The organism is Nocardiopsis coralli (assembly GCF_014892575.1).
Taxonomy (GTDB): domain Bacteria; phylum Actinomycetota; class Actinomycetes; order Streptosporangiales; family Streptosporangiaceae; genus Nocardiopsis; species Nocardiopsis coralli.
On sequence record NZ_JADBGI010000017.1, the window covers coordinates 57,672 to 138,670 of the forward strand.

56 protein-coding genes and 2 pseudogenes (1 of these 58 only partly in view) are annotated in these 80,999 nt (G+C 71.4%); 25 read left to right on the top strand and 33 right to left on the bottom strand.

The window, feature by feature from the left end:
- The 3 genes from IDM40_RS18895 to gabT all read right to left on the bottom strand — a co-directional run.
- Positions 1-847 carry the 5' portion of an aminobutyraldehyde dehydrogenase gene (locus IDM40_RS18895; RefSeq protein WP_193123353.1) on the bottom strand. The gene continues 587 nt to the left of window position 1, outside the view, so 847 of the gene's 1,434 nt are visible here — the first part of the coding sequence; the start codon lies at positions 845-847; the stop codon falls past the left edge of the window.
- Between the two features lie 91 nt (positions 848-938).
- Positions 939-2,345, bottom strand: coding sequence for an NAD-dependent succinate-semialdehyde dehydrogenase (locus IDM40_RS18900; RefSeq protein ID WP_193123354.1), 1,407 nt, complete (start codon positions 2,343-2,345; stop codon positions 939-941).
- 31 nt (positions 2,346-2,376) lie between these two features.
- Positions 2,377-3,696: a 4-aminobutyrate--2-oxoglutarate transaminase gene (gene gabT / locus IDM40_RS18905; RefSeq protein WP_193123355.1), complete on the bottom strand. Its 1,320-nt coding sequence runs from the start codon at positions 3,694-3,696 to the stop codon at positions 2,377-2,379.
- Between the two features lie 101 nt (positions 3,697-3,797).
- On the opposite strand from gabT, the gene IDM40_RS18910 reads away from it, so the two are divergent.
- Positions 3,798-4,718, top strand: a complete 921-nt coding sequence (locus IDM40_RS18910; protein ID WP_193123356.1) for a LysR family transcriptional regulator — start codon at positions 3,798-3,800, stop codon at positions 4,716-4,718.
- Between the two features lie 87 nt (positions 4,719-4,805).
- Here the strand turns inward: IDM40_RS18910 and IDM40_RS18915 are convergent, their stop codons facing one another.
- Positions 4,806-5,801 carry a hypothetical protein gene (locus IDM40_RS18915; protein ID WP_193123357.1) on the bottom strand — a complete coding sequence of 332 codons (996 nt, stop codon included), beginning with the start codon at positions 5,799-5,801 and terminating at the stop codon, positions 4,806-4,808.
- A gap of 221 nt (positions 5,802-6,022) precedes the next feature.
- Here IDM40_RS18915 and IDM40_RS18920 point away from each other — a divergent pair, with 221 nt between their 5' ends.
- From IDM40_RS18920 to IDM40_RS18930, 3 genes are all read left to right on the top strand, one after another.
- Positions 6,023-7,069 carry a pilus assembly protein TadG-related protein gene (locus tag IDM40_RS18920; protein WP_193123358.1) on the top strand — a complete coding sequence of 349 codons (1,047 nt, stop codon included), beginning with the start codon at positions 6,023-6,025 and terminating at the stop codon, positions 7,067-7,069.
- A 178-nt stretch (positions 7,070-7,247) separates the two neighbouring features.
- A complete protein-coding gene (locus IDM40_RS18925) occupies positions 7,248-8,120 on the top strand; it encodes a hypothetical protein (protein ID WP_193123359.1) in 873 nt (290 codons plus the stop codon).
- 675 nt (positions 8,121-8,795) lie between these two features.
- Positions 8,796-9,692 carry a hypothetical protein gene (locus tag IDM40_RS18930; protein ID WP_328807065.1) on the top strand — a complete coding sequence of 299 codons (897 nt, stop codon included), beginning with the start codon at positions 8,796-8,798 and terminating at the stop codon, positions 9,690-9,692.
- Between the two features lie 29 nt (positions 9,693-9,721).
- Here the strand turns inward: IDM40_RS18930 and IDM40_RS18935 are convergent, their stop codons facing one another.
- From IDM40_RS18935 to IDM40_RS28280, 6 genes are all read right to left on the bottom strand, one after another.
- A complete protein-coding gene (locus IDM40_RS18935; RefSeq protein ID WP_193123361.1) occupies positions 9,722-10,777 on the bottom strand; it encodes a pectate lyase family protein in 1,056 nt (351 codons plus the stop codon).
- Between the two features lie 219 nt (positions 10,778-10,996).
- Complete coding sequence (locus IDM40_RS18940) at positions 10,997-12,715, bottom strand: ABC transporter family substrate-binding protein (protein ID WP_193123362.1); 1,719 nt, start codon at positions 12,713-12,715, stop codon at positions 10,997-10,999.
- 78 nt (positions 12,716-12,793) lie between these two features.
- A complete protein-coding gene (locus tag IDM40_RS18945; RefSeq protein ID WP_193123363.1) occupies positions 12,794-14,998 on the bottom strand; it encodes an ABC transporter ATP-binding protein in 2,205 nt (734 codons plus the stop codon).
- Between the two features lie 15 nt (positions 14,999-15,013).
- Positions 15,014-15,934, bottom strand: a complete 921-nt coding sequence (locus tag IDM40_RS18950; RefSeq protein WP_193123364.1) for an ABC transporter permease — start codon at positions 15,932-15,934, stop codon at positions 15,014-15,016.
- Between the two features lie 76 nt (positions 15,935-16,010).
- The gene (locus IDM40_RS18955; protein ID WP_193123365.1) at positions 16,011-16,991 is read right to left on the bottom strand and encodes an ABC transporter permease; all 981 of its coding nucleotides are present in this window, start codon (positions 16,989-16,991) and stop codon (positions 16,011-16,013) included.
- Positions 16,992-17,596: 605 nt separating this feature from the next.
- Positions 17,597-19,258 (bottom strand): hypothetical protein, encoded by a 1,662-nt coding sequence (locus tag IDM40_RS28280; RefSeq protein ID WP_235997746.1) that lies wholly within the window; start codon positions 19,256-19,258, stop codon positions 17,597-17,599.
- Between the two features lie 538 nt (positions 19,259-19,796).
- Here IDM40_RS28280 and IDM40_RS18965 point away from each other — a divergent pair.
- Positions 19,797-20,222 (top strand): ATP-binding protein, encoded by a 426-nt coding sequence (locus tag IDM40_RS18965; protein WP_193123366.1) that lies wholly within the window; start codon positions 19,797-19,799, stop codon positions 20,220-20,222.
- Between the two features lie 96 nt (positions 20,223-20,318).
- Here the strand turns inward: IDM40_RS18965 and IDM40_RS18970 are convergent, their stop codons facing one another.
- The 3 genes from IDM40_RS18970 to cmtR form a co-directional block, all read right to left on the bottom strand.
- Positions 20,319-20,513, bottom strand: coding sequence for a hypothetical protein (locus IDM40_RS18970; protein ID WP_193123367.1), 195 nt, complete (start codon positions 20,511-20,513; stop codon positions 20,319-20,321).
- A 205-nt stretch (positions 20,514-20,718) separates the two neighbouring features.
- A complete protein-coding gene (locus IDM40_RS18975; protein WP_193123402.1) occupies positions 20,719-23,883 on the bottom strand; it encodes an efflux RND transporter permease subunit in 3,165 nt (1,054 codons plus the stop codon).
- Between the two features lie 716 nt (positions 23,884-24,599).
- Positions 24,600-24,932, bottom strand: a complete 333-nt coding sequence (gene cmtR, locus IDM40_RS18980; RefSeq protein ID WP_193123368.1) for a Cd(II)/Pb(II)-sensing metalloregulatory transcriptional regulator CmtR — start codon at positions 24,930-24,932, stop codon at positions 24,600-24,602.
- Positions 24,933-25,017: 85 nt separating this feature from the next.
- On the opposite strand from cmtR, the gene IDM40_RS18985 reads away from it, so the two are divergent.
- The 5 genes from IDM40_RS18985 to IDM40_RS19005 all read left to right on the top strand — a co-directional run bounded on the left by IDM40_RS18985 (position 25,018) and on the right by IDM40_RS19005 (position 29,931).
- Entirely contained in the window at positions 25,018-25,929 is a 912-nt protein-coding gene (locus IDM40_RS18985; RefSeq protein WP_193123369.1) for a cation diffusion facilitator family transporter, read from the top strand.
- Positions 25,930-26,013: 84 nt separating this feature from the next.
- On the top strand, positions 26,014-27,399 hold the full coding sequence (locus IDM40_RS18990) for a TrkH family potassium uptake protein (protein WP_407940010.1): 1,386 nt from the start codon (positions 26,014-26,016) through the stop codon (positions 27,397-27,399).
- A gap of 37 nt (positions 27,400-27,436) precedes the next feature.
- Positions 27,437-28,111, top strand: a complete 675-nt coding sequence (locus IDM40_RS18995; protein ID WP_193123370.1) for a potassium channel family protein — start codon at positions 27,437-27,439, stop codon at positions 28,109-28,111.
- Positions 28,112-28,237: 126 nt separating this feature from the next.
- Positions 28,238-29,230 (top strand): metal ABC transporter substrate-binding protein, encoded by a 993-nt coding sequence (locus IDM40_RS19000; RefSeq protein WP_193123371.1) that lies wholly within the window; start codon positions 28,238-28,240, stop codon positions 29,228-29,230.
- Between the two features lie 467 nt (positions 29,231-29,697).
- A complete protein-coding gene (locus IDM40_RS19005) occupies positions 29,698-29,931 on the top strand; it encodes a DUF397 domain-containing protein (RefSeq protein ID WP_017614975.1) in 234 nt (77 codons plus the stop codon).
- 227 nt (positions 29,932-30,158) lie between these two features.
- Here the strand turns inward: IDM40_RS19005 and IDM40_RS19010 are convergent, their stop codons facing one another.
- A complete protein-coding gene (locus IDM40_RS19010) occupies positions 30,159-31,022 on the bottom strand; it encodes a helix-turn-helix domain-containing protein (RefSeq protein ID WP_193123372.1) in 864 nt (287 codons plus the stop codon).
- 288 nt (positions 31,023-31,310) lie between these two features.
- The gene (locus tag IDM40_RS19015; RefSeq protein WP_017614977.1) at positions 31,311-31,808 is read right to left on the bottom strand and encodes an ATP-binding protein; all 498 of its coding nucleotides are present in this window, start codon (positions 31,806-31,808) and stop codon (positions 31,311-31,313) included.
- Positions 31,809-32,083: 275 nt separating this feature from the next.
- Between IDM40_RS19015 and IDM40_RS19020 the strand changes: the two genes are divergently transcribed.
- Entirely contained in the window at positions 32,084-32,842 is a 759-nt protein-coding gene (locus IDM40_RS19020) for an SDR family oxidoreductase (protein WP_193123373.1), read from the top strand.
- Positions 32,843-32,933: 91 nt separating this feature from the next.
- On the opposite strand, the gene IDM40_RS19025 is transcribed toward IDM40_RS19020, so the two are convergent.
- Positions 32,934-33,245, bottom strand: coding sequence for a helix-turn-helix domain-containing protein (locus IDM40_RS19025; RefSeq protein ID WP_193123374.1), 312 nt, complete (start codon positions 33,243-33,245; stop codon positions 32,934-32,936).
- 252 nt (positions 33,246-33,497) lie between these two features.
- Between IDM40_RS19025 and IDM40_RS19030 the strand changes: the two genes are divergently transcribed.
- On the top strand, positions 33,498-33,896 hold the full coding sequence (locus IDM40_RS19030) for a VOC family protein (RefSeq protein ID WP_193123375.1): 399 nt from the start codon (positions 33,498-33,500) through the stop codon (positions 33,894-33,896).
- A gap of 144 nt (positions 33,897-34,040) precedes the next feature.
- Positions 34,041-34,643 (top strand): class I SAM-dependent methyltransferase, encoded by a 603-nt coding sequence (locus tag IDM40_RS19035; RefSeq protein ID WP_193123376.1) that lies wholly within the window; start codon positions 34,041-34,043, stop codon positions 34,641-34,643.
- A gap of 31 nt (positions 34,644-34,674) precedes the next feature.
- On the opposite strand, the gene IDM40_RS19040 is transcribed toward IDM40_RS19035, so the two are convergent.
- The 4 genes from IDM40_RS19040 to IDM40_RS19055 all read right to left on the bottom strand — a co-directional run bounded on the left by IDM40_RS19040 (position 34,675) and on the right by IDM40_RS19055 (position 37,788).
- Positions 34,675-35,583 (bottom strand): serine hydrolase, encoded by a 909-nt coding sequence (locus tag IDM40_RS19040; protein ID WP_328807067.1) that lies wholly within the window; start codon positions 35,581-35,583, stop codon positions 34,675-34,677.
- A gap of 194 nt (positions 35,584-35,777) precedes the next feature.
- Complete coding sequence (locus IDM40_RS19045; RefSeq protein ID WP_193123378.1) at positions 35,778-36,395, bottom strand: energy-coupling factor transporter transmembrane component T family protein; 618 nt, start codon at positions 36,393-36,395, stop codon at positions 35,778-35,780.
- Positions 36,392-37,165, bottom strand: a complete 774-nt coding sequence (locus IDM40_RS19050) for an energy-coupling factor ABC transporter ATP-binding protein (RefSeq protein WP_193123379.1) — start codon at positions 37,163-37,165, stop codon at positions 36,392-36,394. The genes IDM40_RS19045 and IDM40_RS19050 overlap by 4 nt, the downstream gene beginning before the upstream one ends.
- A complete protein-coding gene (locus tag IDM40_RS19055) occupies positions 37,165-37,788 on the bottom strand; it encodes a biotin transporter BioY (protein WP_193123380.1) in 624 nt (207 codons plus the stop codon). Before IDM40_RS19055 ends, IDM40_RS19050 begins: the two co-directional genes overlap by 1 nt.
- Before the next feature lie 541 nt (positions 37,789-38,329).
- On the opposite strand from IDM40_RS19055, the gene IDM40_RS19060 reads away from it, so the two are divergent.
- Positions 38,330-38,875 carry a DinB family protein gene (locus IDM40_RS19060; RefSeq protein ID WP_193123381.1) on the top strand — a complete coding sequence of 182 codons (546 nt, stop codon included), beginning with the start codon at positions 38,330-38,332 and terminating at the stop codon, positions 38,873-38,875.
- Between the two features lie 121 nt (positions 38,876-38,996).
- On the opposite strand, the gene IDM40_RS19065 is transcribed toward IDM40_RS19060, so the two are convergent.
- Complete coding sequence (locus IDM40_RS19065; RefSeq protein WP_216631014.1) at positions 38,997-40,349, bottom strand: spinster family MFS transporter; 1,353 nt, start codon at positions 40,347-40,349, stop codon at positions 38,997-38,999.
- A gap of 233 nt (positions 40,350-40,582) precedes the next feature.
- Between IDM40_RS19065 and IDM40_RS19070 the strand changes: the two genes are divergently transcribed.
- Positions 40,583-41,236, top strand: coding sequence for a TetR/AcrR family transcriptional regulator (locus tag IDM40_RS19070; protein WP_193123382.1), 654 nt, complete (start codon positions 40,583-40,585; stop codon positions 41,234-41,236).
- An 18-nt stretch (positions 41,237-41,254) separates the two neighbouring features.
- Here IDM40_RS19070 and IDM40_RS19075 read toward each other — a convergent pair whose 3' ends face one another.
- Entirely contained in the window at positions 41,255-41,623 is a 369-nt protein-coding gene (locus IDM40_RS19075; protein WP_193123383.1) for a type II toxin-antitoxin system HicB family antitoxin, read from the bottom strand.
- A gap of 599 nt (positions 41,624-42,222) precedes the next feature.
- Here IDM40_RS19075 and IDM40_RS19080 point away from each other — a divergent pair.
- The gene (locus IDM40_RS19080; RefSeq protein ID WP_193123384.1) at positions 42,223-43,752 is read left to right on the top strand and encodes a long-chain-fatty-acid--CoA ligase; all 1,530 of its coding nucleotides are present in this window, start codon (positions 42,223-42,225) and stop codon (positions 43,750-43,752) included.
- A gap of 88 nt (positions 43,753-43,840) precedes the next feature.
- On the opposite strand, the gene IDM40_RS19085 is transcribed toward IDM40_RS19080, so the two are convergent.
- Positions 43,841-45,022, bottom strand: coding sequence for a lactonase family protein (locus tag IDM40_RS19085; RefSeq protein ID WP_193123405.1), 1,182 nt, complete (start codon positions 45,020-45,022; stop codon positions 43,841-43,843).
- A gap of 534 nt (positions 45,023-45,556) precedes the next feature.
- Here IDM40_RS19085 and IDM40_RS19090 point away from each other — a divergent pair.
- The 8 genes from IDM40_RS19090 (at position 45,557) to IDM40_RS19125 (ending at position 53,018) form a co-directional block, all read left to right on the top strand.
- Positions 45,557-46,573, top strand: a complete 1,017-nt coding sequence (locus IDM40_RS19090) for an ABC transporter substrate-binding protein (protein ID WP_193123385.1) — start codon at positions 45,557-45,559, stop codon at positions 46,571-46,573.
- Positions 46,574-46,708: 135 nt separating this feature from the next.
- A complete protein-coding gene (locus IDM40_RS19095) occupies positions 46,709-47,995 on the top strand; it encodes an ABC transporter ATP-binding protein (protein WP_193123386.1) in 1,287 nt (428 codons plus the stop codon).
- The gene (locus tag IDM40_RS19100) at positions 47,992-49,770 is read left to right on the top strand and encodes an ABC transporter permease (protein ID WP_328807066.1); all 1,779 of its coding nucleotides are present in this window, start codon (positions 47,992-47,994) and stop codon (positions 49,768-49,770) included. The genes IDM40_RS19095 and IDM40_RS19100 overlap by 4 nt, the downstream gene beginning before the upstream one ends.
- 92 nt (positions 49,771-49,862) lie before the next feature.
- Positions 49,863-50,645, top strand: coding sequence for an HAD-IIA family hydrolase (locus IDM40_RS19105; RefSeq protein WP_193123387.1), 783 nt, complete (start codon positions 49,863-49,865; stop codon positions 50,643-50,645).
- A 232-nt stretch (positions 50,646-50,877) separates the two neighbouring features.
- Entirely contained in the window at positions 50,878-51,345 is a 468-nt protein-coding gene (locus tag IDM40_RS19110; protein WP_193123388.1) for a globin domain-containing protein, read from the top strand.
- 97 nt (positions 51,346-51,442) lie between these two features.
- A complete protein-coding gene (locus IDM40_RS19115) occupies positions 51,443-52,087 on the top strand; it encodes a pyridoxamine 5'-phosphate oxidase family protein (RefSeq protein ID WP_193123389.1) in 645 nt (214 codons plus the stop codon).
- Positions 52,088-52,244: 157 nt separating this feature from the next.
- Entirely contained in the window at positions 52,245-52,520 is a 276-nt protein-coding gene (locus IDM40_RS19120) for a type II toxin-antitoxin system TacA family antitoxin (protein WP_193123390.1), read from the top strand.
- Between the two features lie 6 nt (positions 52,521-52,526).
- Positions 52,527-53,018, top strand: a complete 492-nt coding sequence (locus tag IDM40_RS19125; protein WP_193123391.1) for a GNAT family N-acetyltransferase — start codon at positions 52,527-52,529, stop codon at positions 53,016-53,018.
- A gap of 37 nt (positions 53,019-53,055) precedes the next feature.
- Here the strand turns inward: IDM40_RS19125 and hrpA are convergent, their stop codons facing one another.
- Positions 53,056-57,021, bottom strand: a complete 3,966-nt coding sequence (gene hrpA, locus IDM40_RS19130; protein ID WP_193123392.1) for an ATP-dependent RNA helicase HrpA — start codon at positions 57,019-57,021, stop codon at positions 53,056-53,058.
- A gap of 379 nt (positions 57,022-57,400) precedes the next feature.
- On the opposite strand from hrpA, the gene IDM40_RS19135 reads away from it, so the two are divergent.
- Positions 57,401-58,252: an endonuclease domain-containing protein gene (locus IDM40_RS19135; protein WP_235997747.1), complete on the top strand. Its 852-nt coding sequence runs from the start codon at positions 57,401-57,403 to the stop codon at positions 58,250-58,252.
- Positions 58,253-58,319: 67 nt separating this feature from the next.
- Here the strand turns inward: IDM40_RS19135 and IDM40_RS19140 are convergent, their stop codons facing one another.
- The 9 genes and pseudogenes from IDM40_RS19140 to IDM40_RS19190 all read right to left on the bottom strand — a co-directional run.
- Positions 58,320-64,445: a type I polyketide synthase gene (locus IDM40_RS19140; protein ID WP_193123393.1), complete on the bottom strand. Its 6,126-nt coding sequence runs from the start codon at positions 64,443-64,445 to the stop codon at positions 58,320-58,322.
- A 14-nt stretch (positions 64,446-64,459) separates the two neighbouring features.
- Entirely contained in the window at positions 64,460-67,762 is a 3,303-nt protein-coding gene (locus IDM40_RS19145; protein ID WP_193123394.1) for a type I polyketide synthase, read from the bottom strand.
- 103 nt (positions 67,763-67,865) lie between these two features.
- Positions 67,866-72,116: pseudogene (locus tag IDM40_RS29005) on the bottom strand (SDR family NAD(P)-dependent oxidoreductase); the annotation flags it as partial.
- 61 nt (positions 72,117-72,177) lie between these two features.
- A pseudogene (locus IDM40_RS29010) lies at positions 72,178-76,020 on the bottom strand (type I polyketide synthase); the annotation flags it as partial.
- Between the two features lie 367 nt (positions 76,021-76,387).
- Positions 76,388-77,647, bottom strand: coding sequence for a styrene monooxygenase/indole monooxygenase family protein (locus tag IDM40_RS19170; protein ID WP_193123395.1), 1,260 nt, complete (start codon positions 77,645-77,647; stop codon positions 76,388-76,390).
- A gap of 57 nt (positions 77,648-77,704) precedes the next feature.
- Positions 77,705-78,262 (bottom strand): GTP-binding protein, encoded by a 558-nt coding sequence (locus IDM40_RS19175; protein ID WP_193123396.1) that lies wholly within the window; start codon positions 78,260-78,262, stop codon positions 77,705-77,707.
- 22 nt (positions 78,263-78,284) lie between these two features.
- Positions 78,285-78,644 carry a DUF742 domain-containing protein gene (locus IDM40_RS19180; protein WP_083931873.1) on the bottom strand — a complete coding sequence of 120 codons (360 nt, stop codon included), beginning with the start codon at positions 78,642-78,644 and terminating at the stop codon, positions 78,285-78,287.
- A 45-nt stretch (positions 78,645-78,689) separates the two neighbouring features.
- Positions 78,690-79,115: a roadblock/LC7 domain-containing protein gene (locus IDM40_RS19185; RefSeq protein ID WP_017576361.1), complete on the bottom strand. Its 426-nt coding sequence runs from the start codon at positions 79,113-79,115 to the stop codon at positions 78,690-78,692.
- 92 nt (positions 79,116-79,207) lie between these two features.
- On the bottom strand, positions 79,208-80,999 hold a 1,792-nt coding region (locus tag IDM40_RS19190; RefSeq protein ID WP_235997748.1), incomplete at its 5' end, for a sensor histidine kinase.

Genomic DNA, 80,999 nt, shown 5'->3' on the forward strand with positions numbered 1-80,999 from the left:
TGCAGTCCTGGCCGGCGTTGAAGGTCCCGAACTCGACCACGGCCTTGGCGGTGGCGGCCAGGTCGGCGTCGGCGAAGACCACGGCGGGCGCCTTGCCGCCGAGCTCGAGGTGGCCGCGCTTGAGGCCCTTGGCGGCGGAGGCGGCGACCTCGCGGCCGGCGCGCACCGAACCGGTGAGCGAGACCATGGACGGCTCGGGGTGCTCGACCAGGAGCTGCCCGGTGGAGGCGTCGCCCAGGACCACGTTGACCACACCCGCGGGGAAGATCTCGCCGATGAGGCGGGCCAGGACCAGGGTGGACTCCGGGGTGGTGTCGGAGGGCTTGAGCACCACGCAGTTACCGGCGGCCAGGGCCGGGCCGAGCTTCCACACCGCCATGAGCAGCGGGTAGTTCCACGGGGTCACCTGGGCCACCACACCGACCGGTTCGCGGCGCACGTACGAGGTGTGGCCCTCCATGTACTCCATGGCGGCGCGGCCCTCGAGCGTGCGGGCGGCCCCGGCGAAGAAGCGCAGGTGGTCCACGCCCATGCCGATCTCCTCCTGGGAGATCATCCAGCGCGGCTGGCCGGTGTTGCGGTGCTGGGCCTCGACGATCTCGTCGGCGTGGGTCTCGACCGCGTCGGCCAGCTTGATGAGCAGGCGCTGGCGCTCGGCCGGGGTGACGTCCCTCCAGGTCTCGAAGGCCTCACGGGCGGCGGCGAAGGCCCGGTCGACGTCCACCTGGTCGGAGACGGGCGAGACCGCGACCGTCGCCCCGTCGGCGGGGTTGACGACGTCGAGCGTGCCCTGTCCGTGCGCGTCGGTGAAGGCGCCGTTGACGTAGTTCCTGAGGACGTTTGCCATGGGGTCTCCTCGGCGGCGAAAAATGATCTTCATTCATTTTATGGGCGTGCGGGGTGATGGGCAACACATCACCCCGCACGGATTCCTCGGGTCAGGACCAGGCGACCGAGAAGTAGGTGGGCTCCAGATACTCGTCGAGCCCCAGGTCAGCGCCCTCACGGCCCAGTCCGCTCTGCTTGACCCCGCCGAAGGGGGCGCTGGGGTCGGAGACGAGGCCGCGGTTGATGCCGACCATCCCGGCCTCCAGGCGCTCACCGATGCGCATCGCCGCGTCGGCCGAACCGGCGTAGACGTAGGAGGCCAGCCCGTACTCGGTCGCGTTGGCCTGTTCCACCAGCTCGTCCTCGTCCTCCCAGACCAGGACCGGAGCGACCGGACCGAAGACCTCCTCGCGCACCACGGCGGCGTCGGGCGCCACGCCCGTCAGCACCGTGGGCGCGACGAAGGTGCGCGGCAGGTCGGGCGAGACTTCGGCACGGTGCGCCACCCGGGCCCCGTCGGCCACGGCGGACTCGACGAGGGAGCGGATGCCGTCGGCCTGGCGCTCGGAGATGACCGGGCCGATGTCGGCGCCCTGCTCGCCCGGGCCCACCTTCAGGGCCTCCACGGCCCGGCCGAAACGCTCCACGAAGGCGTCGGCGACCCGGCGGTGCACGTAGAAGCGGTTGGCCGCCGTGCACGCCTGCCCGGAGTTGCGGAACTTGGCGATCATCGCGCCCTGCACCGCGGCGTCGATGTCGGCGTCCTCGGCGACGACGAACGGGGCGTTGCCGCCCAGCTCCATCGAGGTGTTGAGGACCCGGTCGGCGCACTGGGACAGCAGCGTGCGGCCCACCCCGGTCGAGCCGGTGAAGGACAGCTTGCGCACCCGGCGGTCGGCGATCCAGGCCGAGACCACCGGCGCGGCCGCGGTCGTGGGCACCACACGCACCGCGCCCTCGGGCACCCCGGCCTCCAGCAGGATCTCCTCGATCGCCAGGGCCGTCAGCGGGGTCTCCGCGGCGGGCTTGAGCACGGCGGTGCACCCGGCGGCCAGGGCCGGGGCGAGCTTGCGCGTGGCCATGGCCGCGGGGAAGTTCCACGGCGTGATCAGGGCGGCGACCCCGACCGGGGCACGCGAGACGACGTTGCGCACCCCTCCCCCGGGGGCCGTGCCGAAGTGGCCCGGGATGCGGACCGCTTCCTCCGCGTACCAGCGGAAGAACTCGGCCGCGTAGCCCACCTCGGCCTCGGCGTCGGCGCGGGACTTGCCGTTCTCGGCGACGATGAGCGCGGCGAGGCGGTCCTTGGCGGCGATCATGCCCCGGTGGGCCCCGGTCAGGATCTCCGAGCGCCGGCGCGGCGGGGTGGCCGACCAGGACGGGAAGGCGTCGTGGGCCTCGCCGAGCGCCTGCAGGGCCGAGTGCGGTCCGTGGTCGGCCACGGTGCCCACCACGGCACCGGTGGCGGGGTCGGTCACGTCGAAGGTGGCGGCGCCACCGGCGTGTGCACGCTCCATGGTCGTGTTCCTCCAGTCGGTTCGGTCGGGTTCAGGAACGCCGCAGGGCGCCGGTGAGGATCTCCAGCCCCTCGAGGAGCAGGTCGTCGCCGATGGTCAGCGGCGGCAGGAGTCGGATGACGTTGCCCCAGGTGCCGCAGGTCAGGGTGATGACCCCGGCGTCGCGGGCCTGCTGTGCCACGCGGGCGGTGAGGGCGGCGTCGGGCTCGCCGGTGCCGGGGTCGACGAGCTCGAGGGCGAGCATGGCGCCGCGGCCGCGGACCTCGGCGATGCGCGGGTCCTGTTCGCGGGCGCTGAGCAGGTGGTCGGTGGCGATCTTCTCGACCTGGACGGCGCGCTCGAGCAGGCCGTCCTCCTCGATGGTCTCGATGGCGGCCAGCGCCGCCGCGCAGGCGATGGGGTTGCCGCCGTAGGTGCCGCCGAGCCCGCCGGCGTGGGGCGCGTCCATGACCTCGGCGCGGCCGGTGACGGCGGACAGGGGCAGACCGCCGGCGATGCCCTTGGCGGTGGTGACGATGTCGGGCTCGATGCCCTCGTGGTCGGAGGCGAACCAGCGGCCGGTGCGGGCGAAGCCGGTCTGGACCTCGTCGGCGATGAAGAGGACGTCGTTGTCGCGGCACCAGCGCACGACCTCGGGGAGGAACCCGGGCGCGGGGACGATGAAGCCGCCCTCGCCCTGGATCGGCTCCATGACGACCGCGGCCAGGTTCTGCGCGCCGACCTGCTTCTCGAGCTGGTCGATGGTGCGCGCGGCGGCCTGGGCACCGTCGAGCCCGTCGTGCAGCGGGTAGGAGCCCGGGACCCGGTAGAGCTCGGACGCGAAGGGGCCGAAGCTGTGCTTGTAGGGCATGTTCTTCGCGGTCAGGCCCATGGTGAGCGTGGTGCGCCCGTGGTAGGCGTGGTCGAACGCGGCGACCGCCTGGCGGCCCGTGTGGGCGCGGGCGACCTTCACGGCGTTCTCCACGGCCTCGGCCCCGGAGTTGAACAGGGCGGTCTTGGCGGGGCCGGGGACCGGAACCAGGTCGGCGAGGCGCTCGGCGACCTGGAGGTACTGCTCGTAGGGCGTGACCATGAAGCAGGAGTGGGTGAAGCCCTCGACCTGGGCGCGCACCGCCTCGACCACGCGCGGGGCGGAGGCACCGACGGTGGTCACGGCGATCCCGGAGGCGAAGTCGATGAGGCGGTTGCCGTCGACGTCCTCGACGATGCCGCCGCCGGCCCGGTGGGCGAAGGTCGGCATGACGGAGGAGACGCCCCGGGGCACGGTGGCGTCGCGGCGGTCGGCCAGTGCCTGTGCATGCGGACCGGGGAACGCGGACCCGAGGTGTCGGGACTGGGCGAGGTCGGCCATGGGAGCCCCCTGAGTGGTGTGACGTGGGTTTCAGTTCATGGTCCCCAGTAGCTTTTATGCTGTCCAATGCCTGTTTCTTTGGTGACGTATGCTCGGGAAGCATGGAGATCCGCCTGCTGCGCTACTTCGTGACCGTCGCCGACGAGGGCACGGTCTCCCATGCCGCCGTGCGCCTGCACATGACCCAGCCCGCGTTGTCCCGGCAGGTCAAGCAGTTGGAGAAGGAGATCGGGGTCCGGTTGTTCCAGCGCACGGGGGTTCGGTTGAGCCTGACCAGCGCGGGTGAGGAGTTCCTGACCGAGGCACGCGCCCTGCTGCGCCGCTTCGACCAGGCCGAACGGCTCGCCGCCCACCTGTCGGCCGGGCGCCTGACGTCGGTGTCCTTCGGCGCCCCGAGCACGACGCTGGTCGACATCGTGGCGCCCTTCATCGCCGGTTTCGACGCCTCCGACCCCGAACCCAGCGTCACCAGCATCGACATCGACCCGGACCTGCCGGACCTGGTGTCCAGGGTCGACCTCGGCATCACCACGCGCCCGCCCCCGCCGGGCTTCTCCGGCCTGCCCCTGGCACGGTTGCCGGTGTACGCGTACGTGCGGGAGGACCACCCGCGGGCCGGCGCGGAGAGCATCGGGGTCGGCGCGCTCGTGGACGGCGACCTCGTCCTGCCGAACCGTGACTTCGCCGCGCGCCGCCTGCTCGACCACACGGTGCGGGGCCTGGGCGCGCACTACGGGACCGTGGTGGAGACCTTCAACGGCGAGATCGCCCAGGCCCTGGCGGCCGCGGGCCGGGGTGTGGCGGTGGTGACCGACGACCCCCGGTTCGGGCTCCTGCCGCAGCGCATCACCGACGGCGCGGACACGCTGGCGGTGTCCCTGCACGCGGTGTGGGCCCACGACCACCACGCACACGCGGTACTGGAGACCATGGCGCGGCGGCTGCAGGACTTCTGCCGGGAGCGCTACGGGGCGACGTTGGACGGGGACGGGCCGGTCGGCAGAAACACACCGGGCGAATAAAACCCCCCGGCGCACATTCACCCTATATTCACCATGGGTCACACAAAAAGGACCCGGTGCAAGGGGGCCGCATTCTTTCTGCGCCGCTCAGGCCTGCGCCTTCGCGATCCGCTGCGCCTCACTCAACCGGTCGAGCAACCAGTCCGGAATGTGGTCGGAGCTGCGCGGGAAACGCTGCACGTCCCACAGGTAACACCGGGGGTCCGGGGCGGGGTCGAACTCCGGCGGGTTCTTCTGGTCGAACTCCAGCGCGATCTCCCCCGACTCCCCGATCCGGAACCGCGCCCGGAACCAGGTGCCCTTGCCCTGCTGGTACATGCCGGTGCGCAGGGTGTACAGGAGCCGGTCGGCCTCGGCGGGCAGCCACTCCAGTTCCGTGCCGGCGCCGACCCAGTCCACGCTGACGCGGGTGTCGGTGACGCCGGCGACCTCCTTGTGGTCGATGAGGATCCCGGTCCACTCCCCCTTGGGGCGCAGGGCGTCGAAGGTGCGGTCGACGATCTCCTGCACCACGTCCATCATCACCTCGGGGGTGAGCCCGCCCGCGGGGACGCCGGTCTCGCGCAGCAGGGCGGCGTCGGTGTAGGTGGCCCACTCCAGCGGCAGGTCGTCCACGTGCTCGGGCAGCGGTTCGGTGCTCTCCTCGGCGGCCCCCATGAGCTTGAGCTGGAGCCAGTCGGGCCGGTGGTCGACCCCGCGGGGGAAGCACACGTGGTCGAGGGCGAAGCTGCGGTCGGGGCGGGCCTCCCCGAAGTGGGGTTCCTCGTCGTGCTCGTAGCGCACGGTGTACCGACCGGGCCCCTCGACCTCCAGGTGGGCGGTGTACCAGGTGCCCACGGCCTCCAGGTACATACCGCTGCGCAGCTCGGCCATGAGTTCGGGGGCCGACGCCGGGGGCAGCCAGTGTTCGACGCGCCCGTCGGAGAACATCGCCTCCAGGCGCACCGTCGCGAAGTCGACCAACCCGGTGTAGACGAGCCGGAGTTTGACCCAGTCGGCCGGGGCCGACGAGAGCAGCTCGCCCGAGACGCGGCGGAGGAGGTCGTCCTGCTCAGCGGGGGTCATCGCCTTTCGGGCACTCATGGGTCCGCTTTCTAGTCGCGCCAAAATTCCGACCCGGGTCTTATCAGGCCGCACGCCCAGCAATACTATTTGCGCTCGGTGGTGGGTTTCGGGACCTTGCACAGAATGTCCTATGGTGCCACTGCGTTTTGTCCACACCCCACTACCGAACCCTCACACAGCGGGATATCCTGCGCGGTGCGGCCACTGCCCCCACGTTCCCCCACCCACCAGGATCCAGCATGGGACGATTCCGCGACGACCAGGGACAAGCCAGCGTCCTGCTGCTGTTCGGTCTCACTCTCGCCCTCCTCGCCCTCACCGTCCTGTTCGTGCGTGTGGGAGGCGCCAACGACCTGCGCTCGCAGGCCCAGACAGCAGCCGACGCCGCTGCGCTCGCCGCCGTGAGCGCGATGCAGGACGAAGCCGCCTCCGACCTCGCCTCCGGGTCCTTCCCCATGCCGGCCTACGACGAGGACGCCGCCACCGAGCGCGCCGAGGAGTACGCGCGCGCCAACGACGCGGTGCTCACCGACATCCGGGCCAGCGACAACACCATGGGGCGCAACGGGAACATCGTGCGCGTGGAGGTGCGCGGGGCGCTGTGCCAGAAGGAGCTGGAGGAGGACGCCGGCCGCGAGAGCTGGAACGACACGGTGTGCGACGGCGAGGAGGAGGACGTCGACACCGTCACCGGCAACGCGTCGGCGATCGCGATCATGCACTCCCCCACCGACTGCGACCGCGACGGCGAGGACCTGAGCTGCGGCGGGGCCGGCGTCGACGACGTCTCGGCGGCCCGGGGGCTCATCGACGTCAACCTCGTCGACGAGGAGGGCGAGTACACCTTCGACCCCGACGCCGTGGTCTTCGCCAGCGGTGCGACGGTCTCCTGCGGGTCCCTCAACGTGATCCCCGAGGCCTGCGAGACCCACGAGGTGCTCAACGAGGAGTTCCCCGGCTTCTACCTGTCCGCGGGCGGCTTCCGCCCCGAGGAGGACAGCGACCACGGGCACGGGCAGGCGATCGACTACATGGTGGCGCCGTTGGGCGGTGAGCCCACCGAACAGATGGACCAGACGGCCCTGACGGTCGTCAACTGGGTCATCGAGAACCACGAGGAGCTCGGGGTCAAGGGGCTGATCTACGACCGGGAGATCTGGAACCCCGCGCGCGACCCCCACGGCACGTTCCCGGGCACGGGGCGCCCGCACGGAATCGGAGAGGACAACACCCAGGGGCACGTGGACCACATCCACCTGGCGATCGGCCCGCCGCCCATGCGCTGACCCGGCACGTCACGCAGGTCCTGGGCGGAGCCCCGGTGGTCGGGGGCCGGACACCGTCCACGGACCCCTCGTCACGCCGCGCGGCCGGGCGGGTCTCGTACCTTCCTCGCGTCCATGGTTGTCCACAGGCTCGGAATCCGTTCTTGTGGCGGGCCTCGGCCGGGCCGAACCTGGGCCCATGGAGACCGAAGAGCACCTCCCCGCCCGCCTTCCCGACCACGACGCCCTCCTGGCCCGCGCCGCGGAGCTGCGCGAGCACCTGCACCCGGCGGCGGTCCTCGCCGAGCGGTCGGCGGCCTACGTCTGGGGCGTGGACGCCTTCCCCGACCGCCGGGACGCGGCCGAGCAGGTGCAGCACGTGTGCCTGCCGCCGCACGCGCGCAACCCGGCACGGCCGTCGGTGCGGGTGCACCGGGTGCGGTTGGAGCCGGACGAGCACACGCGGGTGTCGGACGTGCCGGTGACGGTCCCGCTGCGCACGGCCCTGGACTGTGCGGTGTACGCGCGTTCCCTGTACCTGGCCACAGGGTTGGTGGACCGATTCCTCGCCGCTGGGTTGGTGGGGGTCGAGGAGCTGGCGGCACAGTCGGGGCGGACACGGTCATGGCGGGCGCGTGAACGGTTGGAGCGGGTGCTGGCGTTGGCATCGCCGGCGAGCCAGTCGCAGCCGGAGAGCTGGGCGCGGGTGCTGTTCCGTGAGGCGGGCCTGCCGCCGCCGACACCGCAGTGCCCGGTGAGCACCGCCCGGGGGTTGTTCCACGCCGACCTGGGGTGGCCGCACCAGACGACGGTGGTGGAGTTCGACAGCGTGCGCCACCACCACACGCTCGAGCAGCGCCGGCAGGACGGGCAGCGGTGGCGGGCGATGGTCCGGGCAGGGTGGGCCGTGGTGTCGGTGAACCTGCACGACCTGGGACCGGGCGCGGGGGCGCTGGTCCTCCGGTTGCGCCGGGTGCTGCAGGCGCGGGGCTGGTGGTGCACCCCGCCCGAGGCGGAGCGCCTGGACCGGTCGTTGTGGCGGTTGCGTCGGCGCGCGCCGGTCCTGCGGTGAGGGGGCGGCGGGTGCGCGGGGACGGGGGTGCGGGGGTGTTGGAGTACGTGGCGGTGGTGGTGCTGGTGGCGGCGGTGTTGATCGGAGTGGCGGCGGGGGTTCCGTGGGACCGGGTCTCCGGCGGCACGGGGACGGCGGTCGGGCGGGCCCTGGGCGAGGACGCGGAGGAGGTCCCGGTCCCGGTTCCGGAGGGCGAGTGGACCCTGGACCCGTTGGAGGCGGCGGACGCGGTGCGGCGGTGCCTGGACGGGGTGTGGGTGCCCGATCCGGTGTCGCGGGTGGACTGCGCGTTGGCGTTGCTGGGGCTGTTGGACGCGCCGGTCCTGGAGCAGACGGTGCTGCGGTTGGAGGCGGAGGAGTTGCACGAGCTGTTCACGAGCGGGCGGTTCAGCGCGTCGACGGTGGCGCGCCGGGTGGTGACCACGGTGTGGGAGCACGGGTCCCAGGAGGTGTGGGAGCGGCTGTCCCGCACGAGCACGTTCGCGTTCCTGCGCCCGGTAGTGGAGGACCCCCGTGCGCAGTACGCACTGCGGTTCGTCCAGGTGGGATCGGAATACGTGCGCCCCGTTCTCGAACGGAAAGCGATGACGCAGCGTCATACCCCGCGTACGCATCATGCCCGGACGTGGTACGCCGACCCCTCGGGCTCCTCCCGTCAGAAGCGAGGCCCTGGACGTGTCGTCGACGAATCCCCCCGATCGCGGCACCGAGACCGCCCCCGGACCCGACGCGCCGCGGCGCAGACCCCACTGGCTGCTGGTGGCCGCGGCGGCGGTGCTGTGCCCGGCCGTGGTGGTGGCCGGGTGGCAGGCGGGCCACGTCATCACACACGACCTGGGACCCGGGGCACCGGCCACGCAGGAACCCCGGCCGCTGTCGGCGGCCCCGCCGGTGGAGGCGAGCGATCCGGCACAGGCGGAGGAGTTCGTGCGCTCGGCGGCGCTGAGGGTGGACGCGGCGCAGGGGTTCCGGGTGGTCTTCTTCGTGCACGGAGCGGGAACGGACGCGTCGGTGGGGTTGGCCTCGCTCGATCCCGGTTCGGCCGAGCGCGGGCACGGGCGGGCCGTCTTCGACTCCGGGTCGGAGCCGCGGTTCGATCACACCTTCACCGCGGTGGACGGCACCCGGGTGGTGCGCCACGGGGCGGACGACGGGCGGTGCTCGATGGCGGCGGGGCCGGGCGATCCGGAGCCGTCGGTGATCGAGGAGCCCTCCGACGCCGATGCGTACCTGTGCTCGCGCGGTTTCGCCTCGGCCAAGCTCTGGGAGGTGCTGGCCTCCTCGGAGGACCTCCGGTACGAGGGCGAGGAGTACACCGACCTGGTTCCGTTGTCCGACGACCCCGCCGACGGGGACTCGCAGGGTTCGGAGCGGGTGCCGGCGCACCGCTACACCGGCACCTTCACTGCGTTGGTGGGCGGATACGACCCGCAGGGACAGGAGAACGTGCTCTCACCGGTGGAGGAGACCGGGTTCGACCTGTGGATCGACACGGACGGCCTCCCCCGCCGGTTCGTGCACGACGACGGGGCGGGGACCGGCGAGACCTACGACGTGCACGCACTCTCCTGAGCGCGTCCGGCTCGACCCGGGGAGCCCGCTCACTCGGGCACGCCGGCCCCGTCCGCGACCAGGTCGGGGACCTCCGTGGTGGGGTCGAGCTCGTAGACGTAGGGCGGGTCGGGCACCTCGCCTCGGATCTCGGGTTGCGGGGTGTCCACGAGCAGGTTGTCGCGGGCCTCGATGTTGCCGGGTTCGTCCTCGTCGGGGGTGACCGAGAGCTCGGAGTTCTGGAAGTAATTGCCCTCCGCCAGCACGTTCGAGGCGTGGGCGGACTCCACCCCGTACTCGCCGTTGGAGCGGAAGTAGTTGTTGAACACGTGCACGTGTTCGGCGTTGCGGGCGCGGGGGTGGTGGCCCGCGGTGCCGTCGAAGTGGTTGTGGTGCACGGTCACGTGGAGCGCACCGGGTTCGTCGTCGGCGCCGCCGATGGTCAGGGCGGAGGCGGCCTCGGTGAAGCGGTTCCAGGCCACGGTGACGTGGTCGGCGCCGTCGGCGATCTCGAGCAGGGTCCCGTCGTCGCCGGTGAAGGTGGACCGGTGCACCCACACGTTGCTCGCCCCGCCGCGGACAGCCACGGCGGTGCCGTCAGCATCGAAGGACAGGCCGGTGAGCACGACGTTGTCGGCCCCGTCCACGACCAGTCCGCCGCCGGTGAGCGCGGCGCCTTCGTCGGATGCCACGAGCGTGGTGTCGGAGGGCACCTGCACGTCCCCGTCGAGCTCGATGGCGCCCTGCAGCTCGACGACGAGGGGGCCGTCCTCCTCCAGGTGCGCGCTGAGCTCGTCGGCGTCAGTGGCGGTCACCGGGTCGGCGTCGCCTCCCCCGGTCACGCCGCCGCCGTCCTCGGGCTCGCCGGACGCTTCGGTGTCGCCGTCCCCCTCGTCATCGGCGGGCGCGGGTTCGGTGGCCCAGCCGACGGGGGTCTCGGGCTGCTCGTCCTCCGGGGGCGGACTGGACTCGTCGGCCTCTTCGGGGTCGGCGTCGGCGCCGACGGGCGGGTCCGAGGGCCCGGGGTCGGGCTGCTGCGAGCAGGCGACGAGCGCCGCGCACAGCAGTGCGAGAGGGACCTGCAGGACGGTCGGGTGCAGTCGCATCGGGAACTTTCCAGCGAGCGGGGGTGGAGGGCGGCGCGATCCGCGGGGGATGGTGCCCCCGATTGTCGCATCATCCGAACCGGCGACGCGCCCGGACACCCGGCACAGCAGGCGATCCCGCACACGCGCAGGGGCGCCGCACCTCCGCTGGGGAGGCACGGCGCCCCGGGGTTCACCGTGGGGAACCGGCCGGTTCCGGGTGGAGCGGGTGGACGGGTGTTACTCGCCCTCGGCCGCCCAGCCGATGTCCTCGTAGATCCACTCGACGGCCAGGCCGGACTCACCGAAGTTGTGCAGGTTCTCGTCCATGACCCAGAAGCCGGGGCGCTCGTACAGCGGGATGGTCACGACCTCGTCCCACAGCGCCGCGTCGATCTCGTTGGCGAGCTCGGCGTAGCGGTCCTCGTCGGTCTCCTCGGCCATCTCGTCGAAGAGGTCGTTGATCTCGGGCGTGGAGTGCTGGCTGTTGTTGTTGCCCCAGTCCTCGCCGTCCTCGTCGAGCGGGCCGCCGTAGTTGCCCTTGGTCCCGCTGTGGAACGGGTGCTGCCCGGTGAGCACGAACGCGGCCATCTCGAAGTTGCCCGGCGTGATGTACTCGGTGAACAGCGCGTTGGCCGGGACCTGCTGGATCTGCACGTCGATGCCGACCTCGGAGAGCATGTCCTGCGCGATCTCGCCCTCGTCCTGGGCGATCTCCAGGCCCTCGGAGACGATGAAGTCGATGGTGAGCTCGTCGCCGTCCTCGTTGGTGCGGACGGTCTCCTCACCCTCCAGGGTCCAGCCGGCCTCGTCGAGGAGGTCCTCAGCGCGGTCGATGTCGACGTCGCCCAGGTCGCCGCTGTTGTCCTGGTAACCGTGCTGGCTGGAGCGCAGCAGGCGGTTGACCTCACCGGTGATGGGCCAGTCCACCGAACCCAGCGAGACCTCGGCCATGACGTCGCGGTCGATGGTCAGGGCGATGGCCTGGCGCACCCGCTTGTCCTCCAGGCGGGGGCTGGAACCGTTGAGGTTGATGAACCGGTGGCCGTGGTTGACGGCGCGGGTGAAGTAGGCGCCGTCGCCCTCCTGCTCCTCCAGGCGCTGGTAGGCGGCGGCGTCGTAGCCCAGGTAGAAGGCGTCGATCTCGCCGTTGTCGAAGGCGCCGGCCATGGCGTCGCTGTCCATGGCGTCGAAGATGATGCGGTCGAGCTTGGGCTCCTCGCCCCACCAGTCCTCGTTCTTGTGGAGGGTGATGCGCTCGGCGACCTCGTCGAACTCGGCGTCCCCGAACGGGCCGGCGGTCAGCGGCAGGTCGCGGTAGTAGTCCTCCGCGAACGCCTCGTCGTCGTCCATGGACTCGGCCGGGTAGAGCTCGTTGAAGAACGTGGGCCACTCGCCGTAGGGCTCGCTCAGCTGCAGGGTGAACGAGAACTCGTCGTCGCCCTGCTCGACCGACTCGATGCGCTCGTAACCCACGGTGGAACCGAGCTCGAAGTCGCCGTCGCGCTCACCGCTTCGGGTGATGGCGTTGGCCTCGTAGTCCTCCCAGGTGACCGGTTCACCGTTGGACCACTCGGCGTCCGGGTTCAGCTCGTACCAGACCTCGAGGCCGTCGTCGCTGACCCCGTAGTCGAGCACGTAGTTCGGGTTGTTCTCGTACCCGCCCTCCTCGTCGAAGTTCGAGGCGGAGGGCATGGCCGCGGCAATGACACGGCGCACGTCGGCCTTGTTGCCCTGCACGTGGGCCAGGTTGTGCTGATCCTCGTACTCGCTGAGGGCGAAGACGAAGTCGCCGCCGTCCTGCAGGTCGTCGCGGTCGGCCGGGTTGAGGTCCGAGGCGGGCAGCGCCTCGGCCTCCTCCTGGCCGCCCTGGCCGTCGCCGTCGTCGGAGCCGCAGGCGCTGGCCATGAGGACCAGGGCTGCGGCGGGGGCGAGATAACGCCACTTCCCGATTCGCATGGGGGTTTTCCTCCTAGGGATGCGTCGACCAGCGCGCGGGACGGCGCCGGCCCTGCCAGACGGAACCTCGGCGGCCGCTCACACGGCCCCCTCCTGCCGCTCGGCGAAGTGGCAGGCAGAACCTTGATCCCCGCCATTGACGGGGAGAATCTGCGGTTCCACGTTCGTGCACTGTTCTTGATCGTGTGCGGAGAGCGTGACGAACTTCTGGCACCTCGTACGGAACCTGCAACCCGAAGGCGGGTTTGCGGGGCTGGGCAGGTCGCCGTCCAAGACAATGTGGGCGCGGCCGCGTTCCTTCTCCGGGTCGGGGACCGGGATGGCCGAGAGCAGCGCCTGGGTGTAGGGGTGCGAGGGGCTCTTGTAGAGGGAGTCGGTGTCGCCGATCTCCACGATCCGCCCCAGGTACATGACCGCGACCCGGTCGGCGATGTGCCGGACCACCGACAGGTCGTGCGCCACGAACAGGTACGCCAGCCCGAGTTGGGCCTGGAGCTCCTCGAGCAGGTTGATGACGCCGGCCTGGATCGACACGTCCAGGGCGGAGACCGGTTCGTCGAGCACGAGGAGTTTGGGTTCCAGGGCCAGGGCGCGGGCGATACCGATGCGCTGGCGCTGGCCGCCGGAGAACTCGGCGGGGAACCGGGTGACGTGCTCGGTGTTGAGCCCGACCAGGCCGACGAGCTCGTACACGCGCCGGGTGATCTCGTCCTGCGGCACCCGGTGCGTGACCAGGGGCTCGGCGATGATGTCGAAGACCGTCATGCGCGGGTCCAGGGAGCTCATCGGGTCCTGGAAGACGATCTGCATGTCCTTGCGCAGGGCGAAGCGTTCGGCCTTGGACAGCGTCGACACGTCGCGCCCCATGACCTCGACCGATCCACGCTGGGGTTTCTCCAGGCCGAGGATCTCCATGAGTGTGGAGGACTTGCCGCACCCGGACTCCCCCACCAGCGCCAGGGTCTCGCCCTCGCGGATGTCGAAGTCGAGGCCGTCGACGGCGTAGACCGTGCCGACGCGGCGCTTGAGCACGGCGCCCTTCATGAGGGGGTGGTGCTTGATGAGGTCGTGCACGCGCAGCACCTCGGCGCGGTGCTCGCGCTCGCCCCCGGTCCCTTCGGCCTCGGGGATGTCGGGCACCGGGTAGATGTCCTGGGCGGTCCAGTCGTTGGTCTCGATCTCGCCGGAGCGGATGCAGGCGACGCGGCGGTCCCCGGTGTCCTCGACCTGCGCGGGCGCCTGCCCGTTCTCCTCCGAGGTGGCGCGGATGGTCTCGGCGGAGGGCTGGGCGCCGACCGTGAGCAGTTCGGGCTCGGCCAGGTCGCACTCGGGCTGCGCGATGGGGCAGCGCGGCGCGAACGGGCAGCCGGGAGGCAGGTCGGTGAGCGAGGGCGGGTTGCCCTTGATGGGTACGAGGGCGCCCTGGCGTTCGAGGTCCATGCGGGGCACGGCGCCGAGCAGGCCCATGGTGTAGGGCATGCGGCTGCCGTAGTAGATCTCGTCGACGGTGCCGATCTCCACCGGGCGGCCCGCGTACATGACCAGGAGCCGGTCGACGAAGCCCGCCACGACGCCGAGGTCGTGGGTGATCATCACGATGGCGGCGCCGGTCTCGCTCTGTGCGGTGCGCAGCAGGTCGAGGATCTGCGCCTGGATGGTCACGTCCAGGGCGGTGGTCGGTTCGTCGCAGATGATGACGTCGGGGTCGTTGGCCATGGCCATGGCGATCATGACGCGCTGGCGCATGCCCCCGGAGAACTCGTGCGGGAAGGACCGGTACCGGTGCTCGGGGTTGGGGATGCCCACGAGGTCGAGGAGTTCCACGGCCCGCTCGCGCGCCTTGGCCTTGGGGATCTTCTTGTCGTGGGTGGTGACGGCCTCGGCGAGCTGGTCGCCGACCGTGTAGACGGGCGTCAGGCCCGACAGGGGGTCCTGGAAGACCATGGAGATGACCTTGCCGCGTTTGCGGGCCATCACCTTGTCCTCGAGGCCGAGGATCTCCTCGCCGTGCAGGCGTACCGACCCGGTGATGTTCGCGTGGTCGGGCAGCAGGCCCATGGCGGCCATGGAGGAGACCGACTTTCCGGAGCCGGACTCGCCGACGATGCCGAGCACCTCGCCGCTGCGGACGCTGTAGCTGACGCCGCGCACGGCGTTGACGTCGGGGTTGTTGCCGAACCCGCGGAAGGTCACGTTGAGGTCGGTGACCTCCAGGACGGGGGTGTCAGCGGTGGCGCCGGCCTCGGGTGCGGGCCCGTGCCCTTCGATGGTGTCGATGCTCATGGTGCTGTGTTCCCCCTAGGACCGGCGCGACTTCGAGGTCGGGTCGAGGGCGTCGCGCAGCCCGTCCCCGATCATGTTGACTGCGAGCACCAACAGCACGAGCAGCGCCGTGGGGAAGAGGAACATCCACGGGGCGGTCGTGGCGAAGTTGGCGCCGTCGGCGATGACGATGCCCAGGGTGATGTCGGGCGGCTGCACACCCAGGCCGAAGTAGCTCAGCGCGGTCTCACCGATGATCGCGGTGCTGACCATGATGGTGGCGTCCGCGATGAGCAGGGACGACATGTTCGGCAGGATGTGGCGCAGGATGATCTTGCGCGGTGGCACGCCCATGAAGCGGGCGGCGTGGATGTACTCGCGTTCCCGCAGCGAGATGGTCATGCCGCGCACCATCTTGGAGGTGACCATCCAGCTGAGCCCGGCCAGGAGCACGACGAGGATCAGCCAGCCGCTGGCGCCCATGAAGTGCTTGGACAGGATCGCCAGGATCACGAAGCTGGGCAGGACCAGCGCGAGGTCGGCCACCCACATCAGGGCGCGGTCGGTGAGTCCGCCGAAGTAGCCGGCGAAGGCGCCGACGAGCGCGGCCACGGCGGTGGAGATCATCGCGACGAGCAGGCCGATGAGCAGGGACTTCTGCAGACCGGCTGCGGACTGGGTGAAGATGTCCTGTCCGGTGCGGTTGGTGCCGAACCAGTGCTCGGGCGAAGGGCCATCGAGCGTGGCGAGGTAGTCCCGTTCGGTGATGCCCCAGGGGCTGATGACGGGGCCGAGGAAGGCGAGCAGGGCCAGGCCGGCCAGCATCGCGAACCCGATGATGACGCGGCGGGTGGCGATCAGCTGGCGCAGGACGTCCTTGAGGCGGCTGGGGGCCGGGGGCACGGCCGGTGCCTCGGTCTGGCTGCCCCGGTCGGGGCGTTCGGTGGTCGAGCTCATGCCGTGGTCTCCAACGGGGCGGCCGAGGTGGGGCTCGGGGGCTGGGTGTTGCGGGGGTGGCGGGTTCCGGTCCTCATCACACCCTCACCCTCGGGTCGAGCCAGGCGTAGAGGATGTCGGACAGGAACGAGGCCAGCATGATCGTGACCGCCATGAACCAGGAGACCGCGGCGACCACGTGCACGTCCTGTCGGGCGATGGAGTCGATGAGCCAGGCGCCCATGCCGTGCCAGGCGTAGATCTTCTCGGTGAAGGTCGCTCCGGAGACCAGCATGCCGAACGTGAACGTGAAGTAGGTGATGGTGGGGATCATCGCGGTGCGCAGGGCGTGCTTGAACAGGGCCTTGCGCCGGGTGAGCCCCTTGGCCATGGCGGTGCGCACGAAGTCGGAGCCGAGCACGTCCAGCATCATGTTGCGCTGGTAGCGGGCGAAGGCGGCGAACAGGGCGAGCGCGAGCACGAGGGTCGGCAGGATCGCGTGGTAGACGCGGTTGATGAGCAGTTCCCACCATTCGCCCTGGATACCGGCCGTGTATTCGCCCGAATATCGGAAGAACTGGAACCCGATGAAGTCGTTGAAGGCCGCGGCGCCGACCTGGATGACGATGGCGATGACGACCGTGGGGATCGACAGCACGAAGAAGGAGGCGCCGGTGGCGGCCTTGTCGAAGGCGCGGTACTGGCGGATGGCCGCGTAGGCGCCGATGGCGATGCCCATGAAGCTGCCGATGAGGGTGGCCACGACGATGAGCCGGAGTGTGACCCCGGCCTTCATGAGCATCTGGTCGGTGACGCTGCCGCCCTGGATGGTCTGGCCGAAGTCACCGGTGAGGGCCCCGCCCATCCAGGTGACGTAGCGCTCGGCCAGCGGCGTCTGGTCGTTGAGGTTGAGCCGGTCGAGCTGGGCGTTGACCAGCTCGGGATCGGGCGGCGGCTGCATCTGTTCGAAGTAGTCGCGTGGCGCGAGGTTCGTCGCGGCGAGCACGTAGGCGAAACTCGTCGCGAGGAAGATCAACACGACGTAGTTCAACAGCCGCCTGGCCAGGAACTTGCCCAAAACTATCTCCGAACCTCACAGCCGAGCCCGGCGCTTGTCTGCGTTGTGGTCGGTCACGCAACAGGGACCCCGGGGGGCGGGGCCGTGAGCTGATCCGGGGGTTCTCGTCCAGCTCCGGTGATCCCGCGACCACCGGTGGGGGTGACTCCCGGTGACTGCCGATTCACACTTCCTACCGGACCACGATCAGTGACCGGAATGTCATGATTCTGCGGGACCACTAGACACCTGGCGGTAACCAGCGCATCAAGAAAAGACAACGCCGCCAATTCAGGCGACCCTCACCTCGCATTTTGTCGAACCTTCGACGGGCATCGTTACCACGAAGGATCGTGACACGGAAGCCCCTACCACACAGGAGATGTGGCGCGCCGGGACACCCGCGGAGTCAACACCGTTGACCGTTATGCGCAGCCCCCGGCGCGACCCGGACCTCAGGTGCCATTTCCCGCAACACACAGGAAACGCTCCCTTCACAGGAGACTCTCCGACACCTTGACCACCAGCGCCAAAGGCCGCATCGACGCCGGAAATGCACCGCGTACCACTTTCACTCAGGGTAATGGCAAGGTTGAGCAACGCTCACCTCCCGGGTGAAGCCGGACTCAACACCGGGACGGGCGGCGCGCGGCCAGCGGGGTGTGCACGCGGGGCACGAGGGCTGCTGCCGAGCGCGCACGCCAAGCGCCCCACCACGTTCCGACCGTGCGTGCCACCGCCCCGGCGGCCACGGCGGCCGAACGCGCGGGGGTGGAGCGGCCGGTCAGCGCCGCCGAGGCCACCACCGCGGCCGCGGCGACCGGGTGGCGCAGGACCAGCGCGCCCGCGACGGGGGCCCAGCCCTGTTCGGCGGCGCGCACCAGCGCACGGGCGTCGTCGGACGCACACGCGCCGACCGCGCGCACGGCGGTCGCCGGGGGCAGGCGGTGCGCAGCGGCTGCAGTCGTGTACCCCGCGAGAGCGAGGCAGGCCCCGCCGGCCGGGCGCCCCGCGAGCGCCAGGGCCAGGGCGGCCATACCCACCCAGCTCACCCGGGGCCCGGCTGCGCGCTCCCCCGCGTCGGCGCCGAGCTCGAAGGAGGCCGAGAGGTAGGCGCCGACACCGCGCAGGGGTTCGACGCGCACACGGGAGCGCGGTTCGTGGCGCACCGACCATCCGGACGCGACGAGCGCCCCGGGCAGAGTGGGCGGGAGTGTCCGAGAGAGAACCCCGGCGGGCGGCAGGTGTGCGGTGTCCGCTTCGGGGGCGGGAGGAGCGGCACCCGGGGCGAGCAACGCGCTGCGCCGCACCACGAGCGCCGGAACCCGGCGGGGCGGATCGTCGCAGGTGTGCTCGACCGCATGCCCGTCGGCGCACCCACCGGACGCCCCGAGGGCCTCGGGCAGCGTCAGCCGGGTGAGCAGGGCGGCCAGCCCGGCGCGGAGCGGACCGGTGTCGCCGCGGTCCTGCTCGTCCACGAACGCGCTGGGCACGACGGCACCCACGCGCGGGTCGTCCAGGTGGGCCAGCGCCGGCGCGAGCCATCCGGGCTCGGGGCACACCCCGACCGGGACGAGCACGAGCACGTCGTCGCCCCCGGAATCGCCCTCCTCGGACGCCCAGCCATGCCCGCCGCTCTGCGGCATACCGGGGGTTCGGCCCGCCTCAGGGGCACCGGCCGAGCCGGGGACCTCGCCCGGCACACTCGGGCCGCCGGAGGCGGCAGCCTCCACTTGCATGTCTCCGGAGACACGGCCGTCGTCCGGGCCGGTGTTCCCCCGGTGCGCAGCACCAGCAGGGCGGCCCTCATGCGGGACCTCGTCCAGGCCGAAGGCCTGCCCCGGCCCTCCCCCGATACCGGACCCCTGGTGCGCAGCACCCAGGGCGCGGTCGGCCCCGGGCCCGTCGGAGCCGGAGGCCTCGACGGGCACACTCGGCGGGCCGCAGGAGGCGGCGCCCTCCGGCTGTGAGCCGGCGAGGGCACGGCCCTCGTCCGGACCGGGGGACTCCAGGTGCGCAGCACCGGCGGTACGGGGCGGTGGCGGGGCGGGGTGGGCCAGGCCCGCGGCGACCAGGTGCGCGGCCAGGGCGCGGGCCTCGGGTGCGGCGGGGGTGGCTCCGGCCATCCAGCACAGCAGCATGCTGACCTTCGGCGCGCTCAGCCGCACCACGCGGGTGGGCCGCCCGCCGAGGAGCAGGTGCCCTTCGTCGGCCAAGCGCGTGGCGGGGTCCAGGACGATGCCGTGACCGCGCGGAACAGGGGTGACAGGGGTGCGGGGGGCGGACATCCCCATACCCTGACGCTCCGGACACAAGGGACGCAAGACCTTGACCGGCAGCACATATGTGACCGGATCGTTACCGAGTCACACGCGCCCCACCAGTCACCGGCTCACGCGTTCCGGGCCGCCCCGAACCGGCTTGCGACCCCTCTTCCTCCAGCTCACACCCGGCTACCCTGGCTGAACGCGGGGTCGTCGGGTCACCGAAAAGCGACAAAGCGTATGCTCTGTAACCGCACGCGCCCTTCAGTGTCGTCGGGCACGTCCGCCGTCGTAGACGACCGACCAGCACGGGAGGCCGCCCGGCTCTCCCCACGACACCGCTTCCCCTCCCTGACCCAGGGGGCTCCGACCTGGGTGCGCGACGCCGCGCCGTGACCCGCGACCGGGCACGGACGCGACCGGGCCGCGCACGTCCACTCGGGAAGTAGAGATGTGTGAGACGCCAGCGAACAGCAGTCCGCTCCTGACCGTGCAGCCATCGCCGGAGGACCCACCGGTCCCCGACCTCTCATCCGCGCCCCTCCGACGACCGGCGAGCACCATGAACGACCACACCAGTCGAGCAGACCGGAGACGCTTCCCCGGGCTGCCCAATCAGATCTCCCACGCACGACGATTCGTGGCACGACACCTCAAGCACTCACCCGAAGCGACCACCGCGGCACTCCTGACCAGTGAACTGGCCACCAACGCGATCACCCACAGCGCATCCGGGGAACAGACCGGGAAGTTCGAGATCCGGGTCAGCACGGCCCCGGGGTGGGCCCGCGTGGAGGTCAGGGACCTGGGAAACCTGAGCCGCACGCCCGCGCCCCAGCACCGGGACCCCTACGACACGTCCGAGAACGGTCGGGGCCTGGATCTGGTCGAGGCGCTGGCGAGCAAGTGGGGGAGCGAGCCCCGCCGGGACGGCAGGGGCCGCGAAGTCTGGTTCGAGTTGGAGTGGAGCGACGACGAGCCCGCCTGAACACGACCGCGGGGATCCGGGGCCGACGGGGAGGCGGACGCACCGACGCCGTTGAAGACGCCGTTGAACCGGCGTGAGCGAGCGTGTGCGGCCCCGTCAGCTGTCGGAGGAGGCCGACCCCTCGGCGGGCTTCTCGTTGCCGTCGTCGGCGGTCTCGTCGTCGGTGGTGTCGGTGTGGGGAATGCGGTAGCGCTCGTAGAGCTGTCGGGCGTAGTCCTTGGCGTCCTGGGAGGGCTCGTCGCCGAGCTCGTCACGGACGAGGTCGTCGAGGCTCTTCTTCGTTTCACTCATGTCTCGAAAGAGTGCCTGGACTGCCCGGATAGCACAAATCGGCTCTCCGGCGGCAGGGGAGGCCGACCCCGTGGCCGCAACCGGCCATCGCGGGAGGGCACGAATGAAAACGTCCCCGTGGCGGGCCCTTCCCGGACCCGCCACGGGGACGGCGGGGTCACATCCACCCCAGTGAATGTGACCCGCGTCTCATTCCGACCGTGGGTCAGTCGGCCTTCGCGGCCTTCTCCGCGCGGCGCTGACGCTTGCGCTCGTAACGCGCGGCCCACTTGGCCTCACGCTTGGCCCGGCGCCACTCCACCAGCTGGTAGAGGACCGGGACGAGCACGAGCGTGCCCACCGTCGAGGTGAACAGACCACCGATGACCACGATCGCCACCGGACCGGAGATGAACACCCCGCCGCCGGCGATACCGGTGGCCAGTGGCACCAGCGCGACCATCGTGCCGACCGCGGTCATCACGATGGGCCGCAGACGGTGGCGGGTGCCCTCGACGATCGCCTCGCCCATCTCCATGCCCTGCCTGCGCTTCTGGTTGATGAGGTCCAGGAGCACGATGGCGTTGGTGATGACGATGCCGATGAGCATCAGCATGCCGATCAGGGCGGCCGCGCCCAGCGGCGTGTTCGTGAGCAGCAGCAGACCCAGCGAACCGGTGGCCGCGAACGGCACCGACACCAGCATGATGAGCGGCTGGATCAGGCTCTTGAACGTGGCGACCATGATCAGGTACGAGATGACGATCGCCGCCAGGATCGCGAGGCCGAGCTGCGCGAAGCCCTCGGTCTGGTCCTGGCTCACGCCGCCGATGCTGACCGAGGCGCCCGAGGGCAGGTCGAGGTCGTTCAGCGTCTCGTCCATCTCCATGCTCACCGCACCCAGGTCGGTACCGGTGGCGGCGGCCGTGACGCTGGTGCTGGTGACCCCGTCGATGCGGGTCAGCTCCGGCGGCTGCTCGACCTCCTCGACGTCGGCGACGTCGGAGAGCACGAGGTCGTCCCCGGTGGGCGCGGTCAGCTCGAAGTCCTCCAGCTGGGCGCGGGTCTCGGGGGCCTCGTCGGTGAGCACGACCATGTCGTGGCGCACCTCGTCGAGGGTGGCGTTGCCGACCTCCTGGCCGTTGAAGGCCGCGGACAGCATCTGACCGATCGTGGCCTCGTTGAGCCCGTACTCGGCGGCCTCCTCACCGTCGACGTGCACCTCCAGCGAGGACTGGGTCTCACTCAGGTCGCTGGTGACGTCCTCGGCGCCGTCGATGTCGCGCATGGCGTCCTCGACGATCCCGGTGGCCTCGGCCAGGGTCTCCTGGTCGTCGGCGGTGACCTGGACCTCGAGGTCGGAACCGCCCATGCCGCCCATGGCGTCCATGCGGGGTTCGTTCTCGGTGTCCATCTGCGCGAACTCCTCGCGGAGCACGTCGCGGTTGCGGATCTGGTCGGTCTCGGGGTCGGCGGTGATGGTGTAGTCGATCTGGTCGACACCGCCGCCGGTCCCGCCGCCCATCATCGGGTCGCCGCCGATGTTGGTCTGGAACGTGTCGATCCAGGCCATACCGGAGAGCATCTCCTCGACCTGCTCGGCCTCCTCCTGGGCGGCCGCGAGCGAGGTGCCCGGCTCCAGCTCCTGCACGGCGAAGTAGTTGTTCTCCTCCGCCTCACCGAGCCAGTCGGTCTCGGCGTTGGTGGCCATGGCGACGGTGCCGCCCATGATGATGACGCTCGCCGCCAGGGTCAGGGCGGTGGCCGAACGGCGCTTGGTGGTGATCCAGCGGATGATCGGCAGGTAGAGGCGCTGCATCGGCGTGCGCTTCTCGGCCTCGGACTGCTCGGCCTGGATCTCCTCCTGGCTGCGGTCGCCGACCTCGCGCGGGCGCAGGAACCAGTAGCACAGCACCGGCGTGATGGTCAGCGCGACCAGGAGCGAAGCGCCCAGGGCCAGTGCGCTGGTGACGGCGAACGGCATGAAGATCTCGCCGACCATGCCGCCGACGAAGGCCAGGGGCAGGAACACCGCGATGGTGGCCAGCGACGAGGAGGCCACGGCCGTGGCGACCTCGCCGACACCGTCCTTGACGGCGGCCATGCGTTCCTTGCCGTAACTCATGTGGCGTCTGATGTTCTCCAACACCACGATGGAGTCGTCGACCACGCGCCCGATGGCGATGGTGATGGCGGCCAGGGTCAGCATGTTCAGCGTGAATCCGAACCCGGCCATACCGACGAAGGCGGCCAGCACCGACGTCGGGATGGACACCGCCACCACGAGCGTGGACCTGATCGAGAGCAGGAACGCCAGGATCACGATGATCGACGCGATCAGGGCGTAACCGCCGGCCTCCAGCATGTCGGAGACCGAGTCGTTGATGAACGGGGCCTGGTCGAAGACGACCCCGACGTTGACGTCGTCGCCGAGCAGGTCGGACTGCTCGTCGAGCACGTCGTGGACACCCTCGGAGATCTCGACGGTGTTGCCGTCGGGGGTGGCCATGACCATGAGGGCGATGCTGGGCTCACCGTCGAGGCGCGCGATGGTCTGGGTGTCCTCCTCCTGGAGGGTGACCTCGGCGATCTCGCTGACCTGCACCGGCTCCGGCTGGGCGGCCGGAGGGGCGCCCGGCATCTCGGCGGACTCGTCCACGCCCTGCGAGGGCTGGACCCACACGTCCTCGATCTGGGTCAGCGAGGTGAACTCCTCGCCGGTGGTGACGCTGAGGGTGCGGTCGCCCTCGTCGACGTTGCCGCCGGCCTGCACCAGGCCGTTGGCCTCGAGGGCGTCGGTGACGTCCTGCGAGGAGAGCCCCGCGTCCTCGAGCTCGTCGTCGTCCAGGTCGATCTCCACCCGCTCCTCGGCGGTGCCGGAGAGGCTGGCCGAGCGCACACCGGGCACCGACTCGATGTCGGGGATGAGCACGTTCTCGACCGTGGAGACCAGACCGGCCTCGTCACCGTTGGAGGTGCCGATGGCCATCATCATGGCCGGCATCATGTCCATGCTCATGGACATGACCTCGGGGTCGACGTCGTCGGGGAGCATCCCGGCCATCTGGTCGACGGCCACCTGGGTCTCGCGGACGACGGCGTCCTGCTCCTGGCCGTAGTCGAACTCGGCCATGATCTGGGCGCTGCCGGTGCTCGAGGTAGAGGTGACGCTCTCCACGCCCTCCACACCCTGGACGGCCTGCTCGAGCGTCTCGGTGACCTGGCTCTCGACGACCTGCGGGGTCGCGCCCTCGTAGTTGGCGCTGACCATGACCATGGGCAGGTCCATGTCCGGGAAGAGTTCCCGCTTGGCCGAGGCGGCCGCGAAGGTCCCGAAGAAGAGCACCGCGAGGGTGATGAGCAGTACGAGCGCCCGGTTTCCGAGCGACATCGTCGCCATACGGTTCACTCCGCCACCCCTTCCGGTCGTGCCCGGCGGCACGTGCGCCCGGCACAGGGCACGCCCCCTCCGCCGGTTCCGGTGGCCAATCTGGACATGAGAGGTCCTCGCTCCTTCGTCAGGCGTGTGGCCGGCGGGGGCCGCCCCCGTCAGGGGCCCCGCCGGGATACCGGTGGCGACGCGGGCCTCACCTGCGCCCGTCCGCCGCTGAGCACACGGGCGCACCGCGCCGCGCACCGGTGGGCGTTCGTGTCGTCGTGTGGGGAGTCGGTGAGGGCCGGGCCGTCGACAACAGCCCGGACCGCGTCTTCGCTCGCGCCCGGCTCAGAGGAGGGTGTCGTCTCCGCCGGGCGCACGATTCACCCTACGTCGCGTTATATCGGAAGACCGGCGCACCCGGGCGGGTTCAGGGAACTCTCAGGGTCACGTCAGCCTTCGGTCGGGGTCATTCCCCGACCAAAGTTAGGGACATCGGGCGAAAGTCGAAGATTCCCCCTGCTGAGGTGGGCCTCCACACGCACCCCAGGGGCCTCACGGCTGTAGCGGACCTCACAGTGGCCATTTTCGGCCATCCGCAAGTAGGGCGCCTACCGGGAGAGCCGGCGGACGCGGGGAGCGTCCTGCCGCACACGGGGGGCGATCGTCAGCGCGGGGCGGGACAGGGAAGGCCGGACCGACGGCGAGCGCGGCCCGGGATCGGCGCGCCCTCAGGCCGGGTCGATCCTGCCGGCGGGACTCTGGTGGGAGCGCGAGGTGCCCCACACCACCTGGAGCAGGTCCTCCAGTGCGTGGGCGAGGGAGGCGTCGACCAGCTCGTAGCTCACCTGGCGCCCGCGCGCGTGGGTACGCACCAGGCCGCAGTCGCGCAGGCAGGCCAGGTGGTTGGAGACGTTCTGGCGGGTGAGGCCGAGCTGGTCGGCCAGGCCCGCCGGGTAGTTCGGCCCCTCCAGGAGGGCGAGGAGGAGCCGGGAGCGCGTGGGGTCCGACAGCGCACGCCCGAGCCGCTGGATCGCGTCGAGGCGCTGGGTGGAGGTCAACATGAAAATCATTGTACAAAGTTTGGTGTATAGACACTGCAGGCTGTATAAACAGTGGCGACTGAACTGTTTCTGAGGAGGTGCGCCCATGGGGGCCGGCCACGACCACGGACATGTGACCGCCGGAACCGCCAACCGCGGCCGGCTGGCGATCGTCCTGGGCATGATGCTGACCGTCGCGGTCGTGCAGGTCATCGGCGCCGCCTACAGCGGGAGCCTCGCCCTGCTCGCCGACGCCGGGCACACCGTCACCGATTCCTTCGGGATCGCCCTCGCGCTCTTCGCGGTGTGGATCGCCGGCAAAGCCGCCACCGACCGGCGCACGTTCGGGTACCAGCGCGCGGAGATCCTCGCCGCCGCCGTCAACGCGATCGTGCTGTTCGTGCTGTGCGGCTTCATCGCCTACGAGGCCGTCAACCGGCTGCAGGAGCCCGCCGACGTCTCCGGCCCCGGCATGATGCTGGTGGCCGCGTTCGGGCTGACCTTCAACATCATCGCCCTGTTCGTGCTGCGTTCGGGCGCCAAGGAGAGCCTCAACGTCAAGGGCGCCTACCTGGAGGTCATGGGTGACGCGCTGGCCTCGATCGGGGTCATCGCCGGCGGCGCGATCGTGTGGCTGACCGGCTGGAGCCAGGCCGACACGCTCGTGTCCCTGCTCATCGCGGCGATCATCGTTCCGCGTGCGTGGAACCTGCTGCGCGAGGCGGTGCACGTGCTGCTGGAGGCCACGCCCAAGGACATGGACCTGGCCGAGGTGCGCGACCACCTGCTGCGCCACCCCGCCGTCGTGGACGTGCACGACCTGCACGCCTGGACCATCACCTCCGGGGTCCCGGTCATGTCGGCGCACGTGGTGGTGCGCGAGGAGGACCTGGCCGACACCGGGCTCATGCTCGACCAGCTGCACGCGTGCCTGTCCGGCCACTTCGACGTCGAACACTCCACGCTGCAGCTCGAGCCGCCGGGCCACTTCGACCACGAGGGCGCGCGGCACCTGTGACGCCCGCTCACCCTCTGGAACAATGCGACGCGTGCCGCACCCGCAGGAGGACACCCCCATGGCCGCACGCCCCGGAAACCCGTGGTGAGGGACCGCGATCCCCGCCGTGCGCTGCAGCGCTCCCGCCGCCTGTTCGACGAGGCCCGCGGCTGGCTCCAACCGGCGCGGGTCTTCCTGCTCCTCTTCGTCACCGTCGACCTCGTGGGCACCTTCCTGCTCATGCATCCTTACGCCGTCTCCGGGGGTGAAGGGCTCGGCTTCGTGGAGGCGCTGTTCACCGCGACCACGGCGCTGTCGGTGTGCGGGCTCAGCGTGGTCTCCGTCGGCACGGACCTGAGCGCGTTCGGGCAAGGCGTCCTGCTCGTGCTCATGCAGGTCGGCGGCATGGGCATCATGACGCTGGCCGCGCTGCTCGGAACCGCCGTCGTGCACCGGTTCGGCCTGCGCATGCAGCTCAACGTGCAGGCCGAGACCCGCAGCCTGTGGGTGGGGGACGTGCGCGGCCTGGTGCGCCGGGTCCTGCTGATCTTCCTGGTGGTGCAGGGCGCCACGTTCGTGCTCATCACCCCGCGGCTGTGGCTGGCGCACGGCATGGCCCCGTCGGAAGCGCTCTACTCCGGGCTCTTCCACTCGGTCTCGGCCTTCAACAACGCCGGGCTCTCGCTCTACGACGACAGCCTCGTGCGGTTCTCCGGTGACGTGTTCGTGCTGGGCCCGATCGCCCTGGCGGTGATCCTCGGCGGGATCGGGTTCCCCGTCCTCATCGAGCTGTGGCACCGGTTCCGGCTGCCGCGTGTGTGGAGCCTGCACACCAAGATCACCCTGGCCGCCTCCGGGGTGCTGCTCGTCTTCGGCTGCCTGGGGGTCACGGCACTGGAGTGGAGCAACCCGGGCACCCTCGGCCCGCAGGACTGGTGGGGGCGGATCGTCGACGGGTTCTTCCACGGGGTCGTGCCGCGCAGCGGGGGCCTCAACGCCGTCCCCGTCGCGGAGATGGAGGACGCCACGCTCCTGATGACGATCATGCTCATGTTCGTGGGCGGCGGCAGCGCCGGTACCGCGGGCGGTATCAAGGTCGCCACGCTCGCCGTCATCTTCTTCGTGGTCGTGGCCGAGGTGCGTTCGCACGACAGCGTGCACGTGTTCGACCGCCAGCTGCCGACGTCGGTCATCCGCCAGTCGTTGAGCCTGGTGTTCCTGTCCGGGACGGTCGTGGCGTTCGCGACGCTGCTGCTGCTCACCGCGACCACCCACCGGTTCCTGCCGGTGCTGTTCGAGGTGGTCTCCGCGTTCGGCGTCGTGGGCCTGTCCACCGGCCTGACCCCCGAGCTGCCCCCGTGGGCCCAGATCATGCTGGTGGTGCTCATGGTCGCCGGGCGCATCGGCCCCATCACCTTCGTCACCGCGCTGGCCATGCGCGACCGGCGCCGGCGTTACGGGCTGGCCGAGTCCCGACCGATCATCGGCTGACGCGTGCGCGAGGGCGCACCCGACCGAGGAGGACGACGTGAACCACAGACGCAGCCGGAACAAGGACCGCGGGGTCCTGGTCGTGGGCCTGGGGCGGTTCGGCAGTTCCCTGTCACTGGAGCTGATGAACCACGGCTGGGAGGTGCTGGCCGTGGACGCCAACCCGCGCCTGGTGCAGACCTACGCCGAGGCGCTCACCCACGCGGCGGTGGTCGACTCCACCGACGAGGAGGCGCTGCGCCAGATCGGGGCACCGCAGTTCACACGCGCGGTCGTGGCGATCGGCTCCCACCTGGAGGAGAGCATCCTGACCACGTCGTTGCTGGTCGACATGGGGGTCTCGCTCATCTGGGCCAAGGCCACCAGCCGCAGGCACGGGCGCATCCTCGAGCAGATCGGCGCGCACCGGGTGGTGCTGCCCGAGCACGACATGGGCGAGCGGGTCGCGCACCTGTTGTCGGGGCGGGTGCTGGACTACGTGGAGCTGGAGGAGGGCTTCTCCCTCATCAAGTCGACCGTGCCCGGGTTCCTGCTGGACCGGCCGCTGCGCACGACCGCGGTGCGGCAGGAGTTCGGGATCACGGTCGTCTCGGTCAAACGCCCGGGTCAGCCGTTCACCTACGCCACCCAGGACACCGTGCTGCACGAGGACGACCTCATCGTCGTGGCGGGGCGCACGAACGAGGTGGAACGCTTCGCCGAGGCGCGGTGACGGGACCTTCCTTCCGCCAGGGCGGGGTTCCGGGGACGGTCTCGGGGTCGTGCCCTGCGCTCCCGTGTGACGCGTACCCAATACGGACAAATTGACAACCGTTTTCATTCTCCCGATCATTGAGGCATGCGAACTGGGACCACCGTGCGGACCGCTGCCGTCGGCGCCGCCACACTGATGACACTCACCGCCTGTGGCGGGCAGGGCAGCGAGGCCAACGGGGTCTCCCCTGAGGAAGCGGAGATGACGCTGGTCACCGGCGTGTACCCGCTGGAGTGGCTGGCCACCGAGATCGGGGGCGAGCGTGTCTCCGTCAGCCAGCTCACCGAGCCGGGCGCCGAGCCGCACGACCTGGAACTGACCGGGCGCCAGATCGGCGAGGTCAGCGAGGCCGACATCGCCTTCTACGTCGACGGGCTCCAGCCCGCCGTGGACGAGGCCGTGGACCAGGAGGCCTCCGACACCGCGCTCGACGTCGCGAGCGTGGTCGACCTGATCCCGGTCGAGGACATCGAGGGCGACGACGACGGCCATGACCACGAGCACGACCATGAGCACGAGGACGAGGGCGGCGACGGTCACGACCACGACCACGGCGACCACGACCCGCACTTCTGGCTCGACACCGAGCGCATGGAGGAGGCCGCGGCAGCTCTCGCCGAGCGCATGGGCGAGGTCGACCCCGAGGGCGCCGACGCCTACGAGGCCAACGCCGATCAGGTCTCCCAGGAGCTCGCGGCGATCGGCGAGGAGTACGACGAGGGCCTGGCCTCCTGCGAGCACCACGACGTCGTGGTCGGCCACACCGCCTTCACCTACCTCACCGAGGCCCACGGCCTGGAGCAGGTGGGCGTGAGCGGCGTCGACCCCGACACCGAGCCCTCCCCCTCACAGATCGCCGAGATCTCCGACGTGGTGGAGGAGCGCGACATCAACACGGTCTTCACCGAGCCGCTCATGCCGGCCGAGACCGCGGAAACCATCGCCGGGGAGACCGGCGCCGACGTCGAGGTGCTCGACCCGCTCGAGGGTGTCACCGAGGACTCCCCCGGCGACGACTACCCCTCGATCATGCGCGGCAACCTGGAGGCGCTGACCGGCGCGCTCGAGTGCAGCTGATCGGATGAACCTCTCGACGGGGTGGGCGGACGTGTTCCGCCCACCCCGTTCGTCGTTCCGGAGGGTCGGTGGGCCCGCGCTCTCGGACCGTTTCCTCGGTCCCCGGGGCGGGCCCCGGACCGTTTCCTCGGTCCCCGGGGCGGGCCCCGGACCGCTTCTCGAGCGCCCCTCGGGGCGCCGCTCCCCCGGCTCAGGTGTCACCGTTTCGGCCCGCTTGCCCGGTTCCTGCTCCGACAGCGCAGTCCCCTGATATACCCCTGTGACCTGCGCGTTCTCGAATTGCAGCCCCGTGCAACCCCAGCTCACAGCGCACTTCCGGGCCGCTGATTACATCGCGCTTACATCACTGGAAACCCCCGGACACGTGGCCGAGGTCACGCTATGCTTGTGAACGTGTCAGTGCTTCTGCACGTGCATTTGGCAGTGCATCAGCACGCGACTTCATCCCCTCGAGAGAAGGAGCAATCATGACCGCACACAACGGTGTCCGCGCGACCGAGCTGACCGGTGCCGCCTGGCAGAAGGCCCGACGCAGCAACTCGCAAGGCGCCTGCGTCGAGATGGCCCGGCTCGGAGACGGGTCCATCGCCGTGCGCAATTCACGCTTCCCGTCCGGGCCCGCCCTGGTGTACACGCAGGAGGAGATCGACTGCCTCATCCTGGGCGCCAAGGACGGGGACTTCGACAACCTCCTCGGCTGACCGCCGCGGGCACGTACCCTGCGGGGCCGCTCCGGCCGGCGCGCAGCCGGACGCGGCCCCGGGCGAGGTTTCCGCACGGGCGCGCAGCGCCCGAGGACGACAGGGGCCGGATCGACGGCACCGCACAGCGGCCCCACACAGCAAACCCCCGGACACGACGGAGCGGCGCCCCGGGACCGCACGGAGGATGTCGGTCCCGCGAACGCCGCACACGGAGGGTTCGGCACTCACTCGCCGGTGGCGGAGCGCCCCTTCTCCAGCTCGTCGAGGATCTCCTTGAGCATGTCCTTGGTCTGTTCGGGGGTCGCCGCGGCCACGCTCAGGCCCGTCATCGCCTTGGTGTAGGCCTCCACGGCCGGGCGGCGGTCCACGATCTCGGCGCCGGTCAGGTTCTCCAGGTAGACCAGGTCGGAGAGCTCGAACTCCGAGTACCGCAGAATCGTGAAGGAACCGGCCTCCGCGGCGTGCACACCGGCGGAGAACGGGACGATCTGGATCGTGATGTTGGGGTAGTTCTCCGCGAGGTCGATGAGCCGGCGCATCTGGCCGCTCATGATGCTCAGACCCTGCTCGGTCTGCCCGCCGACCGGACGGCGCACGGCGGCCTCGTCGAGGATCACCCACATGCGCATCTTGGTGTCTTCCTCGACGCGCTTCTGTCTCTCGAGCCTGGCCTGGATGCGCTGCTCGGTGACCTCGTCGGAGGCGTTCCCGGCGGAGATGACCTCACGGACGTAGGGCTCGGTCTGCAGCAGCCCCGGCACGAACTGGGACTCGTAGACACGGATGTGGTCGGCGGCCTCCTCGAAGCCCACGTACCGGGTGAACCACTTGTGCAGGGAATCGCCGTAGCGCTTCCACCACCCGGGCTCGTTCGACTCCTTGGCCATCTGGAGGTAGGCCTTCATGCGCGTGCGGTCGGTGACCCCGTACATCTTGAGGAGGTCCTCGATATCGCGCACTTTGAAACCGACGCGGCCCAGTTCCATACGGCTGATCTTCGACGCCGAGGCACGAATGCGCTCTCCGGCGTCCTCGCGGGAGATACCACGCGCCTCGCGATACTCACGCAGCTCGTGGCCGAGGAGCATGCGACGCACAGTGGGGCCGCTCCCCGCACGCAATCGAGCGATATCCACGTTCGCCGCCTCTCTGTCATTCCGCCGCACAAGGGTATCCGAGTTCAGGAGAGTTCGGGGGTACGGACGGGAGACTACACATACACGACAGGGCCTTTGCGGATCGAGCCCCTCCGACCGAGGACGTCCCCTCCCGGACCGCTCGGCCCACCGCGACCCCCGGACCCCTGCGGGGAGGCCGGTCCGTACCGGCCGGGGTCCGTGCCCGGGGCGCTGCACCGTGGGCGCCGGCCTCGGGGCTCACACGAATTGCGCCCAGACGAACTTTCCTCCGGGCTGTGTGGGAATCACCCCCCACTCTCGCGCGAAAGCACTCACCAAGGCAAGCCCCCGTCCCCCTTCCAGGGTGAGGTCGGTCTGCCTTCTGCGGGGCAAGGTATCGGATCCGTCGCGAACCGCGCAGATGAATTCACCTCCGCTGCGCATGAGGGAGAGCTGAATATCCCGGTCGCGGCGCCGACCGGAGGAGGAGGGTACCCCGTGCCGGACGGCATTGGTCACCAATTCCGAAACGACGACCATGACACCCCCGGACAAGTACTGCATCTCCCATTCGTGCAGAAGGGCCTCGGAAATCTCACGTGCGACGCCCACCGTGTGGGGCCGCGGATCGAAGGTCCATGTGACGGCGTCGTGTGTGTCGCCGCAGACAGGCGTGTTCCAGCGCCGGGAACCGTGCGTGAGGACCCTGAGCCACCACCCTCGGGCGGGTTCGGTGATCGCCTCCGCGCACTCCATGCCTTCCACCCCTCTCCGGGCGCGTGCCCGTGCACGGGTCGTATGCACGTGCATCTGACTCTTGCAGGCAATCGTAGGCCACGGCCCGCGAAAGATCAGGGAAACCGGAAACCCGGTGCACGTGCACGGACAATTCCCTGGTCGCGGTGGCCGGAAAAGTTCTCCGCGCGCCGCTGGGACCTCCCTCAAGGGGACCCCGGACACTTACCGACCGGCAGGCATGGGGATAGGATTCCTCCGCGCCCACCGCGTGAAAGATGGAGGTACACGCACCTATGTCCGCAACACCTCGAGTGGCGATCGTGACCGGAGCGGCCCGCGGGATCGGAGCCGCCACCGCCGAGCGCCTCGCACGTGAGGGTCGTTCCGTCGCCGTGCTGGACCTGAAGGAGTCCGACGCCCAGGAGGTCGTCGACCGCATCACAGCCGAGGGCGGCACCGCCCTGGCCGTGGGCTGCGACGTCTCCGACCCCGACCAGGTCGACTCGGCCGTCAAGACCGTCGCCGACCGCCTCGGCCCGCCCGCGATCCTGGTCAACAACGCCGGGGTCCTGCGCGACAACCTCCTCTTCAAGATGTCGGTGGAGGACTGGGACACCGTCATGAACGTGCACCTGCGGGGTGCGTTCCTGATGAGCAAGGCGGCCCAGGCCCACATGACCGAGCACGGGTGGGGACGCATCGTCAACCTGTCCAGCTCCTCGGCGCAGGGCAACCGGGGCCAGGCCAACTACTCCACCGCCAAGGCCGGCCTGCAGGGCTTCACCAAGACGCTCTCCATCGAGCTGGGCAAGTTCGGCGTCACCTGCAACGCCGTCGCCCCCGGTTTCGTCGAGACTGCGATGACGCGTGCGACCGCCGAGCGCATCGGGATCGAGTTCGACGAGATGAAGGCGTTCAAGGAGGCGGAGATCCCCGTGCGGCGCGCGGGGCAGCCCGACGACATCGCCAACACGATCGCCTTCCTCACGGGTGAGGACGCCGGCTACGTGTCCGGGCAGGTCATCTACGTTTCGGGCGGCCCTCTGGACTAGGGTCGTCCGACCTGGTCACAGACCGAAGGGTGCCCCCGCCGGAGCGTTCCGGCGGGGGCACCGCTGTGCGTGCCGGCGCCGGATGGCACTCTCAGGCCGCGTGTGGTTCGAACCGGACGGCGTCTTCCTCATCCCCGGGGGTCAACCTGACATCGGCGTCCAGTGCCGCCGCGAGCCGCCTCAACAGGGCGACGGTGGGAGGGGTCCCGCCTTCTTCGATGCACTCGACGTCGTCGGGCGCCATGGCGAGCTCTGCTGCCAGGTCCTCGACGGAGAGCCCGAGCGCTGTCCTACGGTCGTACAGAGCCTTACCGAACGCGAGGGCCTCCCGTATGGCAATGCGCTCCGGGTCTTCTTCAGTGACGACATCCCGACGGATCCAACGTGTGTGGTAACCAGCCATCACGTCCGCCTCTCGTAGCGCCCCACGACCGGACCGGCATGCTCAGCGGCGCAAACCTTCTGCGCGCGGACCGCCCGATCAATCTGCCGCTTGTCATGCTGTTTCGTCTTCCGGAAAACAGTGAGCAGCACGATCGTGCCATCCGGCCTGCACCAGTACGTTATCGGGCCGTGGTCCCGGGAGGGCGAGAGTTCAGGTGGATTCACGGCGCCCGGGGACAAGGTCGGCTGTCCGCGACGACAGGAGCCGTCCATGGCGCTTCGCTGGTACACCACCGTGATCGAGGCACGCGACCACCGGGCGCTCGGTGCCTGGTGGGCCCGGGCGATCGGTTGGGACATCCGCTTCGACACCGAGGAGGAGGTCGTCCTGGTGCCGCCGTGGGCCGGGGAACTCGGCCCGACGCTGCCCTTCCACCAGGTGCCGCCGGGGCTGGTGTTCGTGCCGGTCGAGCACGACAAGGCGACCAAGAACCGGCTGCACCTGGACTTCGCCCCGCACGTGGACGACGACCGGGACGCCGAGATCGAGCGCCTGCTCGCCATGGGTGCCACCCGCGTGGAGGTGGGCCAGACCGGCGAGCACCCCTGGGACGTGCTCGCCGACCCCGAGGGCAACGAGTTCTGTGTGCCGGCCTCCCGCGAGGAATGACCGCCTCAGGCGCGCGCAGCTCTCCGGGGCCGGGCAGCGGTCGTCCGTTCCGGTGGTCCCGGATGGCCGGTTGTGGCCAGGGGCACGGTCGTCGCCACAGATGGAGGGCCATGCACCCGTGCGGGCGCGGCTAAGGTCCGTGTCATGAGCAGAGCGACGCGCTGGTTCAGCGAGACCAAGGACGGACACTCCCAGTGGTACATCGACCGCTTCCGCAGAATGGCGGCCGAAGGCGCCGACCTCGCCGGGGAAGCGCGATTCGTGGACACGATGCTGCCCCGTGCGGCCCGGGTGCTCGACGCCGGGTGCGGGAGCGGGCGGATCTCCGGTGAACTGCACCGCCGCGGCCACCAGGTCGTCGGCGTGGACGTCGACCCGGTCCTGATCGAGGCCTCGGCCCAGGACCACCCCGGGCCGACCTACGCCGTCGCCGACCTGGCCGAACTCGACCTGCCCGGGCACGGGATCGAGGGGCCGTTCGACGCCGCGGTCCTGGCCGGCAACGTCATGTGCTTCGTGGCGCCCGGGTCCGAGACCGACGTGCTGTCCTCCGTCGCGCGCCACATCAAGGCCGACGGGTTCGTCGTCGCGGGTTTCGGCCTGGACCGGACGCTCACCCTCGCCGAGTTCGACGAACACGCGGCCGCCGCCGGGCTGGAGGTGGAGCACCGGTTCGCGACCTGGGACCTCAAGCCCTGGTCGGAGGGGGCCGGCTTCGCCGTGACGGTGCTGCGCCACCGGGCGTGAGAGCCCGCACGAACGTGCGTCCGTGCCCGGTTCAGCGGTCGGGGGACCGCTCGTCGGGCACGGTTCCCTGTTCCATGGCGCCTGTGACCAGGAGGACGGCCTCCTCGATCATCGTGATCCCGGTGCCCTGGTCGGGTTGGCCGTCGGAGAGCACCGCCACCAGGTAGGCGCGGTCGGGGCCGACGACGTACCCGACGGAGTTGACCGTCCACAGGCCGCCGTTGTTGTCGCGGGGTGTCCACCCGTTCTTGAGCCCGACCGTGTCGTCGGGGCCGGCCGCGGCGGACACGCCCCAGACCTGTTCGGGCACGACCGATTCCATGAGAGCGCGGATCTGCTCGCGGCCCTCCGCGCTCAGCGGCCCCTCGTCGAGGTGGAGGGCGCGCAGGAGGCGGAGCTGGTCGGCGGCGGTCGTCATCGTGGAGCCCCACACGCCGCTCGGGTTGGGTTCGGTGCTCTGCAGGCCGAACGCCTCGATGCCTTCCTCGAACCCGTCGGTGAACCCGATGTGCTGGTAGAGGTCGTCGGTGACCTCGTTGCCGCTGTGCCGGATCATCTGCTCGGCCTGGGCGAGCTCCGCGTCGGTGAGGTCGCGGTCCTCCTCCTCGGCGATCCGCACCAGCATCGCCAGGACCGACAGCTTCGCCACGCTCGCGGTCGGGAACTGGGTGTGGGCGCCGTGGCTGAAGGCGGCACCGGTGTGCAGGTCCTGCACCGCGAGGCCGAAGTCGTGCTCCACGGCCAGGGCGTCGAGTTCGGCGGTGAGCTCCGCGCGCGTCTCGGCGTCGAGCGAACCCGGTTGCGCCCCGGGGTCGGGGACCGGGTCGAAGGGTTCCAGGTCGGCGGAGACACGCGTGATCATCATCTGGACCATGCGCGGGTCGGGCTGGGCCGGGGCCCCGGACGCGGGCAGGGCGACCAGGATGAGGAGGGCTGCCACGGCGGACACGGCGGCGTTGGTCCAGGCTCGGGGTGCGGCGGGGGGACGCCGGAGCACGGTATCACCGGCTTCATGGACGGGGAGGCGGGTCGAGTGCCGTCATTATTCACCCGAAAGAGCCGGAAAACACCCGCTCGATGCCGAATCGGTACCGCTTGTCCCCATGCGGCCGAGAGTGCGTACCCCAGCGGGGGTCAGGCCTCTCGTTCACCCTCGTCCATGCCGCGTGCCACCAATGCCTCGCCCGTCGCCTCCGCCATCCGCAACAACTGCACGATCACGGGGACCACGAGCAGGTGGGGGCGCCCGGACATCCCGCGGGCCAGGTACCCCTCGCGGGCGGCCCGCCAGGCCTGGCCGACCATCGGGATCGACCGCACGGTCAGGGCCAGGACCAGGCCGACCCGGTCGGGGTCCACACCCACGTGCCGCAGGGGCCGGGCCAGGCGCTGGAACAGGTCGAGCATCGCGCTCACCCGCGTGGTGAGCGTGACCGCGTTGGCCAACAGCACCAGCGCACCGAGCTGGGCACACAGGCGCACGGCCTCGGTCCACTCCCCCATCAGGGTCTGGAACACGGCGATGCCCAGCAGGAACGGCCACAGGACCCGCACCACCCGGAAGGCGTGGCGCAGGGACAGGCCGGCCACGGGGTAGACCGCCACGGCCGCGGCGAGGGCGGCCACCGAGATCCACAGGTGCGCGGCGGCGACCAGCGCGACACCGGTGACCAGGAGGGCGAGGAGTTTGGGCCCGGCCGGAACCCGGTGGAGGGGTCCCGTGCCGGGCACGTACAGGCCGACCGCGCTCACCGGCGGCCGCCGGGTTCCGGTGCGGGGTCGGGCGTGCTGCCCGGTTCGGCGGCGGGGCCGGCGACCGGGTCGGGGTCGTGCGGGGTGGCCGGGGTCGCGTCCATGAGGCGGGTGTAGAAGGCGACCGAATCCTCGGGGGACCCGTCGTGCACCACACGGCCGCCGTCGACGACCAGCACCCGGTCGAACCCGGCAAGCAGGTCGAGGTCGTGGGTGAACAGGACGACCTGCTGCTCCAGGGTGTCCAGGACCCGGTGCACCATGCGGGTGTTGCGCCGGTCGAGCAGGGTGGTGGGCTCGTCGCAGACCAGGACCTCGGGCTCGGTGGCCAGGACCGAGGCGAGCGCGAGCATCTGCCGTTGGCCGCCGGAGAGCAGGTGCGCGGGGTGATCGCGGTGGGCGGCGAGACCGTAGCGTTCCAGGATGCCGTCGACCCTGCGCGCGGTCTCCTCCCGGCCCAGTTTCAGCGGGCGCAGGCCGACCTCGACGTCCTCGGCGACCGTGGGCATGATGATCTGGTTGGCGGCGTCGGAGAAGACGAACCCCACCCGGCGGCGGATGTGGCGGGCATGGCGATGGGTGTTCCACTCCCCCAGCCACACGCGCCCCGCGTCGGGCAGGACCAGGCCGTTGAGCGTGCGGGCGAGCGTGGACTTGCCCGAGCCGTTGGCGCCGATCACCCCGATCCGGTGTTCGCGCAGCTCGAGGTCGACGCCGTGCAGGACCGGGTTCCCGTCGTAGGCGTGGCTCACCCCCTCCAGACGCAGCATCAGGCGCGGTCCTCCTCGGCGGAGATGACCGGACGCCCGGCGGGCGGGATCGGGTAGGCGCGGTGCACGGTCGCGGCGATCAGGGCCGCGATCACGGCCTTGGCCAGGTCGCCGGGCAGGTAGACCGCGACCGCCATGAGGGAGGCCAGGGCGCCGTCGCCGAGCACGACCGCCATCCACGGCACACCGACGGCGTAGATGACGACCATGCCGCCGAGCACGTTGATCGCGGCGCCCTTCCAGAACCGGTACCGCCCGTTGCGGAGCATGAGTTCGGTGAGCGCGCCGATGACCAGGGCGCCCAGGAGCCAGCCGAGGACCATGCCGCCGGACGGGCCGACCAGGACCGCGAGGCCGCCGCGGCCGCCGGCGAACAGGGGCAGGCCGGCGAAACCGAGCGCGAGCAGGACGGCGACGGCGAGTGTGCCGCGCTTCCACCCGATGAGGGCGCCCGCGAGCATGACGCCGAGGGTCTGGAGGGTGATCGGGACCGGGGAGAACGGGATCGGGATCGCCACGAACATGCTGAGGGCGGCGATGAGCGCGGCGAACACGGCGATGAGGGCGAGGTCGCGGGCGGTCAGGCCCCGGTACCGGACGTCGGTGGTCCGCTGCACGGGCATGGGTCTTCCCCTCGGGGTGGGTGGTGGGAGGTCACAAACAGGCCCCATTGTCCGATACGCGCGGGGCACGTGTGGAGGGCGGGGGTCACAGACTCCGTGCCCGCGCCGTTGTGGGGACCCTCCTGATACCCGGGTCACACCGCTACCCATGGAGGTGGTCGTGTGCCGTACCGCCAGACTGTCTTCAGCGCACACAGCGCCGAAGTGTGCGGAAGGGAGCAACAGATCCATGCCTGCTGAACCCGTGGAACCCGACCCCATGGCATCCGAACTTGCGGAGGCGCTTGCCGCCCGAGGCCTGGTGCTGGTGTCTGCCGAGTACCTCGAGGAGCTCGAAGACGCCGCCGACAGCGCCATCATCGAGGCTCGTGCGGATGAGGAGACTGTGCCTTTCCGCCCCGAGGACCGCGATGGTAGCGCAGTCGGCCCTAGCGCTTCCGGCCACGCGGCTGTGGCCGAGGCTGGGCAAGCCCGCGGAAATGTCGGAGGCCGGTCGTAGCGTTCTGTGTGACAGGCCACAACGACACAGGGACGAACGATCATGAGCGAGACGACCACCAGCACCACGAGCACCCTCGACGCCGAGCGCGAGGCCGCCCTGGAGGTGCTCGCAGAACAGCGGGGGTTCCTGCTCCACACGCTGAAGGGCCTGAACGAGGAACAGGCCACCACGCCCACCACCGTCAGCGAACTGACCCTGGCGGGCCTGGTCAAGCACGTGACCTCGGTCGAGCGGGAATGGATGGAGTTCATCGAGAACGGCGAGGACCTCGACGTGGACGTGGAGTCGCCGGAGTTCGCGAAGCAGATGGAGGAGCACGCCCGCACGTTCCGCCTGGTCGACGACGAGACGCTGGAGAGCGTGCTCGCCGACTACGACCGGGCCGCGAGCGAGACCGAGGAGTACGTGCGTTCCCTCCCCGACCTGGAGCGCAGCCACCAGCTCGCACCGGCGCCGTGGCTGGAGGGCGAGGTCTTCTGGAGCGCGCGCAAGGTCCTGCTGCACCTGGTGCGGGAGACCGCGCAGCACTGCGGGCACGCCGACATCATCCGCGAGGCCTTGGACGGCCAGAAGACGATGGGGTGAGACACGGCAGCCCCGGGGCGATGCCGGGGGTGGGAGGGGCCGTGCGGCGTGTGCCGCACGGCCCCTCCTGTGCCCGGCCCGGTCGGTGCGGGTGCAGGGCTACGCCGATCGGTGCGGGCGGTCAGGCGTCGTCGCTCTCCTGCAGGGAGTCGCGCATGCGCTGGTGGTCGCGGCGCACGTACCGGGTGGCGGCGAACAGTCCGAGCGCGGCGATGAGCAGGCCGGCGGGGATGACCACCATCAGTCCGGTGTGCAGCCCCACGGCGCCGGCCTCGGCGGCGGAGAGTCCGTCGGCGACGGCGTCCGCCGTGAAGCGGTCGGAGAGCGCTCCGGCCACGACCGGCCCGAACGCCCCGCCCATCAGGTAGGACGCGGCCAGGTACAGGGCGAAGGCGGTCCCGCGCAGGCGGGGGCCCACGACGTCGGCGATGGCCGGGTAGGCGGCGGTGAAGAACATGTACTGCAGCAGCCACCCGGCCGAGAAGATCAGCACGAACAGCCCCACCGAGTCCGGCCCGAGCAGGAAGGCGCCGAAGGTCAGGGGCGCGGCCAGGGACAGCGCGACCGCACCGGTCAGGACCCGTCCCACGACGGAGGCGCGGCTGGCCCAGTCGGCGATGCGTCCGCCGAGCGTGAGGCCGATGAGCCCGGTGACACCGATGGTGATGCCGGCGTAGATCCCGCCCATGGACATGCTGGTGTCGAAGTAGCGCTGGAACAGGGGGACGCTGAAGGTCGCCACGGCGTAGGCGGAGACCTGGATCCCGATCCCGGCGATGGAGAGCCACCACAGGGTGGGCACGGCCAGGAGCCGGCGGAAGGGTTTGTCCCCGCGGTCGGTGGCGCGGTCGGCCTCGGTGGACCCGCGTTCCGGTTCGCGCATGAACAGCATGACCACGGCCAGGAGCAGACCGGGGATCGCCGCGAGCACGAACGCGGCCCGCCAGCTGCCGAAGGCCTCGGTGATGGGGCCGACGGTGAAGAAGGCGAGGGTGAGGCCGACGGGCAGGCCGAGCTGGAAGAGCCCGGTGGCCCCGGCGCGCTTCTTCGAGGGGTACATGTCCCCGATGAGCGAGTTGGCGGCGGGCGCGAACGCCGCCTCGCCCACCCCGACGAGCAGGCGGATCACGACCAGCATGATGAACCCGCCGGCCATCCCGGTCGCCGCCGTGAACAGGCTCCAGGCGACGAGGCCGATGACGAGGATCGCCTTGCGGGAGTACCGGTCGGCCAGCCGCCCCAGGGGGATGCCGAAGAGCGCGTAGACGATCGTGAAGGCCGCGCTGATCATGCCGATCTGGGCGTCGGTGATCGAGAACTCGGCCTTGATGGGTTCGGTGACGATCGCGGGGATCGTGCGGTCGTAGAAGTTGAGCAGGTTGGCGAGGAAGAGGAGGACGATGATCACGCGCGGGTCGGCGAGGGTGCCGCGCCGCGTGTCGGCGGCGGTGGCGCGCGAGTCGGGGAGGGCCAAGTCAACCTCCGGGGGTGGTGGGTCGTGCGTGAGGCCGCGGCCCTGCGGCGCCGCACTCGCCCGTGTGGCGTGGGACACAGTATGGGAGAGGTGTGGTCGACCCACAAGAGTCAGGAACGCACGCGTTCCAGATTTTCCCCCGCGCCTCCGGGCCGACGGATCTATGGTGTTCGGCCCGGCCCGGTTCCCGTGGGCCGGCCTCGAATCCCCCGAAATCCCCTGGAGAGGACACAGTGACCCGACAGGACCGCCCGTCCGCCGCCCGCGGCGCAGCCCGGAACTCGACCTACGGCGGACGCTCCCACGAGGAGCGCGCCGCCGACCGCAGGTCGCGCTTGAAGGACGCGGCGCTCGAGCTCTTCGCCGCCCGCCCCTTCGACGAGGTGACCGTCGCCGACGTGTGCTCGCGCGCACGGGTGTCCAAGCGGCACTTCTACGAGGAGTTCGACGACCGCCGCGACCTCATGCGCTGTCTGCACCGGGAGCTGATCGACTGGCTGTTCGAGGGCATCCACCGCGGCGCCCCGGAGAACCCCGACGGCCTGGAGGAGCTCTTCCGGGGGATGATGTCCGCCTGGGTGGGGCTGCTGCGCGAGCACCCCGACCGGGCGCGGGTCATCTACATCAACGCCCCGCGCATGGAGATGCGGCGGCGCGGGCTGATGCGCCGCACCGCCGAGCTGTTCGGGCGCCTGTCCCGCAGGGTGCTGGACCGGCCACGCGACCGGGTCCGGAACGAGCGTGTTCAGCTGGCGATGGTCTCGGGCTGCACCCAGGTGGTCATCGACTGGATCGAACGCGGCATGGTCGACGACCCGGACGCCCTGGTCGACCATCTGACCGGCGCGTCCGTGGCCCTGATGCGCCACCTCGAGGCGGAGGGCTGAGCACCTGCCCCGAACGCCTCACCCGCCGGACGCGTCGCCGACCGAAGCCCCGGCACCGGCGGGACCGGAGAGACGGGCCGAGACCAGGCGGTTGAGCGAGACGTTCTGCTCGGCCGCCTCGATGGCCAGTTCCCGGTGCACCTCCGGGGGCACGCGGACCATGAACTTGCCGGAGAAAGCCCGGTCCGCGATCGCTTCGGGCGGCTGCTCCCCGGAGTCGAGCATGTCCTCGACCACGTCGGCCGCGAGCTCCTGGATCCCCGTGAAAGCGGCGGAGCGGTCGCCTTCGAGGCACGACAAGGAAGGGAACTCGGCGACCGTGCCGAGGTAGGCCTGGTCCTCGGCCGACCAGCGCACACGGTAGGCGTAGTGGCCTGCTCTGCCCATCACTGCTCCTCCAGCCTGTCGATCGCGGCGAGAACCTGCTTCACCTGGTACGGCTTCGCCGAGGGCCTGTTTGGTGGACGCCTTCCGTCGCGAGCGGCGCAACCAGTGGTGCTATCGCAAGGCCGAAGAAGGAGTCGGCGGCCACGCCGTCGACTGATGAGAACGCTGCGAGAGTGCCGCTGGGGCGACGCGCAGCAGGTAATCGGTGTTCGCCAAGCAGGCCCTGGCCCTTGAAGTTCTGGATGTCGACGCGGGGGTCGCCCGGCCAGGGCATTTTGTAGATCTCGTGAGAGCCCTTGGCCCGTCGGGGATCTCCGAAGTAGTGCCTGCACACGCGTTGAAGGTCGGCGAACCTCACGGAGGCCGGCTGGTTCCGCATGCGTGCGAGGAGGTCGTCAATACTGGCCACGTCGAAAAAGTATCAGTATTGATACTACGCGCGAGGGCGTTTCACCGCTACACCCGACCCGGAACGGCGACTCCGGGGCGACGCAATCCCCTGTGCGTCAGATCACACGCGTGGTAGCGTCCGGGCCATCAGGTACGAGTGCGTTCCCGATGGCTTCGAGTGAGCCCTCACCCCCCGGAAGAGGTCCGCGTTGAGCTTCAACCTCGCCAGCATCCTGACCGAGTCCCGGATCGCCCACCCCGACAAGCCCCTCTGCCACACCGACGAGGACGCCACGCTCACCTACGCCGATGTGGACGAGGCGTCCGGCCGCGTCGCCACCGCCCTTCTGGAACTGGGACTGGAGCGGGGCGACCGGGTCGCCGTGCAGCTGCCCAACGTGCCCGAGTTCCTGTTCACCTACTTCGGCGCGCTCAAGGCCGGGCTGGTCCTCGTCCCGCTCAACCCGCTGCTCAAGGCTCCCGAGATCGCGCACCACCTCCACGACTCCGGGGCCCGGGTCTTCGTCGCGCACACCCGGGCGGCCGAGACCGCGCTCAAGGGGGTGGAGGCCGCAGTCGCCGACGGGCTCGCCCGGCCTCAGGTCCTGCTGGCCTGCGGCGGCGACCGGCCCGAGGGGACCACGGACTTCGACGCGCTGCTGCGGGCCGAGGACTGCGGCGAACCGGCCGCGGTGCAGGCCGGCGACACCGCCGTGCTGCTCTACACCAGCGGCACGACCGGGCGGCCCAAGGGCGCGGAGCTCACCCACGTGCAGCTCTACATGAACTGCACCGTCTCCGGGGAACAGCTCGGGCTGCGCGAGGACGACGTGAGCCTGGCGGTCCTGCCGCTGTTCCACGCGTTCGGGCTCTCCAGCGTGCTCAACGGGGCGGTACGCCGAGGCGGCACGATCGTGCTGGTCAAGCGGTTCGAGCGGGACGCCGTCGTGGCGGCGCTGGCGAAGTACCGGTGCACCATCTTCGCGGGGGTGCCCACCATGTACCAGGAACTGTTGCGCGCCGACACCTCGGGCGTGGACCTGTCGTCGCTGCGCATCGGCTCGTGCGGCGGGGCTCCCATGCCGGCCGAGGTCATGCGCGAGGTCGAGGAGACCTTCCCCGGGATCGTGGTCCTGGAGGGGTACGGTCTCTCGGAGACGGCGAGCAGCACCACGGTCAACACCAGCGCCGAGGAGCGCAAGGTCGGCTCCATCGGCCGGCCCATCTGGGGCGTGCGCGTGCGCGTGGTCGACCCCGAGGGCCGCGAGCTCCCGCCGGGGCGGGACAACGTCGGCGAGATCGTCGTTCGTGGCCACAACACCATGAAGGGGTACTGGAACCGGCCCGACGCGACCGCGGAGGTGCTGCGCGACGGCTGGTTCCACACCGGCGACCTCGGCCACTCCGACGAGGACGGTTACTTCTACGTGGTCGACCGGAAGAAGGACCTCGTGGTGCGGGGCGGATACAACGTCTACCCGCGCGAGGTCGAGGAGGTCCTGTACGAGCACCCCGACGTCACGGGCGCCGCGGTGGTCGGGCGCCCGGACGAACGGATGGGCGAGGAGGTCGTGGCCTGCGTGGTGCTGGGCCCCGGGTCGGCGGCCACGGAGGAGGACCTCGTCGCGTTCTGCAAGGAGCGCATGGCCGCCTACAAGTACCCCCGGGAGATCCGCCTCATGAGCGCGCTGCCGACCGGGCCGACCGGCAAGATCCTCAGGAAGGAGTTGCGGGCGTGAGCCCGCGGGCCGTCCCGGAACGCAAGGAGCTGCGCGCATGAACCCACGTGCCGCCCCGCTCCCGCGCGGCTGAGACCGCCCCGACCCGTCAGCCCCCGGGCCGCTGCCCCCGCCGGATGCGGCGCAGCGGTACCGGGAGCACGCACACCGGGTCGGGCAGCGCGAGCCGGTGCCCGGTGTCGGCGGGGATCCCGGTTTCGGGGTCCAGGCGCAGGGACATGAGGGAGCCGCCGTTCTGCGCGGCGGCGACGAGGTGGTCGGGTTCGTCGCGGTGCCCCCGAACGACGGCGAAGTGGCGCGGCCAGGCCCCGACCGGGGTGTCGGCGAGGTGTTCCGGGCGCGCGCCGCCGTCGCGCAGGGCGAAGGTGGAGACCGCGTCCGCCCCGCGGTTGCACACGTACAGGCGGTCGCGGTGGAGGGCGAGTTCGGCGGGGAAGTTCGTGCCGGCGGCCTCCTCCGCGGTGGCGGGCACCGACCCGAGGTACTGCGCGTGGTCGATGTCGCCGGTCCAGCGCACCACGTGCACACGGGAGTCGAGTTCCCCGGTGACGTACACGTGCCGGCCGTCCTGGGACAGGGCCATGTGGCGGGGGCCGGAACCGGGTGCGAGCCTCACCCGCCCCTGGATCCCGCCGGGGACGAACTTCATGCCCGGACCGGACCCCTCGGACGGCTCTCCGGTCTCGGGCGGGACCTTCTCCCCCACCCGGTACGCCCGCAGCTCGTCGGTGCCCAGGTCGGCCACGAGCAGGGTGCACAGATCCGGATCGACGGTGTCGGGCACCAGCAGACTGCTGTGCGCGTGCGGGCCCTCCTGCCGGTCGGGGTCGGGCCCGTGGCCGGTGTGCTCGAACAGCTGCCACGGTTCGTGCTCGCCGGAGTACACGTCGGGCTCAGACCGGCGCCCGCCGTCGGGGCCGAAACCGGCCACTGCCACCCGGCCGTCCGCGTAGTTGGCGACGACGGCCTCGTGGTCGCCGAGCGCCAGCACGTGGCAGGGCGAGGAGCCGTGACTGGGCTCGGAGCCGAGCTCGGTGAGGCCGCCGTCGTATTCGATACGCAGCGCCGTGACGGTCCCCTCGGCCCGCTCCCCGACCGCGTAGATCCACGGCCGGTGGGCGTTGAGGGCGAGGTAGGAGGGCCCGGTCAGCCGCGCGGCCACACCCCCGTCCTCGAACTCGCCGGTGTTCGGGTCGAACCACACCCGGTACACGCCCTCGCCGCGGCCCGCCGGTTCGGAGCCCGGGGTGTAGGTGCCGACGTAGAGCATGCGGCGCCCGGTCAGCGGGTCGGCTTCGGGGGACGCCGGGTGCGGCGTGGGGCCTGCGTTCACGTGGGACCTCGTTCCCGGGGGTTCGGTCGTGTCACGTGGTCTATACCACGGGAAGGTCCCCCGGGGAGGGGCTCGGGCGAGCCCTCCGCCCCCGACGGCGCCGCCACGGGGGTTCCGGTCCGACCGTCCGGACCGGGACCCGCCCGCATTCCTCCGGACGCCCCATCAAAAATCAGCAACACGGACAACAGGAAAACATCACATTTTCGGCCACGAACCAAAAAGTACATGGGACGACGTTTCTACTACCCATTCTCTTGACGAAGCTATAGGAACCTGCTTATTGTCCGAAATCCGAACAGAACCGGTAGCGAACAACGCTTCCCCATCAGGAGGCACCCTGTTGGCATGCGGCCCCCGCTGCCATGTGCCCGGTGAGCGCTGCCTGACCCGTTCGGGGTTCCGCGCGGGTGCCGGGTTGGTCCGAGAGAGCGGCCACCCCCGTTCCCGGGCCGTGTGAGAGGAGCGCAGATGAACAAGGGCTTGAGGCTGACGGCCGCCGCCGGTGCGGTCGTGCTGGTCAGCTCCGGCTGCGGGGGTTTCGGAGGCGGCGACGACGCCGTGATCAACTTCTATTCCCCCGAAACGCCGGACATGACCCAGGAGCTGGCCGACGCGTTCATGGAGGAACACGACTACGAGGTGGAGGTCAACTACTCGGGCACGAATGAACTCGTGAACGAGATGATCGCCGAGTCCGACAACCCCCAGGGGGACGTCTGGTACGGGGGCGGCGGCTGGATGCCGTTCGAGAACGCACTGAACCAGGGACTCATCGAGCCCTACACCCCCTCCACCGTCGAGGACATGGAGGAGACCCGGGGCGACATCCCTGTGCGCCACGCGGACTGGGGCTGGACCGGCGCCGAGCTGTTCGTCCTGGGGCTGGCCTACAACCCCGAGGAGATCGACGAGGACGAGCTTCCGCAGACCTGGGCGGAGCTGGCCGACGACCGTTGGGCGGGCGAGCTGCAGTTCCCCAACCCGGCCGCCTCGGGCACCGCCACCCTGCTGGTGCTCAGCCAGCTGATGGAGATGGGTGAGGAAGAGGGCTGGGAGTACCTGGAGACCCTGGCCGACCACGCCACCGCGATCCCGGACTCCGGCGGGGCCCCGACCGAGGCCATCACGACCGGGGAGGCCAACATCGCGGTGGGTTACGACTTCATGGCCTACCAGCACGCCGACCGCGGCGAGTCGGTGGACTTCCACATCCCCGACGAGACCCCGGTCCTGGTCAACCCGATCGCCCGGATCAGCGACGGGCCCAACCAGGAGGGCGCCGAGGAGTTCATGGACTGGATGATGTCCACCGAGGGCCAGCAGATCCGCGCCGACTGGCAGCACATCCCACTGGACGAGGACGTGGAGGCCAGCACCCCGATCACGATGGAGGAGGTCGAGGCGCAGGCCCAGGACCTGGACGTCGACTGGGTCGTGGACAACTACGACGACGCCCGCGACGAATGGCGCGAGCGGATCGGCTAGGGCGACCCGCTCCGGTGAGCGGATTCCACAGCGTGCCGCAGGTGCCGGCCCCGGCCCACCCGCACAGTCGGGCCGGAGCCGGCACCGTCTCTGCGGGGGGCGGCCCCGCTTCAGCAGCTGCCAGGAAGGTGAACGATGGTATCCGTCAGTCTGCGGAACCTGTCCAAGAGTTTCGGCTCGGGAGCCAACGCGACCGTCGCGGTCGACGACGTGGACCTGGAGATCGAGGACGGCGAGTTCTTCGCCCTCCTGGGCCCCTCCGGCTGCGGCAAGACCACGACCATGCGCTGCATCGCGGGCTTCGAGAGCCCGACCCGGGGCGAGATCTGGATCGGGGACCGGTTCATCAACGATGTTCCGCCGCACAAGCGCGACACCGGCATGGTGTTCCAGAGTTACGCGCTCTTCCCCCACTACGACGTGTTCCAGAACGTGGCCTACGGCCTGCTGATGCGGGACCTCTACAACGGAAGGATCAGCGCGTTCGCGGGGCTGTTCAGCAAACGCATCGCCCGTTCCTCCCCCGCGATCCGTGAACAGGTGCACGAGGCGCTCGACCAGGTCGGGCTGGTCGGTTATGACAAGCGCCAGGTGAGTCAGCTGTCCGGCGGCCAGCAGCAGCGTGTGGCGCTGGCCCGCGCGCTGGTGCGGCGCCCGGCCGTGCTGTTGATGGACGAGCCGCTGTCCAACCTGGACAAGAACCTGCGGATCCAGATGCGCGACACGATCCGCCGCATCCAGCGCGAGGTCGGCATCACCACGATCTTCGTGACCCACGACCAGGAAGAGGCCATGGGCATGGCCGACCGGGTCGCCCTGATGCGCGACGGCCGTCTGGAACAGGTGGACCGGCCCACCGACCTCTACGACCGGCCGAATTCGTCGTGGGCCGCGCGTTTCGTGGGCTCTTCCAACATCGTGGACACCACCGTGGAGAAGGCCGACGACGCGGGCGCCGAGGTGCGGCTGGGCGGCCAACGGGTACGCGTGTCCGACTGCGGGGCCGCCGTCGGCGACGGGGTTCGGCTGATCATGCGGCCCGAGGCGCTCTCGGTCCGGCCCAGGGACGGCGCCGGACCGGACCCCGGGAACACGTTCGACGGCGCGGTCACCAAGGTGACCTACCTCGGGCCCAACATCGTCTACACGGTGGACATCGGCGCGGCCGACGGTGCGCCGGCCGCCGGAACGGAGGGCGCCGGAGCCACGGAGGCCCCGGCGGCACCGGAGGCCCCGGGGGCAACGGAAGGCGCGGAGGGGACCGGGGCCGCAGGCGACACGGACGTGCTCACCGGAACCCGGCAGCTCGTCGAGGTCACCGACACCTTCCGGGGCGCCGACGCGCTCCTGTCCGTCGGTACCGAGGTGCGGTTGTCCATCGACCCGGACCGGATCATCGTGGCCGAGGGGGGTTCGTCGTGAGCACCGCAGTGGCCGATCCGCCCGGGGGCGAACAGCCCTCCCCGGCAGCTCCCCCGCCGGGGAGGAAACGCCGCCAGCGCTCCTTCCACCTGGACCTGCTGGCCCTGTGCAGGGTCCTGGTGCTGGGTTTCTTCACCCTGTTCCTGATCATCCCGCTGCTGTCCATGGTGGTCGTGGCGTTCACCGGCGAGACCGTGAACATCTTCGGTTCGCTGGTGGACGGGGAGATCCGCGACCAGAACATCTCCGACCTCGGTGGCGCCTCGTTCGCCACGTTCATCGAGACCGTCGGTTCGGCGCAGAACATGGAGGCGCTGCGCAACAGCCTGCTGTTGGCGCTGGGCGTCGCGCTGCTGGCGATGCTGCTCTGCACGCCGATCGCCTACGGTTTCGCACGTACCGCGATGCCGTTCAAGCGCACCCTGGGTGTCCTGTGCACGATCCCGATGGTGGTCCCCACGTTCGCGGCCGCGGGCGGTTTCATCACCATGTTCGGCCAGGCCGGCTGGGTCACCGGACTCTGGCAGCAGGTGGGCGGCTCGGGCCAGCTCATCAACCCGTACTCGATGACCGGGCTCGTGCTCGTGCTGCTGTTCTTCCTGTTCCCGTTCGCGTTGTGGCCCATGGTCGCGGCGTTCCGGATCAGCAGCGCACAGGTGGAGGAGGCCTCCTCCAGCCTCGGCGCGCGTTCGGTGATCACGTTCCTGACCGTGACGCTCCCGCTGGCGCTGCCCTCGCTGCTGTCCGCGCTGCTGCTGATCTTCGCGACGACCTTCAGTGACTTCGGCGCCGCGATCATCCTGGGGATCGACGGTCTGAACCTGATCGTGGTGCAGGCCTACCGCGAGATCGCCGGCTTCTACAACTGGGCGGCGGGCTCGGTCCTGGTCATGGTCATGGTCGTGGTCGTGGCGCTGTTCTTCGCCCTGCAGCGCATGGTCCTGCGGGGACGCGACTACGGCACGCTCAGCGCACGCGGGGGGCAGCCGGCGCCGCTGGTCCGCCACCGCGGGCTGTGCACCGGCCTGTCGGTGTTCACCACGGCCTTCACCCTGATCCCCGTGCTGTCGCTGGTGTCGGTGCTGGTGCTGTCCTTCGCCACGACCTGGCGCGGCACGCTCCTGCCGGACAGCTTCACCCTCGCGCACTACGAGCGGGTGTTGGACCGGTCCTGGGGCGCGATCGCGAACAGCCTCACCCTGGCCGGCGGCGCGCTGCTGATCGCGCTGTTCGTGGCGTCCACGGTGGCCTACTACACGGTGCGCCACCGCGCGGCCGGTCTGGACTTCCTGGCGACGATGCCGCTGATCGTGCCCGGTATCGCCCTGGCGCTGGCGCTGATGCAGACCTTCAACACCCAGCCGCTGGCGCTGTACGGCACGGCCCTGCTGCTGGTGGTCGGGTACGCGATCCGCCGCTTGCCCTACATGGTGCGTCCGACGGTCGGCGCCATGCAGGCCATCGGTACCGATGTCGAGGAGGCGGCGCGCAGCCTGGGGGCCAACCGGATCACCGCGGTGATGACGACGGTGCTGCCGTTGCTGCGCCCCGCGTTGTTCGCCGGAGGCATCCTGGTGTTCGTCACGGTGCTCAAGGAGACCAGCCTGACCGTGCTGATCGCCCCGTCCAACTGGGAACCGATGAGCCGCGACATCTTCAACAACCTGCTCCGCGGCGAACGCTACCCGGCCGCGGCGATGTCGGTGATCCTGCTGGTGATCGTGATCAGCCTGCAGCAGATCGCCTACAAGTTCAGCCGCAACTCGCTGTACTGAACGGCGGCCGACGACGCACCGCCGGATGATCGGGGATGTGCCGCTCGTGGCGAACACGGGCGGCACATCGTGTGTGGAACGGAGTGCAGTTCATGCCCGGTCTCGTTGTGGACCTGGACGGCACCGTCTACCGGGGGGAGAGCCTGATCCCGGGCGCCGACTCCGCCCTGAGACGGATACGCGCGGCCGGACACCGGGTCGTGTTCGCCACCAACAAATCCGTGGAGCGCGCCCGGAGCAACGCCGACAAGCTCACCGCGCTGGGGGTACCGGCCGACCCGGACGACCTCGTGACGGTCAACGACGTCCTGGCCCGGCACCTGATGCAGCGGCTGGGCCCTGAGCAGCGTGTCCTGGTGGTCGGCGAGGCCCCGCTGCACGAAGAACTGACCGCTGCCGGGCTGACCACGGTCTCGCGGTGGGAGGAGGCCGATTCGGTGGCGATGGGGTGGGACCGGAACCTGGACTACGCCACGTTCAACGCGGCGTTCCAGGCCGCCCGCCGGGGCGCCTACGTCGCCGCCACCAACCCGGACCCCACGTGTCCGGTGGAGGACGGCGAGCTCCCCGACTGCGGGGCCCAGATCGCCGCCCTGGAGACGGCCCTGGGGCGGGACGTGGACATCGTGGTCGGCAAACCGGCCGCCACGATGGCGCGCGCGGCCGCGGCCCGGCTGGGTCTCGCGCCGGAGCAGTGCTGGATGGTCGGTGACCGTCTGGCCACCGACATCCGGATGGCCAACGAGGCGGGCCTGTCCTCGGCCCTGCTCCTCAGCGGGAGCACTCCGGCGGAGCGGACGGGGGACGGTCCGTGGCGCCCGGACCGGGTGTGCGCGGACCTCGCCGAGTTCGCGGACTGGTTCCTGGGGCAGTGACACGGGGGCCGCGGTGGACGGAACGTGATGGGGCAGCCACGGTGCGACGACTCTCCGCGTCTTAGCGAATCTGTTACAGTTCCTCCCCAAAAGACCGAAGTGGCGTGTCCGAAACCCGGACAGGCTGTTTCGGTCGGCCCGTCCCCCCGGCCGCTCACCATCCCCTGGGGCCCTCTTCGGGTCTCCGGTCCCGGGCTTCCTTTCTCCTGTCTCCCGCACCCTGGACCCGTCCGTGACACTCCGTTCCCTCTCCGACGTACCGCTCCCGAGCCAGGACGTCATCGACCTGGTGCGCCACTCCGTCGTCGGCCTGCCCGAAGGCTCGACGCGGCTGGCGACGGCCTTCTACGACAACCTGTTCTCCATGGTCCCCGAGGTCAGGGACATGTTCTCCGAGGACATCGGGCCCCAGGAACAGCGCATGGCCGACGCGCTCATCGCCGTCGTGCAATACCTGGACACCCCCGACGACATCGCCGACTACCTGCGTGAGCTGGGGTACCAGCACTACAGGGAGCTCGGGGTGCGCGCCGAGCACTACCCCCACGTCGGCCGGGCCCTGATCCGCGCGGTCAGCGACGTCTCCCCCACGTGGTCGTCCTCGATGAGCTCGGCGTGGGTACTCGTGTACCAGTGGATCACCGCCCACATGATCGCCGGTGCCGAGCGCGCCGCCGCACGCTCCGGACCCCACGCGTAGGCTCCCCCGGGCGGTCGGAACCGTCGGCCCCTGCCCCGGCCCCGCTCGACGCCCCGCTCCCCGCTTTTCGCACACCCACCGTCGAAAGCCCTCGCACATGACACAGGACAGCCAGATCCCCCTCCCCGGCTCCCAAGGCGAGCACCGCGTCCAGGAGGCGATGGGGACCTCCGACCGCGCCTCCCGGTTCTACCGGGACCAGATGCTCGACCACCTGAACCCGACGATGCGCGAGTTCATCGCCCAGCAGGAGATGCTGTTCATCGCCACGTCCGACGCCGGCGGCGAGTGCGACTCGAGCTTCCGCGCCGGACCGCCCGGGTTCGTGCACGTCATCGACGACCGCCTGCTGGCCTTCCCCGAGTTCCGCGGCAACGGGGTCTTCGCGAGCGTGGGCAACGTGACCGAGAACCCGCACATCGGACTCATGTTCCTGGACTTCGAGCGCGAACGCATCGGCCTGCACGTCAACGGCCGTGTGCGGATCATGGTCGACACGGAGCTGCGCCCCCGCGTGCCGGGCCTGCCGCAGCCGCAGGTGCCGGGGCAGAAGGCGCTGGCGTGGATGGTGGTCGAGGTCGAGGAGGCCTACATCCACTGCCGCAAGCACATCCCCCACCTGCGCAAGGTCGGCACGGAGGAGGCGTGGGGCACCGACGACACCCTGCGCAAGGGCGGCGACTTCTTCGGCTCGAAGAAACAGAACGAGGAACGCCGCAACGCCGCGACCGGCCGGGTCTGAACCGGACCGGAGGCGGGGTGCCGACCGGGCCGGGTCGGCGCCTCGCCTTTTTCGTGCATCGGATGACCTGTGTTTTCCGTACAACTGCCGTACAATCGAGGTGCTTCGCGGTCCGGGACGGGAAACCCGGCCGAGCCCCACACCGGAAGGCCCACCCATGAGCACCGCCACGGAACGCCTGGAAGTCAGAGTCAGCCAGGAGGACAAGGAGCTCCTCCTCGAAGCCGCACGCCTCAGTCACGAGTCGACCTCGAAGTTCGTGGTCCGGGCCGCGCGTGAAGCGGCGCAGGAGCTCGTGGAGCGTGAGCAGTCCGCCACGGTCCCCCCGGAGTTCTTCGACGCCATGATCGACTCGCTCGACGAACCCGCCGAGCCGATCGAGGAGCTCTCCGCCGCCGTGCGCAAACACCGCTCGACCGTGAAGAAGAGGTAACCGTCCGTGTTCGCCTGCCAGTCCCTCAGCCGGGAGCACGACCTCGACCGATTCTCCTGCGGCAAGGAAGAGCTCGACACGTGGCTGCGCAGAAGCGCGCTCCACGCCCGCTCCAACAACACCGCCGCCACGTTCGTCTGGTGCGAAGAGGGCCGGAGAGAGGTCGCGGCCTACTACTCCTTCACGTCCCTGACGCTGGAACGCGAGGAGCTGCCCAAACCCATGGCGCGGGGCGGCATGCAGCGGGTCCCGGCGGTGCTCCTGGCCCGGCTGGCCCTGGACACCCGTTACCAGGGGCAGGGCCTGGGCCCCGTGCTCCTGGTCGATTCCTTCGAACGCGCTCTCACCGGGAACGAGGTCTTCGCCGTGCGTTTCTTCGTCATGGACGCCCTCGACGAGGAGGCCCACACCTTCTACGAGAAGCACGGGTTCCGGGGGATCCCCGGAAGCATGCGCCTGTACAGGAAGATGAGCGACATCGCGCGGACCATGGCGTGAGGCTCAGCCCCGGGGCCGCGCGGACCCCGGGGGCGGGTCACTTCTTGCCGGCGGTCTTGACGGCCTCGATCGCCTTGGTGATGCGCTTGTCGGAGACCGGGTAGGCGGTGCGCAGCTCCTGCGCGAACAGGCTCACGCGGTACTCCTGCAGCATCCACCGCAGTTCGACGACGTCCGGGTCGGCCTCGCGTCCGGGCTTGAGCCGCCCGCGCACCTGGCGCACGGCCTCGGACATCTGCACGACCTTGGCCATGTTCACCTGGTCGCGGCGCGGGTTCTCCGGCAGCTTGTCGAGGCGGTACTCGATTCCGCGCAGGTAGCGGTGCACGTCGTCCAGGCGCGCGAGGCCCGCGTGGGTGACGAACCCGTCGAAGACGAGCTCGCCGAGCTGGCCCTGCACGTCGTTGAGGGAGGGCAGCACGGCCATGGAGGTGCTGCCCTTGACCTTCTTGGAGACCTTGCGCCACAGCACGAGCACCCGCGCGGCCTTGTCGAGGATCTCCGCGAGGGTCTCACCCAGGTCGGTGCGCACCTTCTCGGCGAGGGAGGCGAAGGCCTCGGCGTTCCACACCGGGCCGCCCTCGCGGGCGAGCAGGTGGTCGACGGCTGCTTCTTCGGCGTCGGCGAGCATCTTCTTCACCGACCCGTGCGGGTTGTCGGCCAGCGCCAGCTTGTCGGGGTTGTTGAGCCCCTTGCTGACGGCGTGGGCGACCGAGGGCACGGTGAGCAGCAGCAGGCGGCGGGTTCCGGCCCGCATGGCGGCGCGCTGCTCCGGTGCGGTGTCGAAGATGCGGATCGCGACGCTCTCGCCCTCGTCCACCAGCGCCGGGTAGCCCTTGACGTTGGGACCCAGCGCCTTGCGTTCGAGCGTCTGCTCGAGGGTGCCGAAGTCCCAGGACGTGATGCCCTGGCGTTCCACACCCTTGGCCTCGGTGACGATGGCCTCGCGCAGGCGCGGCTTGAGCTTGACGCGCAGCTTCTCCAGGTCCTTGGACTCGGCGAGCGTGCGCTGCTTGTCGTCGACGGCCCGGAACGTGATGCGCAGGTGGTCGGGCACCCGCGTCAGGTCGAAGTCGCCGGCCTTGACACGTTCGCCCGACATCCGGCCGAGCTCGGCCGCCAGCGCCTCCAGCAGGGAACCGCCGGCCGGGTCGAGGCCGCCGCGCGCCTTGGCGGCGTTGTCGGGCACCGGCACGAAGTTGCGGCGCAGGGGCTTGGGCAGCGACCGGATCAGTGCGGTGACGAGTTCGTCACGCAGGCCCGGGATCTGCCAGTCGAAGCCCTTGTTCTCGATCTGGTTCAGGTACTTGACGGGCACGTGCGCGGTGACGCCGTCGGAGTCGCTGCCGGGCTCGAACTGGTAGGTGAGCGGGAAGACGAACGGCCCCTGGCGCCAGGTGTCGGGGTAGTCGTCCTCGCTGACCTCGTCGACACCGTCGTTGATGAGCTCGTCGCGGGTGAAGTCGAGCAGCTCGGGCTCGGTGCGGCGCGCCTTCTTCCACCAGGAGTCGAAGTGGGCGGCCGAGACGACGTGATCGGGCACGCGGCGGTCGTAGAAGTCGAAGAGGGTCTCGTCGTCGACCACGATGTCGCGGCGCCGGGCGCGGTGCTCGAGGTCCTCGACCTCGTCCAGGAGCTTGCGGTTGTCGTGGAAGAAGTGGTGCCGGGTCTCCCAGTCGCCCTCGACCAGGGCGCGGCGGATGAACAGCTCCCGGGACAGCACCGGGTCGATCTTGCCGTAGGAGACCTTGCGCTGGACCACGATCGGGACGCCGTACAGGGTCACGCGCTCGAAGGCCATGACGGCGCCGCGCTTGCGTTCCCAGTGCGGCTCGCTGTACTGGCGCTTGACGATGTGGCCGGCGAGCTCCTCGGCCCACTCCGGCTCGATCTTGGCGACCATGCGGCCCCAGAGCTTGGAGGTCTCCACGAGCTCGGCGGCCATCACGTAGCGGGGTTGTTTCTTGAACAGCGCGGAACCCGGGAAGATCGCGAACCGGGCGCCGCGTCCACCCTGGTACTCGTGCTTGTCGGGGTCCTTGAGGCCCACGTGGGACAGCAGCCCGGCCAGCAGCGACATGTGCACACCGCGCGGGTCGGCGGCGTTCTCGCTCGGGGCGGGCACCTCGATGTCCATCTGGCGCAGCACCTGCCGGAGCTGGCCGTGGATGTCCTGCCACTCGCGTACGCGCAGGTAGTTGAGGTACTCCTCGCGGCACAGCTTGCGGAACTGGTTGCCGGAGAGCTCGCGCTGCTTCTCCCGCAGGTGCTTCCACAGGTTCAGGTAGGCGAGGAAGTCCGATTCCTTCTCGCTGAACCGGGCGTGCGCCTGCTGGGCCTGCTGCTGTTTGTCGGCGGGGCGCTCGCGCGGGTCCTGGATGGACAGCGCGGAGGTGATGACCAGGACCTCGGGCAGACAGCCGCGTTCCTCGGCCTCGAGCACCATCCGGCCCAGGCGCGGGTCGACGGGCAGCTGCGCCAGGCGGCGGCCGGCCTTGGTCAGGGAGCGCTTGCCGCCCTTGTTCGTGTCGCCGGCGGCCAGGGCGCCGAGCTCCTCGAGGAGGTTGACGCCGTCCTTGATCTGGCGGTGGTCGGGCCCGTCCACGAACGGGAACGCGGCCACGTCGCCCAGGCCGAGGGAGGCCATCTGCAGGATGACCGAGGCCAGGTTGGTGCGCAGGATCTCGGGGTCGGTGAACTCCGGCCGGGAGAGGAAGTCCTCCTCCGAGTACAGGCGGATGCAGATGCCCTCGGACACACGGCCGCAGCGGCCCTTGCGCTGGTTCGCGGAGGCCTGCGAGACCGCCTCGATGGGCAGCCGCTGGACCTTGGTGCGGTGGCTGTAGCGGGAGATGCGAGCGGTGCCGGGGTCGATGACGTACTTGATCCCGGGCACGGTCAGCGAGGTCTCGGCGACGTTGGTGGCGAGCACGATGCGCCGGCCGCGGTGGGAGCTCCACACCCGTTTCTGCTCGGCGGCCGACAGGCGTGCGTACAGCGGCAGGACCTCGGTGCCGGGGAGCTTCTGTTTCTCCAGGGCCTCGGCGGTGTCGCGGATCTCGCGTTCGCCGCTGAGGAAGACCAGGACGTCGCCGGGCGCCTCCTTGCCGAGCTCGTCGACGGCGTCGAGGATCGCCTGGGTCTGGTCGCGGTCGGTGCCACCGCCCGGGTTTTTTTCTTCCGGGTCGAGGATCTCGTCGCTGACCGGCCGGTAGCGCACCTCCACGGGGTAGGTGCGGCCGGAGACCTCGACGATGGGGGCGTCGTCGAAGTGGCGGGAGAACCGCTCGGGGTCGATGGTCGCCGAGGTGATGACGACCTTGAGGTCGGGGCGCTTGGGCAGGAGCTGCTTGACGTAACCCAGCAGGAAGTCGACGTTGAGGCTGCGTTCGTGCGCCTCGTCGATGATGAGCGTGTCGTACTGCCGCAGCATCCGGTCGTGCTGGATCTCGGCCAGCAGGATGCCGTCGGTCATGAGCTTGACCACCGTGTTGCTGCTGGAGGAGTCGGTGAAGCGCACCTTGTAACCGACGGTCTCGCCCAGCGGGGTCCCGACCTCGTCGGCGATGCGTTCGGCGACGGTGCGGGCCGCGAGCCGGCGGGGCTGGGTGTGGCCGATGGTGCCCATCACGCCCCGGCCCAGCTCCATACAGATCTTGGGGAGCTGTGTGGTCTTGCCGGACCCGGTCTCACCGGCCACGATGACGACCTGGTTGTCGCGGATCGCCTCGGCGATGTCCTCGCGCCGGTCGCTGACCGGGAGCTCCTCGGGGTAGTGGAGCTCGGGCAGGGACTCCCGGCGCAGCTGCACCCGCAGTTCGGCCTCGTCGGTGTCGCGGGCGATCTGCGCGAGCACGGACGCCCGGCGGCGCTCGTCCCGGATCTTCTCCAGACCGTCCAGCCGCCTGCGCAGGCGGTGCCGGTCGGCGGGCATGAGGTCGCGCAGCCGGGCGCGCAGGGCGCCGGGGGTCGGTTCCGCGGTCGCGGGCGTGGTGGTGCTCATCAGTAGTCAAGGGTAGAAGGCCGGGCAACCGGTTTTCCCGGGCACCCGGGGCGCGGGGTGCGCCGTGGGGTCCAACACGCGTGCGGGCGCGGGTGTTCCTGTGCGGTGCTTTCCAGCGGGGATCTTGCTACTGGAGCCGACTTCGGCGCTGAAATGTGCTCTGGTAGCAAGATCCCCGGGGGTTATCCACAGGGGGAAAGCGGCTCTGCCGGAAAGACCGACGCCTCTGCACGCTGGTGTCATGGAGAACACCACCGTGACCAGCCCGTGCTTGCCGGGCATGCCTCTCGCACCTGTCCACTCGCCCCTGAGCAGGATCCTCCCGATCGCCGGCCGCCAGTTCGGGGTGTTCAGTTGGCACCAGGCCCGGGATGCAGGGTTGAGTAAGAGCGATGTCCGCGCCCTCAAACGCGACGGGACGCTCCGGCACCCCTACACCGGGGTCTACGCCTTGCGAGCGCTGGAAGAACGCGCCGATGAGCGACAGCTTCTCCGGTCGTCCGTCATGGCAGCCCAGCTCGCACTGGGTCCGCATTCCTTCGCCGGGGGAGAAACAGCGGCCCACCTGTGGGGTATGCAAGGGCTGCCGCCCTGGGACGGCCACACCGTCCACATGGTGATCCCGGCGCTGGGTGCGCAACGACACCACCACCACGTCACACTGCACAGCTGGCAGGTCGGTCCGGAGGAGGTCGCGAGCGTGGACGGGACGATCCGTGCCACCACCCCCGACAGGACCTTGCGCGACACCGTTCTCCGAGTGGGACGTGCCGCCGCGGTCTCCCTCCTCGATTCGGCCCTGCACCAGAAGCTCATCCTGGAAGAGGGCCTGGAGGAACTGGAGGCCGCCAACAACGGCCGCAAAGGATGTGTTCGGTCCCGCCCTTGGTGGGGCCTCGCGGACGGACGTGCGGAGAGTCCGCTCGAGACACGTGTCCGTCTCATCTGCACGGACGGGGGTCTGCCGCCCACCGATCTCCAACACCGTTTTTTCGACGCCGACGGACGTACTCTCGCCATCACCGATTTCTGGTGGGAAGGGCTGCGCCTGATCGGGGAGGCGGACGGCCTGGCCCCGCACAGCCTCCCCGAAGCGCTGGCCAAGGACCGCAAGCGCCAGAACGCGCTGCAAGCGCTGTACCCGGGTGTGCGGATCGCCCGCTTCACCTGGGACGACCTGAAACGCCCGGGCTACATCCTCTCGGTCATCGCCAGGTCCGGCCGCCGTTGACCGAGCAGGATCTTGCTACCAGAGCAGGGTTCAGCGCTGAAATTGGCTCTGGTAGCAAGATCCCCGGTCAGAGGTTCTGCGCCAGCCAGGTGTGCACGGCCTCGGCGGTGGTGGGGCCGTGCTCCTCGAGCATGGAGATGTGGTCGCCGGGCACGTCGACGGGCACGTGCTCGCGCGGCCAGTCGAAGCGCCAGTCCGGGCCGCCGACGGGGTTGCCGTCGCCGTCGCGCACCTGTTCCTCGGGGCGCACGAGCAGCAGCGGCATCGTGAGCTCGCCCGGGGTCCAGTCCGCGAACAGTTCGAGGTAGCGGCCCATGGCGGTGACGCGGGCCGGGTCCATGAGGCCGAAGCGGCGTTCGCGTTCGACCACGCCGGACTCGATGACGGGCATGGTGGTGCGGTCCTGCGGGGTGGGGGTGTCCATGAGCACGACCGCCTCGGGTGCGTGCTCGCCCCGCTGGAGGCGTTCGGCGACCGCGTGGGCCATCCACCCGCCGGAGGAACGGCTGACCAGTACGAACGGGTCGTCCCCGGCCAGGTCGAGCACGGCCCGTGTCTGGAGGTCGACGGCGGCCTCACGCGTGGCGGGCAGGGGCTCGCCGGGCGCGAACCCGGGTTGGGGCAGCACGGTGGTGTCGCGTTCGCCCTTGAGCGCGCCGCCGAAGCGGGCGTACTCCTGCACCCCGGAGACCATGACCAGCGACGGGAGGCAGATCAGCCGCGGGCGTGCGGGCCCGGTGGCGACCTCCACGGGACGCGGGGGCGTGCCGTAGTCCTCGGGCCCGGTGAAGGCGGGCCGGAACGCGGCGGCCGCGCGGATGAGGGTGATGCCGTCGTCGATCCGGCCGCGCACGCACGCGTCACGGAACAGGGCGACCACCCCGTCGAGCCCGGCCTCGGCCCCGGCGGGTTCGGGGGCCGCGGGTGCCGGGGCGCCGCCGTTCCCGGAGGGCAGCTCGGAGTCCAGGTGCCGGGCGAGCGCCTCGGGGGTGCGGTGGGTGAAGACCGCCCCGGAGGCCAGGCGCACGCCGGTGGCCTCCCTCAGGTCGCCGCGCAGCTGCACTGCGGTGAGGGAATCCAGGCCCAACTCGAGGAAGTCGCGGTCGGCCGGCACGTCGGCGGGCCCGGGCAGGCCCAGGACGTCGGCGGTTCCGGAGCGCACGAGGTCGAGGAGGGCGTCGGCGCGCTGTTCGGGCGGCAGGGCGGCCACGTCGAACTCGGCGGCCTTGGCGGCCCGGCGCCGGGGCGGTGGCACCAGGGCGCGGTACACGGGTGGGACGGTGCCGCTGCGTTCGGCGCGCGAGCGCAGGCCGGCGGTGTCCACGGGCATCGGCATGAAGTAGGGCGCCGGGAGGTCCAGGGCGTGGTCCATCAGGCGCAGCCCCTCGTCGGTGCCGAGGAGGCGGGCCATGCCGATGCGGGAGAGCCGGGCCAGGTCGGCGGCGTCCAGGTGGGCGCTCATGCCGCCGCGCTCGGCCCACAGGCCCCAGGCCAGGGAGGTGGCGGGCAGGCCGTGGGCCCGGCGGTGGTGGGCCAGGGCGTCCAGGACGGCGTTGGCGGCGGCGTAGTTGGCCTGGCCCGGGCTGCCGAGCACGTTGGAGGCCGACGAGAACAGGACGAACGCCTTCACCGGCTGGTCGAGGGTGAGCCGGTGCAGGTGGAGGGCGGCGTCGGTCTTGGGCGCCATGACCCGGTCGACGTGGTCGGGGGTCAGGGACGCCAGGGCGCCGTCGTCGAGGGTGCCGGCCAGGTGGACGACGCCGACCACGGGGCTCTCGGCCCGGGCCAGCGCGATGCGCAGGGCGTCGGGGTCGGAGGCGTCGCAGGCGGCGAAGTCGGCGCGGGCGCCCAGTCCCTCCAGGGCGGAGGAGAGTTCCTGCGCGGCGGGGCCGTCGGGGCCGCTCCGGCTGAGCAGGAGCAGGTCGCGGGCGCCGTGGTTGCGCACGAGGTGGCGGGTGACCTCGGATCCCAGGGTGCCGGTGGCACCGGTGACGACGACGGTCCCGCCGGACAGGTCGGTCGGGCCCTCCCCCTCGCTCTCCTCGGGCGCGGCGGTCTCGGCGCGCACGAGGCGGGGCACGTGCGGCGTGCCCCCGCGCAGGGCCAGCTGCTCCTCCCCGGTGGCCAGGGCGGCGGCCAGGTGCGGGGCGCCGGAAGCGGTGTCGTCGAGGTCGACCAGGACGAACCGGCCGGGGCGTTCGGTCTGGGCGGCGCGCACGAGCCCCCACAGGGACGCGTGCTCGAGGTCGGTGACGTCCTCGCCGGGCAGGACGGGGACGGCGCGGCGGGTGAGCACGACCAGCGGGGTGTCCTCGCGGGTGTCGTCGTCGGCCCATCCCTGGAGCAGGGCGAGCAGGTCGCGGGTGGTGCGGCGGGCGTTCTCCGGGTCGGCGCCGCCGTCGCCGCCGAGGCCGAGCACCGCGGTGGTGCCGGCGGGCAGCGGGGCGCGCGGGTCGGGTTCGTGCACGGCGTCCAGGTGGGCGCGCAGGCCGAGCCGGTCGTCGCCGATCACGGTCAGGTTCGGCAGCCCGGTGATGCGCGGCTGCACCGGGTTCCACGCCAGGGAGTACAGGTCGTCGGGCGCACCCAGGTCGATGCGTTCGGGCAGGGGGCGCACGGCCAGGGACGCGATGGAGGCGACCGGCTGTCCGGCCGGGTCGAACAGGTCGAGCGTGTACTCGTCCTCGTCGAGCGAGCGCACGCGCACGCGCAGGTCGGTGGCGCCCTCGGCGTACAGGGTGACGTCGGTCCAGGCGAAGGGCAGGCGCACCCCGGCGTCGGTGGTCAGGGAGACGGTGTGCAGGGCCGCGTCGAGGAGCGCGGGGTGCAGGCCGTAGCCGGCGGCGTCCCCGCGCAGCGCCTCGGGCAGGGCGACCTCGGAGTACACGGTGTCGCCGTCGCGCCAGGCGCCGTGCAGTCCCTGGAACGCGGGACCGTACTCGTACCCGAGCTCGGCCAGACCGGCGTAGAGCCCGTCGAGGTCGACCGCTTCGCCCTCCGGCGGCCAGGAGGTCAGGGCCCGGGGCGCGGGCGCTTCGGCGGGGACGAGCAGGCCGGTGGCGTGCTCGGTCCAGGCGGCGTCGGGGGCCTCCTCGGGGCGCGAGTGCACACGCACGGTGCGGTTGCCGGAGGGTTCCGGGGGCGAAAGGGTGATCTGCACACGGGTGCGGCCGGGCAGCGGCAGCGGGGTGTGCAGGGTCAGGTCGGCGACGCTCTCCCCGGGGGCCGCGGCGTGCTGCACCATCTCCCAGAACGCGGCGCCGGGCAGGAGCACGGTCCCGGAGACGCCGTGGTCGGTGAGCCAGGGGTGGGTGTCGGGCCCGATGCGGCCGGTCAGGACCTCTCCCCCGGCGCCGGGCAGCTGCGTGCGCGCGCCCAGCAGCGGGTGGCCGGCCTCGTCGATGCCCTCCGCGGACAGGGCGCGCCCGCCGCCGGTGGGGGCGAGCCAGAAGGTGCGGTGCTCGAACGCGTAGGTCGGGAGGTCGACGGTGTGCGCCCCGGGGTGCACGGTGTCCCAGTCCAGGGGCAGGCCGTGGGCGTGGGCGCGGGCCAGGGAGGTCGCGAACCCGTCGGTGCCGCCGTGGTCGCGGTGCAGGGTGGAGAGCACGGCGGTGCCCTCGATGCCGGTGTCCTCGAGGGTCTGGGCGACGCCGTAGGAGAGTACGGGGTGCGGGCCGACCTCGACGAAGGCGGTGTAGCCGTCCTCGCTCATGGAGCGCACGGCCTCCTCGAGCCGGACCCTCCCGCGCAGGTTGCGGTACCAGTAGGCGGGGTCGAGGCCGGCGGTGTCGAAGGCCTCGCCGGTGACGGTGGAGTAGAACCCGGTCTCGGCGGTGGTGGGTTCGATGCCGCGCAGGCTGTTCAGGATGTCGTCCTCGAACGGGACGATGTGGTGGCAGTGCGAGGCCACGTCCACGTCGATGCGCCGGTGGTGGATGCTCTCCTTCTCGCACACGGCCACGAGTTCGGTGACGGCGTCGGCGTCGCCCGCGGCCACGACGGCGTTGGGGCCGTTGACGACGGCGACCTCGATGCGGCCCTCCCAGCGTTCCAGCATCTCCTCGACGCGGGTCACGGGCAGGGACAGGGCGACCATGCCGCCGCTGCCGGACATGCGGCCGAAGAGCCGGCCGCGGCGCACGACGATGCGGGTGGCCTCGTCGAGGGTCAGGGCACCGGCCACGTGGGCGGCGGCGATCTCACCCTGGGAGTGGCCGACGACCGCGCTGGGGGTCAGGCCGTGGTCGGCCCAGAGCTTGGCCAGCGAGACCATGACCGCGAACAGGGCCGGCTGCACGACGTCGATGCGGCCGGTGTCGGGCGCGTCGGGGCCGCCCCGGATCACCTCGGTCAGCGACCAGTCGACGTAGGGGGTCAGGGCCTTCTCGCACTCGTCGATGTGCGCGGCGAAGCGCGGGGAGTCCTCGAGGAGGCCGCGCACCATGCCGGGCCACTGGCCGCCCTGGCCGGGGAAGACGAAGGCGACGCGGTGGCCGTTGCCCGCGCGCCCGCGCACGAGGGCGTCGTGATCCTCCCCGCGGGCGAGCGCGGCGAGGGCCTCGCGGCGTTCGGTGTCGTCGGCGGAGACGGCCACGGCGCGGTGGTCGAGCCCTGCGCGTGCGGTGGCCAGGGTGTGGCCGACGGCGGCGGGGTCGAGCCCGGGGTGGGCCTCCAGGTGGTCGAGCAGGCGCCGGGCCTGAGCGGAGAGCGCGTCGGGGGTGTGGGCGGACAGCGGCCACAGGACCGGGCCGGTGTGCCCGGAACGCTCGGCGGTCCCGGATCCCTCGGCCGGGGCCGACGGCGGCTGTTCCAGCAGGGCGTGGGCGTTGGTCCCGCTCATGCCGAAGGAGGACACCCCTGCCACACGCGGGCGGTCCACCTCGGGCCACGGGGTGTGCTCGGCGACGGGCAGCACCGTGCCCGGGGACCAGTCGACCTCGCGCGTGGGTTCGTTCAGGTGCAGCGTCGGCGGGACCCGGTCGTGGTTGAGCGCCATGACGGACTTGATGAGCCCGCCCACGCCCGCGGCGGCGACGCTGTGGCCGATGTTGGACTTGAGCGAACCCAGGAGCAGGGGCCGGTCGGCGGGGCGCCCGCGGCCGTAGACGTCCATGAGGGCGCGCGCCTCGATCGGGTCGCCCAGCGGGGTCCCGGTCCCGTGCGCCTCGACGGCGTCGACGTCGGCCCCGGCGAGCCCGGCGTCGGCCAGGGCCGAACGCAGCAGGCGGCGCTGGGCCAGGCCGTTGGGTGCGGTGAGGCCGCTGCTGGCGCCGTCCTGGTTCACGGCGGTGCCGCGGACCACGGCGAGCACGGGCAGGCCGAGGCGTTCGGCGTCGCTGAGCCGGGCCAGCAGGATCATGCCGGCGCCCTCGCACCAGGCGGTGCCGTCGGCGGAGGCGTCGAAGGCCTTGGCGCGGCTGCCGGGCGAGAGGGCGCGCTGGCGGCTGAAGGAGAGGAACGCGCCGGGGTCGGAGAAGACGGTCGCGCCGCCGGCCAGCGCCAGGGTGCACTCCTCGCGGCGCAGCGCGGTGACGGCGGAGTGCAGGGCGACCAGGGAGGAGGAGCAGGCGGTGTCCACCGACATCGCGGGCCCCTCCAGGCCCAAGGTGTAGGAGATCCGGCCGGCGGCCACGCTCGTGGCGGTGCCGGTGGCGAGGTGGCCCTCGAGGCCGTCCTCGGCGTGGCTGGCACGCGGGCCGTAGTCGGGCGCGGTGATGCCGACGTAGACGCCGGTGTCGCTGCCGCGCAGGGAGTCCGGGTCGAGGCGGCCGCGTTCGACCGCCTCCCACGCGGTCTCCAGCAGCAGGCGCTGCTGCGGGTCCATGGCGGTGGCCTCCTTCGGGGAGATCCCGAAGAAGGCGGCGTCGAACTCGCCGGCGTCGTACAGGAACCCGGCCTGGCGGGCGTAGGTCGTGCCGGGGGTGTCGGGGTCGTCGTCGAAGATCCCGTCGAGGTCCCACCCGCGGTCGGTGGGGAAGTCCCCGACCGCGTCGGTGGCGCCGTCGACGAGCTTCCACAGGTCCTCGGGGGTGCGTACACCGCCGGGGAAGCGGCAGCCCATGCCGACCACGGCGACCGGTTCGCGGGAGGACTCGGTCAGGCGCCGGTTCTCCTTCTTGAGGCGCTTGACCTCCTTCACCGAGTCGCGGAGGGCCTTGACGACCTTGTCGTTGCTGTCCGTCGTCTCCGTCATGCGTTTCCTCCGGCTCAGTTGTCGTAGACCATGCGCACGAGGTCGTCGACGTCCATGCCGTCGACCTCCTCGTCGCCGTGGCCGGGCTCGGGTTCGGCGGCCGACTCTGTGTCGCCGGCGGCAGCGGTGTCGGGGACGGTCGGGCCGGCGCCGCCGGTGTCGGCGGCGATCTCCTCGGACAGGTGCGAGGCGACGGCCCGGGGGGTGGGATGGTCCAGGAGCACGGTGCTGGGCAGTTCGAGGCCGGTCATCTGCCCCAGGCGGGCACCGAGGCGCACGGCGGCCAGGGAGTCGAAGCCCAGGTCGAGGAAGCCCCGGTCGGCCGGCACGTCCTGGGCGCCGGTGTGGCCGAGCAGGACGGCGCTCTCGCGGCGCACGGTCTGCAGCAGTTCCTCCTCGCGCAGGGCGGGCGACATCCCGGCGAGCCGGGCGCGCAGGGCGGGCACGGCCGGTGCCTCCTCCGCGGGTTCCTCCACCGGCGGGGCGACCGTGCCGGAGGGGGCGGTGGCCAGCCAGAAACGCCGGTGCTGGAACGCGTAGGTGGGCAGGTCGACGGTGCGGGCGCCGGCGTTGAGCGCCTCCCACGCGACCGGGACCCCGGCCACGTGCGCCTCGGCGACGCCGGTGGCCAGCGCGTCGGTCTCCGGGCGCAGCCGGCTCTGCAGGGCGACGGCGCGGTGCTGTTCCCCGGTTCCGGGCTGGACCATCGCGGTGAGGGCGGCGTCGGGGCCGACCTCCACGAACGCGGTCACACCCTCGCGGCGCAGGTGGGCCGCGCCGTCGGCGAAGCGCACGGGTTCGCGCACGTGGCGCACCCAGTACTCGGGGGTGCAGACCTCGTCGCCGGCCCGCCCGCCGTCGAGGTTGGACACCAGCGGCAGGACCGGCGCGTGCAGCTGCACCTGCCCGGCGACCTTCGCGAAGTCCTCGAGCATGGGATCCATGAGCGGGGAGTGGAAGGCGTGCGAGACCAACAGGTGCCGGGTGCGGTGGCCGCGCTCGGAGAAGACGGAGGCCACGTGCGCGACCGCCTCGGCGCCGCCGGAGACCACCACGGAACCGGGCGCGTTGACCGCGGCGAGCGCGACCGGCGCACCGGTGCGTTCGGCGGCCTCGGCCAGGACCGGTTCGACCTGCTCGGGCGGGGCCTGCACCGCGGCCATGGACCCGCCCCCGGGCAGGGCCTGCATGAGGCGGCCGCGCGCCTCGACCAGGCGCACGGCGTCCGGCAGGGTCAGCACCCCGGACACGTGGGCGGCGGTGATCTCGCCGATGGAGTGCCCGGCCACGTAGTCGGGGCGCACGCCCCAGGAGTCCAGGAGCCGGTACAGGGCGGTCTCGAACGTGAACAGGGCGACCTGGGCCCATCCGGTGCGGTGCAGCAGGTCGGCCTCGGGGGTGTCCTGCTCTGCCCACATCACCTCGGTGAGCGGGCGTTCCAGGTAGCGGTCGAACTCGGCGGCGACCTCGTCGAAGGCGCGCGCGAAGACCGGGTGGGCGGCGTGCAGCTCGCGGCCCATGCCGGGGCGCTGGGAACCCTGCCCGGTGAACAGGAACGCGGTGGGGCCCGCCCCGTCCGCCGAACCGGTCACCACGCCGGGGTCGGACTCGCCCGCGGCCAGGGCGCGCAGCCCGCGGCGCAGGGAGTCCGGCCCACCGCCGACGACGACCGCGCGCTCCTCCAGTCGGGCGCGGGTGGTGGCCAGGGACAGGGCGACGTCGCGGGGTTCGGCGGGGGTGCGTTCCAGGTGGCGCAGCAGGCGCACGGCCTGCCCGTGCAGGGCGAGGCCGCTGCGCGCGGAGATCGGCCAGGACACCGGGCCGCCGGTCGGGACCGGGGCCTGCTCCTCGGGGGCCTCCGCGGCGGGTTCGGCCACCGCCGCGAAGTGTCCGGGGGCCTGCCCGGCGGCGGGGCCGTGCTCGGCCGCGTCGGGGCCGCCGGCCGGTTCGGGGGCGGAACGCTCCTCCACGGCCTGCTCCAGCACCAGGTGCACGTTGGTGCCGCTGATGCCGAAGGAGGACACCGCGATCCGCCGGGGACGCGGGCCCTCTCCCCAGGTGTGGTTGGACTGCGCGAGGGCGACGCCGCTGTCCTCCCAGTCCACGTGCGGGGTGGGCTCGTCGGCGTGCAGCGTGGACGGGAAGACCCCGTGGCGCAGCGACTGCACGGCCTTGACCACGCCGGCGGCCCCGGCGGCGGCCTGGGCGTGCCCGATGTTGGACTTGAGCGAGCCCAGGAGCAGGGGTTCGTCGCGCCGGCCCCCGTAGACCCGCACGACCGCCTGCGCCTCGATGGGATCGCCGAGCGTGGTGCCGGTCCCGTGCGCCTCCACCGCGTCGACCTCGTGGGGTTCCAGGCCGGCGTCGTCCAGTGCGGCCCGGATCACGCGCGCCTGCGCGGGGCCGTTGGGCGCGGTGAGCCCGTTGGAGGCCCCGTCGGAGTTGACGGCGCTGCCCCGGACCACGGCCAGCACGGGGCGCCCGGCCGCGCGCGCGTCGGCCAGGCGTTCCAGCACCAGCACGACCGCGCCCTCGGAGAACCCGGTGCCGTCGGCGCCCGCACCGAAGGCCCGGCAGCGCCCGTCCGGGGAGAGCCCGCCCTTGCGGGTGAACTCCACGAGCAGACCGTCGCTGCTCATGACGGCCGCGCCCCCGGCCAGGGCCATCGAGCACTCGCCCCCGCGCAGTGCCCGCACGGCCGAGTGGATCGCGACCAGGGAGGAGGAGCAGGCGGTGTCCATGCTCAGCGACGGCCCGTGCAGCCCCAGGGTGTAGGAGATGCGCCCGGAGGCCACCGACGCCATCGTCCCGGTCAGGGCGAGCCCGTCGTCGGTGGACTCGGCCATGCGCGGCCCGTACTCCTGGGCGGTCAGGCCGACGTAGACGCCGGTGTCGGTGCCGCGCAGGGACGTCGGGTCGAGGCGGGCGCGCTCGATCGCCTCCCACGAGGTCTCCAGCAGCAGGCGCTGCTGCGGGTCGGTGGCCAGGGCCTCCTTCGGGGAGATCCCGAAGAAACCGGCGTCGAAGTCCCCGGCCCGGTCGAGGAAGGCGCCCTCCCGCATGACCGAGCGCGGCGGGCCGTCGGTGTCCTCCGGCCAGCCCCGGTCGTCCGGAAGCGGGCCGACGGCGTCGCCGCCGCCCTCCACCAGGTCCCACAGGGCCTCGGGGGTGTCGGCCCCGCCGGGCAGGCGGCAGGCCATGGCGGTGACCGCCACCTGCGTGTTCTGCTCGGCTCGGTCGCGTTCCTCGCGCAGCCGGGCGTTCTCCTTCATCGCGCTGCGCAATGCTGCGACCAGTCGCCCCTCGTCGGCACTCATCGCCACTTCTCCTTGCGTCCTGGGCACGGCGCGGCCGGGGGGTGGCCGCGGCCGCGGGGTTCCTGCTCGGTCGTTCCTTCACCGCCCCGGTCGGGGCGGCGGCTCACCAGCCGTCGTCGCCGGCCCCTTCGCCGGGTGCGGCGCTCTGTCCCTGCAGCGCGAGGCTGACCAGGTCGTCCACGTCCATCTCGTCGATCCCGCCGGTGTCCGGTTCCTCCTCGGGCTCGGGGTCGGCCTCGGGGACGGGCGGGAAGAGCAGTTCGTCCAGCAGCAGCGCGAGTTCGCGCGGCGTCGGGTGGTCGAAGACGGCGGTGGCGGGCAGCCGGGTGCCGACGGCCGCGCCGAGCCGGTTGCGCAGTTCCACCCCGGTCAGGGAGTCGAAACCGAGCTCCTTGAAGGGGCGTTCGGCCGGGACGCGGGCCTCCCCGGAGTCGGGGTCGTGCCCGAGCACCACGGCGGCCTCGTTGCGCACCTCGGTGAGCAGGCGGCGGCGCCGCTCGTCCGGGCCCAGGGGTTCGAGCACCTCCGCGGACAGGCGCGGGCCCTCCTCCTCGGCGGGGGCGGGCGCCCCCTCGGGCCGGTCGAGCTCGCGCAGCAGCGGCAGGTCGGGGCCGTCCACGAGGTCGAGCAGGGCCGGCATGAGCACCGGGCTGCCCGAGACCAGCGCGGAGTCGAACAGCGCCAGGGCCTTGTGGGTGGGCATGGGAAGCAGCCCGCCGCGGCCCAGCACGTCGAGGTCGCCGGAGTCCAGGTGGGCGGTCATGCCGCTGGCCTCCTCCCACAGGCCCCAGGCCAGGGACGTGGCCGGAAGGCCCTGCTCGTGGCGGTGCTGGGCGAGCACGTCGCAGAAGACGTTCGCTGCGGCGTAGTTGGCCTGGCCCGGGTTGCCGAGCGTGCCCACGGCCGAGGAGAACAGCACGAACGCGCCGGGCTCCCGGTCGAGGGTGAGCTCGTGCAGGTTCCAGGCCGCGTCGACCTTGGGGCGCAGGACCTTCTCCACACGTTCGGCGTCGAGGCCGAGCACGGTGGCGTCGTCGAGCACGCCCGCGGTGTGCACGACCGCGGCGAGCCGGTGCGGCAGGGAGTCGAGCAGGCCGGCCAGGGCGTCGCGGTCGGCGGCGTCGCAGGCGCGCACGTCCACCTCCGCGCCCAGGTCACGCAGTTCCTGTGTGCGTCCGTCCTGTCCCGGGGTGTCGGCGCCGCCCCGGCTGACCAGGGTCAGGTGGCGCACCCCGTAGGCGGTCACCAGGTGGCGGGCCATGACGTGGCCCAGGGTGCCGGTGCCGCCGGTGATGAGCGCGGTGCCCTCCTCGGGGAAGGGCGCCGGGACGGTCAGGACGGTCTTGCCGACGTTCTCGCCGCGCTGCAGCGTCTGGAAGGCCTCGCGTGCCTCCCCGATGCCGAAGGTGCTCAGCGGCATGGGACTGAGCGCGCCCGAGTCGAACAGTTCCAGGATCCGCTCGAGCATCTGCCCGATCCGGACCGGGTCGACGTCGGGCAGGTTGAAGGCCTGGTAGCCGCGGCCCGGGTAGTGGGCGTCCACCCACTCGGCGTCACGGATGTCGGTCTTGCCCATCTCCACGAACCGCCCGCCGGGACCCTGCCCGTCGTTGGGCGAGCGCAGCAGCGCCAGGGACGCGTCGACGGCCTCGCCGGTCAGGGAGTTGAGGACCACGTCCACGCCCTGGCCGTCGTTGGCCTCCCGCACCCTCTCGGCGAACTCCAGGGTGCGGGACGAGGACAGCCGCGCCTCGGTCAGTCCCAGGCGGGTGAGCCCCTCCCACTTGTGCGGGCTGGCCGTGCCGAAGACCTTCGCCCCCATGTGGCGGGCCAGCTGCACCGCGGCCTGGCCGACACCGCCGGCGGCCGAGTGCACCAGGACGCTCTCGCCGGGGCGGATCGCCGCCAGGTCCACGAGCGCGTAGTAGGCGGTGAGGTAGACGACCGGGACGGCGGCCGCCTCCTCCAGGGTCCACCCGTCGGGGACCCGTGCCAGGCGGCGGCGGTCGGCCACGACGGTCGGGCCGAAGGCGCCGTCGAACATGCCCATGACCCGGTCGCCGGGTGCGAGGCCCTCCACACCGGGACCGACCCCGGTCACCGTTCCGGCGCCCTCGATCCCCATGCCGCTCTCGCCCTCGACCAGGCCGAGGGCGACCACGACGTCGCGGAAGTTGACGCCGGCCGCGCGCACGGACACACGCACCTCGCCCGGGCCCAGCGGAGCGAGGGCCTCGGGCGCGGGCACGGGCACGACCTCGGTGAGGGTCCCGGGCTCGCGGGTGTCCAGGCGCCAGGCGGCCCCGGCGGAGGCGGTCTCCTCGGGGGCCAGACGCGGGACCATGGCCGCGCCCTGGCGCAGCGCCACCTGGGGTTCACCGAGGCCGACGGCGGCGGTGAGCAGGCGGTGCGACTCCTCGGACCCGTCGGAGTCGACCAGGACCAGACGCCCGGGGTGCTCGCGCTGGGCGGCGCGCAGCAGACCCCACAGCGGGGCGGCGGCCAGGCCGGTGAGCTCGTCGTCCGGGCCGGTGGAGACGGCGTGCCAGGTCACCAGGACCAGGCGGGCGTGTTCGTTGCGCTCGTCCGACAGCCAGGTGCGCACGGTCTCCAGCGCCCACTCCAGGCCCTGGCGCACCGCGGCGGGCGGAGCGTCGTCCTCGACGTAGACGGCCCGGGCGGGCGGTTCGGCGAAGACCACGTCGGGGACGGGGTCGCCCTCGGACAGCGAGTCCAGGCTCGCCAGGCCCGTGGGCAGGTGGGAGTCGGGCATGGGGACCCGGACCGAACGCCACTCCTGCCGGTACAGGCCGGGTTCCTCGTCGGTGTCGTCGGGCAGGGCACCGGCGGCCAGGGGACGCAGGGACAGCTCGCCCACCGACAGCACGGGGCGCCCGCCGGTGTCCCAGGCGCGGAGCCGGTAGCGGCCGCCGCCCAGGGGCCGGGCCAGCACCCGGAGCCGGTCGGGGGCGGTGTCGGCGTGGGTGCGCACACCGTCCCAGGTGAAGGGCACCAGCAGGTCGCCGTCGTCCTCGGCCCCGTGCAGGATCGGGGCGTGCAGGGCGGCGTCGAACAGGGCGGGGTGCGGACCGTGGAAGGGCACCTCTCCCCCGCCGTCGGGCAGGGCGAGCTCGGCCCACAGGTCGTCCCCGTCGCGCCAGGCGCGCTCCAGGCCGCGGAAGACCGGACCGTACTGGTAGCCGCGGCGGGCCAGCGCCGGGTACCCGCCCTCGGTCGGGAGTTCCTCGGCCCCGGACGGCGGCCACTCGGTGAGCGGGCCCTCGAGGGCGTCGGCGGTGCCGGGTGCGGGGGCCAGGGTTCCACCGGCGTGGCGGGTCCAGGCGCTCTCGCCGGGTCCGCGGGAGTGCACGACGACCTCGCGGTTCCCGTCGCGTCCGGGAGCCTTCACGCTCACCTGCACGGGCACGCTCGCGGCGCGCGGCAGGGTGAGGGGCACCTCCAGGGTCAGGTCGGCGACCACGGGGGCGCCGACACGCACGCCGGCGTGCGCGGCCAGTTCCACGAACGCGGTCCCGGGGACGACGGTGCGGCCCCACAGGCGGTGGTCGCGCAGCCAGGGGTGGTCGGCGGCGCCGAGGGACCCGGCGAAGACCGTGTCCCCGGAGACCAGTTCCAGGCCCTCGCCCAGGATCGGTTCGGGGGCGGGCTCGGGTTCGGCGGCCGCGGGCACGATCCAGTGGCGGGACCGCTCGAAGGGGTCGTCCGGAACGATGACCGGGGCGCCCTCCTCGGCCACGCCCTCCAGCACCACGTGGGCGTTGGTGCCGCTGATGCCGAAGGAGGACACGGCGGCCCGGCGCGGGCGCCCGGTGTCGGGCCAGTCCTCGGTGTCGGCGAGCAGGCGCACCCCGCTGTCGGACCACTCCACCTCGCCGGTGGGTTCGTCCACGTGCAGGGTGCGGGGCAGGCGGCCGAAGCGCAGGGCCTGCACCATCTTGATGACCCCGGCGACACCGGCGGTGGCCTGGGTGTGGCCGACGTTGGACTTGAGCGAGCCCAGGCGCAGGTCGGGCAGGCCCGCCTCGCCGCGGCCGGCCCCGTAGACGGACATCAGGGCGCGCGCCTCGATCGGGTCGCCCAGGCGGGTCCCGGTCCCGTGCGCCTCGACGGCGTCGACGTCGTGGGGGGCCAGGCCGGCCGAGGCCAGGGAGGAGAGGATGACGCGCTCCTGCGCCTCCCGGTTGGGTGCGGTGAGCCCGTTGGAGGCCCCGTCGGAGTTGACGGCGCTGCCGCGCAGCAGAGCCAGGACCGGGCGGCCGGCGCGGCGGGCCTGGGAGGCGCGCTCGAGCATGAGCATGCCGGCGCCCTCGGCCCAGGCGGTGCCGTCGGCGCCGGCACCGAAGGCCCGGCAGCGGCCGTCGGCGGAGAGCCCGCGCTGNGCGCAGCAGAGCCAGGACCGGGCGGCCGGCGCGGCGGGCCTGGGAGGCGCGCTCGAGCATGAGCATGCCGGCGCCCTCGGCCCAGGCGGTGCCGTCGGCGCCGGCACCGAAGGCCCGGCAGCGGCCGTCGGCGGAGAGCCCGCGCTGGGCGGAGAACTCCAGGAACATACCGGGGGTGGCCATGACGGTCGCGCCGCCGGCCAGGGCCATGGCGCACTCGCCGCGGCGGATCGCGGCGGCCGCCTGGTGCAGGGCGACCAGGGAGGCCGAGCAGGCGGTGTCGATGGTCAGGGCGGGACCGCGCAGGCCCAGCACGTAGGCGATGCGCCCGGAGGCCACGCTCAGGGTGCTGCCGGTGAGCCGGTACCCGCCGTCGGTGCCTGCACCCGGGTCGGCCAGGCGGGGCCCGTACTCGGTGGGCATCGCGCCGACGAACACCCCGACCTGCTGTCCGCGCAGCTCGTCGGTGGTCAGCCCGGCCCGCTGCACGGCCTCCCAGGAGGTCTCCAGGAGCAGCCGCTGCTGGGGGTCCATGGCGTCGGCCTCGCGGGGGCTGATCCCGAAGAAGGCGGCGTCGAACTGGTCGGCGTCGTGCAGGAACCCGCCGCGCCGGGTGTAGGTGTGCCCGGCCCTGCCCTGTTCGGGATGGAAGAGGCGGTCCAGGTCCCAGCCCCGGTTGTCGGGGAACTCGCCGGTCGCGTCGGTGCCGTTCTCGACCATCGACCACAGCGCCTCGGGCGAGCGCACGCCGCCGGGCAGGCGGCAGGACATCGCGGTGATGGCGACCGGGTCGTCCTCGGGTGCGGTGCGGGCCGTGGCGGGCATGAGCACCGGGGCCGGAGCGGACGTGCGCGCGGGTGCGGCGCCGGAGGTCGGTGCGGCCAGGCCCTCGGCCGCCTCGCCGAGCTGTTCGGTGAGGAAGCCGGCCAGGTCACCGGGGGTGGGCTGGTCGAACAGGTCGGTGTCCTCGAGCCGGTACCCGGTCTCGTCCTCGATGAGGTCGGCCAGCTCCATGAGCATGATCGAGTCGAAACCCAGGTCACGGAAGGCCCGGGTGTCGTCGGCCTCGGTGAGGGCGTCGATCTCCAGGACCTGCGCGCTGAGGGTGCGCACCAGGCCCAGCGCGTCCACGGTGGAGCCGTCCCCGCCCGGGGCCTGCTGCGGGGCCTGGGCACGGGGCGCGGCCGGCGCTGTGGCCGGGGCCGCGGGCACGGTCTCGGGCCAGAACCGGGTGCGCTGGAACGGGTAGGTGGGCAGGTCGACACGGCGCGCGCCGGCGCCGCGCAGCAGGGTGCCCCAGTCCACGTCCAGACCGGAGGTGTGGGCCTCGGCGGCCGCGGTGAGCAGGCGGCCCTGGTCTCCCTGGCCGCGGCGCAGGGTCGCCAGGACGGTTCCGTCGAGCCCGGCGTCCTCCAGGGTGTGGCGGATGCCGTGGTACAGCACCGGGTGCGGTCCGACCTCGACGAACGCGGTGTGGCCGGCCTCGACGGCGGCGGAGACGGCCTCGGCGAACCGGACGGTCCCACGCAGGCTCCGGTACCAGTAACCGCCGTCCATGGCGGGGCCGCCCTCGCCCAGGGGTTCGCCGGTGAGGGTGGACAGCAGGGGCACGGTCCCGGGCTGCGGGTTCAGGCCCTGCAGGCGCTCCAGCAGGCCCTCGCGCAGCTCTTCGACGTGGCCGGAGTGGGAGGCGTAGTCGACGTCGACCAGGGCGCCGTGCAGACCGTTGTCGACGCAGTGGTCCACGGCCCGGCGCACGGCGGCGGGGCTGCCGGAGACGATGACCGACTCGGGCCCGTTGACGGCGGCCAGGTGCAGGTCGTCGACGCGCGCGACCAGCTCCTCGGCCCGCTCGCGCGACATCCCCAGGGACGCCATCCCTCCGGAACCGGCCAGGGCGGTCAGGGCCCGGCTGCGCTGCGCGGCGACGCGGGCGGCCTCCTCCAGGCTCAGGACCCCCGCCACACAGGCGGCGGCGATCTCACCCTGGGAGTGGCCGATGACGGCGGCCGGGCGCACGCCCATGGTCTCCCAGACCCGGGCCAGGGAGACCATCACGGCCCACAGGACCGGTTGGACCACGTCCACGCGGGCGTCGGGGCCGCTGTAGGCCGGGCTGCCGGGCTCGCCGCGCAGCACCGCGGTCAGGGACCAGTCGACGTGGGGGTCCAGGGCGCGCTCGCACTCGCGCAGGCGCTCGGTGAAGACCTCCGGCAGCGGGCCGCGGGCGTCGAGCAGGTCGCGGGCCATGCCCTCCCACTGGCCGCCCTGGCCGGGGAAGACCATGACCGGGCCGAGGCGGTGGCGTTCGGGGTCGACCGGGCCACTGGGGCGCACGGAGTCGAGCTCGCGTGTGCCGCTCGCGCCCGGGGCGAGGATCACCGCGCGGTGCTCCATCGTCGAGCGGGTGGTCGCCAGCGAGTACCCGATGTCCTCGGCGCGCAGGCCCGAGCGCTGGGAGACGTAGGAGTGCAGGACCGACGCCTGGGCGCGCAGGGCCGCCTCGGAACGGGCCGAGAGCACCCACGGGACCGGGTCCAGGGCGTTCTCGCCCAGCCCGGGGCCGGCCTCCTCGGGCGACTGCGGCGGGGGCGGCGCGAGCACGAGGTGGCAGTTGGTGCCGCCCATGCCGAAGGAGGAGACCCCGGCCAGCGGGCGTTCGGCCGGCCAGGCCTCGCGCTCGACCTGGGGCTGCAGGCGCAGCGACTCCAGGTCGATGGCGGGGTTGGGGGTGGCGTAGTTGCGGGTGGGCGGCAGTTGGCCGTGCGAGAGGCTCAGCACGACCTTGAGCAGGCCCACGACACCGGCGGCGCCCTCCAGGTGGCCGATGTTGGTCTTGACCGACCCGACGCGCAGCACCTCGTCGCGGGCGGGCGAGAAGACCTCGCCGAGCGCGGAGGCCTCGACCGGGTCGCCCGCGGGCGTTCCGGTGCCGTGCAGTTCGACGTAGCCGACCTGTCCGGGGTCGACGGCCGCGCGGCGGTGGGCGGCGCGCACGACCTCGATCTGGCCCTCGGTGTCGGGGCGGGCGAGGTAGGACGTCTGCCCGGAGTTGTTGACCGCTCCCCCGCGCAGGACGGCGTGCACGCGGTCGCCGTCGGCCAGGGCGCGGTCCAGGGGTTTGAGCACGACCACGGCACCGCCCTCGCCGCGCACGTACCCGTTGGCGCGCGCGTCGAAGGTGTAGCAGTGGGCGTCGGGCGAGAGCCCGCCGAAGAGCTCGATGTTCTCGGTGCCCTCGGGCGTGAGGATGAGGTTCACGCCCCCGGCCAGGGCCTGGTCGCACTCGCCGCGGCGCAGGCTCTCCATGGCCATGTGCACGCTCACCAGCGAGGACGACTGCCCGCTGTCGACGGTGAGGCTGGGCCCGCCCAGACCGAGCGTGTAGGAGACCCGGTTGGCGATCATGCCCCGCTGGGTCCCGGTGTGGGTGTGGTGCGTGGCCGCCCCGGCGAGCAGGCGCTCGTACTCGGAGGAGACCGCGCCGGTGAACACGCCGGTGTTGGTGCCGCGCAGGGCCTCGGGCGCGGTGCGCGCGTTCTCGACCGCCTCCCAGCTCAGCTCGAGCATGAGCCGCTGCTGGGGGTCCATGGCCAGGGCCTCGCGCGGGGAGATCCCGAAGAAGGCGGCGTCGAAGTCCTCGACCCGGTCGAGGTAACCGCCCCAGCGCAGGCCGCGCTCGGGCGAGGGCTCACCGAGCCGTTCGGGGGGCGGCACGATCGACTCGCGCCCCTCGCACAGCAGGCGCCAGAAGGCTTCGGGGGTGGAGACACCGGGCAGCCGGCAGGAGATGCCGACCACGGCGACGGGTGCGTCGGGGGTGCCCTGGGAGCCGGGGGCGTGCTCGGGGTTGCTCACTGCCGCCCTCCGCTCGCGCGCGTGCAGATGCACGTGTGGGCCTCAGTGCCGCTGTGCGTTGGCGCTGGGTGCGAGTACACGACAAACCCTCCGAAGCGTTGGGCGGCCGGCGGGGTGACCGATCTTCATTTCAGACGAAAACCCTACAAACGCAACACAGGACCCATGCGTCACCATGTGGCTCGAAGAGGCATCAATCGAAGGATCGTAGCTGTCCACTCACCCGTGTGACAACGGAAAGCGAGGTTTCGGTTCTTCTCCGACACCATTAGCGGATATGGCTTAATCGAATGTTCACCCGCAACACGACAAGCCCGATGCCCCAGGGGCACCGGGCGCCGCGCACCGGAGGCTGCGGGAGGCGGGCTCAGTCGCCGTGCCGGGCCTTCACCTCCGCGATGTACTTCAGGGCTTCTCCCTGGTCGAACATCCAGTTCTGGTAATCGGAGGGGTCGTCCCAGCCCTGGATCCACCGGTCGGCGATCTCGCGGTACTGCGTCGCCGCCATCATCATGTGACCGAGGAATTCGGGGTTGTCCCCGTCCCACATCGTGGAGGCGAACTCCGCCCACTCCTGATTGTGATGGCCGAATTCCCAGAAACGGTCGAACGCGTTGACCAGGAACGATTCGTCGAACGCCTTGTCACCGTGGTCCCGGATGCTCTGCAGGTAAGATTCCGCACACCGGGTCGAGTTGTTCCAGGACTGCCCGACGAACGGGTCCATCGTGACGACCACGTCGGCCATGCCCAGAACCAGCCCGCCGGAGGGCAGGCGCCCCACCGGGTTGCGCACCTGCGGGGTCAGGTCCTCGATCCGGGTGCTGGGCCCGTCGACCAGGACCGCGTCCTTGGTGCGCTCGAAGAACTCCGGGAGATGCTTGCGCATCAGGTCCTTCATCCGGCGCAGCTGCTCCTCGGGGCCGGGACGGTCGGGCCAGGCGTCCATCGGCCCGCCCTTCTTGTCCACGATGAGCAGGTTGTGCGCCGGCCCCTCCTGCGTCAGGCAGGGGAACAGCAGGATGTTGCCCGCCTCCTCCGTGGCGGCGGCCCAACCGATGTTCTCCGACTCCCCCGGGTCGGGCCACAGGTCGTAGACGTAGGCCTGGGCGAGCGCCCGCGGACGGGTCCCGCTGAACCGGCTCGTGTCGTAGTCGAAGAGCTGACCGAGCTCACCGTGGCCGACCGCCACGATGATCAGGTCGAACATCCGCGAGAAGTAGTCGAGGTCGGTGACCGTGACCCCGTGGATGACGACCTTCCCGCCGCGGTCCTCGAAGGACTCCAACCAGTCGGCCATCTTCACCCGGCGGTCCACCGAGACGATGTAGCCGTTGCCCGCGCTGGCGTTGCCGACCAGGTGGGACTGGTGCTCGCGGTCCTGGGGTACGAAGAACAGCTTCTGCTCGCGCACCTGCGGGGACAGGGCGCTCCAGAAGTCGAGGTCGAGCGCGCGCTCGTGCTCCAACGCGGTGGGAAAGGTCCACTGAGAGATGGAGGGCTTGCCGGTCCGGATCTCCTGCGAGGACTGCCCCGTGATCACCGTGACGTCGTAGCCATGGCTCAGGAGCCCGTGGGCCAGATGCAGACCGGCGTGGCCCGCGCCGACGATAAGGATCTTGCGCATGTGTCGCTTACTTTCCTGGAAACCTACGGGGTCAGGGGGAGCTCCGGGCCCCGCCCGTCAGGCGACGGGCTCGGTCGTGCGGTTGTGCTCCAGGGCGTACCTGAGCAGGGTCTTGAGCACCTCGCCGCCGGAGAGCCGGTTGCGGGCGTCGAAGTCGATGATCGGCACCTCCGGGCTGACCTCCAGCGCCTCCCTCACCTGCTCGGTCGTGTAGTCGAGCTGGCCCTCGAACTTGTTGAGCGCCACGATGTAGGGGATGCGCTTGTTGGTCTCGAAGTAGTCGACCGCGTCGAAGGAGTCGGCGAGTCTGCGGCAGTCGACCACGACCACCGCGCCCACGGCCCCGCGGACCAGGTCGTCCCACATGAACCAGAACCGCGCCTGGCCGGGTGTACCGAACATGTACATGACCAGCTCGTCGTCGATCGTGATGCGACCGAAGTCCATCGCGACGGTGGTGGTCGTCTTGTCCGGGGTGACCGAGGTGTCGTCGTGCGGCACGCTGGCCTCGGTCATGATCGCTTCGGTCGTGACGGGCGGGATCTCAGAAACCGAGCGCACCAAGGTCGTCTTGCCGGCGCCGAAGCCCCCGGCGATGACGATCTTGCTCGACATCTTCTTTCGATTGGACCGCTTGTCACTGGAAAAGTCGTTCGAGACCACGAAGAGCCCTCTCCAGAACCTGGTTTTCGGACGGACTGCTGCCGGTGATGGTCGGGTGGATGTACACCAGGTCCTGTTCAGCCAGGTCACTGATCAGAACCTGTGTCACGCCCAGGGGGATGTTGAGCTCGGCCGACACCTCGGCGAGCGACCTCGTCTCCCGGCACAGTTTGTAGATGTTGATCGACTCCGGCATGAGGGTGCCAGGAGGCTCCTGCCCAGGCTCGGACGTCGAGACCAGGGTCTGCACCATCAGCGGATGCCGTGACCGGGTACGCCCACCCGTGAAGGTGAACGGACGTACACGGTTACTCCTTCGCCTGCGGAAGCTCATAGCCGCGGCAACCTCATTCCTGCCAAGCCTCGCGGGCCACGGTCGTCAGTTCTGGATGACTTCGCGCAACTGCGATCGCAGCTGCGGGGTGAGCACGTGGGCGACGTTCTCCACGAGCTTGGCCATCTGGAAACCGACGATCTTCAACTCGGTCCCGGGGGCGGTCAGCACCGCCATGCAGGAGCCGTCACTGATCGCCATGATGAACAGGTGCCCGTGGTTGAAACGGACCAGGAGCTGCTCGCACTCGCCCCGCTGGAAGAGTCCGGCGCCGCCCACGGCCAGGCTGTGCAGTCCGCTGGCGATGGCGGCGAGCTGTTCGGCGTGTTCCTCGGGGAAGTCGCTGGAGTGCGTCAGCACCAGCCCGTCCGAGGAGACGACGACGGCGTGCTCCACACCGCGTACGTCCCGGACGAACCGATCGATGATCCAGGAGAAGTTCTCAACGCTGTCGTTTGCGGGTTCAGTCATCGCAGTGCTCTACCTGTCCTCGGCCGAGTGTCGTTCTCGATGGGGGTCGGGGGTGTGCTCGCACACCCGGGCTGCTTCGGCGGACGCGGTACTCATTCGCCGCCGTCGAGCTCCTCTCCGTCGCGGGCGGCACGTTCCCCGTCGAAGAAGTCGCCCAGCTCGTCGCGGATCTGTTCGGCCCGTGCTTCGCCGGTGAGCTTGGGCGGTGTGTCGTCCCGGGCCGGCGGCGGGTTGTCGGGCGTGTGCTCGGGGCGCGGCATCATCCGCAGCGGCGAACCGTGCGGGGTGGCGCTGCGCCGGGGCAGACCGGCGGAGGTGACCGCCGAGTTGCCGCCCTCGGCCTGGTCGGCGCCGGTGGGCGGCTGGTGCGGGACCGGACCCGTGGGTTTCATGGGCACCACCGGAGCGACCGTCGAGGACGGGGTGGAGGAGGAGGCCCGCTCGTCGGTCATGGTCCGCGGGGTGGCCACGCGCAGCAGGTCCTTCGGGATGATGGCGTAGGCGCTGACGCCGCGGTAGGAGCGGGACTCCAGACGGGTCTCCAACCCGTGCTTGTGCGCGATCCGGCTGGCCACGTACAGGCCCATGTGCCGCAGGACCTCGTCGTCCAGGACGGGTTCGCCGCTCAGCCGCTCGTTGAGGTCGGCGAGCTGGCGGTCGGGGATGCCCACACCCTCGTCCTCGACGACGAGCATGAGGCGTCCGTCGTCCATCTCCTGGGCGCTGATCGTGACCGGCGAGTGCTCCGGGGAGTTGGCCGTGGCGTTGTCCAGCAGCTCCGCGAGGAGGTGGGAGACGTCGTCGGCGGCCAGACCGGTGACCGAGGTCTGCGGCAGGGTGCCGATGCGGACCCTGGGGTAGTCCTTGATCTCGGAGCTCGCGGCACGGGCGACGTCGAGCAGGGGGACGATCTCGTCGTGGGCGTCGGAGGCGCCGCCGTCGTGGCCGGTGAGCACCAGGAAGTTCTCCCCGTTGCGTCGCATACGGGTCGCGTAGTTGTCGATCTGGAAGAGCTGGTCGAGCAGGTCGGGGTCCTGGGCGTCGGTCTCCAGGGCCTCGACCATCTCCAGCAGGGCGTCCACCAGGGACAGGTCGCGCATCGCCAGGCCGGCCAGGGCCTCGTTGAGCAGGTCGGGGTCGGCCCCGATGCGGGAGACCGGGGTCTCGTTGCGCCCGGGGGCGGCCGGTGCCCCGGCGGCCGGCTCGGCCTGCTGCTTCGGCGCCGCCTCGGGCTGTTCCTGGGCGGGCTCGGCCTGCGCCTGCTCCGTGCCGGCCTTCTCGGCGCTCTCCTGCTCCTCGCTCTCCTCACGCGGTTCGGCGGTGGTGAGCGCACGCTCGTCGGAGCGGTTCTCCTCGCGCCGGTCGGACTCGGTGCGCTCGGGCACGAGCGTGGAGGCCACGGCGTCGGCGGTGATGACCTGCGGCTGCTGGCCGGGCGTGAAGACGATGACGTGCTGCACCGGCTGCCCGAACTGGCTCGGGTACATGACCGGCTGGCCCGGGTAGAGGTAGCCCGGCGGCTGGTAGGGCGCCGGGTACGGGTGCTGGTAGGCCATCATCGGGTGCGGCGGGTAGGGCTGCGGCGGCGGGGCCGGGTACTCGCCCTGCGGGTGGCCGTAACCCTGCTGTCCGTACCCCTGGGGCGCCGGCGGCGGCCCCTGGTGGCCGGGGTGCGCGGGCGGGCGCGCGTAGTAGTAGGGGTCGTAGGGCGGCGGCTGCGGGGCCGGCGGCTGCGGCGTGTACCCGTACTGGCCCGGGTGCTGCCCGGGGTACGGCGGCGGCGCTGCGGGCCGGTGGTGCTCCTCGCCCCACCCCTGCGGCGCGGGGGCCGGGGGCTGTTCCTGCGGGGCGGGCCGCTGCGGGTCCGCGGGCGGGCGGCCGGGT

Coding starts and splice junctions, on each gene's coding strand:
- IDM40_RS19170 (WP_193123395.1), bottom strand. CDS start 77,647: ATGCGCAAGATCCTTATCGTCGGCGCGGGCCACGCCGGTCTGCATCTG.
- IDM40_RS19145 (WP_193123394.1), bottom strand. CDS start 67,762: ATGAGTGCCGACGAGGGGCGACTGGTCGCAGCATTGCGCAGCGCGATG.
- IDM40_RS18950 (WP_193123364.1), bottom strand. CDS start 15,934: ATGAGCTCGACCACCGAACGCCCCGACCGGGGCAGCCAGACCGAGGCA.
- IDM40_RS19050 (WP_193123379.1), bottom strand. CDS start 37,165: ATGCTGCGTCTGGAGGGGGTGAGCCACGCCTACGACGGGAACCCGGTC.
- hrpA (WP_193123392.1), bottom strand. CDS start 57,021: ATGAGCACCACCACGCCCGCGACCGCGGAACCGACCCCCGGCGCCCTG.
- gabT (WP_193123355.1), bottom strand. CDS start 3,696: ATGGCCGACCTCGCCCAGTCCCGACACCTCGGGTCCGCGTTCCCCGGT.
- IDM40_RS19090 (WP_193123385.1), top strand. CDS start 45,557: ATGAACAAGGGCTTGAGGCTGACGGCCGCCGCCGGTGCGGTCGTGCTG.
- IDM40_RS18970 (WP_193123367.1), bottom strand. CDS start 20,513: ATGAGTGAAACGAAGAAGAGCCTCGACGACCTCGTCCGTGACGAGCTC.
- IDM40_RS19115 (WP_193123389.1), top strand. CDS start 51,443: ATGACACAGGACAGCCAGATCCCCCTCCCCGGCTCCCAAGGCGAGCAC.
- cmtR (WP_193123368.1), bottom strand. CDS start 24,932: ATGTTGACCTCCACCCAGCGCCTCGACGCGATCCAGCGGCTCGGGCGT.
- IDM40_RS18940 (WP_193123362.1), bottom strand. CDS start 12,715: ATGCGAATCGGGAAGTGGCGTTATCTCGCCCCCGCCGCAGCCCTGGTC.
- IDM40_RS19075 (WP_193123383.1), bottom strand. CDS start 41,623: ATGGGCAGAGCAGGCCACTACGCCTACCGTGTGCGCTGGTCGGCCGAG.
- IDM40_RS19180 (WP_083931873.1), bottom strand. CDS start 78,644: ATGAGCTTCCGCAGGCGAAGGAGTAACCGTGTACGTCCGTTCACCTTC.
- IDM40_RS19185 (WP_017576361.1), bottom strand. CDS start 79,115: ATGACTGAACCCGCAAACGACAGCGTTGAGAACTTCTCCTGGATCATC.
- IDM40_RS18945 (WP_193123363.1), bottom strand. CDS start 14,998: ATGAGCATCGACACCATCGAAGGGCACGGGCCCGCACCCGAGGCCGGC.
- IDM40_RS19120 (WP_193123390.1), top strand. CDS start 52,245: ATGAGCACCGCCACGGAACGCCTGGAAGTCAGAGTCAGCCAGGAGGAC.
- IDM40_RS18935 (WP_193123361.1), bottom strand. CDS start 10,777: ATGCGACTGCACCCGACCGTCCTGCAGGTCCCTCTCGCACTGCTGTGC.
- IDM40_RS18910 (WP_193123356.1), top strand. CDS start 3,798: ATGGAGATCCGCCTGCTGCGCTACTTCGTGACCGTCGCCGACGAGGGC.
- IDM40_RS19025 (WP_193123374.1), bottom strand. CDS start 33,245: ATGGCTGGTTACCACACACGTTGGATCCGTCGGGATGTCGTCACTGAA.
- IDM40_RS18985 (WP_193123369.1), top strand. CDS start 25,018: ATGGGGGCCGGCCACGACCACGGACATGTGACCGCCGGAACCGCCAAC.
- IDM40_RS19005 (WP_017614975.1), top strand. CDS start 29,698: ATGACCGCACACAACGGTGTCCGCGCGACCGAGCTGACCGGTGCCGCC.
- IDM40_RS19060 (WP_193123381.1), top strand. CDS start 38,330: ATGAGCGAGACGACCACCAGCACCACGAGCACCCTCGACGCCGAGCGC.
- IDM40_RS19035 (WP_193123376.1), top strand. CDS start 34,041: ATGAGCAGAGCGACGCGCTGGTTCAGCGAGACCAAGGACGGACACTCC.
- IDM40_RS18900 (WP_193123354.1), bottom strand. CDS start 2,345: ATGGAGCGTGCACACGCCGGTGGCGCCGCCACCTTCGACGTGACCGAC.
- IDM40_RS19000 (WP_193123371.1), top strand. CDS start 28,238: ATGCGAACTGGGACCACCGTGCGGACCGCTGCCGTCGGCGCCGCCACA.
- IDM40_RS19085 (WP_193123405.1), bottom strand. CDS start 45,022: ATGCTCTACGTCGGCACCTACACCCCGGGCTCCGAACCGGCGGGCCGC.
- IDM40_RS18915 (WP_193123357.1), bottom strand. CDS start 5,801: ATGAGTGCCCGAAAGGCGATGACCCCCGCTGAGCAGGACGACCTCCTC.
- IDM40_RS19015 (WP_017614977.1), bottom strand. CDS start 31,808: ATGGAGTGCGCGGAGGCGATCACCGAACCCGCCCGAGGGTGGTGGCTC.
- IDM40_RS19020 (WP_193123373.1), top strand. CDS start 32,084: ATGTCCGCAACACCTCGAGTGGCGATCGTGACCGGAGCGGCCCGCGGG.
- IDM40_RS19010 (WP_193123372.1), bottom strand. CDS start 31,022: ATGCTCCTCGGCCACGAGCTGCGTGAGTATCGCGAGGCGCGTGGTATC.
- IDM40_RS19030 (WP_193123375.1), top strand. CDS start 33,498: ATGGCGCTTCGCTGGTACACCACCGTGATCGAGGCACGCGACCACCGG.
- IDM40_RS19055 (WP_193123380.1), bottom strand. CDS start 37,788: ATGCCCGTGCAGCGGACCACCGACGTCCGGTACCGGGGCCTGACCGCC.
- IDM40_RS18975 (WP_193123402.1), bottom strand. CDS start 23,883: ATGTCGCTCGGAAACCGGGCGCTCGTACTGCTCATCACCCTCGCGGTG.
- IDM40_RS18925 (WP_193123359.1), top strand. CDS start 7,248: ATGGAGACCGAAGAGCACCTCCCCGCCCGCCTTCCCGACCACGACGCC.
- IDM40_RS28280 (WP_235997746.1), bottom strand. CDS start 19,258: ATGTCCGCCCCCCGCACCCCTGTCACCCCTGTTCCGCGCGGTCACGGC.
- IDM40_RS19140 (WP_193123393.1), bottom strand. CDS start 64,445: ATGACGGAGACGACGGACAGCAACGACAAGGTCGTCAAGGCCCTCCGC.
- IDM40_RS18965 (WP_193123366.1), top strand. CDS start 19,797: ATGAACGACCACACCAGTCGAGCAGACCGGAGACGCTTCCCCGGGCTG.
- IDM40_RS19175 (WP_193123396.1), bottom strand. CDS start 78,262: ATGTCGAGCAAGATCGTCATCGCCGGGGGCTTCGGCGCCGGCAAGACG.
- IDM40_RS19095 (WP_193123386.1), top strand. CDS start 46,709: ATGGTATCCGTCAGTCTGCGGAACCTGTCCAAGAGTTTCGGCTCGGGA.
- IDM40_RS19105 (WP_193123387.1), top strand. CDS start 49,863: ATGCCCGGTCTCGTTGTGGACCTGGACGGCACCGTCTACCGGGGGGAG.
- IDM40_RS18920 (WP_193123358.1), top strand. CDS start 6,023: ATGGGACGATTCCGCGACGACCAGGGACAAGCCAGCGTCCTGCTGCTG.